Annotated in this window: 99 protein-coding genes, 2 tRNA genes and 3 pseudogenes; 62 read left to right on the forward strand and 42 right to left on the reverse strand. The window is 65.9% G+C overall.

Going from position 1 to position 103,785, the window contains the following annotated elements:
• The first annotated feature begins 148 nt into the window (after nucleotides 1-148).
• Nucleotides 149-1,135 (forward strand): annotated as a pseudogene (locus H5393_RS14955) (IS30 family transposase).
• Between the two features lie 302 nt (nucleotides 1,136-1,437).
• On the opposite strand, the gene H5393_RS13650 reads toward H5393_RS14955, so the two are convergent.
• The 5 genes from H5393_RS13650 to H5393_RS13670 are packed head-to-tail and all read right to left on the reverse strand — an operon-like array spanning nucleotide 1,438 to nucleotide 7,098.
• A complete protein-coding gene (locus tag H5393_RS13650) occupies nucleotides 1,438-2,466 on the reverse strand; it encodes a LacI family DNA-binding transcriptional regulator (RefSeq protein WP_255436542.1) in 1,029 nt (342 codons plus the stop codon).
• Nucleotides 2,467-2,516: 50 nt separating this feature from the next.
• Nucleotides 2,517-3,569: an alcohol dehydrogenase catalytic domain-containing protein gene (locus H5393_RS13655; RefSeq protein ID WP_182767126.1), complete on the reverse strand. Its 1,053-nt coding sequence runs from the start codon at nucleotides 3,567-3,569 to the stop codon at nucleotides 2,517-2,519.
• Nucleotides 3,570-3,598: 29 nt separating this feature from the next.
• Nucleotides 3,599-4,597 carry a sugar ABC transporter substrate-binding protein gene (locus tag H5393_RS13660; protein WP_182767127.1) on the reverse strand — a complete coding sequence of 333 codons (999 nt, stop codon included), beginning with the start codon at nucleotides 4,595-4,597 and terminating at the stop codon, nucleotides 3,599-3,601.
• Between the two features lie 24 nt (nucleotides 4,598-4,621).
• On the reverse strand, nucleotides 4,622-5,605 hold the full coding sequence (locus tag H5393_RS13665) for an ABC transporter permease (RefSeq protein ID WP_182767128.1): 984 nt from the start codon (nucleotides 5,603-5,605) through the stop codon (nucleotides 4,622-4,624).
• Nucleotides 5,605-7,098 carry a sugar ABC transporter ATP-binding protein gene (locus tag H5393_RS13670; RefSeq protein ID WP_182767129.1) on the reverse strand — a complete coding sequence of 498 codons (1,494 nt, stop codon included), beginning with the start codon at nucleotides 7,096-7,098 and terminating at the stop codon, nucleotides 5,605-5,607. Before H5393_RS13670 ends, H5393_RS13665 begins: the two co-directional genes overlap by 1 nt.
• Nucleotides 7,099-7,985: 887 nt before the next feature.
• Here H5393_RS13670 and H5393_RS13675 point away from each other — a divergent pair.
• Nucleotides 7,986-9,251 (forward strand): RES domain-containing protein, encoded by a 1,266-nt coding sequence (locus tag H5393_RS13675; protein ID WP_182767130.1) that lies wholly within the window; start codon nucleotides 7,986-7,988, stop codon nucleotides 9,249-9,251.
• A gap of 328 nt (nucleotides 9,252-9,579) precedes the next feature.
• Nucleotides 9,580-10,497: a restriction endonuclease gene (locus tag H5393_RS13680; RefSeq protein ID WP_182767131.1), complete on the forward strand. Its 918-nt coding sequence runs from the start codon at nucleotides 9,580-9,582 to the stop codon at nucleotides 10,495-10,497.
• Between the two features lie 352 nt (nucleotides 10,498-10,849).
• On the opposite strand, the gene H5393_RS13685 is transcribed toward H5393_RS13680, so the two are convergent.
• On the reverse strand, nucleotides 10,850-11,677 hold the full coding sequence (locus H5393_RS13685; RefSeq protein ID WP_182767132.1) for a hypothetical protein: 828 nt from the start codon (nucleotides 11,675-11,677) through the stop codon (nucleotides 10,850-10,852).
• A 1,328-nt stretch (nucleotides 11,678-13,005) separates the two neighbouring features.
• Nucleotides 13,006-14,199 (reverse strand): hypothetical protein, encoded by a 1,194-nt coding sequence (locus H5393_RS13690; RefSeq protein ID WP_182767133.1) that lies wholly within the window; start codon nucleotides 14,197-14,199, stop codon nucleotides 13,006-13,008.
• Nucleotides 14,200-14,326: 127 nt separating this feature from the next.
• On the opposite strand from H5393_RS13690, the gene H5393_RS13695 reads away from it, so the two are divergent.
• Together H5393_RS13695 and H5393_RS13700 are read left to right on the forward strand one after the other, a co-directional pair.
• Nucleotides 14,327-14,932, forward strand: coding sequence for a hypothetical protein (locus H5393_RS13695; RefSeq protein WP_182767134.1), 606 nt, complete (start codon nucleotides 14,327-14,329; stop codon nucleotides 14,930-14,932).
• A 104-nt stretch (nucleotides 14,933-15,036) separates the two neighbouring features.
• Entirely contained in the window at nucleotides 15,037-15,645 is a 609-nt protein-coding gene (locus tag H5393_RS13700) for a translation initiation factor IF-2 N-terminal domain-containing protein (protein WP_182767135.1), read from the forward strand.
• Between the two features lie 179 nt (nucleotides 15,646-15,824).
• On the opposite strand, the gene istB is transcribed toward H5393_RS13700, so the two are convergent.
• The gene (gene istB, locus H5393_RS13705) at nucleotides 15,825-16,601 is read right to left on the reverse strand and encodes an IS21-like element helper ATPase IstB (protein WP_182767136.1); all 777 of its coding nucleotides are present in this window, start codon (nucleotides 16,599-16,601) and stop codon (nucleotides 15,825-15,827) included.
• Nucleotides 16,601-17,752: an IS21 family transposase gene (gene istA, locus H5393_RS13710; RefSeq protein ID WP_370586001.1), complete on the reverse strand. Its 1,152-nt coding sequence runs from the start codon at nucleotides 17,750-17,752 to the stop codon at nucleotides 16,601-16,603. Before istA ends, istB begins: the two co-directional genes overlap by 1 nt.
• On the opposite strand from istA, the gene H5393_RS14960 reads away from it, so the two are divergent.
• Complete coding sequence (locus tag H5393_RS14960) at nucleotides 17,634-17,891, forward strand: hypothetical protein (RefSeq protein ID WP_370586002.1); 258 nt, start codon at nucleotides 17,634-17,636, stop codon at nucleotides 17,889-17,891. The genes istA and H5393_RS14960 overlap by 119 nt on opposite strands.
• Nucleotides 17,892-17,921: 30 nt before the next feature.
• On the opposite strand, the gene H5393_RS13715 is transcribed toward H5393_RS14960, so the two are convergent.
• The 6 genes and pseudogenes from H5393_RS13715 to H5393_RS13740 form a co-directional block, all read right to left on the reverse strand.
• Nucleotides 17,922-19,106 (reverse strand): Fic family protein, encoded by a 1,185-nt coding sequence (locus H5393_RS13715; protein ID WP_182767138.1) that lies wholly within the window; start codon nucleotides 19,104-19,106, stop codon nucleotides 17,922-17,924.
• A gap of 183 nt (nucleotides 19,107-19,289) precedes the next feature.
• A pseudogene (locus tag H5393_RS13720) lies at nucleotides 19,290-19,415 on the reverse strand (transposase); the annotation flags it as partial.
• A gap of 7 nt (nucleotides 19,416-19,422) precedes the next feature.
• Nucleotides 19,423-19,653, reverse strand: a complete 231-nt coding sequence (locus H5393_RS13725; RefSeq protein ID WP_182767139.1) for a helix-turn-helix domain-containing protein — start codon at nucleotides 19,651-19,653, stop codon at nucleotides 19,423-19,425.
• Between the two features lie 71 nt (nucleotides 19,654-19,724).
• Nucleotides 19,725-20,843 (reverse strand): site-specific integrase, encoded by a 1,119-nt coding sequence (locus H5393_RS14965; RefSeq protein WP_182767140.1) that lies wholly within the window; start codon nucleotides 20,841-20,843, stop codon nucleotides 19,725-19,727.
• Nucleotides 20,844-21,077: 234 nt separating this feature from the next.
• Nucleotides 21,078-21,150 (reverse strand) — tRNA-Ala (locus H5393_RS13735).
• 261 nt (nucleotides 21,151-21,411) lie between these two features.
• A complete protein-coding gene (locus H5393_RS13740) occupies nucleotides 21,412-23,121 on the reverse strand; it encodes a glycerol-3-phosphate dehydrogenase/oxidase (protein ID WP_182767141.1) in 1,710 nt (569 codons plus the stop codon).
• Between the two features lie 141 nt (nucleotides 23,122-23,262).
• Between H5393_RS13740 and H5393_RS13745 the strand changes: the two genes are divergently transcribed.
• Complete coding sequence (locus tag H5393_RS13745) at nucleotides 23,263-24,237, forward strand: sugar-binding transcriptional regulator (protein ID WP_182767142.1); 975 nt, start codon at nucleotides 23,263-23,265, stop codon at nucleotides 24,235-24,237.
• Nucleotides 24,238-24,306: 69 nt separating this feature from the next.
• Complete coding sequence (locus H5393_RS13750) at nucleotides 24,307-25,242, forward strand: enoyl-CoA hydratase/isomerase family protein (protein ID WP_182767143.1); 936 nt, start codon at nucleotides 24,307-24,309, stop codon at nucleotides 25,240-25,242.
• A gap of 57 nt (nucleotides 25,243-25,299) precedes the next feature.
• Here H5393_RS13750 and H5393_RS13755 read toward each other — a convergent pair whose 3' ends face one another.
• Entirely contained in the window at nucleotides 25,300-25,641 is a 342-nt protein-coding gene (locus H5393_RS13755) for a hypothetical protein (protein ID WP_076061672.1), read from the reverse strand.
• A gap of 157 nt (nucleotides 25,642-25,798) precedes the next feature.
• On the opposite strand from H5393_RS13755, the gene trxB reads away from it, so the two are divergent.
• The 6 genes from trxB (at nucleotide 25,799) to H5393_RS13785 (ending at nucleotide 30,666) form a co-directional block, all read left to right on the forward strand.
• On the forward strand, nucleotides 25,799-26,743 hold the full coding sequence (gene trxB, locus H5393_RS13760; protein WP_182763107.1) for a thioredoxin-disulfide reductase: 945 nt from the start codon (nucleotides 25,799-25,801) through the stop codon (nucleotides 26,741-26,743).
• A 90-nt stretch (nucleotides 26,744-26,833) separates the two neighbouring features.
• A complete protein-coding gene (gene trxA / locus H5393_RS13765; protein ID WP_076061668.1) occupies nucleotides 26,834-27,151 on the forward strand; it encodes a thioredoxin in 318 nt (105 codons plus the stop codon).
• A gap of 80 nt (nucleotides 27,152-27,231) precedes the next feature.
• The gene (locus H5393_RS13770) at nucleotides 27,232-27,738 is read left to right on the forward strand and encodes a hypothetical protein (RefSeq protein ID WP_182767144.1); all 507 of its coding nucleotides are present in this window, start codon (nucleotides 27,232-27,234) and stop codon (nucleotides 27,736-27,738) included.
• Nucleotides 27,735-29,039, forward strand: a complete 1,305-nt coding sequence (locus tag H5393_RS13775) for a PLP-dependent aminotransferase family protein (protein ID WP_370585999.1) — start codon at nucleotides 27,735-27,737, stop codon at nucleotides 29,037-29,039. Before H5393_RS13770 ends, H5393_RS13775 begins: the two co-directional genes overlap by 4 nt.
• 14 nt (nucleotides 29,040-29,053) lie before the next feature.
• Entirely contained in the window at nucleotides 29,054-29,986 is a 933-nt protein-coding gene (locus H5393_RS13780; protein ID WP_182767145.1) for a D-alanine--D-alanine ligase, read from the forward strand.
• A complete protein-coding gene (locus H5393_RS13785; RefSeq protein WP_182767146.1) occupies nucleotides 29,983-30,666 on the forward strand; it encodes an SURF1 family protein in 684 nt (227 codons plus the stop codon). The genes H5393_RS13780 and H5393_RS13785 overlap by 4 nt, the downstream gene beginning before the upstream one ends.
• Nucleotides 30,667-30,682: 16 nt before the next feature.
• Here H5393_RS13785 and H5393_RS13790 read toward each other — a convergent pair whose 3' ends face one another.
• From H5393_RS13790 to rpmH, 9 genes and pseudogenes are all read right to left on the reverse strand, one after another.
• Nucleotides 30,683-31,072 carry a DUF3817 domain-containing protein gene (locus H5393_RS13790; protein ID WP_182767147.1) on the reverse strand — a complete coding sequence of 130 codons (390 nt, stop codon included), beginning with the start codon at nucleotides 31,070-31,072 and terminating at the stop codon, nucleotides 30,683-30,685.
• A gap of 54 nt (nucleotides 31,073-31,126) precedes the next feature.
• Entirely contained in the window at nucleotides 31,127-32,014 is an 888-nt protein-coding gene (locus H5393_RS13795; protein ID WP_182767148.1) for a ParB/RepB/Spo0J family partition protein, read from the reverse strand.
• Nucleotides 32,014-32,997, reverse strand: coding sequence for a ParA family protein (locus H5393_RS13800; protein WP_182767149.1), 984 nt, complete (start codon nucleotides 32,995-32,997; stop codon nucleotides 32,014-32,016). The genes H5393_RS13795 and H5393_RS13800 overlap by 1 nt, the downstream gene beginning before the upstream one ends.
• Before the next feature lie 157 nt (nucleotides 32,998-33,154).
• A complete protein-coding gene (rsmG, locus tag H5393_RS13805) occupies nucleotides 33,155-33,799 on the reverse strand; it encodes a 16S rRNA (guanine(527)-N(7))-methyltransferase RsmG (protein WP_182767150.1) in 645 nt (214 codons plus the stop codon).
• A 94-nt stretch (nucleotides 33,800-33,893) separates the two neighbouring features.
• The gene (locus tag H5393_RS13810) at nucleotides 33,894-34,367 is read right to left on the reverse strand and encodes a R3H domain-containing nucleic acid-binding protein (RefSeq protein ID WP_182767151.1); all 474 of its coding nucleotides are present in this window, start codon (nucleotides 34,365-34,367) and stop codon (nucleotides 33,894-33,896) included.
• A 72-nt stretch (nucleotides 34,368-34,439) separates the two neighbouring features.
• Nucleotides 34,440-35,549, reverse strand: a complete 1,110-nt coding sequence (gene yidC, locus H5393_RS13815) for a membrane protein insertase YidC (protein WP_182767152.1) — start codon at nucleotides 35,547-35,549, stop codon at nucleotides 34,440-34,442.
• A gap of 41 nt (nucleotides 35,550-35,590) precedes the next feature.
• Nucleotides 35,591-35,833 (reverse strand): annotated as a pseudogene (gene yidD, locus H5393_RS13820) (membrane protein insertion efficiency factor YidD); the annotation flags it as partial.
• A 5-nt stretch (nucleotides 35,834-35,838) separates the two neighbouring features.
• On the reverse strand, nucleotides 35,839-36,186 hold the full coding sequence (rnpA, locus tag H5393_RS13825; protein WP_182767154.1) for a ribonuclease P protein component: 348 nt from the start codon (nucleotides 36,184-36,186) through the stop codon (nucleotides 35,839-35,841).
• A gap of 4 nt (nucleotides 36,187-36,190) precedes the next feature.
• Nucleotides 36,191-36,328 carry a 50S ribosomal protein L34 gene (gene rpmH / locus H5393_RS13830; RefSeq protein ID WP_076061646.1) on the reverse strand — a complete coding sequence of 46 codons (138 nt, stop codon included), beginning with the start codon at nucleotides 36,326-36,328 and terminating at the stop codon, nucleotides 36,191-36,193.
• A gap of 346 nt (nucleotides 36,329-36,674) precedes the next feature.
• Between rpmH and dnaA the strand changes: the two genes are divergently transcribed.
• Together dnaA and H5393_RS13840 are read left to right on the forward strand one after the other, a co-directional pair.
• Nucleotides 36,675-38,039, forward strand: coding sequence for a chromosomal replication initiator protein DnaA (gene dnaA, locus H5393_RS13835; protein ID WP_182767155.1), 1,365 nt, complete (start codon nucleotides 36,675-36,677; stop codon nucleotides 38,037-38,039).
• A gap of 56 nt (nucleotides 38,040-38,095) precedes the next feature.
• A complete protein-coding gene (locus H5393_RS13840; protein WP_182767156.1) occupies nucleotides 38,096-38,353 on the forward strand; it encodes a metal-sensitive transcriptional regulator in 258 nt (85 codons plus the stop codon).
• A 70-nt stretch (nucleotides 38,354-38,423) separates the two neighbouring features.
• On the opposite strand, the gene H5393_RS14725 is transcribed toward H5393_RS13840, so the two are convergent.
• Complete coding sequence (locus H5393_RS14725) at nucleotides 38,424-38,924, reverse strand: rhodanese-like domain-containing protein (RefSeq protein ID WP_255436543.1); 501 nt, start codon at nucleotides 38,922-38,924, stop codon at nucleotides 38,424-38,426.
• Nucleotides 38,875-39,999, reverse strand: a complete 1,125-nt coding sequence (locus H5393_RS13845) for an FAD/NAD(P)-binding oxidoreductase (protein WP_255436544.1) — start codon at nucleotides 39,997-39,999, stop codon at nucleotides 38,875-38,877. The genes H5393_RS14725 and H5393_RS13845 overlap by 50 nt, the downstream gene beginning before the upstream one ends.
• Nucleotides 40,000-40,150: 151 nt before the next feature.
• Here H5393_RS13845 and H5393_RS13850 point away from each other — a divergent pair, with 151 nt between their 5' ends.
• The 12 genes from H5393_RS13850 (at nucleotide 40,151) to H5393_RS13905 (ending at nucleotide 51,923) form a co-directional block, all read left to right on the forward strand.
• Nucleotides 40,151-40,315 carry a hypothetical protein gene (locus H5393_RS13850; RefSeq protein WP_182767157.1) on the forward strand — a complete coding sequence of 55 codons (165 nt, stop codon included), beginning with the start codon at nucleotides 40,151-40,153 and terminating at the stop codon, nucleotides 40,313-40,315.
• Between the two features lie 329 nt (nucleotides 40,316-40,644).
• Nucleotides 40,645-40,995, forward strand: a complete 351-nt coding sequence (locus tag H5393_RS13855; protein ID WP_182767158.1) for a hypothetical protein — start codon at nucleotides 40,645-40,647, stop codon at nucleotides 40,993-40,995.
• Nucleotides 40,992-42,158 (forward strand): glycosyltransferase family 4 protein, encoded by a 1,167-nt coding sequence (locus H5393_RS13860; RefSeq protein ID WP_182767159.1) that lies wholly within the window; start codon nucleotides 40,992-40,994, stop codon nucleotides 42,156-42,158. Before H5393_RS13855 ends, H5393_RS13860 begins: the two co-directional genes overlap by 4 nt.
• Nucleotides 42,155-43,228, forward strand: coding sequence for a hypothetical protein (locus H5393_RS13865; protein ID WP_182763090.1), 1,074 nt, complete (start codon nucleotides 42,155-42,157; stop codon nucleotides 43,226-43,228). The genes H5393_RS13860 and H5393_RS13865 overlap by 4 nt, the downstream gene beginning before the upstream one ends.
• Nucleotides 43,229-43,234: 6 nt before the next feature.
• Entirely contained in the window at nucleotides 43,235-44,101 is an 867-nt protein-coding gene (locus tag H5393_RS13870; RefSeq protein WP_182767160.1) for an ABC transporter ATP-binding protein, read from the forward strand.
• 3 nt (nucleotides 44,102-44,104) lie between these two features.
• Complete coding sequence (locus H5393_RS13875; RefSeq protein WP_182767161.1) at nucleotides 44,105-46,669, forward strand: ABC transporter permease; 2,565 nt, start codon at nucleotides 44,105-44,107, stop codon at nucleotides 46,667-46,669.
• A 73-nt stretch (nucleotides 46,670-46,742) separates the two neighbouring features.
• Nucleotides 46,743-47,903, forward strand: a complete 1,161-nt coding sequence (gene dnaN, locus H5393_RS13880; RefSeq protein WP_182763087.1) for a DNA polymerase III subunit beta — start codon at nucleotides 46,743-46,745, stop codon at nucleotides 47,901-47,903.
• A gap of 1 nt (nucleotide 47,904) precedes the next feature.
• Nucleotides 47,905-49,098, forward strand: a complete 1,194-nt coding sequence (gene recF / locus H5393_RS13885; protein ID WP_182767162.1) for a DNA replication/repair protein RecF — start codon at nucleotides 47,905-47,907, stop codon at nucleotides 49,096-49,098.
• Between the two features lie 63 nt (nucleotides 49,099-49,161).
• Entirely contained in the window at nucleotides 49,162-49,614 is a 453-nt protein-coding gene (locus tag H5393_RS13890) for a YhcH/YjgK/YiaL family protein (RefSeq protein WP_182767163.1), read from the forward strand.
• Between the two features lie 59 nt (nucleotides 49,615-49,673).
• A complete protein-coding gene (locus H5393_RS13895; RefSeq protein WP_182763084.1) occupies nucleotides 49,674-49,925 on the forward strand; it encodes a hypothetical protein in 252 nt (83 codons plus the stop codon).
• Between the two features lie 31 nt (nucleotides 49,926-49,956).
• Nucleotides 49,957-51,357 carry a serine hydrolase gene (locus H5393_RS13900; RefSeq protein WP_182767164.1) on the forward strand — a complete coding sequence of 467 codons (1,401 nt, stop codon included), beginning with the start codon at nucleotides 49,957-49,959 and terminating at the stop codon, nucleotides 51,355-51,357.
• Nucleotides 51,358-51,398: 41 nt separating this feature from the next.
• Nucleotides 51,399-51,923 (forward strand): DUF721 domain-containing protein, encoded by a 525-nt coding sequence (locus tag H5393_RS13905; protein ID WP_182763082.1) that lies wholly within the window; start codon nucleotides 51,399-51,401, stop codon nucleotides 51,921-51,923.
• Here the strand turns inward: H5393_RS13905 and H5393_RS13910 are convergent.
• Nucleotides 51,914-52,444 carry a metallophosphoesterase gene (locus tag H5393_RS13910; RefSeq protein ID WP_182767165.1) on the reverse strand — a complete coding sequence of 177 codons (531 nt, stop codon included), beginning with the start codon at nucleotides 52,442-52,444 and terminating at the stop codon, nucleotides 51,914-51,916. The genes H5393_RS13905 and H5393_RS13910 overlap by 10 nt on opposite strands.
• Nucleotides 52,445-52,464: 20 nt before the next feature.
• Entirely contained in the window at nucleotides 52,465-53,205 is a 741-nt protein-coding gene (locus H5393_RS13915) for a sulfite exporter TauE/SafE family protein (protein ID WP_182767166.1), read from the reverse strand.
• Between the two features lie 117 nt (nucleotides 53,206-53,322).
• Between H5393_RS13915 and H5393_RS13920 the strand changes: the two genes are divergently transcribed.
• Nucleotides 53,323-54,354, forward strand: a complete 1,032-nt coding sequence (locus H5393_RS13920; protein WP_182767167.1) for a ketopantoate reductase family protein — start codon at nucleotides 53,323-53,325, stop codon at nucleotides 54,352-54,354.
• A gap of 10 nt (nucleotides 54,355-54,364) precedes the next feature.
• Nucleotides 54,365-55,381, forward strand: a complete 1,017-nt coding sequence (locus H5393_RS13925) for a ketopantoate reductase family protein (protein WP_182767168.1) — start codon at nucleotides 54,365-54,367, stop codon at nucleotides 55,379-55,381.
• Nucleotides 55,382-55,391: 10 nt separating this feature from the next.
• Here H5393_RS13925 and H5393_RS13930 read toward each other — a convergent pair whose 3' ends face one another.
• The 4 genes from H5393_RS13930 to H5393_RS13945 all read right to left on the reverse strand — a co-directional run bounded on the left by H5393_RS13930 (nucleotide 55,392) and on the right by H5393_RS13945 (nucleotide 58,393).
• On the reverse strand, nucleotides 55,392-56,108 hold the full coding sequence (locus tag H5393_RS13930; RefSeq protein ID WP_182767169.1) for a helix-turn-helix domain-containing protein: 717 nt from the start codon (nucleotides 56,106-56,108) through the stop codon (nucleotides 55,392-55,394).
• A gap of 61 nt (nucleotides 56,109-56,169) precedes the next feature.
• Nucleotides 56,170-57,207 carry a ketopantoate reductase family protein gene (locus H5393_RS13935; protein ID WP_182767170.1) on the reverse strand — a complete coding sequence of 346 codons (1,038 nt, stop codon included), beginning with the start codon at nucleotides 57,205-57,207 and terminating at the stop codon, nucleotides 56,170-56,172.
• The gene (locus tag H5393_RS13940) at nucleotides 57,207-57,503 is read right to left on the reverse strand and encodes a Dabb family protein (RefSeq protein ID WP_182767171.1); all 297 of its coding nucleotides are present in this window, start codon (nucleotides 57,501-57,503) and stop codon (nucleotides 57,207-57,209) included. Before H5393_RS13940 ends, H5393_RS13935 begins: the two co-directional genes overlap by 1 nt.
• Complete coding sequence (locus tag H5393_RS13945) at nucleotides 57,500-58,393, reverse strand: NAD(P)-dependent oxidoreductase (RefSeq protein ID WP_182767172.1); 894 nt, start codon at nucleotides 58,391-58,393, stop codon at nucleotides 57,500-57,502. Before H5393_RS13945 ends, H5393_RS13940 begins: the two co-directional genes overlap by 4 nt.
• A gap of 116 nt (nucleotides 58,394-58,509) precedes the next feature.
• On the opposite strand from H5393_RS13945, the gene H5393_RS13950 reads away from it, so the two are divergent.
• Nucleotides 58,510-59,907, forward strand: a complete 1,398-nt coding sequence (locus H5393_RS13950) for a Xaa-Pro peptidase family protein (protein WP_182767173.1) — start codon at nucleotides 58,510-58,512, stop codon at nucleotides 59,905-59,907.
• On the forward strand, nucleotides 59,900-60,955 hold the full coding sequence (locus tag H5393_RS13955) for a zinc-binding dehydrogenase (protein WP_220488450.1): 1,056 nt from the start codon (nucleotides 59,900-59,902) through the stop codon (nucleotides 60,953-60,955). The genes H5393_RS13950 and H5393_RS13955 overlap by 8 nt, the downstream gene beginning before the upstream one ends.
• 67 nt (nucleotides 60,956-61,022) lie before the next feature.
• Here H5393_RS13955 and H5393_RS13960 read toward each other — a convergent pair whose 3' ends face one another.
• Nucleotides 61,023-61,478: a VOC family protein gene (locus H5393_RS13960; RefSeq protein ID WP_182767174.1), complete on the reverse strand. Its 456-nt coding sequence runs from the start codon at nucleotides 61,476-61,478 to the stop codon at nucleotides 61,023-61,025.
• A gap of 189 nt (nucleotides 61,479-61,667) precedes the next feature.
• Between H5393_RS13960 and H5393_RS13965 the strand changes: the two genes are divergently transcribed.
• Nucleotides 61,668-62,447 (forward strand): glucose 1-dehydrogenase, encoded by a 780-nt coding sequence (locus H5393_RS13965; RefSeq protein WP_182767175.1) that lies wholly within the window; start codon nucleotides 61,668-61,670, stop codon nucleotides 62,445-62,447.
• A gap of 24 nt (nucleotides 62,448-62,471) precedes the next feature.
• The gene (locus tag H5393_RS13970; RefSeq protein WP_182767176.1) at nucleotides 62,472-63,533 is read left to right on the forward strand and encodes a 2,3-butanediol dehydrogenase; all 1,062 of its coding nucleotides are present in this window, start codon (nucleotides 62,472-62,474) and stop codon (nucleotides 63,531-63,533) included.
• Nucleotides 63,534-63,592: 59 nt separating this feature from the next.
• On the opposite strand, the gene H5393_RS13975 is transcribed toward H5393_RS13970, so the two are convergent.
• Nucleotides 63,593-64,672: an SDR family oxidoreductase gene (locus tag H5393_RS13975; RefSeq protein ID WP_182767177.1), complete on the reverse strand. Its 1,080-nt coding sequence runs from the start codon at nucleotides 64,670-64,672 to the stop codon at nucleotides 63,593-63,595.
• A 280-nt stretch (nucleotides 64,673-64,952) separates the two neighbouring features.
• Between H5393_RS13975 and H5393_RS13980 the strand changes: the two genes are divergently transcribed.
• The 4 genes from H5393_RS13980 to H5393_RS13995 all read left to right on the forward strand — a co-directional run bounded on the left by H5393_RS13980 (nucleotide 64,953) and on the right by H5393_RS13995 (nucleotide 70,883).
• Nucleotides 64,953-65,972: an ABC transporter permease gene (locus tag H5393_RS13980; protein WP_182767178.1), complete on the forward strand. Its 1,020-nt coding sequence runs from the start codon at nucleotides 64,953-64,955 to the stop codon at nucleotides 65,970-65,972.
• Nucleotides 65,973-66,045: 73 nt separating this feature from the next.
• Entirely contained in the window at nucleotides 66,046-67,167 is a 1,122-nt protein-coding gene (locus tag H5393_RS13985; RefSeq protein WP_182767179.1) for a substrate-binding domain-containing protein, read from the forward strand.
• Nucleotides 67,168-67,258: 91 nt separating this feature from the next.
• A complete protein-coding gene (locus tag H5393_RS13990; protein WP_182767180.1) occupies nucleotides 67,259-69,763 on the forward strand; it encodes an ATP-binding cassette domain-containing protein in 2,505 nt (834 codons plus the stop codon).
• A gap of 145 nt (nucleotides 69,764-69,908) precedes the next feature.
• Nucleotides 69,909-70,883, forward strand: a complete 975-nt coding sequence (locus tag H5393_RS13995; protein ID WP_182767181.1) for a zinc-binding dehydrogenase — start codon at nucleotides 69,909-69,911, stop codon at nucleotides 70,881-70,883.
• A 58-nt stretch (nucleotides 70,884-70,941) separates the two neighbouring features.
• Here the strand turns inward: H5393_RS13995 and H5393_RS14000 are convergent, their stop codons facing one another.
• Genes H5393_RS14000 through H5393_RS14010 form a run of 3 tightly spaced genes read right to left on the reverse strand, consistent with a single transcriptional unit; the run spans nucleotide 70,942 to nucleotide 73,558 of the window.
• Nucleotides 70,942-72,318, reverse strand: coding sequence for an aldehyde dehydrogenase family protein (locus H5393_RS14000; RefSeq protein ID WP_182767182.1), 1,377 nt, complete (start codon nucleotides 72,316-72,318; stop codon nucleotides 70,942-70,944).
• Between the two features lie 14 nt (nucleotides 72,319-72,332).
• On the reverse strand, nucleotides 72,333-73,025 hold the full coding sequence (locus tag H5393_RS14005) for a GntR family transcriptional regulator (RefSeq protein ID WP_182767183.1): 693 nt from the start codon (nucleotides 73,023-73,025) through the stop codon (nucleotides 72,333-72,335).
• An 8-nt stretch (nucleotides 73,026-73,033) separates the two neighbouring features.
• Nucleotides 73,034-73,558, reverse strand: a complete 525-nt coding sequence (locus H5393_RS14010) for a VOC family protein (protein ID WP_182767184.1) — start codon at nucleotides 73,556-73,558, stop codon at nucleotides 73,034-73,036.
• A gap of 140 nt (nucleotides 73,559-73,698) precedes the next feature.
• Between H5393_RS14010 and H5393_RS14015 the strand changes: the two genes are divergently transcribed.
• Both H5393_RS14015 and H5393_RS14020 read left to right on the forward strand, forming a co-directional pair.
• On the forward strand, nucleotides 73,699-75,873 hold the full coding sequence (locus tag H5393_RS14015) for a thiamine pyrophosphate-dependent enzyme (protein WP_182767185.1): 2,175 nt from the start codon (nucleotides 73,699-73,701) through the stop codon (nucleotides 75,871-75,873).
• Entirely contained in the window at nucleotides 75,873-77,198 is a 1,326-nt protein-coding gene (locus tag H5393_RS14020; RefSeq protein ID WP_182767186.1) for a dihydrolipoamide acetyltransferase family protein, read from the forward strand. The genes H5393_RS14015 and H5393_RS14020 overlap by 1 nt, the downstream gene beginning before the upstream one ends.
• A 175-nt stretch (nucleotides 77,199-77,373) precedes the next feature.
• Here the strand turns inward: H5393_RS14020 and H5393_RS14025 are convergent, their stop codons facing one another.
• The 3 genes from H5393_RS14025 to H5393_RS14035 are packed head-to-tail and all read right to left on the reverse strand — an operon-like array spanning nucleotide 77,374 to nucleotide 79,594.
• A complete protein-coding gene (locus H5393_RS14025; RefSeq protein ID WP_182767187.1) occupies nucleotides 77,374-77,760 on the reverse strand; it encodes a RidA family protein in 387 nt (128 codons plus the stop codon).
• 24 nt (nucleotides 77,761-77,784) lie between these two features.
• On the reverse strand, nucleotides 77,785-78,351 hold the full coding sequence (locus H5393_RS14030; RefSeq protein ID WP_220488451.1) for a flavin reductase family protein: 567 nt from the start codon (nucleotides 78,349-78,351) through the stop codon (nucleotides 77,785-77,787).
• A gap of 37 nt (nucleotides 78,352-78,388) precedes the next feature.
• On the reverse strand, nucleotides 78,389-79,594 hold the full coding sequence (locus H5393_RS14035) for an acyl-CoA dehydrogenase family protein (RefSeq protein WP_182767189.1): 1,206 nt from the start codon (nucleotides 79,592-79,594) through the stop codon (nucleotides 78,389-78,391).
• A 193-nt stretch (nucleotides 79,595-79,787) separates the two neighbouring features.
• On the opposite strand from H5393_RS14035, the gene H5393_RS14040 reads away from it, so the two are divergent.
• The gene (locus H5393_RS14040) at nucleotides 79,788-80,411 is read left to right on the forward strand and encodes an SIMPL domain-containing protein (protein WP_182767190.1); all 624 of its coding nucleotides are present in this window, start codon (nucleotides 79,788-79,790) and stop codon (nucleotides 80,409-80,411) included.
• A gap of 160 nt (nucleotides 80,412-80,571) precedes the next feature.
• Complete coding sequence (locus H5393_RS14045; protein WP_182767191.1) at nucleotides 80,572-81,918, forward strand: M23 family metallopeptidase; 1,347 nt, start codon at nucleotides 80,572-80,574, stop codon at nucleotides 81,916-81,918.
• A 17-nt stretch (nucleotides 81,919-81,935) separates the two neighbouring features.
• Here the strand turns inward: H5393_RS14045 and H5393_RS14050 are convergent, their stop codons facing one another.
• Nucleotides 81,936-82,553 carry a DUF2461 domain-containing protein gene (locus tag H5393_RS14050; protein WP_182767192.1) on the reverse strand — a complete coding sequence of 206 codons (618 nt, stop codon included), beginning with the start codon at nucleotides 82,551-82,553 and terminating at the stop codon, nucleotides 81,936-81,938.
• Between the two features lie 166 nt (nucleotides 82,554-82,719).
• On the opposite strand from H5393_RS14050, the gene gyrB reads away from it, so the two are divergent.
• From gyrB to H5393_RS14735, 20 genes are all read left to right on the forward strand, one after another.
• Nucleotides 82,720-84,855: a DNA topoisomerase (ATP-hydrolyzing) subunit B gene (gyrB, locus tag H5393_RS14055; RefSeq protein WP_370586000.1), complete on the forward strand. Its 2,136-nt coding sequence runs from the start codon at nucleotides 82,720-82,722 to the stop codon at nucleotides 84,853-84,855.
• A gap of 53 nt (nucleotides 84,856-84,908) precedes the next feature.
• Nucleotides 84,909-87,509 carry a DNA gyrase subunit A gene (gene gyrA / locus H5393_RS14060; protein ID WP_182767193.1) on the forward strand — a complete coding sequence of 867 codons (2,601 nt, stop codon included), beginning with the start codon at nucleotides 84,909-84,911 and terminating at the stop codon, nucleotides 87,507-87,509.
• On the forward strand, nucleotides 87,502-88,380 hold the full coding sequence (locus H5393_RS14765; RefSeq protein WP_182767194.1) for a DUF3566 domain-containing protein: 879 nt from the start codon (nucleotides 87,502-87,504) through the stop codon (nucleotides 88,378-88,380). The genes gyrA and H5393_RS14765 overlap by 8 nt, the downstream gene beginning before the upstream one ends.
• A 176-nt stretch (nucleotides 88,381-88,556) precedes the next feature.
• Nucleotides 88,557-88,633 (forward strand) — tRNA-Ile (locus H5393_RS14070).
• Nucleotides 88,634-89,499: 866 nt separating this feature from the next.
• Entirely contained in the window at nucleotides 89,500-89,790 is a 291-nt protein-coding gene (locus H5393_RS14075) for a hypothetical protein (protein ID WP_182767195.1), read from the forward strand.
• 380 nt (nucleotides 89,791-90,170) lie between these two features.
• Nucleotides 90,171-90,464 carry a hypothetical protein gene (locus H5393_RS14080; protein ID WP_182767196.1) on the forward strand — a complete coding sequence of 98 codons (294 nt, stop codon included), beginning with the start codon at nucleotides 90,171-90,173 and terminating at the stop codon, nucleotides 90,462-90,464.
• Nucleotide 90,465: 1 nt separating this feature from the next.
• Nucleotides 90,466-92,241 carry a sigma-70 family RNA polymerase sigma factor gene (locus H5393_RS14085; RefSeq protein ID WP_182767197.1) on the forward strand — a complete coding sequence of 592 codons (1,776 nt, stop codon included), beginning with the start codon at nucleotides 90,466-90,468 and terminating at the stop codon, nucleotides 92,239-92,241.
• A 129-nt stretch (nucleotides 92,242-92,370) separates the two neighbouring features.
• Nucleotides 92,371-93,072: an SAF domain-containing protein gene (locus tag H5393_RS14090; protein WP_182767198.1), complete on the forward strand. Its 702-nt coding sequence runs from the start codon at nucleotides 92,371-92,373 to the stop codon at nucleotides 93,070-93,072.
• A gap of 8 nt (nucleotides 93,073-93,080) precedes the next feature.
• A complete protein-coding gene (locus tag H5393_RS14095) occupies nucleotides 93,081-93,809 on the forward strand; it encodes a hypothetical protein (RefSeq protein WP_182767199.1) in 729 nt (242 codons plus the stop codon).
• Nucleotides 93,802-95,307, forward strand: a complete 1,506-nt coding sequence (locus H5393_RS14100; protein WP_220488452.1) for a CpaF family protein — start codon at nucleotides 93,802-93,804, stop codon at nucleotides 95,305-95,307. Before H5393_RS14095 ends, H5393_RS14100 begins: the two co-directional genes overlap by 8 nt.
• Nucleotides 95,304-96,152, forward strand: a complete 849-nt coding sequence (locus tag H5393_RS14105; protein WP_182767200.1) for a type II secretion system F family protein — start codon at nucleotides 95,304-95,306, stop codon at nucleotides 96,150-96,152. Before H5393_RS14100 ends, H5393_RS14105 begins: the two co-directional genes overlap by 4 nt.
• Nucleotides 96,149-97,042 (forward strand): type II secretion system F family protein, encoded by an 894-nt coding sequence (locus tag H5393_RS14110; RefSeq protein WP_182767201.1) that lies wholly within the window; start codon nucleotides 96,149-96,151, stop codon nucleotides 97,040-97,042. The genes H5393_RS14105 and H5393_RS14110 overlap by 4 nt, the downstream gene beginning before the upstream one ends.
• A gap of 18 nt (nucleotides 97,043-97,060) precedes the next feature.
• Nucleotides 97,061-97,234 (forward strand): hypothetical protein, encoded by a 174-nt coding sequence (locus tag H5393_RS14115; RefSeq protein ID WP_182767202.1) that lies wholly within the window; start codon nucleotides 97,061-97,063, stop codon nucleotides 97,232-97,234.
• The gene (locus H5393_RS14120; protein ID WP_182767203.1) at nucleotides 97,209-97,598 is read left to right on the forward strand and encodes a TadE/TadG family type IV pilus assembly protein; all 390 of its coding nucleotides are present in this window, start codon (nucleotides 97,209-97,211) and stop codon (nucleotides 97,596-97,598) included. Before H5393_RS14115 ends, H5393_RS14120 begins: the two co-directional genes overlap by 26 nt.
• A gap of 12 nt (nucleotides 97,599-97,610) precedes the next feature.
• Nucleotides 97,611-98,222: a hypothetical protein gene (locus H5393_RS14125; protein ID WP_182767204.1), complete on the forward strand. Its 612-nt coding sequence runs from the start codon at nucleotides 97,611-97,613 to the stop codon at nucleotides 98,220-98,222.
• Nucleotides 98,223-98,530: 308 nt separating this feature from the next.
• On the forward strand, nucleotides 98,531-99,133 hold the full coding sequence (locus tag H5393_RS14130; RefSeq protein WP_182767205.1) for a hypothetical protein: 603 nt from the start codon (nucleotides 98,531-98,533) through the stop codon (nucleotides 99,131-99,133).
• 2 nt (nucleotides 99,134-99,135) lie between these two features.
• Nucleotides 99,136-99,558 carry a TadE/TadG family type IV pilus assembly protein gene (locus tag H5393_RS14135; RefSeq protein WP_182767206.1) on the forward strand — a complete coding sequence of 141 codons (423 nt, stop codon included), beginning with the start codon at nucleotides 99,136-99,138 and terminating at the stop codon, nucleotides 99,556-99,558.
• Nucleotides 99,558-99,992: a pilus assembly protein gene (locus tag H5393_RS14140; RefSeq protein ID WP_182767207.1), complete on the forward strand. Its 435-nt coding sequence runs from the start codon at nucleotides 99,558-99,560 to the stop codon at nucleotides 99,990-99,992. The genes H5393_RS14135 and H5393_RS14140 overlap by 1 nt, the downstream gene beginning before the upstream one ends.
• Nucleotides 99,989-102,859 carry a tetratricopeptide repeat protein gene (locus H5393_RS14145; RefSeq protein WP_182767208.1) on the forward strand — a complete coding sequence of 957 codons (2,871 nt, stop codon included), beginning with the start codon at nucleotides 99,989-99,991 and terminating at the stop codon, nucleotides 102,857-102,859. The genes H5393_RS14140 and H5393_RS14145 overlap by 4 nt, the downstream gene beginning before the upstream one ends.
• Before the next feature lie 504 nt (nucleotides 102,860-103,363).
• On the forward strand, nucleotides 103,364-103,576 hold the full coding sequence (locus H5393_RS14735) for a hypothetical protein (protein WP_255436545.1): 213 nt from the start codon (nucleotides 103,364-103,366) through the stop codon (nucleotides 103,574-103,576).
• Nucleotides 103,577-103,785: the final 209 nt, after the last annotated feature.

The following is a 103,785-nucleotide window of genomic DNA, read 5'->3' on the forward strand; positions in this document are numbered from 1 at the left end:
GGCCTCGACATCCTCGCACGCTGCCGACTGACCACCATCAACAACCCCGAAGAGGAGGTGACCGAACCCCCCGCCCTAACCGCCTAGACGAAGGAACCGCTACACCACTCCGCTGGACTTGACCCTGCGGGTGCCGGACACGTCCTCGGTGCGGCTCAAGGTTGGCACTGTCAAGGTTGTGCCACCTCTTGAACCACTTGCTGTACGGGTGATCTCACCTCGATTCCTGTCCGAGGCCGAGCGAGTCCAGATCGCTGATCGGGCATCCCAAGGGAAGGGGCCTACCGAGATCGCTGGGATGCTCGACAGATCCCCCTCGACGATCAGCCGTGAACTGCGGCGCAACCGTCATTCTTCTGGACAGTACCGACCTCCCACGCTCACGCCCAGGCCGCCACCCGTCGCAAGCGGACTCGGCCACTGAAGCTGGTGGACGACCCTGAGCTGTGTAGCTACGTGACCACCAAGCTGGACCACAGGTGGAGCCCACAGTAGATCTCTCACGCGTCACGCCGCGACTTCCCCGACGAGCCCCACCGCCAGGTGGCCACCGAAACCATCTACCAGGCGATCTACCGGCCAGCCACAGGCATCCTGCGGAAAGCAGCGCCTTCACCGCTGAGGACGGGCCGCGATCATCGGCGAGGACATTCCAGGCAGACCCGCGCCGGGCGACGCTTTGCTCAGCCGATGCTGTCGGTCCGCGGCCGCGGCTACGCCCCGGCCTAACCAACAGCGTAAGGAAGGTGACTTGATCCTTGGGCCCTACAACCGCTCCGCAATCGGCACCTTAGTCGAGCGACAGACCCGCTACGTGAAGCTCATCTACCTGCGGGCCTTCAACTCCATCGAGATGCATGCCGCTTTGGTGCGTGTTTTACGCGAACTGCCCCCTGAACTGAGACGAACCTTGACCTGGGACCAAGGAACCGAGATGGCCAAGCACCTCGATGTCACTCTCGATACCGGTACCCGCGTCTACTTCTGCGACGCGGCCAGTCCCTGGCAGCGAGGCAGCAACGAGAACACCAACGGGCTTCTGCGTCAGTACTTTCCCCAGTCCACAGACTTGTCGATCCACACTCGCGCGGATCTGGAGTTCGTGGAGCAACAGCTCAACCGCCGCCCGCGATGATCCTCGGTGACCGGACTCCCGAGGATCTCTTCAAAGCTCTGCTAGCGTCCTCACAACACCCCTCGTTGCGATGACTACTGGAAACAAGTGCGCCGGAACTGACCAGAATTCGAGCGCCGTCGACATCCCCGTGGGCTAGTTGCGATCTGCGGAAAATTGATGTGCCGGGTCACTACGCCCTGGGGTCCTGGACCAGACTGCAAACGGCTGACCCACAGCTCGACGAGGAGCGGTGTTCTCGTCGTCGGATCGTTCCGTCGTGCCGTACAAAGTGGCGAGTAAAAGAAGCCGCAGTGCGTCCGTTAACCGACAGTGCTGCCTCTGATGATGAGTTCTGGGTAGTACCGAACGGTTTCGTGGGCGTGTTCTCCGGGTTCCGTCATCTCGCTCAGGAGCAGTGCGGCAGCTTGGTCACCGATGCGAGCGGCTGGCTGCCGGATGGTGGTTAGGGGCACGCGGCCAACCTGGGCGAGGTCTGTGTCGTCGTATCCCACAACCGCCACTTGACTCGGCACCTGAATGCCGCGTTGGGCCAAGCTGGTCAGCAGTCCCATGGCATAAACGTCGTTAGCGCAGAACACCGCGTCGGGCATCCTTGCAGCGGGACGGCTGCCCAAGATCGCGCCAGCTTCTAGGCCGCCAGTCACGAAGTAGTCGGAGGTAATCATCTCCTCGAACTCCAGGCCGAGCTCGCTGCACACTCGCCGCGCCTCGGTGAGGCGCAGAAGAATGGAGGGGAGCTCTTCGCGTCCGCGGGCGAAGACCATTCGGCGTCGCCCTAGCGCCTTGAGATGCTCAACCACGAGGCGAGCGCCGACGGTGTGGTCCACAGACACCGAGCAGATGTCATCACGGTGAATGTCGGCATCGATGAACACGACAGGCAATCCGCGCTCCACAAGTTGCAGCAAAGGACCGATCTTGGCGCTGACAGGGTTAACGATCAGGCCTCGTATCCGCTGGGCGGCGAACAGGTGAAGGAGGCGCAGGGTTGATTTCTCGTCCATATAGGAACTTGCGACCAGGCTCGCGAAGTGATTCCGGAGCAGGACTTGGTCAGCGCCGTGGATCACCGCGGTGTAGAAGGGTCCGGTGGTCTCGCTCAAGAGGATGCCGACAGCCCTACTGTCGTGGGTCCTCAAGGCTCTCGCGGCGTCGTTGGGAACGTAGTTGAGTGCGCGTATCGCTGCCGTCACGCGGGCCGCAGTGGCCTCGGAGACCCGCACGGGGTTGTTGATGACGTTGGAGACCGTGCTCTGGCTCACGCCCGCGTGAGCAGCTACGTCACGCAGCGTCGCTGGGCCCCGTGTTTTCACATTAGTCTCCCCCATTAGGTGCCGGGCGGGTGGAGCTTATCAAGGCTCCACCCGCCTGACGGCCACTATGGCGTCAGCAGTACCTTGAGGGCTCCTTCGCCGCGTTCTGCGGTCTCGAAAGCCTTCTGCCAGTTCTCCAGTGTGAAGGAGTGCGTGACCAGTCCTTCGGTTCGGATAGTGCCGTTTGCGATTCCCTTGATCACGGACGGGTAAGCAGTACCGGACAGGTGTGAGCCGAAGATACGAAGCTCCTTCCCATCACCGATGACGTTCCAGTCGGCTGTCACAAGGTCGGGGAAGACTCCCATCTGAACGAACCGGCCGCGGTTGCGGAGGCAGTCCAGTCCTTGGTGGACGCTCTTCTCGCTCCCGGAGGCCTCGAGGTAGACGTCGCAGCCGAGGCCTTCGGTCAGACTCCGGATCTCGCTGGCGAGGTCACACTCGGTGGGGTTGAGCACCACGTCGGCTCCAAAGTCCCGAGCTAGCGCGGTGCGGTCTGGACGGACGTCCACACCGATCACCAGTCGCGGGAGCCGGGCAGCGACGATGCTCAGCATCGCGAGTCCGATACCACCCAGCCCGGCGACCACCACGACATCACTAGAGGTGATTACGGCTTGTTCGATGGCGTGGAAGCCGCAACTGATTGGCTCCACCAGTGCCGCTTGTTCCACGCTCATGCCCTCAGGCACGTGGTGGATGATCGACGTGGGGGGCAGCTTCACGTACTCCGCGAATCCGCCGTTGCAGTGCTGTTTGAAGCCGAAGACCGCGGACTCCGTGCACAGCCAGTGCTGCGAGGCGCGGCAGTAGGCGCAGTGGCCGCAGGGAACGATGTTCTCCGCGATTACCCGGTCCCCGGGCTTGAAGCCGGAGACATTTGCCCCCACCTCAACCACCTCACCGACAAATTCGTGACCACCCGTGACCGGGGCTTCGATATAGCGGTCATGCGGCCCGGTGCCCCAGATCCTGATGCCGCCGTTGAAGGCCTTGGTGTCCCCAGCGCAGATGCCGCAGGCCAGCACGCGGGCCAATACATCGTCGGGTCCCACTGTTGGTTTCTCTATCTCGTCGAGACGGTAGTCTCGCGGTGCGTGAGCACGTAGCGCTCTCATTGAGCTTCCTTCTTTCCGTGGGTGACGGCTCAGCCGCCGTAGACCTCGTCGTAGTACTCCTGTGCGTTGGAGGCATCGATGACGGTGATGGGCATGTACTGGTCCTTTTCGATGTCCTCGCCGTCCAGCAGGCTGCGGGTGATGTCCACCAGCGTGCGGCCGTGGGCCTTGCCGCCTCCCAGGCTGATCGAGGCCTTCTGAGGATCGCCGGCAATGATCGCTTGGATCTCCTGCTCTGTAGCATCGATACCGAAGAGCCCGAACGACTCGAAGTCAGAGATGCCGGAGGACTTGATCCCCGTGTTTCCGCCGGAGGCCCCACCGCCGCCGATAGTGGCGATCATCTTCATGTCGGGGTTGGCTTGGAGGAAGTTCTCCGCGTTGCGCACGCCGTCCTCGGTTGTGAGGGCTGGAGCGGTGGCAACCAGCTTGGCCTGCGGGGCGATTTCGGCGACCGCGTCCTTGATCCCGTTGGCCCTGTCGATGATCTCGGGGAACACCGGCAGGTCCATCAGGCCCCACTCGACCTCTTGGTCGGGGTAGTTCTCATTCAGCCACTGTGCCGCAACCTCGCCATTGGCGTAACCCGTGTCGTAGGCGTTGACAAGGTATTGAGCGTCGTAGTTCTCAAGCACTTGGGTGTACCCCACCACCTTGATGCCTGCATCCTGTGCCTTCTTGGTGACGTCAGTCAGGGAGTTGGACTCAACGGCGGTGATGATGATGGCATCCACACCGCTTTGGATGAAGTTCTCGATCTGCGTGACCTGGGTAGACGCGTCGCCCTGAGCATCCACGGCGGTCAGATCAAGGTTCAGTTCCTGGCCATAGCTCGTGGCCTCACGAACAAGTTCCGCCCACACGGGATTGCCGAGATCCGAGAAGGTCACACCCACGGTCGCCTGTTCATCAGTAGCCTGGGCGGTCGGATCCGCGACTTTGGTGTCGGTCTCGGAGGGGGTCTCGGTGCCACAGGCACTGAGGGCCAACATCGCAGCGATACCGATAACAGCTAGCTTCTTGCGCATTACTCTTCTCCTCTTGTGTGTGAATCAGGCGTTTGCCGGATTGATTGATTGCTTGCGTTTGGCTCTGTCTGTCGAGGCCTTCGACATGGTGTCGTAAATGACTGCGGCGGCGAGGATCAATCCGGTGATGACTAGTTGCACGTAGGCGCTGACGTTGAGAAGCAACAGACCGTTGGAAAGAACCCCCACGATGAGGACTCCGACAAAGGCGCCGAAGAGGTTGCCCTTGCCGCCCATGACGCTGACACCGCCGAGCACACATGCGGTAAGAACACTGAACTCGAATCCGGCCCCGGTGGCTGACTGAGCTGAGTTCAACCGGGAGAGCATGAGTACCGCCCCAACGGAGGTGAACAATCCACACAAGGCATAGACGAGCATCTGGTTGCCCTTGACGTTTACCCCTGAGAGGCGTGCCGCTTCGATGTTGGAACCGATGGCATAGAAATTCCGGCCGAAGTAGGTCTTGTTCAGTACGACCAACCCGACGAGCCAGACGATGACCATCAGGATCAGGGGAAACGGCACACCCAACAGGGTGCCGGTGCTGATAAGCGAGAATTCTGGCGGGAAGCCCAGGATAGGGAGGCCACCTGAGATCAGGTAGCTGACACCATTGAGGACCATCATCATCGATAGCGTGATGATCAGCGGCGCCACCTTCGTGAAGGCGATCACGGCCCCGTTGATCAGGCCGACGATAACGCCGAGACCCATGGTCAACAGGATCGCCAGCACCCACTGGATCTGGAACGTGGACATCAGCGTCCCCAACACCACCACGTACAGGGAGAGCTGATATCCCACGGAAAGGTCGATTCCGGCCGTGATCAGCACGAATGTGAAACCGACGGCGACGATACCCAGGGTGGCGATCTGGCGCGAGATGTTGAACAAATTCGCCACACTAAGAAATTGCGGTGACAGGACGCTAAAAGTCACGATCAGTGCGACCAGCACCAGAAGAATGCCGATCCCCTTGGCGCTGGTGAGAACCTTGTTTGCCATCACTCACCACTCGCCATCGACAGGATTCGTTCCTGGCTATACTCGGCCCGCTCCAAAATTCCCGCGTTTCGGCCCCTGGAGAGGACCACGATTCGGTCGGACATGCCCATCAATTCCTCCATTTCGGATGAGATCATGACGATCGCCTTGCCTCGGGCAGCCAACTCGTTCATGAGTTCGTAAATTTCGTGCTTCGCGCCGACATCGATACCGCGGGTCGGTTCGTCGAAGATCAGGACCGCGGGGTCCATCGCCAACCACTTGGCGAGCACGACTTTCTGCTGGTTGCCGCCCGACAACGTGTTCACCAACTGGTCCGCACCCCGTGCCCTGACGTGCAGCACACCCATGAAGCGTTCAACCAGCGCGGCCTCACGTTTGCGATTTCGGAAAACCAGCGTGCTCAGGCGCCTGATGGAGGGGAGGATCATGTTCTCGCGGATCGGAAGATGCACGAAGGCGCCTTCGCGTTTCCGGTCCTCGGGCACAAGCGCCACGCCTGCCTGAATCGCCTGGCGCACGTTCGTCGGGAGGAACGGGCGGCCTTCAACTTCAATGTCGCCGCCTTCAATAGGCTCAAGTCCGAACAGCAGTTTCGCCACCTCAGTCCTGCCAGCGCCCACGAGACCCCCCAAGCCGATGATCTCCCCGTGGTGCACGGAGAACGAGATGTCTTCGACCCCGTTGCCGGTCAGGCCACGCAGCTCCAATCCCACGTGTCCCCGATGTGCCTCACGCTCGGGATAGGTGGCGGACAAGGACCTGCCCACCATGAGTTGGATGAGCTCGTTGCGGTCGGTCTCGCCTGTGAAAAGGGTCTTGATGATCCGCCCGTCACGAAGCACAGTGACGCGGTCGGTGAGCCTGAAGATCTCTTCAAGTCGGTGAGAGATGTAGATGATCGTGACACCCTCACTCGCCAGAGTCTGAACCACTTGCACCATCGCCTCTACCTCGTGCATGGTCAGCGGGGCGGAGGGCTCATCCATGACCAGCACACGCGCATCCCTGGCGAGAGCCTTGGCGATCTCAACAATTTGCTGGTAGCCGGTGGTGAGTTCACGAACCGGTTTCTGAGGATCAATGGCGACCTTCAGCCGAGACAGAATCTCAACGGTCTTGGTGATCATGTCCTTGCGATCGAGAAGACCTCCGCGCAACGGATACATCCCCAAGAAGATGTTCTCTGCCACCGTCAGCTCGGAAACGAGAGTGAACTCCTGATAGATCACGGCGATGCCGCGCTCGATGGCTGACCGCGGAGTGAGGTGGTCGAGGCGCTCTCCGTCGATGATGATGTCTCCTGACGTGGGGCGGATGGCGCCGGCCAAGGTCTTGATCAACGTGGACTTGCCAGCTCCGTTCTCTCCCACGAGTCCGTGCACCTCGCCGCGGCGCACCGACCAACTGGCCCCCGCCAGCGCCGGGACGCCTGCGTAGTCCTTGCTGACATTGTCAAACGTGAGGAATTTCTCAAGGTCATGCTCGGCCATCACGCCCCCTGGAAGGGTGGCTCGACCTCTTGCGTCATAGTGGACTCCCTTAGTCCTTGCTGTTCAACGTTGAACCTTGCACTCGACTGTATCGTTGCAACGTAAGGAACACAAGAGCGTATCGAAACGGACGTGGGACACCCCGTACACCCTTGCGGTCGGGCGGCGACCGGCGATGCGAGGCTCATGTGCAGCCTTCGATCGTTGCAATCTGCGGCGCGCAATGGAGCCGTTGAAACCCAGACCGGGCGGAATGCTCCTTCCCAGGCGTGACGTCCGGCGAGACCGACCATCGCTGCAGTCGGAAACGAGTTGACTGCCGTGGCCGCGCAACTCGGGGCTGCCGAGGACCCCCGCGAAGACAGCACACGCAACCCCACGCGCGACCCATCTCCCGTAGCCTTGACGCCGCTCGATCAGTCGATCCGATCCAACCCGCTGCACCGCACCGGAAACACGCACCGGAAACACGCACTTGCACCAGTTCCCGCGCCGGCCGGATTCGGCCGCGAAGTGGCCACGCGCCCAACCAAGGCGATCTCCGCGGCTACTAGTTTCATTGACTCTAGATCGGGCGTTGCGCACGTCGACACCATCTGAGGCCGGAGTCACGGCAGCCATCGCCCTGATCAAGACTGCCTGCCCGCGGTGCTCGAGGACCCGTATCCTGCGTTGGATTGGCCGGACCCGGTGGCGCCTGGACCAAGAAGTCGGGCATGTTGTATGCCTCGGATCGCCAGGCTGGTGGCGATGGCGTTCCTGCACGCCGCGGTCCCTGTTGCGGGCTGGGGCCGCTGCCAGGTGTCGCAGATCCTGCCCACCTATTCGCCGCGAGGGGCACCAATTCATCTCCGGTGGCGTGTGCCGGAGTTCAGTAGCCTTTCGGTATGGGTATTGAGCCGTCGGACTTGTATGGCATTGACGGGATGAGCGAGACCGTCTGTCTCGACCACATCACTGATGCCGTGCTCCGTGGGCGCCTGGAACCTTTAGCTTCCGAACTCGAATGCAGCTTCTGCGGTCGGCAGGGTGAGGAGGATGAGCCTCACTTCGCGGTGGCGATGGACGATTTGGGCGCTGCAGTGTGGGAGGCAGCCAACTTCCTCTACACCTTGGCGACGGATGTCCAGTACTTCGACGGGGAACCGTGGTCAGAGGAGTCACTCTACGAAACAAGCGACGTCATATACGACACGGTCGGAGACTCTATCGACGATCAGCATTCTGAGCCGATCGTGAACAGTCTGGTCAAAGGGGCTTCGGGTCCCGATCATTGGGTGGGGGGCTCGCTGAATGCGTTGGCACTCGACTGGGCCTCCTTCTCGAGGACGGTGCGCCATGAGTCCAGGTTCGTCCTTTCTGCATCACCAGACCGCCCAGGCGTTGACGATGAGCCTCCTGCTCGCATCGCAAGATTCCTCGAAGCCTTGGTCACCTACGTCGAGTCCGATCTCCTCGTCGAGCTTCCCGTTGGTTCAATGCTCTACCGCGGTCGCATGGCTGAGAGTGCGAGCGCTCTCCACGAGAAGGTGGAGGATGAGCCGAGTGGCGAGCTAGGTCCCGCTCCCGCATATCTCTCCGAAGCTGGCCGCCTCGCTCCCGCAGGCATCAGTCTGTTCTACGCGGCCGATAGCCTCGACACAGCCGTCGCGGAAATCGCGCTGCACTCGAGTTATAGCGAAGCAGTTGTCGGCGGATTCAGGACGAAGCGCGTGATGCAAGTCCTCGATTTTTCGCGTGAGCTGACCACCAAGTTGCCCAGCGTTTTTGCGGAGGATCGAGAAAGCAGGCGCCGGTGGACATTCGCCCGCTTCAAGGACCAGTTCACAGACATGATCTCGGCGCCAGTGTTGCTGGATGGTCGGCAGCTCGTCGACTACGCGCCGACCCAAGTCGTGGCAGAGTGGCTACGGTTTGCTCCGAGCACGCGCATTGACGGAATTGCCTGGCCATCCCGCGTTGCATCGGGCACCGGACGAAACGTCATGCTGTTCCTTGGTCCCGGTCCCGATTTTCAGACCGAGCCGGCTACAGCTTCAGAGCTGGAGCGACGCGGCGGATCGAGACCCCCTGCATTAACGCTCTCGCGCAGCGACATCAGCCATTACAGTGTGGAACGAGCCGTCACCCCATCGAGACTCAGCATTTGGTGACGCTAGCTCGGTGTTTCAGCGCTTCGGTTGAATAGGGGACCCCGTGATCGAGGTCGCTGACTTAACCTCTCAGACACATCGCGGCAGATGCGGATATTCGGGCTTCGGATCTACAAGGACGCCCAGGGAACGCTGGGGTAAGTCGGGGGTGGGACCGCAGGCCCCGTAGGTCACGACGTCAACGCGCTTCTCTTCGACGAGGAGTTTCTCGCGCTCGGCGCCTTCTAGCGACGACGACGGGGTTGTCAGCTAGTTGCCGCGCAGGACCGCCTCATAGACCAGTATCGTGAAGCGGGAGCCAGGTCCAGGAGTTCAGAAAGAGGCCGGAATGAGCCGGATGCCAACGTGGGAGGGGTTCCTCCGATTCTGTCTGATTGCGCTTCAGGATGGACAGGTCCGCGGGCGGCAGGAGTTGAACGCCCTAGCTGCCGCAGAAGCAAAGCTGGGGCCGGACCAGATCGCGGAGATGCTCTCGAGCGGCCAACCCATGTACGCGAACCGGATCGGTTGGGCGCTGTCCTTCCTTGCAAACGTCGGAGCCCTCAACCGGCCGAAGCGGGGGCACTATGTGATCACCGATGCTGGCCGTCGAGTTCTGGTCCAGACTTCCGGGCCACTCAGCGAACGGGACTTCAGGGCCTTCGCGGACGACCACGAGTCGGGGATTCGGCCCTACACGGCTTCCGTACGCTCAGGACCCGCGACACAGGCCGTGGCAGATGAACCCGGCGGACTCGACCCAATCGAGCAGATCGAGCAGGGAATCAGACGGGTAGAGAACGCAGTTTCGGCCGACCTCTTGGACCGGCTCCGCGAGGGTGCCCCAGAGTTCTTCGAGCGGGCGGTGGTGAGACTCTTGGTAGCGATGGGATACGGCGGAGCTGAGGGTCGCGCGCAGGTGACCCGAACATCCGGTGACGAAGGGATCGACGGGATCATTGACTCCGACGCGCTCGGAATCAACCGCGTCTACGTCCAAGCCAAGCGGTATGCCGCCGACAGCTCCATCGGCCGACCCGCACTTCAGGGGTTCGTGGGTGCCCTCAGCGGAAAGGGCGACGCTGGCGTCTTCATCACTACGTCCCGATTCACGCGGGAGGCAATCGACTACGCCGACCGAACTCCGATGCGCCTCATCCTTATCGATGGGGACAGACTCGCTTCGCTGATGATCCGCTACGAGGTGGGTGTCCAAGTCACAAACACCTACCACTCAGTGGAACTAGACGAAGACTTCTTCGAGTAGATGGACGCTGAGCGCTCGCTCCGGCCCGCATGCGGCCACCCCGACCAGCGGCAGATGAGTGTGTCAAGTCGGTGCCCATGCCGAAGCGAGTGGTGCATCAGACCCCTAGATAAGTGGGCCAACCCGCGGGGTGGACATGCCTAGAACTGCAGGGGACTGCCACTGGACACCAGCCTCGCGGCTGGGCGCGTCAGCCACCGGCTGTTCAGGACGCCGTCGATGGCCACCTTCCAAAGGATGGCCCTGGCGAGCTCTTGTCCATCCGTTAGCTCAATCGGCGTAGTCGGGTGGCGTTCTCCATGCCGACTCGTGCTAACCAACGCCAACCCGGATGGTCGGCAGCACCGTCGCACTAGCCCGTCCCGAACTGAGGCTCAACTTCGAAGCTGAGATATCCGGAATTGTCGTACCCTGAGGGTATTGCCCCCATAAGCTCGACCACTCCGAGCTTCGTTCCCAAAGCGGTGAATAACTCAGTATTTCCGGGTACGTGAAATCCTCCTTCAGGCGACTGGTTGGTTTCATAGACGGCCGAATCCGGGACATAGGCCAAGCTAAATTCCTCGTGCGACCAGAATGTAGCGCCATCATAAACCTCCCTGGGGAACGTGTTGCTCGATGATATGAATCCAGCCACTCCAATCTGTCTGCCCGTGCAAGCGGGCAGGTTGAACTTGGCGGTGACTTCTTTAGCCACCTGTTCGGAAGGTCCATCGACGTTCACGGCCATCCTGACTCGGTAGCTGTTTCCCTCGACCACCTCGATTCGATCGAGCCATTCCTCTCGGTCGCCCACGACTCTGATGCCGACGAAATTGCGCTCGTCACCTATCGGACCATCGGGCGTCGAATTGACAGTCAGGAAACCGGCCCGCTGGATCACCGGGAAGAGCGGGCGGTCAGGGCCCCACCCGACAGGTACGAACTCCTCCGTGCTTTGTGTGCAGAGGGCGTCAGCTCGGACGTGGCTCCCAGGTACCGGTGGAGATTCCAGCACCTCTTCGCCGCTGGGCCAGACGGCATAAACGGCGACGACGCTGCTGAGAACGGCGGCCAACGCGCTCACCGCGGTCCAGTTGATACCTCCGCGGCGTTGGTCGATTGGCCTCTTGTCAGCCGTTGCAACTCCGTCTGAGTCGCTCACTTCGCGTGATTCATCGGAATTGGAGTCGTGCGCCATGGTCTTCCTTGATCCCGATGACTCTTGATATACCCGGGGCCTCGGCGTCGCTAGACCCAGCATGTGTCGAGGCTGCGGTCGAAGACGCTTGGGGCTGCGCTTGGTCACTCGGACGCCTTGACTTCACGATCGCATGATAGGTCAGCAACCCGTCTGAATGGCAGAAATCGCAGCAGGATCGGGCTCGGATCTCGACAATCACAGCGTCCATCTCCGACATTGCGCGTGTGCTGACGCCGCGAACGTTCTTTCTCCATATCGCAACTGCCTTCAGCTACGCGATCCCACTCACCGGGCAGACTGCGGGTAGCTCCGGTTCGCAGTCCGAAGCACACGTCTTGGCATCCACCACCTCCGAGCTATCTGTGCCTGTCGGATCAGGACAAATCTAAACTAGGGGGCTCGCAGTAGTGACCTCGCCGGCCGTCGCGCGGACCCAGCGCCGCCCACCCAGAGCGTCCCTGTCATCGGCGGTCTCGGTCGCGCGCTCGCGCGATTGAGGGCGGTCAAGCTCGGAACAACGACGCCGGAGGCTACCCGCCTTCGTGGCAAATCCGTGCGTCGTGCGCGCTGCCGATCTGACTGCATTGAGAATGGCGGAAGGGACAAGCACGAGGCGCGACGCATCCTGGACCGACGAATCACGGAACTTCGCAATGAACCGAACGAGCGTCTGAAGAGCCGCTGGCGGCACCAGCCCGACTGCGAACTGGTCACCGCGGACAGTGGTGCCGAGTATCAGGTGGCGATCGAAGCATTTGGGACGATGAATCCGCTGGGCGCCTCCGCCTGGTCGCATTCATCGACGACGGCGGGTGGCGCGGACTGGTGCCAATTTCCGAGGCCTTCATCGTCGCCCGCAGTGGCTCCTTCATCGGTGAGTAGGCGTTCAGAACGTGCGCTCCCGGCGGCATGTCAGTATGTTGAAACCCGGTCCTCTGCGCGAGATTCTGGGGTCTCGCCGTTGGCGACCTCGTCGATCCAGTCGTTCGCCTCGTCAGACAGGTATAGCCCGGCTGGACCACTCTGGCCGACCCACCATGCATCGGTGCTGAATGACGCCGCCTGCCCGGGTGATTTCATCGACCAGGGCGGCCGGGACCTGGTCACCGTTGTTTTCCATCAAATAGTCACGGGACTGCTGCCGAAGATTCGGCCACCACGCTTCGATACCCGTGCCCGACATCATCCATCACTGCGATGTGAGGCGCCAGACGCGGCAGAGGAGGCGTTGCTGACGAGGCAATGGCCCATGGCGCTGGTGAGTCCGTTGCGACTGAGCGGACGGGTCAATCAACCTTTCGGGCCGTTGATCATTCACGCACAGGCTAGTCGTCGGGCCATGCCTCGCCGGGTGGCCAGGGGTCTGGAAGACCGAGGAATTGGTCCGCTCTCATTGGGGCCGGGATTTCAACCAGTGTGCTGTTGGCGAGGTTTATCGTGTCGCACGGTATCTCAATCGCGTCGGGAAGCTCGTGGACCGGATTGGGGTGCCGCCATAGCGTTGCTTCCGCTTGCTGCACGAAGTACGGCATGAGCTGGTTGATGACGAGAACGCCAGAGACGTTGCGGTTGGCCCATTCCGGAGGCGCGCCGAAGTAGCCATCCGGCTGTCGTGTTTGGCGCGCGGCAATCGAGCCGTCCGGCATCTCGCTCATCTGCCATGAGATATGCCCGTACATGGCGTTGCTGCTGTGCCATCGGTCCCTGTCTTGGATATATGTGCCCACCGCGATGATGAAGGGCGCCCCGAGGTCCCCGTACTCGTGGTGTTTCGTCGCTAGGGCCTTCTTTATCGGTGGTGCATCATCGATGAATTCAACTTGCGCGTTTCCGTAGACAGCAATCGTCCGGTCATTCGGTTTGGTGCCTCTGGCCTTTCGCTTCTTCGGGAGCGCTCTGAATGTGGCCGTCCAACCGCCGTGCTCCCATCGACGGATTGGGGCTGCATCCGGTGCCCACGGGGCATCGGGGTCGAGGTTTCCAAGCCAGCGCTGGAGGTCGTGGCGAAGTCGGGCTGAGGAGGGTGGCGAGGTGCCGTCCTTGAGCTCGTCCAATATCAACATGAAGTTGGGGTCACCCAATCGGTTCACTGTGTCGAGCAATACGGATCGCCGCTTCGCCGCCGCCTTTGAGGCAGGATTCGAGCCGGGCGCGATCGCCTCGATGAAGAATCGGAGGTCGTCGCGCTGGGCGAGGAAGTCCGGTCGGCGGCTGGTGCTCTGGACATCGGGATGGATTGTGACAGCGTAACCAGCCCTGAGCAGGCTCTCGTGCAGATAGAGCTCAAGGAATGCGCTGCGGAACTGTTCGTCGTCGCGGGAACGGAACCGCTGGCGCAGATCGTTGTATTCCTCTTCGCTCGGCACGTGGCTGAGCCACTCCTCCATGAGTGCACGAGGGTGCTCCCAGTAGTCACCCGCGATGCGGTTCATGAACTCGAAGGTCGACTCGCCGTGCGTTGAAGGCCTGCTGTTGGTTCGCTCGAAGTCATCGAACAATGGCCGGCGTTGGTTCCCCATGCGGACAGCCTGCCAGCACCCGCCGACCAAGACGAGGCCTATCAGCGTCATCACCGAGGGCCTCGAGACTCCTGGCGCCCACGTTGGTCACCACGCTGGAGAGCTCCAGAAATGAGTCGCAGCGGGCGTGGGGACGCAGCCGACATCCCTCTACCAGCGACGGCTCACCGGCAAGATTTACCGCGAGGTGCGGCATGAGTATGCGGCAGAGTCGCTGGCCAAGGCCACGCCACGAGCGGAGACCCACCGCATCGACGGTATCGGGTTCAATGGAGCTGTGATCCGCCCTCCCTTTCCAGAGCCCACTTCAGACTCGACCGAACCGGCTGCTTCCCCGCCTGCGCCCCTCGAAATCTTGCGGCGGTGGCCCACCGCGTGCAAACCCGAAGAAGCGTGTGAGATCTCCGGAACGGTGTATCCAGCAGCAGATGATCTGGATCCCGAGGACCTGCTCTGGTGGATCGACTTCACGCAAGTGCGGATCGGCGCGGCTCGCAGTCTGGTGAACAACGTGATGGCTGCCGCAGTGGGGACTGTCTTTGCCGCTTCAGCCGGCCTGGTGACCTTCTGGGTGACAGACACTCCTTGGATCGCGGTCATTGCAGCACTTGCCGCGTTCGTGCTCATCATCGGTTTGAGTTGGCTTCTCCTCCACGACGCACAGCACCACGCGCTCGAGCAACGTTGGATGCTCTACCGGCGTCGAGCTAGGCAATTAGGGTTGTCGCTCTGATCAAGCCTTCTCAGCGGCAATTGAGGGCGGTCGTGCTCGTGCGCTACGCCTAGGGCGCTACGCTCATTGCGAGGCTGACCCGGTGTCGAGTGAAGGGGCCCGACGTGCTAAAGATCCGAGTCCACGAGCTGGCCAAAGAACTGGGCACCACCAACAAGGAACTGTTGGCCAAGGTGCGCGCAACCGGCGAGACGGTGCGAGGACCAAGCACAGTGTTGAAGCATGACGCGGTGGAGAGGATTCGTCACCTCTACAAGAAGGGCGGGACCCCCTCCACCACACCTGCACCCGACATCGACCCGCGTGACGCGGACCGGCTCAAGGTCGCACGCGCGAAGGTGGAACTCGGCATCGCTAACGACTATGACCTCCACGTCCTTCGCTTGGCCGAGCAGCCCATACAGCTGTTGAGTATGCCCACGCACAAACCCGGACCCCCCAACGACACCAACTCCCCCCGCCCTCGGCGGAAGCGGGGAATCACGAAGGCAAAGCGCCAGCGGCAGCTTAACAAGGCGAAGAAGCTCGCAAGCGAGCCTCGAGCCGAAGCACAAGCGAGGGCTGCCCAGCGGAGGACCGAGCGAGACCGCCAACGGATGTTCAGGGAGGTGGCCATGCAGTCAGCAGGCGGCCAGTCGCCGCGCCGCCCCGACTGGCGCGTCGGATCCATTGTTCTAGGAGGTCTACCCAGCCTAGGCAAACGCAGCGGATGAAACTTCCTCGGATCGTGAGATCAGAAGCACGGCGGCGTCCGTCTGCTGGCAGGATCCCTAGCGGTGCCACCTCCCGGTATCGCACCAATACGGGAAGCCGGCCAGGGTTAGGGTCGCTCGTGTCGACGGCGCTTGAATTCTGGTCAGTTCCGGCGGTCGAAGAGTGGACAGTTTCGAGTCTAGTTCTGTTGTTCGGCTTTGATGCTGGGGAGGGTGTCGATTCCTCGGTCTCGGAGTCGGTAGGAGGCTCCCTTGAGAGCGATGACGTCGGCGTGGTGGACGATGCGGTCGATCATCGCGGCGACGACTTGGTCTCCGAACACGCCGGCCCAGGAGCTGAAGGGCAGGTTGCTGGTCAGGATCAGGGAGGCGTGTTCGTATCGGCTGGAGACGAGTTGGAAGAACAGGTTCGCGGCGTCTTGTTCGAAGGGCAGGTATCCGACTTCGTCGACGATGATCAGCTCGTAGCGACGTAGCCGGGCCAGTTCTGTGGCGAGTCGGCCCCGGTTGTGGGCTTCGGTGAGGCGGCTGATCCAGTCGGTGGCGGTGGCGAAGAGGATCCGGTGGCCCTGGTGGGCGGCGGCGACGCCGAGAGCGGTAGCGAGGTGGGTTTTCCCGGTTCCTGGCGGCCCCAGCAGCACGATGTTGCGGTGCTCGGCCAGCCAGGCGCCGGTGGCCAGCTGGTGGATCGGTGCTCGTGCGCTGGGTTGTTGGTCGAAGTCGAAGTCATCGACGGTCTTGACTGCGGGAAGTCCGGCGGCGCGGATCCGGAGTTGGGCGCCGGAGGCGTTGCGGGCTGCGACTTCTCGTTCGAGGACGGCGGCGAGGTAGTCCTCGTGGCTCCAGCCGGCGTCACGGGCGTGGTCTGCCAGCCGGGCCGCGGTTTCGGTGATCCTGGGCGCTTTCAGCGCCTGGGCCAGGTAGGTGATCTGCTTCAGCGTGTCAGTGGGCTTCATCACAGTCCCTCCAAGCCGAACGCGCGGTCGTAGTCGGCCAGGTCCCGAACCAGATCTGGTTCCGGGGCGACGGGCCGGGGTTGTTGGAACGCTCGCCGCAGCGCTGCGGCGCTCTGGACGTGGGCAGGGTCGGTGATCGTCACCGACCGGCCCCAGCAGCGGCGGTGTTCGGCCACCAGCCTGCCCGCGCAGCGGACCCTCACGGTGTCGAGATCGGCGGTCACGTCGACCCGGGCGCCGATCACCGACGGGTCAACGGAGTAGTCACAGCTGTCGAGGCGGACGTAGTAGTCGCGGCCCAGCCTGACCTGGTTGCGCCAACCCAGGTGCAGCACCGACGGCGGCAATACTCTCATCTTCGCCAGATCCACTGGAAGGAGGTCGACTGGGCTGGTCTTCAACGTCCGAACGGTGCGGGCGTTGGCCACGGTGAGCCAGTCACGCAACTGGGCGTTGAAATCGGCCGGGGAGTCGAAGTGACGCCCGGGCATGAACGAGGTCTCAAAGAACCCGTTGCGGCGCTCGACGATGCCCTTCGACTCCGGATCACGCGGCTTCAAAAGCACGATCCTGGTTCCCAAGGTACCGGCGAACACCGCAGCCGGCTGCGTCAACCGGCCCCTGCCGATGCCTGCCTCATTGTCCCAGATCAACCGACGTGGAACCCGGCCGATCTCTCCCAGGAGAGCCCACATCCCCAGCAACAGATCAGCAGTGGTCCGGGTCGGGATCATCCGGGCCAGCATGAACCTCGAGTGCGCCAACGTCATCACCAACACCGGCAACAGCTTCCGGCTCCCATCCTCCAGCAACAACTTCCGCGGCGGGAACCACAGGTCACACTGCGCCGCATCACCTGCGGCCCACACCAACCGGTCAGCCGGATCCACCACCCGGTGCTCGCTGCGGAGCCGGTTCACGTTGTCCCTGAACCAGCGGATCGAACCAGTCCAGCCGACCCGCTCGGCCACCACCGTCGCCGGCATCTCCGGGGTCTCGGCCAGCAGACCCCGAACCCGAGCCTCGAACGGCGTGAACGAGGTCACCTCCGCCGGTCTGCGTTCATACCTGGGAGGCGCATCCGAGGCGATGGCCCTCAACACCGTCGTCCTCGACACCCCCAACCTCTTCGCGATCCTCGCCTTCGGCACACCCTCGGCCGCCAGCCTGCGGATCAACGCCCAATCCTCCATAGTGATCACTCCTCAATCGTTGATGAGTGTCCACTTTTCGAGCGCCGAAACTGTCTACTTTTCGAGCGCCGTCGACACCATCTGGAGGGCTGCTTAGAGGTCTGCGTTTCCGGCAGGGCCGCGCAGGTCAGCCACTGCTGAACGTTCGTCGTCCTGCCCGTTCGGCGAAACGATCAAGTGCCGAGAGCAGGTCTGGGACGGTCCAGACCCTGACGCCACCGATCGGCTTCTCGACACGTATCACCCCGTTCTCGGCCAGACGCTCAAGGATCCGGTAAACGCTGGGCACCGATACTCCGAGGTCGGCCACCATCTCGGCGGTGAGCGCCGGCTCGGCCGAACACAGATCCGCAACCTTCATCAGGTTCGCAGTACGCCGGTCAGCCGTAGCCAGAATGCGGCCGCGAAGATCGTTGATGTCAGACCGCAGGATGTTCGCATTCTCGATGGCCCGACGACTGGCCTCGACGAAGGCCTCGACGATCGGCGCAACGTCTCCGCCCCGGTACGCGGTCAGCGCCGCGAAGTACTCCTCCGTGTCCGCCAGGAGACCCGACGAGATCGGCACCGTCATCCGAGGAGACACCCCACGATGCCGAAGAATCGACGACACGAGAGCCCGGCCGGTTCGCCCGTTGCCATCTGTGAACGGATGAATGGTCTCGAACTGGGCGTGCGCGACCGCGGCCTGCACCATGGGCTGCAGATCGGTACGGCGCGCGAACCAACACAGGTCGTCGATCGCCGGCTCCACCTGGCCGTGCGGGGGTGCCACGAATGTGGCGGTCACTGGAGACCGGCCGCCGACCCACACGGTCTCGTCGCGGAACCTGCCGGCATTGGCTGGATCGTCCCCGCCGTTGAGTCGCTCATGCATGGCCCGAATCGTGTTCGGGCTGATCCTGTCGGCCAGCTCGACGGCTGCCCGCATCGCGTCGGTGTTGGCGGCAATCATCACGGCGTTGGCTCCGGTCCTGCCACCCAGGGACGCCAGGGCGATCGCCCGCGCTCCGGCGGTCAGGTTCTCGATCTGCGAACTCGAGGCGGACTCGGTGCGCAGCAGGACCGACGCGAACGGGACGCCCCAGGACGCCGATTCGGCGTCGAACGCCCGGATGTCTGCACAGACCTGGTCCGCATCGCCCGCCAGCGCGGGATCCACCCGCGGCTCCAGGTCGCCAATGACCGCGGGAACCGCAAACCGGAAGGTGCCCCGGTTCAAGGCACGCTGGCGCCTGCTGGCAGCCGGATCATCGGCATGCCACGACCCCTCGATGTATCCAACGCCCGGCCAGGCGTCCCCGTTCTCCATGTGCTCCGCGTCCTCCTAATGAGAGAATCGTAGCTCGTGACTCTCATTAGTGACCCTGATGAGAAAAAATGCAAGGCTCACTCTCACTAGCCCCTCGGGGCATGCACTTGGTCGACCGGCGAACTGTCAGTCGAGGTGAGCGGTCGAGCTCCTTCACGCGGACCCTAGTCAGTCGCGGGATACACCGGTAAATCCGTCCATCGCGACCACTTCGATCCCGTCGCGCCAGGCTTGGGGGCGGGCGGCGAGCCAGGTCTTGAACACCTGTTTCGAGCGACCCTCGACCATGTCCAGCAGCCGCCCCCACCCGATTCGCTCAACCAGCCAAGGTCTTGAGGCCGCCGGCGCTAGCAAGCACGAGCTCGTCCAGCTCATCCAGGTCCACCATCACCCGACGTCCCACCCGGTACCGAATCAAGGAACCGTCGCTGAAGCGTCGGGTCAAGGTCTTGGGATGGACTCTGATGTACTCAGCCGCCTCCTGGAGGGAGGCCCAACGCCGGGCCCCGGCCTTCGACGTGCGGGCAGAGCTGTTACGGGTGCTCATCTACGGATCCTCTCGCTCATACCCCTATGAACCCCAGCCGGGCGCGCCCACCGCGAGGATTCGGCCCCATCTCATGCCACGACCACGGTGAGGCCCTTGAGGGCTTCGTCCTGCTTGGGGCCAACGCTCTCGACTCGGCGTGGAAAGACGCGGCTGTAGACCTCGAGCGCCATGCGGGAATCGCTCCACCCCAGCAGGAGCATGACTTCGGCGATCGTGTACCCCTCGCTGAAGAGCCACGCGGCGTACGAAGCACGAAGGTCGTGCAGCGTGATGTGGTCCTCCTTCGGCACCGGAAGACCCTTCCGCCACAACCGGCGCCGCTCCGCCTCCGGGGTCCGCAGCCCCATATTGGCCAGTGCCCTGTTATGACGCCGGTCGGCCTCGGCAGGCCCCATCGGCTTGCCATTTCCGACGGTGAACACGAGCTGCTCAGGCGACCGTGGGTGCAACGCCAGGTGATCCTGCAGGATCGTCACCAAGGTGGTCGACATGGGCAGCGAGCGGATGCCAGCCGACGTCTTGGGAACCTTCACACCCACGCGGTAAGCATCGCCGTCCTTGCCGTACTCGACGGCTTGGCGAATGAAGATGCGCTGCCCCTCCAGATCGAGATCCATTCGACGCAGACCTCGGACCTCGCCCGATCTCAACCCGCCTAACGCCACCGTCGCCAGCATCGCCACGTGCTGAGGCTCGGCGGCCTGGAGATAGCGACGCACATCGTCCAAGTCGAACACGTGACGCTGCTCCATCGCCTTCGTCTGGCGCGGGATACCCACCCCCGCGGCGGGGTTCTTGTCGATCCATCCCCAGTGGGTGGCCTTCGTCAACAACTCATTGAACAAGGCCAGGGTGGACCGGTCACGGCGCCGTTCAGCGCCCAGCGGACCCTGACGCCACTGCCACACGTCATCGTGGGTGATGCTCTTCACGTCACGTTCGGTCCCCCAGTGGGGCACGATCCGCAGCCGCCAGTCCTGTTCGTAGGCCGTCGCCGTGGAGAGGGCCAGCGGCCGGGGCCGCTGGGCCAGGAAGCGTTCATAGGTCTCCTGAAGAGTGTGTGACTCCGGCCTCTGGGCCGCCTCCTCTTCAGGAGAGAGCCACTCGCCTCGTTCGATCGCCCTCTGCTGGAGTCGCAGCCAGTGCTCGGCGTCGCTCTTGTGCGTGAAGGTCACAGGTGCCTTCACCCGCTCGCGCCCTACCAGGTCAGGATGCTCGAAGCTCGCTTGGTACCGCTTGCTGGGTAACCGTCGGATCAATCCAAAACGTCTCATGACTGTAAGAACCCCTCGCATCCGGGGCTGAGGCGTGCAACGAACGTGCAACGAGAAAGCTCTCTGGTGTCCCTCTGAGGGCACTTGGGTCCAAGGTGAAACAAGTAAACTCCCTAGTCAAAGGCGTTTGACTAGGGAGTTCTGCTGTGGAGCATAGGGGACTCGAACCCCTAACTTCCACCTTGCAAAGGTGGCACTCTACCAATTGAGTTAATGCCCCGAAGTGCGCGTGGCAAGTATAGGGGCACTTCCGGCCGACAACCAAAGCTGCGACGGGCGGGGCCACCGGCTGGTGGAGAGGCCACCCATCCCGGCCACGCCGAATCTGGATCTGAGGTGGTGGACCGCCCCAGATCCAGATTTGGGGCCACCCAGCGTCGGGAGCCTCGCCCTCCGGATCCAGATCTGAGGTGGCGGACGGCCCCAAATCTAGATTTGGGGCCACCCCGGCCTCAGGAGCCAGGACCCAGGGGCAGAAGCGTCAGACGATGTCCTCGGCCTTCACCCGCTCCGCGGATGCCGCCTCGTCGGTGCTCTGCTCTTCCGCAGCGAGCTCCGCCGCGATCCGCGCCCGGTAGTTGGCCTTCTCCTCCTCAGTCTTCCCAGCGTCCCAACCCAGAGCGGCAGCCGCGACCTCGGCGACCTCGTCGACGGCGGCGCCACCGCGGTCACGCGCCTCGGAGTTGAGGCGCACCCGGGCAATGAAGATGTCCTCCAGGTGCAGGGCGCCCTCGACGGTGCAGGCGCGGTGCACCTCTGCCTTGAGGAACTGCGGGGCGGCCGCGAGGGGCTCACCCAGGGTCGGGTCCTCGTCGATGGTGGCCAGGAGCTCCGGCAGCTCGGATCCGTAGCGCGACAAGAGGTGCTGCATCCGGTCCGCGTCGAACCCGTACTTGGCGCCCAGGCGACCCGCCTGGTTGCGCACGGCGTCGAGACCGTCGGCACCCAGCAGCGGGAGGTCGAACGTCACCGACCGACGGGTCTTGGCGTCGGACTCCCCCAAGGCAAAGTCCACGGCGTCCTCAGCCATCACGCGGTAAGTGGTCAACTTGCCGCCGGCGATGGCGACCATGCCCGGGATGACCTCCGTGACGGTGTGTTCGCGGGAGACCTTCGTCGACTTCGACTCGTCCAGAACCTTCGGCTGCAGCAACGGCCGGAGGCCGGCGTAGGTGCCGATGATGTCGTCGCGGGTCAGCGGTCGGGCCAACACCTCGTTGGCGTGGGCCAGCACGTAGTCGATGTCGGCCGAGGTCGGCACGGGGTGCTTCAACTGCTCGTGCCAGGCGGTGTCGGTGGTGCCGATCACCCAGTAGTGCTGCCACGGGATGATGAACAGCACAGACTTCTCGGTGCGCAGGAACATGCCGGCCTTCGCCTTGATCCGCTCGCGCGGGATCACGATGTGGATGCCCTTGGACGCCAGCACCTTCAGGCCGCCGGTGCCGCCGGCCATGTCCTGGGTCTCTTCGGTCCACACGCCGGTGGCGTTGATGATGCGCTTGGCCTTGATGGTCAGCTCGTCGCCGTTCTCCAGGTCCACCGCCTTCACACCGCTGGCGTGGCCGCGGTCATCCTTGAGGATGTCGGTGACCCGGACGCGGCTTGCAGCCTCGGCGCCGAACTTGGCGGCGGTGCGGATCAGCGTGATGACCAGGCGCGCGTCGTCGACCCGTGCGTCATAGAACTCGATGGCGCCGGTCAGCGCCGACGGCTTGATGTCGGGGAAGTGGCGCATGGCGCCCTTCTTGGACAGGTGCTTCTGCAGCGGCACGGTCTTCTTGAAGCCGGCACCGATGACGGCGAGCGCGTCATACATCCCCACGCCGACGGCGGAGTAGGCCCGCTCGATCACCGGCGTCTTCAGCGGCCACAGGAACGGCTGGGCCTCGACGAGGTGCGGAGCGATCACCGTCAGTAGTCGGCCGCGCTCCTTCAGCGCCTCCGCCACCAGCTTGAAGTCCAGGTTGTACAGGTAGCGCAGGCCGCCGTGCACCAACCGCGAGGACCGCGAGGACGTACCCGAGGCCCAGTCCTGTCCCTCGATGACGGCGGTGCGCAGGCCTCGCGCGGCTGCGTCCAGCGCGATACCTGCACCCGTCACACCGCCGCCGATCACAAGGACGTCGAAGGTTTCTGACGACATGGCCGACAACGAGGCGGCACGCTGTTGGGGGGTCAAGACGGTCATGAGGGCTCCTTTGCTCCTGCCCAGCTTCACCCCGCTGCACGATGTTTGCAACAGCGGTGCACGTTTGTGCACGCGGCGCTCTAGGATGAGGGAGGGGTTGCACCACTGACGTAGGCAAACCCCGCTGAGAAGGGGGAACGCATGGCGGAGGCGACAACCGAAACATTGCTCAAGGTGGCGCAGATGTACTACGTCCAATCAGAGACGATGGACGCCATCGCGCATCTGATGGGCGTGTCACGCTCCACCGTCTCACGACTCCTGAAGGAGGCCCGCGACCGTGGCCTGGTGCGCATCTCCATCACGGATCCAAACCGCCCACTGAGCCGGATCGCAGACCTGTTCCGCAAGCACTTCAACGTGGACGCCCACCTGGTGCAGGTCCGTCCCGGCGCGAGCAACATCTTCCGCCTCGACCAGGTCGCCCGTCTGGCCGCCAGCGTCGTCAGCGACGCGGTGACCAACGGCGACATCGTCGGCGTGGCCTGGGGCACCACCACCTCGGCGATCGCGGCCCACCTGAAACCCCGCGAAGTGAGCGGCGTCACCGTGATCGGACTCAACGGCGGCGCCAACTCCCAGACCACCGGGCTGCCCTACGTCGGCAACATCCTCCACCGCTTCGCCAACGCGTTCCGTGGACAGGAGCAACTGATGGCACTCCCGGCATTCTTCGACGACCCGCGCACCCGCGAGGCGATGTGGCGGGAGCGCTCCACCCGCCACATCCTCGCCGTCCGCGCCGAGTGCAGCGTCGCGCTCTTCGGCGTCGGCGGCCTCGACGCCGAACTGCAGAGCCACGTCTACGCCTCCAACTACCTCAGCCGGGAGGACCTCGACTCCCTGGTGCGCGACGGGGTGGTCGGCGACATCTGCACCGTCATGCTGCGCGAGGACGGGTCCTACCGTGACCTGGAGATCAACCGTCGGGCCACCGGCATGACCCCGGTCGAACTGCAGCGCATTCCCCGTCGGATCTGTGTCGTCAGTGGCCTGGCGAAGGCGGCCCCCGTGCTGGGAGCCTTGCGCGCGGGCGTGGCCACCGACCTGGTCATCGACGAGGACACGGCCCGGGCCGTACTGCACAGGATGAACCCCTCGCTCAGGCTGACATGAACATGACATGAGCGGTTTGAAACCCTCCGCTTTTCTTCTGCATGCCGCGACGGCGTTAACCTGTGCAGCATGTCCGATTTCATCCTCACCGAGGTGACCGATGGCATCGCCCGCATCACCCTGAACCGTCCGAAGGCGATCAACGCCCTGACGGCCGACATGATGACGGCGATGTACGAGGCGCTCACGCAGTGGCACCACGACGACGACGTGACCGCCGTCGAGATCGCCGGGGCCGGCGACCGCGGCTTCTGCGCCGGCGCTGACGTCCGCGCACTGTCCGCCGTCGTGGCACAGGGCGGGGCCTTCCTGACCTTCCTTGAAACCGAGTACGCCCTCGATATGCTCATCGCCAACTACCCCAAGCCGGTGACCAGCTTCATGCGCGGCATCACCATGGGTGGCGGGCTCGGCCTCGGAGGTCACGCGGACCGTCGCATCGTCTACGCGGACACGGTCATGGCCATGCCGGAAACCAAGATCGGCTTCTTCCCTGACGTCGGCATGATGCTGCACCTGGCGCGCGCACGGGCGGTGGGTCGCCACGTCGCTCTCACGGCCGCCACGTTCACCGGTGGCGACGCGCTGCTGTTGAACCTGGCCGACGAATCGGCCGACGGCCCCCTGCCCGCTCCGCTGTTCGAGGCCGCCTGGATCCAGGAGTGCTACGAATCCGACGATCCGGTGGAGATCGCTCGCATGCTGGAATCACATCCCGACGAGGCCGCCCGGCAGGCCGCACGCGAACTGCGCGCCCGCTCCCCCTTCGCCGTCCACGTGGCCATGCGGGCGCTGCTCCGCGCCGAGCGGCTGGGGCTGAGCGAGGTCCTCGACCAGGATCTCCGTCTGGCCGAGTCGGTGCTCACCGTTGACTTCGTCGAGGGTGTCCGCGCGCTGCTGATCGACAAGGACAACAACCCGCAGTGGCGCTGGAAGACTCTCGAAGAGGTTCCGCAAGAGGCGGTCGACGCCGTCTTCGCGTACCGCTCCAGCTGGAACTACTGACCCCCTGACAGAGAGACGGCCCGTCGCATGACGGGCCGTCTCTCTCGCTTCTTTCGGTCAGGGGCGCGGCCTGCGGAGGGCCATGGCGACATTGACGAGCACGATGCCCGTCCACACGAGCAGCATGCCCAGGAAGCCCGACATGGATCCTGAGATTGCAGTCAGCGGAATGGCCATGACCAGGGACACGATGCCCACGGCGATCCGTCCGCTCTGACCTGCCCTGGCTGCTTCGGCCTCCTGCCGGCTGGCCACCATCTCCGCCTGGAAGCGCCGCTCCACCGTCGCCTCGATCTTGCGGGCCAGCGAGTCCACGAGAGCCGGCTCGATGTCGGCCCCCATCTCCTTGCGGACCCCGAGCGCGGCGTGCAGATCTTCGCGAGACAGTTCTTCAGACATGCTCCGACCCTAGTCCTGCGGCGACCGGCTGGGTATAGGGCGCAACCCTTACCGCGCCCTTATCCCCGGGGGTATCGCAACGCCTCCTGAACGGAAGCGGCGATCTTGGCGGCAGCGCCTAGGATGGGGCCAATCCCTCCACCTCCAGGAAGTGTGCATGTCCGAGATCCACGACGTCATCATCATCGGTTCCGGCCCCGCTGGCTACACCGCCGCCATCTACGCGGCGCGCGCCAACCTGAAGCCGGTCATCTTCGAGGGCGCGCTGGATTCCGGCGGCGCACTGATGAACACCACCGAGGTGGAGAACTACCCGGGCTTCGCGGAGGGAATCGACGGCCCGGACCTGATGATCGAGATGCGGAAGCAGGCCGAGCGCTTCGGTGCCCAGCTGATCACCGACGACGTGACCGCCGTCGACCTGACCGGTGAGGTCAAGATCGTCAAGGACTCCGACGACACCGAGTACCGGGCGAAGACCGTCATCCTGGCCATGGGGTCGGGCTACCGTCGTCTCGGGCTCCCGGACGAGGACCGCCTCTCCGGCCGGGGCGTGTCCTGGTGCGCCACCTGCGACGGCGCCTTCTTCCGCGACAAGCCCATCGCCGTCATCGGCGGCGGCGACTCCGCCATGGAGGAGGCCACCTTCCTGTCGCGCTTCGGCTCCAGCGTTGTCGTCGTCCACCGCCGCGACGAGCTGCGCGCCTCGAAGATCATGGCCGAACGCGCCATGCGCGACCCGAAGATCTCCTTCGCGTGGAACAGCCACATCAAGTCCATCAACGGCGACACCTCCGTGCAGTCGATCACCCTCACGGACAAGAACACCGGTGTGGACCGCGACCTCCAGGTCAACGGCGTCTTCATCGCCATCGGCCACGACCCGCGCTCCCAGCTGGTCAACGGCCAGGTGCACCTCGACGCCGAGGGCTACGTCCTCGTCGAGGGTCGCGGCACGGCCACCAACCTGCCTGGCGTCTTCGCGTGCGGAGATCTGGTGGACCACACGTACCGTCAGGCGATCACCGCCGCCGGCTCAGGATGCGCCGCCGCCCTCGACGCGGAGCGCTACCTCCAGGAACTCGCAGACGCTCAGGCGTAAGCTGCACTGCAGCCTGCTCTGTAGAATGACGGGGTTTTCGACTCCGCCGGCAGAGCAGGCGGCGCTCAACCAACGTGCAAGGAGAATTCCGTGGCAGTGACCGACGTGACGGAGAATACGTTCGCCGACGAGGTGCTGATGGCTGACAGCCTGGTGATCGTCGACTACTGGGCAGACTGGTGTGCGCCCTGCAAGCAGATGTCGCCCATCCTCGATGAACTGGCCGCCCAGTACACCGACGTGAAGTTCGTGAAGGTCGACACCAACACGAACCCCAACCTCGCCGCGCAGCAGGGCGTGCTGTCCCTGCCCACGCTGCAGTTCTTCCAGAAGGGCCGCGTCGTCAACTCGCTCTCGGGCGCCAAGACGAAGAAGGCACTCACGAAGGCCATCGACGAGCTGCTCTGATGAGCCCCGGCGGTCACCCTGGACCCACCGAAAGCTGGACGGCAGTTTCGCCTGAGCCTCCGGTGGATTCGAGGCCGCCCATGCCCCCCTGGGTCAAGCCCGCGCTCGCCGGTGGGGTGGGTGTGCTCCTGCTCGCCGGTGGGCTGATCGGCGGCAGCCTCGCGGAGCGCCCGGAGCAGACACCTTCCCCGTCAGCGAGCCCCTCGCCGGCCTTCCCCCTGGACACCCCACTGGTGGTGGACGATCTGGTGCGCGGCGAATCGAGCGAAAGCACCGGCCCCGGCCCAGCCAACCAGCGCATCGTGCAGGCAGACTACACCGACGGCGAGAACACCGTCGTGTTCATCCTGTCGTGGCCTGAGCCGGATGTCGCGGAGTTCGTGGCCAACGCGGGCATCGAGATCGATGCCCAGACCCCATCCCCCACCGGAGGCTCTAGATACTGTGGGGTCTCCGAGGACACCGGCGAATCGGCGTGCGGTGAGGTGATCGACGAAGTGGGCGTGCTGCTCGTGTCAGTCACCGAACAGAGCGAAACCGCGGTCGCCGAAACCCTGGACCGCTTCAAGGAGGCGATCGGCCAGTGACCGACAACACCCGTCACGACACCCGGCTCGACCGGTTCGTCGACAACTACGCAGAGCGAACCAACGGCATGCGCGTCTCAGCCGTGCGCGCGCTGTTCGCCGTTGCCAACCGGCCGGAGATCGTCTCGCTCGCCGGTGGCATGCCCAACATCGCCGACCTTCCGCTGCTGGACATCGCGGATTCGATGGCGGAGATGGTGCGCACCCGCGGTATGCAGATCATGCAATACGGCTCCGGCCAAGGCGAGCCGGAGTTCCGCGAGCAGATCCTCGACGTCATGGCCCTCGAGGGCATCACTGCCCATCCCGACGACATCGCGATCACCGCAGGTTCGCAGCAGGGCCTCGACCTGGTCACGCGCATCTTCTGCAACCCCGGCGACGTCGTGCTGGCGGAGTCGCCGTCGTACGTGGGCGCGCTGGGCACCTTTCTCAGCTACCAGGCCGAGGTGGTGCACGTCCCGTGTGACGACGAAGGGCTCAACCCAGCGGCGCTCAGGGAGACCATCGCGCGGCTCACCGCCGAGGGCAGGCGCATCAAGTTCCTCTACACCATTCCCAACTTCAACAACCCCTCCGGCGTGACGCAGCCCCTGGCACGCCGTCGCGAGATCCTCGAGGTCTGCCGCTCAGGCGGGGTGCTGGTGGTGGAGGACAACCCCTATGGGCTGCTCTCGCTGGACGCCGATCCCACGCCGGCCATGCGCTCCATCGACGAGGACGTCATCTATCTGGGCTCCTTCTCCAAGACCTTCGCCCCCGGCTTCCGGGTGGGGTGGGTGCTGGCCCCGCACGCGGTGCGCGAGAAGTTGGTGCTGGCCCAGGAATCGGCGACGCTGTGCCCGCCCGTGTTCAGCCAGTTCGCCATCGGCAACTACCTGAAGAACCACGACTGGAAACGCCAGGTGGTGGTATTCCGGGACATGTACCGCGACCGTCGCGACGCCATGCTCAGCACGCTCCACGAGACGATGCCCACCGGCACCTCCTGGACCCAGCCCGCCGGGGGCTTCTTCGTGTGGGTCACCCTGCCCGAGGGCCTCGACTCGCAGGCCATGCTGCCCCGCGGGGTGAACGCCCGGGTGGCGTTCGTCCCCGGGTCCGCCTTCTACGCCGACGGTCAGGGCGCGCGCAATGCTCGCCTCTCCTTCTGCTTCCCCCCGGCTGAGCGCATCCAGCTGGGCGTCAAGCGTTTCGCCGACGTGGTGCGGCGCGAACTTGAGGTGATGGCAACGTTCGGCGTGCACACCTCTCCCGTCGACCGACGCATGCCCGCCGGGCCGGCGCCAGACCTGAGCTGACAAGGAGTGATGTTGTGACCGTCATCGTGATTGCAGGTGGCCTCAGCCATGAGCGGGACGTGTCGCTGCGGTCCGGCCGCCGTGTGGCGCAGGCTTTGCGCGACGCCGGCAGGGTCGTCGTGGAGACCGATGTCAACGCGGATCTGGTGGAACTCATGCGCCGCAGCGAGGACGCCGTCGTGGTGCCCATGCTGCACGGCGGCCTGGGCGAGGACGGTGCGCTGCGTGAGGTGCTGGAGGTGCTGGGCGTACCCTTCGTCGGCCCCACTGGCGCCGCTTCCCGGCTGACCTTCGACAAGTCCGTGGCCACCTCTGTGGTGAGGGCGGCCGGGCTCGCTGCCCCGCGCCAGATCGCGTTGCCCCACGACATCTTCCGCGAACTCGGCGCACCGGTCCTCATGGCGGCCATCGGGCAGCAGCTCGGCTACCCGCTCATGGTGAAGCCCGCGCGGTCCGGCTCTGCGCTGGGCGTCACGAAGGTCGACGACGCGGCCGCGTTGCCGTCTGCGCTGGTGGCGGCCTACGCCTACGGTGCGGTGGCTGTGATCGAGCAGTACCTCAGCGGCACCGAGGTCGCCGTGACGGTGCTCGACGAGGGCGACGGCCCCGTCGCCCTCCCCCCGGTGGAGATCCGACCGGAGTCCGGCGTCTATGACTACGAGTCCCGCTACACGGCGGGCGCCACCCGCTTCGTGACACCCGCCCAGCTAGACGACGACGTGCTCACCGCCGCGCAGGAGCTGGCCGTCGCTGTCCACCGGGCACTCGGGCTGCGTCACCTGTCGCGCGTCGACATGATGGTCACCGGGGAGGGGCCTGTGTTCTTCGAGGGCAACGTGGCGCCGGGGATGACCGAAACCTCGCTGGCGCCGTTGGCGTTCGAGGCGGCAGGCCGTGAACTGGGAGAAGTCTTCGCCTCGCTGGTGGACCAGGCGACCCTGCGGTGAGCATCCGCCTGAAGCAGACCCTCGCCATCGTGGCGGGCGTTGTCGTGGCGCTTGTCATGATGTGGCTGGGGGTCTGGCAGATGGCGTCCTACCAGGAATCCACCCGCGACGTCTCCGCTGAGCGCGCCGCAGAGGCCCCCACCCCGCTGTCTGAGGCGGTTGCCTCCGACGGTGTGGTGCAGGACATCTACGGCAAGCGGGTCACGTTCACGGGGGTCTACCTGCCCGAGTACGAGGTGACCGTCGGCTCCGGGTCGCCCTGGCGGGTCCTCACGCTCATGGAGACGGCCGACAGCAGGTACATCGCCGTCGTTCGGGGCTCCGTGGACGCCACCGACGCCAGCGAGGGTATCCCCGCCCCGCCGCAGGGCACGCACAGCGTTGAGGGCATCTTCCTCGCCCCGGATCTACCCGAGGCCAGCGGCAGGGCGCAGGCGGACTACCCTTCTGTCCGCATCCAGGAGCTCGCGCAGGAGTGGCCCTCCCCGTTGATCGCCGGCTACGTCACCCTGCCGGGGGCCGAGTCCGAGGCCCAGGGCCTTGAGGTGGCACGCTTGGTGCTCCCCACGGCCGACGGCTCCCCCACCCACCGCGGCTACGCTTTGCAGTGGTGGGTGTTCGCCGCCGGGGCCATCGTCTTCGGGCTCTACTCGGCCCGTCAGCTCGGCAAGACCGCCTGACGCCGGGCCTTCCGGATCAGGGCCTCTCGGCTGCCCGCAGGGTGGCCCGCACGTTCTTCGTGGCGAAGTGCTCGGCCACGAAGCTCAGGAAGGGCACGGTGCCCGCCGCCATGATGGCGAGGAACCACTTGATCGACCACTTCACCCTGCGCCCCAGGTCGTAGGCGGTGATGAGGAGCACCGCGTACAGCCAGCCGTGCGGAATACCCGTCCAACGCACCACCCGGTCGTCGTCCCAGATGTACTTGAGCGGCATCCCCACGCACACGAGGACGACGAGCAGGATGCCTACAACCCAGGCCATGATCCGGTAGCGGGTCAGCGCGCTCCTCACTCCCTGCACGTCTTCGGTGTCGAGAACCAACTCCTGGGAGTTGTCGACCGGGGTTCCCTCATTGACCGTCATACGGTTTTCCATCCTTATGGTTTTGTCGATATAGCGGTATGTCGTTTTATTTCTTTAGATCTTCCGACCGTCCATGATGGCCATGATTCGGTCCAGATCCTCCCCCGACGCGAACTCAATGGTGATGCGGCCCTTGTTCCGCCCGATGTTGACCTTCACCCGCGTGTCGAAGTGGTCGCTGAGGTGCCCTGAGATCTCCCTCTCGCGTTCGCTGGGCAGTTGCGGCCCGCGCGGGGTCGACTGCCGCCGAGTGGCGCTGTTACGACCGAGGGCCACGATCTCCTCGGTGGACCGTACTGACAGTCCCTCAGCGATGATCCGGTCTGCGAGACGCTCCTGCGCGTCGGGGTCAGCCAGGCCCAGCAGTGCACGCGCGTGGCCTGCGGAGATGGTTCCCGCAGCAACCTTCAACTGCACACGTTCCGGCAGACCGAGCAGGCGAAGCGTGTTGGAGATCTGCGGCCGGCTGCGGTGGATGCGCTGCGAGAGCTCCTCCTGGGTGCAGTCGAAGTCGTCGAGGAGCTGTCCGTAGGCGCGGGCCTCCTCGATCGGGTTGAGATTTGCCCGGTGCAGGTTCTCGAGCAGCGCGTCACGTAGGAGCGCTTGGTCGTCAGTGCCACGGATGATGGCGGGGATGGTCTTGCGCTTGGCCAGCTTGCTCGCGCGTAGACGCCGCTCTCCCATGATGAGCTCGAAGGCGTCACCCACGCGTCGCACCACCACGGGCTGCAGCACGCCGAACGCGCGGATGGATTCAGCGAGTTCCGCCAGGTCGTCCTCGTCGAAGACCGTGCGGGGCTGCTGTGGGTTCGGCCCGATCTTCTGGAGAGGGATCTCCTCGTAAATGGAGCCGTCCTTGAGTTGTTCCGGTGCGGATTCGCCGTCAGTGCGGGCGAACAGGTCCCCAAGACCCCTGCCCAGCCCCGTGTTCTTAACTGCCATCAGGCGTCAGCCCTTTCTGCGCGGTTGGCGATCTCTTCGGCCGCTTCCTGGTACGCGAGGGCGCCCACGTTCTTCGGCTGGTATGTCAGGACTGTCTGACCGAAGCTCGGTGCCTCCGCGATCTTCACCGAGCGGGGAATCTCCACCTCGAGCGTCTCGCTCGGGAAGTGACGTCGCACCTCCTCCGCGACGTCACGCGAGAGGTTGGTGCGGGGGTCGTACATGGTAAGCAGGATCGTGCTGAGCTGCAGGTCGTCGTTGAGGTTGCCCTTGACACGGTTGATGGTGTGCATCAGATGCGAGACGCCCTCGAGCGCGTAATACTCCGTCTGGATGGGCACGAGAATCTCCGTTGCGGCCACCAGCGCGTTCAACGTGAGGAGACCCAGCGACGGGGGACAGTCAAAGAAGATGTAGTCGACCCCGGATTCGTCGATGTAGGTGCGGATCGCGTCACGCATCCGCATCTCGCGGCCACGCTCATTCACGAGCTCCAGTTCGGCCATCGCCAGATCGATGGCTGCCGGCAGGACATGCAGGTTGGGGGAGTGGGGGGATGGCTGGGCATGCTCGATGATGCCGATCTGCTCGGTCAACACCTCGTAGGTGCCCTTCGTGCCCGACGTGTGCTCGATGCCCAGCGCGGTTGACGCGTTCCCCTGGGGGTCGATGTCGACGACGAGGACGTTGAGGCCACCGAGGGCGAGTGCCATGGCGACGTTGACCGTCGTGGTCGTCTTGCCCACTCCGCCCTTCTGGTTCGCCACGACGAAGACGCGGGGCTCCGCGGGGCGGGGGAGTGTGGGCGTCGGCGCCGCATACTCGACCATCTCATCCCCGTACTCCTCCTCGAGGGTGGCCGTCGCGGCGTTGCTCAGCGCTCGGCGTGGTTGTTGGGGTGTTTCACGTGAAACATTGCTGTGGTCCTTCCACAACTCGCTCTCGTCCGTCACCTGCTTGCGCTTACGGAAGAACAAAGCCATTGAGAGGCCTCCTTGGGGATTCGTGAGAACTCTACCCAAGCGGCACGACGAACACGATTCGGCGAGCCGGTTTCACGTGAAACATCCCGTTCCGATGTCATCATCGCTCCTCGGCGGAACATTCCGGGGCCGGGGGCCGGCGAGGAGAGCCTAGGCGTCAGGCGCCCGCGCGCGTCACCCGGATGGCGCGTGTCCCCTCCACGCCGGGAGCCGCCTGCAGCTCCAGAACGTCGGCCCTCAACCGGGTGTTCTTCAGCAGGTTCGCGGCGTTGCGGATCTCGTCTTCGGCCGACGCGCCCTTGAGCGCCAGCAACATTCCGTCAGGGGAGAACAGGGGAGTGGTCCAGCGAAGGAGCTTGTCCAAGGGAGCGACGGCTCGACAGGTGACCACGTCGAAGCGCTCCTTGACCTCCTCAGCCCGAACGCGACGCACCTCCACGCGATCACCGAGCCCCAACTCTTCAACCGCGAGCTCAAGGAACTCACACCGGCGCTGGAGCGACTCGATCAGGGTGATGCGGAGGTCCGGGCGCACGATGGACAGCGGAATCCCCGGCAGCCCCGCTCCGCTGCCGATATCGGCGACATCCAGCCCATGCGGAATGGCATCCACAATCGCGAGCGAGTTGGCGACGTGCCGCTGCCACAGCCTGTCGCCCTCACGGGGCCCCATGAGTCCCCACTCAATGCCTCGCGACGCTAGTGTATCGACATATCGTCTTAACTCTTTCTCACTTTGCGGGTATACCTCGAAAAGGCGTGACGAGACCGTCTGCTCGAGTTCAGACAGGTCGTATTCCATGGGCTCCATAATTCCTCACAATGCCAATGACGAATCGACGGCGGACCCGGCACTCAGCCGAGCCCGCCGTCGAACCAGGACGGGGAGGGCCTGGTCAGGCCTTCTGGACGACAACTCGTCGGTTGGGGGCTTCGCCCTCAGACTCGCTCACGAGGCCGGCAGCTGCCACCTCGTCGTGCACGATCTTGCGCTCGTACGCGTTCATGGGCGCGAGGCGCGCAGGCTCACCGGTCTCCTGCACCGCGGCGATCGCGTCCTTGGCCAGCACGATGAGTTCGGCGCGGCGACGGGCGCGGAACCCGGCCACATCGACCATCAGGCGCGACCGGTTGCCGGTTTCGGTCATGACAACCAGGCGCGCCAACTCCTGGAGGGCTTCGAGGACCTCGCCGTCCTTGCCCACGAGCTGCTCGGAATCGGTGTCGATGGCCACGTAGGCGCGGCCCTCCTGCACCGAGTTCTCGATGTCGCCGTCCAGGTCTGCGATGTCGAGGAGCTCTTCAAGGTAGTCGGCGACCAGGTCGCCCTCGGCCATCAGATCGGTGTCTTTGTCGGACATTGCGTCCATCCTTATCTCTCAGGTCGGAGGCCCGCGTCGGCCGTGGCGTACACAGCCGCGTCCGACGGGGGTCCGGAGGGTCTACTTCTTTTTGCGGTTGGAGCGAGCCTGCTGCCGCGGCTGCTGCCGCTGCACGACTCGGCGTCCGTCTTCGGAGGTGCGCACCGTCTGACGCGTGACCTGCTGGCGCGACACCTTCGGCGCGTCCTCGGCCACCTGGTCGTCCGTCGCGGCGTCAACGGTCGCCCTGCCGACCACACGCGACGTGGCGACGGGCTTGGTCTTGCGGCGCTTGTCCGCACGCTGGCGCACAACCTCGTCCGGATCCAGGCCCTTGGCCTTCATGCGGTCTTCCCAGTCGATGTACGCCGGGGTGTTGGGCGCGGGGTTGTTGTGGATGAGGATGGCCTGCTGCACCATCGTCCAGAGGTTGGACGTCAGCCAGTAGACCAGCACGCCGATGGGGATGAACGTGGCCGACATGGCGTACACGACGGGGAAGAAGTACAGCATCATCTTCTGCATCTGCGCGGCCTGGCCGGTCTGCGACTCCGGCGGCATGTTCTTGCGCATCAACTGGAGCTGCGTGACGAAGAAGACCGCCACCATGGCGACAACGAGGAAGATGCCGATGACCTGCGTGGCGCCGAAGCTCTCGATGGGGAAGATGCGCTCGGCCAGACCGGCGCCCCAGATGTTCGACTGCTGCAGCGAATCCACCAGATCCGGCCGGCTGGTGAACCAGTAGCCACGCGGAGTGTCGTCTGCCACGCCCTGCAGCACACGGAACAGCGCCAAGAAGATCGGCATCTGCAGCAGGAGCGGGAGGCAGGACGCCATGGGATTGACGCCTTCCTCCTTGTAGAGCTTCATCGTCTCCTGGCCGAGCCGCTCGCGATCGTGCCCGTACTTCTTCTGCAGTTCGGCGACCTTGGGCTGCATGAGCTGCATGTTGCGGGCAGAGTTGATCTGCTTGACGAACAGCGGGATGAGAAGCGTGCGGATCAGCACGGTGAGCATCACGATGGCCAGGGTCCACGTGACGCCGGAGTTGGCACCGAACACGGGGCTCAGCACCTGGTGGAAGAACACCACGATGCCGGACACGGCCCAGTACAGGGGCTGCATCATTGCCGAGAGCAGGCCGTAGAAACTGTCCCAGATGTTCAGCGAGACGAACAGATCGAGCATTAAGCCACCTCAGCTATATGTGACGCCTGATCAGGCGTCGTGCTACGCGAATTCTCTTGTTCCCAGGCGGCAGCCTGCGGCGTGCCGGGAACGTAGTCGACCCCGCCCTGCGACCATGGGTGGCAGCGGGCGATCCGACCGATGGTCAGCACGGAGCCCTTGAGGGCCCCGTGGGTCTCCAACGCGGTCAGCCCGTAGGCCGAACACGTGGGATGGAACTTGCAGACATCTCCGTACATGGGGGAGATGAACCGGCGCCAGCCCTTGACGAACCAGATGAGCGGGTACTTCAGCATGTACCGGCCTTCCGGAACGCGCGGCGCCAGGCGTCGGCGAAATCAGACCCGAGCCGTGCCTCGTCGACGGCTGCGCCAGGCAGCGCCCGAACCACGACGTCGGTGGGGAACGGGCTTGTCAGCGCCGAGGCCAAGTGACGGAGGCGACGCTTGACGCGGTTACGCGTCACGGCGTTGCCCACCTTTTTGGAGACAACAAAACCCACCCGGGTGCATTCGGGTGGATTCTGCTGCGGGTGCCTCACGTGCACCACTACTGTCGGCGTTGCCGCTCTCGAACCGTGCCTGACGGTGATGCCAAAGTCGCTGGGCCTCTTCAGGCGCTGCGATTTCGGCAGCACAGAGTCAGGCCGACAGCTCGATGCGACCCTTGCGACGACGGGCGCTCAGGATGGCGCGGCCGGCGCGGGTACGCATGCGGGCGCGGAAACCGTGGTTGCGGCTCCGACGACGGTTGCTCGGCTGGAACGTGCGCTTAGTCATGGGATTACTCCCTCAAGATCGAAGGTTGAACGCTGCCCGTGGCCCGGGCAGGGGGAAGTGGCCGCCGAGATGGCGACTGGTCAACGATACGTGGATAACCCCTCGTTAGCCAAACCGGCGCAGTGCAGCCAGTCAACTAAGCAAACTACATCATTGTAGTCCAGGCGACACTCCGGCAACACGCCGATTCTCCTTGCAGGATCGTTCCACGGGGACTAGTTTCGTATGGTCTGTCTCCGGTTATCCACAGGTGAGGCAGCATTGGGCTTAGCTCGGGATCAGTTATACCCTCTTGTGGACAACTCTGTGGACGAGTGCGATGTGAGGCGGAAGAACCGCCCGGGAAGTGGGTGAGGTGACTCAATCACCGACGCCAGACCTGGCGGTGCTGTGGGAGGACGTGATCACGTCCGCGGATTTCCCTACTCGCGCCTGGCTACGCCGAACCCGGCCGGTGGACATGCACGGCTCGACGCTGATGCTCGCCGTCGGTGATGAACCCACCCGCGAACGCCTGGAGACGAAACTCCGCCCACAGATCGAGGACCGGCTCAGCGAGCTGTTCGGCCAGCCCACCCACCTCGCGGTGATGATCAGCCCCGAACTGGTGCCCGACGAGCCGGCTCCGGCCGCGCAGATGCCGGAGGAACTACCGCCGCAGCCCATGCTCCCGCGTTCGAAGCCCCAGGAGGTGCGGCTGAATCCCCGCTACACCTTCGAGTCCTTCGTCGCCGGCTCGTCTAACCGCTTCGCGCACGCCGCAGCCGCCGCCGTCGCGGAGACCCCCGGTAAGTCGTACAACCCGCTGATGATCTACGGCCCCTCGGGCCTGGGCAAGACGCACCTGTTGCACGCCATCGGCCACTACGTCACCAGCTACTACGAGAACCTCCGCGTGAAGTACGTCTCCACGGAGGAGCTCACCAACGACTTCATCAACGCCATCTCCAACAACCGCACCGCCGAGTTCCGCTCGTCGTACCGCGACGTGGACGTGCTGCTCGTCGACGACATCCAGTTCCTGGAGTCCAAGATCCAGACGCAGGAGGAGTTCTTCCACACGTTCAACACCCTGCACAACGCCCAGAAGCAGATCGTGATGACCTCGGACCGGCCGCCGAAGCTGCTGGAGGCGCTCGAACCCCGGCTCCGCTCGCGCTTCGAATGGGGTCTGATGACCGACATCCAGCCCCCAGACCTCGAGACCCGCATCGCCATCCTCCGCAAGAAGGTCGCCCAACAGCGGCTGACCGCGGGCACGCAGGTGCTGGAACTCATCGCCTCGCGCATCCCCACCAACATCCGCGAGCTCGAAGGAGCCCTCACCCGCGTCGCCGCCCTGGCCAGCCTCAACGCGCAGGAGATCACCGAGGACCTCACGCAGCAGGTACTCAACGACCTCATGCCCGAGGACGCGGCCCCTGTGGACGCGCAGACGATCATGGCGGCCACGGCGGGCTACTACGGCATCAGCCACGACGACCTGACAGGCGCCAGCCGCGTGGCCACCATCGCGTCGGCCCGCCAAGTGGCGATGTACCTCTGCCGGGAGATGACCGAGTTGTCGCTGCCGAAGATCGGCTCGAAGTTCGGTGGCCGGGACCACTCCACGGTGCTGCATGCCGTGCGGAAGATCACGGAGAAGATCGGCGTGGACAGGGACCTCTACAATCAGGTCACCGAACTCACGAACCAGATCAAGCAGGCGTGATGGCCGGTTCCTCATACCTCTAGGGGTATAGTGGCCGTGTGAACCAGGAGGCCCCTATGCAGTTGAACCCCGGAGAGATGGAATCCGTCGTCCGCCGACTCAAGCGCGCCCAGGGCCAGCTGGGCGGCATCATCAAGATGATCGAGGACGGTCGCGACTGTGACGACATCGTCACGCAACTGGCCGCCGTGTCCAAGGCCATCGACCGGGCCGGCTTCTCGACGATCGCCGTCGGCCTGAAGCAGTGCCTCGAGCACCCCGATGAGGGGATGGACCAGGCGAAGATGGAGAAGCTCTTCCTTTCGTTGGCCTGACGACCCAGTTGGCTGCCTGAGCCGGCCGCCCCGCCCAAGGGGGTGGCCGGCTCAGCAACCGCTGTGCACCTCAGCCCCCGGTACCGGCCTTCCACGTCGTGTACCCGCCGTCGAGGTTCAGCACCCGCCGGTCCCCGAGGATGAAGACCGCGGCATGGCTGCGGATACCCACCCCGCAGTGCACGATGAGGTCACCGTCGGGGATCTCATCCATCCGGTCACGCAGCTCGTCCAGGGGCAGATTCACCGCGCCGGTGATGGCGCCACGCTCGAATTCGCCCGGTGTCCGCACGTCGACGACGGTGGCGCCGGCCTCCTGCGCAGCCCCCACCTCGTGCCACTGGATCGAGTTCTCCAGGCCGCTGAGGCGGTTCTCCGCCACGTACCCCAACATGTTGACAGCATCCTTGGCTGAACCGAACTGCGGCGCATAGGCCAGCTCCAACTCCGCCAGTTCCGGGGCCTTGAGACCGCCGGCCATCGCCGTCGCGATCACGTCGATGCGCTTGTCGACGCCGGACTCACCCACGCCCTGGGCGCCCAGGATCCGGCCGTCGGCGGGATCGACCAACAGCTTGAGCCATGGTCGCTGCGCCGGGGTAGTAGGTGGCGTGCGAGGCGGGGTGCGTATGGATGACGAGGTGTTCCTTGCCCACGGCCCGGAGCCGCTTCTCGCTCCAACCGACGGAGGCGACCTGCAGGCCGAGCAGCCCCACGATCGCCGTGCCCATGACGGGCCGGGCGGGAACGCCACGGCCCGCGATGTCGTCGGCTACGCGCCTGCCCTGAAGGTTGGCTGTGTTCGCCAGCGGCACCAGAACCGCGTCGTCGTTCAGGGCGTCGTCCTTCTGGACGGCGTCACCGACGGCGTAGATCGAGGAATCCGAGGTCAGGTTGCGGGAGTCGACGACGATGCCGCCGAGCGAACCGATGTGCAGCCCGGCGGCCCGGGCCAATTCGACATCGGGGCGCACTCCGATGGCGGCCACCACGATGTCGGCCGGCAGGTTCGAGCCGTCGGCCAACGTGACGTCGGACTCGCCGATCGCGGTGACCGCGGAGCCGAGCCGCAGGTCCACACCGTGTGCGCGCAACCGGTCGTGCACAGGGGCCACCATCTCCGGGTCGAGCGGGGCCATCACTTGGTCGAGCGCCTCCACCAGCGCAACCTTCATGCCGCGGTGCAACAGGTTCTCCGTGACCTCCAGGCCGATGAAGCCGCCACCGATGACGACGGCGGTCCCGGCACCCTGCACCGCGGCCACCATGGCGTCGGTGTCCTCGACGTTGCGCAGGGTCAGCGCGCGACCGATGCCAGGGATGGGCGGCTGCACGGGGCGGGCGCCAGGGGAGAGCACGAGCTTGTCATAGCCGAGTTCGGACTCTTCTCCGGTGGCCAGGTCGCGCACGACGACCACCTTGCGCGCCCGATCGATCTGCACGGCCTCCGTGCCCACACGCACGTCGATCCGGAACCGGTCCCACAGCGATTCCGGCGTCTGCAACTGCAGGGCCGAGCGCTCCTCGATGATGCCGCTCACGTGGTACGGCAGCCCGCAATTCGCAAAAGACACATAACCACTCCGCTCAAGGACCACGATCTCCATGTCCTCGTCGAGTCGTCGCAACCTCGTCGCCGCGCTCATTCCGCCGGCGACTCCTCCAACCATCACTGTTCTCACAGGGGAACACTATACCCCCCGGGGTAGATACCCCCAGGGGTATCATGCTATCGTTCAGGTGTAGTGATCGTCTGCACCTGGCAGGCGCTCAGATTTCGTCGAAAGGACCTCATCCATGTGCCGACCTGTCAACTGCAAAGTCTGCGGCAAGACCACCTGGGCCGGCTGCGGCCAGCACATCTCCGACGTCAAGCGCGGGGTGCCCACTACCCAGTGGTGCGACGGGCAGCATCCCGGTGAACAGAAGGTCAGCCTCCTGGGCCGTTTCCTCGGCCGCTGATCTGCCATGTTCCCGGGTCGGTGCGACCTGGGGACAACATGTTGACGGCACGCTGTCCCGAGCTGTGGATGGGGGTGTGGATAACTCCACACCCCCATTTTCATCCCCAAATACTCCACGTGTAGTTTCGATCTGCCCACACACCGTCCACAAGCTCAGAACCAGTGGGACAAGCCACGATGTGGGTTATCCCCAGACTCCACAGGCGCTATGAGTACATCTGGAATGTAACTACAGAAAGATCATCAAAGCACCGGGTGTGGACAGACGCTCAGGCGAGTACGCAGAACGCCACAAACGAACAGGCACCCGCAGTTACACTCACCTGCGTGACCGACGACGACCGTAGCCGCATTGACGACCACCTCCACCGGGGCATGGAGGCCGAACTGGCCAGCACCCGCGAAGAGCTGACGAAGGCTGCCGCGCACGCTGCCCGCATGGAGGGCGAACTCTTCGCCGTCGCCCAGCGCCTCACGGCCAAGGAGGCCGAACACGAGGCGGCCCTCAAGGCCCTGGCCAAGATGCGCGACGAACTGTTCGAGGCCCGCTCCAAGGTGGAGGAGGCCGAAGGGGAGATCGTCGAACTGAAGAACCGACTCGCCGCACCCCCTGCGTCGCCGAAGCCGAATCTCGCCGAGCGCGCCGTCCGCAAGGTCGTGCGCACGGTGAAGCGATGACCGAGTTCGAGGCCCAGCTCGCCTCGGCCGACTACGTGCTGCTCACACCGTCGTACCCCAGGCCGTGGCGCAGTGGCCGCGAATTCGTCCGGACGCGGGCCAAGGCCTACCAGGCGGCCGGGCTCAGCGGTGTCGTCGTGGATTCATCGCTGCGGGCGGGCAGCACCCCCGAGGCCGGCACGGACGGCGAACTGCCGGTGTGGTCGGTCCCCCCGGAGGAACTCGCACGCGTCCTCGACGCCGCTGCGGAGGCCGAGCGGCCGGTGCTCGCGCACTCCCCTGAGCCGAGCACCATCCACGCGCTGCTCGACCGGGTTCCCGCGCAACGCCTGGCCGTCTGGTTCCACGGCTACGAGGTGCGCGACTACCGACGGCTGGCCGGGAACCACGACAGCCGGGAACTCGCATCCATCCGCACCGCAAGGGATGAGTTGAACCGCGCCCGGTTCGAGGCGGCCGCCAGGCTCTTCACCGACCCTGCGGCCACCGTGGTGTTCGTCTCGGATTTCCAGCGCCAACTGGCCGCCCAGGACGTCGGCGTCGCGGCCGGCAACGCCCAGGTGATCCCCAACCACATCGACGGCGACACCTTCGTGGCCCGGGTGCGGCAGCCCGAAGAGGCGACCCAGCTGCTGCTGCTGCGCAGCTTCGCGGAGCGCAACTACGGCAACGACATCGCACTGCGTGCCCTCGAGGTGCTGGCGGAGGAACCAGGTTTTGCGGAGCTCACCGTCACGGTGCGCGGCTTCGGCCGCCGCTTCCGGGACGAGACGGCCGGCCTGCGTCGTCACCGCAACGTGACAGTGGAGGAGCGCTACTCCTCGCCCATCGAGATGGCCGCCGCGCATCAACGGCACGGGGTGTTCCTCTGCCCGACACGCTTCGACACCCAGGGCGTGATGCTCGGCGAGGCGATGGCCAGCGGCATGGTCACCATCACCAACCCGGTGGCCGCCATCCCCGAATTCACCGACGACGCCTCGAGCCTGCTGCCCCGCGCTGAGGACCCGTGGGCCTTCGCCGAGGCGATCCGCCACCTGCTGGTCAATCGCCACCGGATGCCCGAACTGTCCGTGGCCGCCGCCGAACGGGTGCGCGCCCAGTGCGGGCGCGCCGCCACCATTGACCGCGAAATCGACCTCATCGGAGGCCTGTCCGCATGACGCACCGCACCCCGGTCCTGATCTCCGACGACCCGATCGCCGCCCACATCGCCGGCGCCCGTGGCTGGAAGGTGCTGAAGCGCGACGGCCAACTCCTGCGCTTCGCCGGGCTGGACCCGGCCCAGACGCTGGCCCTGCCGCCGCTGCCGTTCAGCGTCCACGACGGATCCCTCGACGCCGCCACCGTCGGTGGGTGGGACAACGTGCTCAACTGGCTCCAGAAGCACATTCACGAGCCGATGCCCGTCGTCGCGCCGGACGAATGGGCGGCGGAGCTGGCCCTGTGGGCAGCAGCCTCCCGCGGTTGGCCGTTCGGCGTCTGGATCGACGGGGCACCGCCGCTGCACACGCCCGCGGCCGCGGCCTGCATGTTGGCCAACGAGGGCCTGTTCGCGCCCAAACCGGAGGCGCTCACGGACCTGGCGAAGAGGTGGAAGGAACCGTTCACGGAACTGCCCGCCACGCCGCTCATCGACGTGGACCCGAGGCCCGCCCCGCGCGAGGAGCCCCGCGATCCCGGGGTCACCCGCGTGCTGGTCGTCAGCCACCACGACGAACCAGCGCTCACGACAAACCCCGGCCTCGCCGTCGACCTCGTCACCGCGGTGCGTCGGCCGGGGGCCGGTGAACGCACCCACTACGTGCCGGACCTCGGCGCCCCCGGCCTGACGAACTCGCCCGGCGCGCTGCCGGCGTGGGCGGCCATCGCGTTGGCCGGCGACCGCGAGCGGCCCGTGGCCGCCTCGGACCACATCGGTGGCTACTGGCGCTGGCAGTTGGAGAAGTACTTCGAGGCCAGGGCGGACCACTACGACGTGGTCTACCTCACCGGCGAGCAGTACGTGGCGGCGGATTTCGCGGTGTACGCCAAGCGGCGCTGGTACGCCCGGATCATCGACGGCACCACCGCCACCCAGCGGTACTCGTCGGAGGCCGAGCAGGAGCAGGTCGCCTACGACTCCGCCGGCTGGGCGATGCAGGTCGACGCGGTGCTGGGCGGGGAGGAGTCGCCCCAGGAGATCGCCGCCCTGGCCCTCAGCCTCGGTGAGCACGCTTTCCCGACAAGCTAGTCTCGAATGGTGAGCATCGCAGCGCGGGCCGAGGGCCTCACCAAGATCTACGGGACCGGCTCTGCCGTCGTGACGGCACTGTCCTCCGTGGATTTCGAGATCCGCGCGGGCGAATTCACCGCCATCATGGGCCCGTCGGGATCCGGCAAGTCCACCCTGATGCACCTGATGGCCGCCCTTGACACACCGACGGCGGGCGAGGTCTGGATCGGCGACACCGCCGTCGGCCCGCTCGGCGACACCCCGCTGACGGAGCTGCGCCGCGACCGCATCGGCTTCATCTTCCAGGCGTTCAACCTGGTGCCCACGTTGACGGCCCGCGAGAACATCACGCTGCCGCTGGCGATCGCCGGCAAGAAGGTCGACGCGGAGTGGTTCGACCGCATCGTCGACGTGCTGGGCCTGGCGGACCGGCTCACCCACAAGCCGTCGGAGCTCTCCGGCGGCCAGCAACAGCGGGTGGCGTGCGCCCGGGCCCTCATGAACCGCCCGGACATCGTGTTCGGCGATGAGCCCACCGGCAACCTGGACTCCACGTCGGCCGCGGAGGTGCTGGGCTTCCTCCGGCGCTCCGTGGACGAGTTCGGCCAGACGGTGGTCATGGTCACCCATGACGCCCACGCCGCCAGCTACGCGGACCGCACCGTGTTCCTCTCCGACGGCCGCATCGTCCACGAGATGCGCGGCGCCACGCAGGATCAGCTGCTCAGCGCGATGGCCACGCTCTACCCCCGCCACGACCAGCCCGCCGCGGCTGGCCCGGTGGTGTACCGGGACGGGACCGCCGCCTCAATGAAGGCTCCGGTCGGTGACGAGGTCGAGGAAGAATCCACCGTCGAACGCTCCATCGCCCGCCGCGCCCTGCTGGACTGACCCATGCTGCGGGCCACCCTGAAATCCGTCTGGGCGCGCAAGGTGCGCCTCATCATGAGCGCCCTGTCGATCGTGCTCGGAGTGGCGTTCGTCGCGGGATCGCTCATGTTCACCAACATGCTGTCATCCAGCTTCGACTCCCTGGTCAAAGGGTCGCTGGCAGATGTCAACGTCTCGTTCGAGGCCACCGGCATCTCGGGGTTCGAGAACAACCCCGGCGTCCCGCCCGCGTTGTTGACGGAGGAGGATGTCGCCGCCGTCGAGGCGATCGACGGGGTGGTGCGCGTCGAGCCCATGGTGTCGAACACGCAGGTGTACCCCCTCGACGAAGACGGCCGCGTGCTGGCCTTCTCGGGGGCTCCGGGCTTGGGCATGAACTGGCAGGACGCCACGTCCTCCGACGGTGTGGCCGGCGCCCGGATCATCGATGGCCGTGCCCCCACCGCCGGCGACGAGGTGGTCCTCGACCCCGCCACCGCGGCACGCGGGGGGTACGTGATCGGCGAGACGCTCGATGTCGCCACCCCGCGCACCGGCATCCGCTCCTACACGCTGGTCGGCACCGGCACGTACGGCGCGGGCAGCACCGTCGGCGCGAGCTACCTGTTCTTCACCCTCCCCGAGATCCAGGAGATCGCACAGGAGGGGCGGCCCGGTTCGTACGCCATGTGGGTCCAGACCACCCCGGAGGCGGACGCCGACGCCGTGGCAGACGCAGTCCAGGAGGTGCTCCCCGACGGATTCGTCGCCGAGACGGGGGATGAGCTGGCCGAGGGCATCGAGGAGCAACTCAACGTCGGGCTGGGCTTCGTCAACATCTTCCTGCTGGTCTTCGCGGGGATCGCCCTGCTCGTGGCGGCGCTGCTGATCCTCAACACGTTCTCGATCCTGGTGGCGCAGCGGGCGCGCGAGCTGGCCCTGTACCGCGCCATCGGCGCCACCCGCCGCCAGGTGAGCGGGACGGTGCTGATCGAGGCGCTGTTCATCGGCTTGATCGGCGCCACCCTGGGCCTGGCCGTCGGCTACGGCCTCGCCTGGGGCATCCTCGGACTGATGCGCGCCTTCGGCATCGACCCCGGAGACATCACGCCGACGGTCACCTCCTCGGCCGTCATCGCGTCCTACGCCATCGGCGTCGTCATCACGCTCATCGCCGCCTACCTACCCGCCCGCCGCGCGTCGCAGACCCGCCCAGTGGAAGCCATGACCAGCGCCGCCCAGTCCGGGCCCGAGCGCCTCGGCGGTCTCCCACTGCTCGGGGTGGCGCTGATCGAGTTGGGCGTGGCCGCCATGGTGATCGCGCTGTGGCTCGACGTGCCGCAGCCGCTCATCTGGTTCGGCGCCGGGGCCGCCGCGCTGCTGATCGGCATGGTGATCGCCGCGGCCGTCATCGGGGCGCCGCTGATCTGGCTCTTCGGCAGGGGCTTCCGCCTGCTGTTCGGGGAGGTGGGCAAGCTGGCGCAGCTGAACTCCGTGCGCCAGCCCCGCCGCACCGCGGCCACCGCCGCGACCCTGATGATCGGCCTTGCGCTGGTGTCCACCGTCGCCATCCTGGCCGCGAGCACCACCACGTCGCTGCGCAACCAGCTCACCGAGGACCAGCGCGGCGACTTCGTCATCGCTCCGCTCGCCTACCAGCCCTTCGACGCAAAGCTCTTCGAGGCCGCCAGGGAGGTCGACGGCGTGTCCGAGGTGTACGCCGGGTACCGCGGTGCGGCGCAGGTCGCGGGGATCGACGAGCCCACTAGCCTGTTCGGCCTGACACCTGAGGGCCTGGAGCGGGGCACCAGCCTGGACGTGACCGTCGGGTCGCTGAGCGAGCAGGGCGGCGAGCCGCCCGTCGTGCTGTCGGCGGACTACGCCAATGAACACGGCTTCACGCTCGGCGAGGTCATCGACCTGGTCGGCCCCACGGGCACTGCCGCCGTGCTGGTCACCGGCCTGCACGAGGAGGGCGCGGCGCTCCCCATCGGCGACATCGTGGTGACCCCGGACACGTTCGCGGAGGTCGCCGATGCGTCGATGGTCCAGCAACTGGTGGTCTTCATCGACGACGACGCGGACCCGGCCGCGGTCAGGGCCGGGCTCGAGGAGGTCACCGAGGAGGTGCCCACCGTCGTGGTGTCGGACGTACAGGAGTTCGTGGAGAGCCGCGTGGCGCAGTTCGACCAGATCTTCGCCACCCTGTACGCGCTGCTCGCGCTCGCCGTGGTGATCTCGGTGCTGGGGATCGTCAACACCCTCGGCCTGTCCGTCATGGAACGGGTGCGCGAGGTGGGGCTCCTCAGGGCCGTCGGCATGACCAGGCCCCAGGTGCGGCGGATGGTCACGCTCGAGGCCGTGCTCGTCGCAACGCTGGGCGCCGTCCTGGGTGTCGTGCTGGGGGTGGCGTTCGGCGCGGCGCTCGTGACGCTCCTGCGCGACCAGGGCATCGGCACGCTGGTCATCCCCTGGGTCCAGTTGCTGGTCTTCGTGGTGGTCGCCGCCGCCGTGGGTGTCCTGGCCGCGATCGCCCCCGCCCGCCGGGCCAGCAGGCTGGCGATCCTCGACTCCATCGCCGTCGACTGACGACGCGTTCAACCAACGTCTGGGTATGATGCTGGCGACGAGCTTTTTGGGTAGAACGACAAAGGTGTGACACGTGAAGATTCGAGTTGAACGCGAGGCGCTAGCCGACGCCGTGGCATGGGTGGCGCGCAGCCTCCCCAACCGCCCCACCGCTCCCATCCTGGCAGGCATGCTGCTGGAGGCGGACGGCGACGGCCTGACGCTGAGCAGTTTTGACTCCACCACGTCGGCCAAGGTCACGCTCCCGGCCCAGGTGAGCGACGAGGGCCAGGTGCTGGTCTCCGGCCGCCTGCTCTCCGACATCGCGCGTTCGTTGCCGAACAAGCCGGTGGACCTCAATGCAGACCACACCAAGGTGGAGCTGACCTGCGGTTCCGCCCGGTTCACGCTGCAGACGCTGCCCGTCGACGAGTACCCCACCCTGCCGGACATGCCCACGCAGACCGGCACCGTGGACGCGGCCGTCTTCGAGAAGGCCGTCGGCCAGGTGTTCGTGGCCGCGGGCCGCGACGAGCTCCTCAACGTGTTCACCGGCGTGAAGATGGAGATCGACGGAGAGAACCTCTCGCTGCTCGCCACAGACCGCTACCGAATGGCGCTGAAGGAACTCACCTGGAACCCCACCAGCCCGGGCCTCGAGGGCAACGTGCTGGTGCCGGGCAAGGTGCTGGCTGACACCGCCAAGTCCATGACCTCCGGCGACACCGTCACCATCTCGCTGTCCACCACGGAGGCCGAGGGCGAAGGCCTCGCCGGCTTCGTCGGTGAGGGTTCGAAGGGTTCGCGCCAGGCCACCACGCGCCTGCTCAGCCAGGCGTTCCCCAAGGTGCGCCACCTCATGGACGTCTCCGCCACGGTCAGCGTCCGCATCGACACCGCAGACCTGCTGGCCGCGGTCAAGCGCGTCGCCCTCGTCGCGGAACGCAACACGCCGCTGCGCATGCGCATCAACGAAGATCACATCACGCTCGAGGCCGCCACGGGGGACCAGGCGCAGGCCGTGGAGGCCATCGACGCGCAGATCGAGGTCGTCGGCGACGAGCAGTCCATCACGGATGCGGGATTCAACCCGCACTACCTGCTGGATGCGCTCACCGCGCTCGACGCACCGTTCGCGCACTTCTCGTTCACGCTGCCCGGCAAGCCTTGCCTGATCATGGGCCTGCCCAGCATCGATGCGGACCCGTTGGGCGATTACCGCCACGTCATCATGCTGATGCGCCTGCCCAGCTGACGTGTTCGTCACTGAGCTCGCGCTTGCTGATTTCCGGAACTACCACGAGGCCCACCTCGAGCTGACCTCCGGCGTCACGGTCTTCGTCGGCGCCAACGGCCAGGGCAAGACCAACCTGGTCGAGGCCATCGAGTACCTGTCAACCATGTCGTCGCACCGCGTGTCGACGACGGCGCCGCTGATCCGCGCCGGTGCGGCGTCGGCGATCATCAGGGCCAGGGTGCAGGCCGCCCGCGACGACGACCGGTTGATCTGGCTCGAGCTCGAAGTGGTGCCCGGTAAGTCGAACGTGGCCCGGCTCAACCGGGCGCCGCTGCAGCGCCCGCGTGAGTTGGTGGGGGCGCTTCGCACCGTCGTGTTCTCCCCCATGGACATCGCCATCGTCCGGGGAGACCCGTCGGACCGTCGCGGATGGCTCGACTCGCTCGTCGTGACCCGGTGGCCGCGCATGGCCGGGGTGAAGCAGGATTTCGACAGGGTGCTGCGGCAACGCAACGCGCTGCTGAAGTCGATGTCCGGTCGCTCCCAGGTGTCGCAGGGCGGGGACGAGGACGTCACGCTCGCCGTGTGGAACGAGCAGCTCGCGGCGCTGGGCGCCGAGCTCCTGCACGCCCGGCTCGACACGCTGGCCGACGTGCTGCCCTACGCCCAGCGTGCGTACGAGACCATCGCGCCGAAGAACAACCAGATCGACGCGGTCTACAAGAGCGGTCTCGACCTGGCCGATGTGGCGGGGTCCGAGGACGTGCGGGCGGAGCTGCAGCGCAGGCTGCTCGAGGCGATGGACCGGCTTCGCGGAGATGAACTGCACCGCGGGATGACGCTGGTGGGGCCGCAGCGCGACGACGTGGAGTTGTCCATCGGGGACCTTCCGGCGAAGGGGTACGCGTCGCACGGGGAGTCCTGGTCGCTGGCCCTGTCACTGCGGTTGGGTGGCTTCTCCCTGGTGCGTGACGACGGCACGGAGCCGGTGCTGGTGCTGGACGACGTGTTCGCCGAACTCGACGTGACCCGACGCGAGCGGCTGGGCGCCGCCATCGCCGACGCCGAGCAGGTGCTGATCACGGCCGCCGTGGGCGCCGACGTGCCGGACTTCCCGGCCGAGCGCCGGTTCACGGTGAGCGCCGGCACCGTGGCCCCCGCCCAGGATGCGCAGTCCGGATTGTCCGATCAACCCGAGGAATCGCGGGGCTGAAAGGGCCGGGGGTACCGTGATCTGGTTGACGCCGGGCAGGGGCCCGGCGGGAAGGTACCCCACATGATCATCGACACCCTCGACCACAGGTCGCGCTACGCGGACATTCCCGGATTGGCGCAGATCCTCGACACCATCATGGGCCTCGGCACCGATGTCGAGCCCGGCACCATAGAGCTCGCGGAGGAGATCGGCGCGGTCAACATCTTCTCGTACGACGCTGCCGACCCGGAGGTGAAGACCCAGTTCGAGGCGCACCGTCGCTTCGCCGACGTGCACGTGGTCCTCGAGGGCGAGGAGACCGTCAAGCTCGCGGCGCTCGACGCGCTGACCCCGGCGACCGAGTTCGACGAGGAGACCGATTTCGGACTCCACGAGGGCCCGACGACCGTCACCGTCAACCTGCAGCCGGGCTGGTTCGTCGTCGCGTTCCCCAACGACGCGCACCTCCCCGGTGTCTGGACCGACGGTCCCAGCCGCGTGCTGAAGGCCGTGGGCAAACTCCGCGTCGCCTGACCCCCAAAGCGTCACCCTCCGTCCTGCCGGGGGCTAACCTGGCAGGTAGGAGGCGTGACATGGCGAAGAAGCGTGACATGGCGAAGAAGAAGTTCGAGGAGCTCCCTGGTTGGGCGCGGGTCCTGATGGGGCTCGGCGGAACCGCCGACGTGGTGCTGCGCATCGCGGCCATGATCGATGTCGCCAGGCGCGACAAGGACGAGGTCAACGGCCCCAAGGCCGTCTGGCTGCCCGCGCTGGGCGCGGTCAGTTCGATGGGCCTGCTGCCGCTGGCGTACTTCCGCTGGGGTCGCCGGGGGCCTGCTAAGTAGCAGGGCGGAGGGGCATGGTATTCATGTCCCTATGCGTCACTCCCGCCTCGCCCTCGCCGCCGTCGTCGCGCTTGCCCTGAGCGCCTGTTCCGGCGCGACGGCGCCTCCAGCGCCGGAGCCCACCACCGTCTCCGCAGAGGCTTCGACCGATGCGTCGCCCTCCCAGGAGGCCGTGCCGGTCGAGTTGCCCGACACCCCCGTCGGCGAAGCGGCACAGTGGGTGCTGGACCTGCTTGCGGCCGACGCCGGGCCCACCGCCGAGGAGGCGGAGGAGCGGCTGGGCGACGAGTTCCTCGGCCAGGTGCCCGCGGACCAGGTCGGGCAGGTGTTCGCGCAGCTCCGCGAGGAGGGCCCCTTCACGCTGGTCAGCTGGGACGGCACCGACACCCAGGGCACGGCGGAACTCGATTCGCCGGCCACGCCCGTGTTGATGATGATCGCGCTCAAGGACGGCAAGATCGACGGCCTCATGTTCGTGCCCAACGAGAAGGCGCCGGAGATCCAGACCCCTGCGGAGGCGTCCCAGCTCCTGCTCGACAAGGCTCCCACCTCGTCGTTCCTGCTCGCGGAGGTGACCCGCACGGGCGATACCCCCGAGTGCACGCCCATCGAACAGCGCGACGCCGACACGGTGTTGCCGATCGCCTCGATGTTCAAGCTCTACGTGCTGGGCGCGGTCGCCACGGCCGTCGAGAACGGCACGTTGACGTGGGAGCAGGAGTTGACGCTCACCGAAAGTGTCAAGTCGCTGCCCACCGGCAGCCTGCGCAACGAACCGGCCGGCACGAAGGTCACCGTCGAGAAGGCAGCGCTGGAGATGATCTCCAACAGCGACAACACCGCCGCGGACCTCCTCATCGACGCCGTGGGGCGCGAGGCCGTGGAGGCCGAGCTGGAGACGATGGGGCACCACGCCCCGGAGCTCAACCGGCCGTTCCTCACCACCCGCGAGGCCTTCCAGATGGGTGGCGACCAGGGCATCCGCGCCAAGTGGGCGGCCGCCTCCAACGGCTACGACGACGCCACCGAGGCGGTCTCCGAGGCCCAACGCGCTGTCCTCTCCGGCCTGCCTGAGTGGGACCTGACCTACGACGAGACCACCATGGGCAGCCCGTTCTGGGACGAGGGGATCGACTGGTACGCCACCGCCGCGGACCTCTGCGCGGCCCACGTCAACCTCCAGCAGCGCGCTGCCACGGAGCCGGGCAAGCCCGTGCGCGGCATCCTGGCCGCCTACCCGGGCATAGAGGTGCCCGGCGCGGTGTACATCGGCTTCAAGGGGGGCTCGGTGCCCGGTGCGCTCGGCCTGTCGTTCTACGTGGAGGGGCCGGAGAAGATCCGGGTCCTGGTGCTACAGAGCGCCGGCGACAGCCCGGAATCGGTGCCGCAGCCCAGCTGGATGGCCAGCCTCGCCGAGAACACCCTGGGGTAGGTCCCGCTCGGGAACGTCGCTGCGGAGACTAGGCTGGCCCTATGTCCGAGCCGCATGATCCCACGGGGCTCGAGTTGGCGTCGGAAATCGCCCGCGCCACCGTCGAGGCCTCTGAATACGGCGTCGTGCTGCCCGAACCCGCCGCGCCGCGCACCCCGCGGCGCACGAGGCGGGTGTTCGAGCAGGAGCGCAGCGGCGCGCACCCGGACGACCGCGACCCCAAGCTCGTCGGCGATGTGCTGAACGAGGTGGTGCGCAAGCGGGGATGGAAGCCGCGGATCAACCTGTCGACCGTGTTGCGTCGCTGGCCCGAGCTGGTGGGCGAGTCGAACGCCGCGCACTCCAAACCGGTGAACTATGACGCGGGGGTGCTGATCGTCGACTGCGACTCGACGGCGTGGGCCACCGCCATGCGGTACGCCGCGTCCCAGTTGGTGGCCAAACTCAACGCGGCGCTGGGCGAGCAGACCGTCCTGCGCGTCGAGTTCCGCGGCCCGAAGGCCCCCAGCTGGAAGAAGGGGCTGCGGTCCGTCCAAGGCCGGGGACCCCGCGACACCTACGGCTGAGCCGCCGTCCGCCAGGCCGGGTCGACGGGGACCAGGGTCACGTCGGAGAGCCTCCCCGCATCGACGGTGGCGGTCATGAAGGTGCCCACCGGCTGTCTGCGACGGTCGGTGGGGGAGCCGGGGTTCAGCAGCCGCATCCCCGCCGGTGTGACGGTGTCCCAGGGGATGTGGGAGTGGCCGAAGACCAGGACGTCGGTGTCCGGGAAGGCGGTGTCCATCCGTTTCTCGCGCCCAACCGCCGGCCCCGTCTCATGGACGACGGCGAAGCGGACGCCCTCGATGACCGTCCGGGCGACTTCGGGGAGTCGCTGACGCAGGACCGCGTCGTCGTTGTTGCCGTGCACGCCGACGTGACGCCCGCCGGCCCGGCGCTCCACCTCGTCGAGGAGCGCCGGCTCGACCCAGTCGCCTGCGTGGAGGACGACGTCGGCGGTCTCGATGGCTGCCCAGACTTCCGGCGGAAGGTCGCGGGCACGCTTCGGCAGGTGTGTGTCGGCAAGGATCACCAGCGAGCTTGGCATGGCTGCCATCGTAGGCGCGCTCAGATCACGAGGAGTGCGGCAGCGGCGACCAGAGAGGTGACGATCGTGACGGCGTCGAAGACCCGCTGCGACACGTGCCTGATCACCAGGATCCCCAGCGCCGTGCCGACCAGGACCACGGGCGTGCCGATCGCCACGCCACGCAGGACCTCCGGAGTGAACAGCCCCAGGGCGGCAGTGAAGGGGGTCTTGGCGACGTTGACAATGAAGAAGAACCAGCTGAACGTGCCGAGGAACGCGAGCTTGTCGACTCGGGCAAGCTGAAGGTACAGCGCCATCACCGGGCCGGCGGCGTTGGCCGTCATCGTGGTGAAACCGGCGCCGATGCCCGCGCCCCACGTGAGGGCCGTCGACGGTCGCCCGGGGCCGACTCCCGCGACCCTGCGGCGACGACCCGTCAAGACGATGTGGATCAGGACTGAAATCATCAGCAGCGCTCCGATCGAGCGCTTGAGGATGAGGTCGTCTACGAGGTAGATGAAAACTGAGCCGAGCAGGAGTCCAGGGACGACGGCGGGGAGCAGCCGCTTCAGCATCCCCCAGTTTGCCGACCTGCGGTACCGCGCCACGGCGACAAGGTCGCCGACGATGAGGAGCAGCAGGGCGGCGGCCGTGGATTCCTTGGTGGGCATGCTGACGGCCAGCAGGGCCACCGCGATGGCGCCAAGCCCGCCGAAACTCGTCTTCGAAATGCCGGCAATCAACGCTGCCAAGAGCAGCAGGGCCAGTGCCCCGGTCATCCTGGACCCCTTCCGGCGACGATCTCTGTATCCTATAGGCACCGGTCGGCACGTGAGGATAGGCTGTCATGTAGGCCGCAGGGAACTTCCCGTTCCTATTGGACACAATGGAGTGATATGACCAAGCCACGCATCGCCGTCGTCGGCACTGGCGCCAACGGGGCCGCCCTTAGCGCCGACATGATCCGCGCCGGGCATGATGTCACACTGATCGAACAATGGCCTGAGCACGTCGAAGCCATGCGACGCGACGGCATCATCGTCGAATTTCCCGACGAGACCGAAGTGACCCCGGCCGAAGTGCTGCACCTGTGCCAGGTAGCCGAGCTGCGCACGAAGTTCGACATCGTCTTCACCTCGGTCAAGAGCTACGACACGCGGTGGGTGGCCGAGCTGGCCAAGCCCGTCATGCGGGAGGATTCAATCTTCGTCGGCCTGCAGAACGGCATGACCATCGACGCAGTCGGCGAGATCCTGGGTGCTGACCGCAACGTCGGGGCGGTCCTGGGCATCGCGGCCAACATGTACGAACCGGGAAGGATCGTGCGGCAGATCAGCCGTGAGGTGACGTGGTTCACCCTGGGGCTGGCCGACGGCGGGGTCGACGACCGCGTCACCGCCGCCGCCGACGCCCTTCGAGCCGCGGGCCGCTGCGAGACCAGCGACGACATCCGCGCCTCCAAGTGGATGAAGCTCATCGCCAACATCCCCGAAATGCTGCCATCGGCGATCCTCGGCCTCCCGCTGCTCGGCGCCGTCGGGGTGGAGGGCATCCGTCCGGTGATGGACGAGGCCGCTCGCGAGGCCTACCGGTTGGCGCGGCAGCTCGGCATCACGATGCTGCCGATCTTCGGTAAGACCGCCGCGGACGTGCCGGACTCCGATGACTACGCCAGCGACCTGCTCCAAGCGGTGCTCGACCACTACTCCCTGCCCGACACCCGGGTCGCTGTCCTGCAGGACTGGGACAAGGGACGACGGGCCGAACTCGACGCCTTCTGTGGCTACATCGTGACCAAGCAGGCGGAGGTCGGGGGTGAGGCGCCGGTCAACCAGGCGATCCTGCGGATCGCCGAACGCATCGAGACGGGGGAGCTGACGCCCGGACCCCACAACGCCGACCTGATTCGCTCCATCCCCGTCGCCTGAGGAGCCCGACATGACATCTCCCCGCATCGCCGTCCTGGGGTGTGGCGCCAACGGCGCCTCCATCGCTGCCGACCTTGTCCGCGCCGGACACGACGTGACCCTCATAGAGCAGTGGCCCGAGCATGTCGAGGCCATGCGCCGCGACGGCATCACCGTGCGGATGCCTCAGGAGACCCAGGTCACCGGTGTCGCGGTCCTGAACATCTGCGAGGTGGCCACGCTCCGGCACCCCTTCGACATCGTGTTCCTGCTCATGAAGGCCTACGACACGCGCTGGGCGGCCGAACTCATCAAGCCGTACCTGGCCGAAGACGGCCTGCTCCTCGGCGTCCAGAACGGGATGAGTCTGGCCGACATCCAGGACATCGTCGGTGAGCGGCGGACGATGGGTTGCGTCATTGAGATCACCTCCGCCATGTTCGAGCCCGGAATCGTGGAGCGTCACTCACCCTGGGACCGCTCGTGGTTCGCCATCGGTAGCACCTCTGACGAGACGCGGCATCGGGAGGAGGAGGTCGCGGGCCTCCTGCGCGCGGCCGGCACCGTCGAGGTCGTCGACGACATTGTGGCCACCAAGTGGATGAAGATTGTCAGCAACGCCACGACCCTGGTCACCACGGCCATCCTCGGGCTGCCTATGATCGAAGCTGACGCCATCCCTGAGATGCGCGAGTTCATGCTCGGCTCCGGCCGCGAAGCCCTTGCCGCCGGACAGGCCGAGGGGTACGCCACCCTCCCGATCTTCGGACTCAAGCCCGCAGACCTGGACGGCGACGTCGTCGAGACGCTGCTCACGACGCTCCTGGGTGGGTTCGTGCTGCCCACTTCCACGACGACGATTCTGCAGGACTGGGGCAAGGGTCGTCGCAGCGAGGTCGGGGACATCAACGGCAACGTGCTGCGCCTGTCACGTGAGCATGGACTGGCGGCACCGCACAACGAGCGGGTCTGCGAGCTGGCACGCCGAATCGAGCTGGGCGAACTGCGTCCTGACCCAACCAACCTCGAGCTTCTGCTGCAGACGTGACTGTCGACCGTCAGGGCTGGCGGAAGTTGTGCAGCACGTCGACGGCGTTGACGACCTGTCCTTCGCTCGAGGTGGCGGGAGGGGCCAGGTGGTGGGTGCCGAGGGCCGCTTGCGCGGCGGCGTCACGCCCGAAGATGTACCACACGCCGACGGCCGGCTCATTGCTGGCGTTGACGAAGAGGTGTGGGCGTTCGGCGTTGAAGACCGCGGATTCGCCGCCCTTGATGACATGGGCATCGAGGTCGAGGTGCAGGGTCAATTCCCCGCTGATCATGTACACGTGCTCCAGACCGAAGTGGTACATGAAGCGGCCCTCCGTCGAGCTGGAGGCGCCGGGCTGGTAGGTGGCGCGCAATGCCTCCACATCAGTTTCAGGAAAGTACGACAGCCTTTCCCACTTGACTCCGTTGTCCATCTCGAGCGTGGGATTGTCCCTCTCCGGCTGGTGCTTGAAGTCCATGGGCAGCCTCTTTGCGGGAGGTGTGATGGAAGCATGCGGGTCGGTGAAGGCTTCCACGGGCACCTCCTCGCGTCCCAGGAGCAGGTCGGTGGAGATGCCGAGTTGCGAGACCAGGGCGTAGAGCGTGCTGACCGACGGCTTGGTGCGGCCGGTCTCCACCTGCGACAGCAGGCTGGGAGAGACCCCGATGGCGCCCGCGAGCGCGCGAAGGCTCATGCCCCGGGCTTCACGTGCTGCGCGCAGCCGCACGCCCAATTCATCCGACATCAAGACCTCTCCGAAACCACGTCCTCGTTTGGACCCTGGGGCGGGTTTGCCCCGGTGACCGTCACCCAGCATATTGAACATCCCTCTCATGTCCGGCCAGCGCCGCCATGTTCGCCACGCCCGATTGCGCAACGCCTGCCTCGATGTTCAGTGCCAGCCGGAGGATGCGCTCGTTGGCGGGGGTGGCGACCAGTCCTTCGGCTGCGGAGACGACGAGTCCGTTGAGGTCCTCGATCTCGGCCCGCCGTCCCTTGCGCCAGTCCTGCAGGACCGTGGTGAGCGTCGTCGGGGATGTGTAGCCGTCGAGCACGGCATCGAGCAGGTGACGGACATAGCGGTCCCGGGTGAGGACGGCCGGGTCAACGTCGAGCCCGAAGATCGGGACGATCTGCTGTCCCCGGGCCAGCGCCGTGTCGAGCGCTTCCTGCCCCGCTTCGAGCATGAAGTCGTACATGCCAGGCTGGCGGATGGCATCGGCCAGCGGCAGATCCAGGATCGCGGAGGGCACCAGTTCGCAGGCGTTGGCGACGAGTTTCATCCATTTCGCGGAGCGGATGTCGTCGACCACTTCGACTGTTGCGCCCGTCCTCAACACCGGGGCGACCGCCTCGGCGCGGCGCTGCGAAGCTGGCGTCTCGCCGCCCACGGCGAGCCAAATGGGTGCCTCCTGCACGATGTGCCCGGGCACCATCAGGTTGGCTGCCACCTCGATCACTGCGCCCACGCTGCGGTCGTCGCCGAAGACATCGGCGACGGTCTCCAGGGTGATGCCGTTCTGGATGGCGACGACCGTCCCGTCGTCGGCGAGATGCAGGCGCATGAGTTCGCAGACCCAGCGCGTGTCGTATGCCTTGACGCCGATGATCAGCAGATCGAAGAGGGGATGAGGTTCGGCCACCTGGCAGACGTGGCGGATGTCGAGCGGGGTCACGGTACGCCCCTCGGTCGACTCGACCCTCAGGCCGTTGTGGCGCACGTAGGCGACGTGGTCGACCCAGGGGTCGAAGCAGATGACGTCCTCTCCTGCAGCGGTGAGAGATGCCGCGAGCGCTCCACCGTTGGCCCCGGCGCCGACGACCGCGATCTTCAGCCGGGCCATCAGCGCACCTCGTAATCGACGACGGACTTTGCCTCGACCAGCTCAGCGACGACGGCGAGCGCCTTCCGATGATCGGGGTGCCCCTGGTACTCGGCCAGCGCCTCACTGGAGTCGTGCACGGAGATGAGCACCGCGTCCCAGTGGCCGGACACGCTCTGGTCGTCGATGCCCACTTCGAGGGACTGGACCCCGGGGATGAGGTCCCGGAGCGGGACAAGCGCCTCTCTCAGCCGGGTTGCCGCGGCCCCGCGGTCCTGGCCCGTCTTGAACTTGAATGTCACCACGTGTCGGATCATTGCGTCGTCTCCTTCGTCGCCGGGGTGCGGCGGATCACTTCGGCGATGATGGACCAGTCGCCGTCCTTCAGTTCGGGATCCGCAGCCGCCTCTTCGAACATGGCGCGCATCACCGGGGCTGTGGGCAGCGCGGCGCCCACCTCGTGGGCGGCCGCTTCCGCGAGTCCGAGGTCCTTGAGACCCAGGTCGACACTGAAGGCGGCGGGCACGTACTTCTTCTGTGCAATGAGGGCGCCGTAGCCCACGTAGGCCGACCCCGTAAACGCGACGTCGGTGAGGATGTCGACGAACGTCTGCCCGTCGATGCCCCCGCGCTCCATGAGCGAGACGGACTCGCCCAGAGCCTGAAGCGCGTGGATGAGGTTGTAGTTGACGCCGATCTTGACCAGCGACGCCTGCTCAGGCTGATCGCCCACCCGCCATGTCCGCTTGCCGAGGTGCTCCAGCACGCCGGCCACGGCGGTGATGTCGTCGTCTGCCCCAGCGGCGACGATGTTGAGCTTGCCCGCCGCTGCGACCTCCGGCCTGCCCAGAACAGGGGCAGCGATGTAGCGCACGCCATGTTCAGCGTGTCTCTTCACCAATGCACGCGACGCCTCGAGACTAACGGTGGCCATGTTGACGTGGATCTTGCCCGCCGCGCCGCTCAACTCTTCGTCCGAGAAGGCTGCCAGGCACGCGGCGTCGTTGGACAGCATGGACAGGAGGACCTCCGAGGCGGCGAAGACGTCGGCGACGCTGCGTTCCTCGAGCGCGCCGGCTTGGACAAGAGCGTCAGCCTTGCCTGGCGAACGGTTCCAAACGTGCGTCTCGATCCCCGCGTCGACGAGGCGCTGGGCCATGGCACTACCCATGGTCCCGAGGCCCACGAATCCTACGCTCTGCGGCATGAGGCCACCTACCAATCGGTTGACTTAGGGTGAACTGTAGTTTAGTGTACCTTAACAGTAACGCAGCGTCGCGTTGCGGACCTGAACACTTGAAGCTAGAGAGCGGAGTGCCGGAGATGCCGATCCCAACCTTTGGAACCAACAATGTCGACTGGGAAGAGCGGATCGACAACGCATCGCTGAGAGAGGGACGCGTCAAGCGCCTGCGGGAGCACCTGGAGCAGTCCGACCTGGGTGCGCTCCTCGCCTTCGATTTCTCGAACATCCGCTACATGTCGGCCACGCACATCGGCACCTGGGCGATGGACAAGGCCATCCGGTTCTCGCTGATCACCCGTAACAGCGACCCCATCGTCTGGGATTTCGGTTCGGCCGCCAAGCACCATGACCTGTTCAATCCCTGGCTGCACACCACCACCACCGAGATGGACGCCGACCCGCACGCTCCGCATCACGGCGCCGTTCGGCCTCGTGCCGAGTCCGGGGCCCGCGCGGGTATCTCGACGCTCCGCGGCGCTTTCCATCCGGACGCCGGGATCGCTGAGGAAGTGGCGCGCAAGGTCAAGCGCGAGCTGGAGAAGTTCGGCCTGGCCAACGAGCCGGTCGGCGTCGACATCATCGAACTGCCGATCCTCTTCGCCATGCAGAAGGCCGGCATCGACGTCGTCGACGGCCAGCAGGTCTTCCTCGAGGCGCGGTCCGTGAAGCTGCCGGAGGAGATCCTCCTGCTGACGCAGGCCTGCTCGATGGTGGACGCCGCCTACGACGAGCTCTACGAGTTCCTCCGCCCAGGCGTTCGTGAGAACGAGACCGTCGGGCTCGTGGCGAAGAAGCTCTACGACCTCGGCTCTGAATACGTCGAGGGCGTCAACGCCATCTCGGGCAACCGGTGCGCTCCGCACCCGCACGTGTTCTCAGACCGTCTGATCCGCCCGGGCGACCCTGCATTCTTCGACATCCTGCACTCGCACCAGGGCTACCGCACCTGCTACTACCGCACGTTCGCCGTCGGTTCGGCCAGCCGCGCGCAGGTCGACGCGTACAAGATCGCCCGCGAGTACATGGACCAGGCGATCGCGCTGGTGCGCCCGGGTGCCACCACCGCCGACATCGCCAGAGTGTGGCCCAAGGCTCAGGAGTTCGGCTTCCCGAACGAGGAGGCCGCGTTCGCGCTGCAGTACGGCCACGGTGTGGGCCTGTCGATCTGGGAGAAGCCGATCTTCTCGCGCCTCGTCTCGCTCGACCACCCCGAGGAGATCAAGGAAGGCATGTGCTTCGCGCTCGAGACGTACTGGCCCTCCGCCGACGGCATCGGAGCCGCGCGCATCGAGGAGATGGTCGTCGTCACCAAGGACGGCGCCGAGTGCATCACGAAGTTCCCGGCCGAAGAGCTGCTGGTCGCCGGTCCGAAGTACCACGCCGTCGGGTTCGACCTGTCGACGCTGCGCGACTCGCAGTCGCATCTCAACACGGCGGCCGGCCGCGGCGAGCTGGTGAGCACCCGAGATGAGTAAGCAGATGAAAGTCGCCGTCTATCACGGCGCCGGAGACGTGCGGGTCGAACACCGAGACCGCCCAACCCCGCAGGAAGGCGAGGTGCTGTTGCGGGTCACGCGCAGTGGCGTGTGCGGCACGGACGCCTCCGAGTGGAAGGCGCCGAAGATCTTCCCGGTGAACTTCACCCACCCACACAGCGGCCACCACGGCCCGTTGGTCCTGGGCCACGAGTTCGTCGGCGTGGTCGAGGGTGGCGCCACCGATGAGTTCCCTGTCGGTACCCGCGTCGCCTCCGGGGCAGGAGTGTCGTGTGGCGAATGCCCGCGCTGCCTCGAGGGCAGCACCAACCTGTGCACCACCTACAAGACCCACGGTCTCAACGTCGACGGCGGCATGGCGCAGTACGTCGCCGTCGCGGCATCCACGCTGGTGCCCATCCCTAACGGCCTTTCCGACGACGCGGCCGGGCTCGCCCAGCCACTCGCCGTCGGTCTTCACGCGGCCCGCCGCAGCGGCGCGAAGGCGGGCGACAAAGTGTTGCTCGTCGGCGCCGGCGCCATTGGGACCTTCGTCCTCGCTGGGCTCAAGCACCTCGCGGAAGACGTCGATGTCACCGTGGTCGATTTCTCCGGCCCGAGGCTGGAACGTGCTCTTCGCCTCGGGGCGACAAGCGTGATCGCGGTTGACAGCGACGACTACGAGGCCCGTCTGGACGCACTGAGCGGTCAGTGCGATGTCACGATCGAGGCCAGCGGCGCGCCTGGGCAGCTCAATCGGTTGATCTACCTGACTCGCGACGGCGGCACCCTCCTGCAGGTGGGGTTGCCGACGACGATGCCTGAGGTGGACATCCACCGTCTGGTCTTCCGCGAGATCACCATCCGCACCACGTTGGCCCACGTGTGTCGCGACGACATGCCGGCATCGCTGGAGATCCTCGCGTCGACGAATCTGGCTGAAGAGCTGCTCGATTCGGTGCGCGCGCTCGAGGAACTTCCTGAGCAGTTGGACAAGTTGTCCAGGGGCCAGATCGAGGGCAAGGTTCTCTTCGACCCGGCGATGTGAGAAGTTGCTCGTCGTTCGGGTGACGACATAAAGGGGGCGGGCAATCAGCCCGCCCCCTTTCGTTATTTCAGCGGTTCTTCGGGTACTGCCACAACTCGAGCTGGATGCCGTCGGGGTCGCGCAGATAGGCCCATTGGGACCCAGCGAGGCTTCCCTCCGTCAGGGCGAACGGCGGAGCATTGAAGACGGCTCCCTTCTCGGTGAGCGACGCGTATGCCGCGTCCATGTCGTCCACCTGGAGGCAGACATGCATGGCACCCACATCGCAATTGCGCAGCGCGAAGTCCTTGCCGTCGGTGGGCTCCTGGTACTCAAGGAACTCGATCAGGACATTGCCCACTTCAAGCATCGAGTAATCGAGTTTCGCGCCGGGGACTTGGACCCCAACCTCGAGATCAGGGCCCTCGTTGTGGTTGACCGGCCCCGGTTCGAGGCCGAACATGCTCGAGTACCACTCGAAGGACCTTTTCATGTCTCGCACCGGGATGCCGACATGGTGCACCCCTTCTACTTTGAATCCCATGGTGACGCTCCCTTGCGTGCCGTTCGATGTGACTGCATGCTAACACCGGGCCACGTTCAACACCACCACACGAAGAGCGTTGACTGGGGCGAAAAATGCCGAAATTGCCCCGTGACAGTGATCAACCGTTCAGCTATAGTTAACGCAACCGACGAGCGACGAGGCTCGAGTACGCGAGGGAGCAACGCAATGACTGCAAGGTTGACGGGTAAGACAATCATCGTCACCGGGGGCGGTTCGGGAATCGGGGCCGGGATCAGCGCGGCGATGGCGGCTGAAGGGGCCAACGTGGTCATCGCCGACCTTAACGCGGAGGCGGCCGAACGGGTCGCGGCCCAGATCACCAACGACGGAGGCTCAGCCCTGGGCGTCCGATGTGACGTGACGGACAGGGCCGAGGTCAGGGCGGCCATCGACGCGGCGGTGGAGAAGTTCGGCCAGCTTGATGTGTTCTTCAACAACGCTGGCATGAACGCCCCGCTGAAGTTCCTCGACATCACTGAGGAGAACTTCATCCTGCTGACGAAGGTCAATGTACTAGGCGTGCTCATCGGCACCCAGGAGGCGGCGAAGCAGTACATCGCCCAGGGGACGCCGGGCAAGGTGGTCAACACGGCATCCATCGCGGGTCGACAGGGTTTCGCCAGCTTCGCGCCCTACAGCGCGACGAAGGCCGCGGTCATCTCGCTGACCCAGGCCGCCGCCCGAGCGCTGGCCGAGCACCAGATCACGGTCAACGGCTTCGCCCCTGGCGTCGTGGAAACCCCTCTCTGGGACAAGCTGGACGCCGACCTCGAAGCGATCGGCGAGGGCGACTCGAACTTCGCCTCGATGTCGAAGGACATCATCCTGGGACGGCCGGCGCAGCCGAGCGACATCGCTCCCACCGCCATCTTCCTGGCGGCGGCTGACTCTGACTACATCACCGGCCAGATCATCCCGATCGAAGGCGGCATGATCCTCGTCTGAGGGTCACGCAGATAAGGAGCGAGCATGAGAGCAGCAGTTTTCCACGGTGCCAAGGACGTGCGCGTCGAGGACGTCAAGGCCCCGGCGCGGATCGGGGAATACGACGTCCGGTTGCGCCCACTGTGGTGTGGCATCTGCGGCACGGATCTACACGAATATGCGGTAGGCCCCATCGTCATCCCCAGCCACTCACATCCCCTCACCGGGGCGGCCGCTCCGCAAATCCTGGGCCATGAGTTCTCAGGTGAGGTGCTCGAGGTCGGATCCGGGGTACAGGGTGTCTCCGTGGGACAGCGGGTTTCAGTCATGCCGTTGCTGTTCTGTGGGCAGTGCTACCAGTGCCGACGTGGACGCGGCCACCTCTGCAGCCGGATGGCGTGCATCGGCCTCAGCTTCCAGTGGGGCGGTCTCGCCGAGGAGTGCGTGGTGCCGGCAACCCATGTCACCGTGATGCCGGAGTGGATGTCCGACATCCAGGGCGCACTGGTCGAGCCGACAGCGGTGGCCGCGTACGGCGTCGACCGGGCCGGCGTCGGTCCCGGCGATTCGGTTCTGATCACGGGCGCAGGGCCCATCGGAGTCCTTGCGTCGCTGTACGCCTCGGCGCTGGGCGCCAACGTCTACATCTCGGAGGTGAACCCGAAGCGCCTCCAGCTCGCGCGCAGCCTCGACGTGGGCGAGGTGTTCAACCCGCAGGAGGCCGACGTCGAGCAGGAACTCCGCGACCGCACGGAGGGGGTTGGGGTTGACGCCGTCATCGAATGCTCGGGCAACGAGCGTGCACTTCAGCTCGCACTGCAGACGGTTCGCGCTGCGGGGCACGTGTCGCAAACGGGCCTCCACACGAAGCCGGCCGCCATCGATCCCATGGTCCTCGCCGAGCGCGACATCACACTGGGCGGCACCTGGTGCTATCCCGTCACGGACTGGCCTCGGATCATCGATCTCATCGCGCGCGGACGTCTCGATGTGGAGAAGGCGGTCAGCGACCAGATCAGCATCGACGACATCGTCGCGTCCGGATTCGAGAAGCTCCTGGATCCCACGGGCGACCAGGTGAAGGTGCTCGTCCAGGCGACTCGCTGAGCGCACAACAAACAGCTGGGGTTGGAGCAGATGCTCCAACCCCAGCTGCTTGGTTCACGTCACGAAGTGGGCAGGATGCGTGCGGCCCGGTACTGCTCGATGGCCGACGTGAAGCTCCGTTCGGCGGTCTTGTAACCGTGGAATCCATGCAGGCGGCTCTTCGACATGTCGGTGAAGCACTCGAGAGGGCGCCCGAGGTCGCTATCCGAATGCCACCAGGACGCCAGGCGGTTGACGTCAGGCTCCACGAGGCCTTCCCGTTCTGCGATTCGGCGCCACACTTCCGGGGAATCGTCCATGCGCCCGACCAGGGGACGTGGAGCGTCGACGAATCCTTCCCAGGGCAGCTTGAAGAACTCTGCCAACCTCGGCCACAGCCAGCGCCAGCGGAAGACCTCGCCGTTGGCGACGTTGAAGGCTTCGTTGCTGCCCTCGGGGGAGGTGGACGCCCAGATGAGGTGATCGGCCAGCAGATCTGCGTCCGTCGCGTCCGTGACGCCGTTCCACTGCGTTTCGGAGCCGGGGAAGACAAAGGGCTGTCCGGTCTCCCGGCAGATTTCTGCGTAGGTGCCGAGCGTGAGCACCATGTTCATCGCGTTGCCGACGGCGAAGCCGAACACGGTGTGAGCTCGGTGGACGCTCCAGGTGAAGCCCTGCGTTTCGGCAGCCTCGAAGAGCACGTCCTCCTGGGCGTAATAGAAGTTGGGCACATCAAGGCGGCCGGATTCCTCCCGGAACGGAGTGTCGGCGGACACGGCACGCGCATAGTCATCGAACGGCCCCAGGTAATGCTTGAGCCCGGTCATCAGTGCCACATGCCGTCTGCCCGCGGGCCGGGGTAGCGCGTCGAGGAAGTTGCGCAGGATCGCTGAGTTGACCTCGATATTTTCCGCTTCCGAATCCTTGCGGATCCAGGCGGTGAAGATCACGACCTCTGGGTCAAGGCCCTCGAGCTGGGCGCGCAGCGTGGCCGGTTCCAGCAGGTCGGCGTGGATGGCCTTCGCGCCTTCGACGACCGACTGCGAGCGGGTCAGGCCGACGACGTGCCAGCCCTCCTCAAGCAACCGGCGTGAAACTGCTTGACCAGCGATACCGCTGGCGCCGACAACGAGCGCCAGCCGCTTCTGAGCATCGTCCATCTTCGTCCTCCTATGAGCGAGCAGCGGAGCCTCGTTGTTCCGCCGCAACGATCTAACGCGACCACTGTAGCGTGCCGGTGAACACCCACCGAGAACGCGGAGGAAAGTCGACCGAATGGATGCATTCTGGCCTGTCGGTTGGCCGGTTCGAGCGCGAAACCGTTGCCAAAAAGAGACGTTTGAATCCAATCAGACCCTTGTGCCCGCGCGTGTACAGCCGTATAGTGTGGTTTAACGGCCTGCCGGTCGAGTCGACCGGCTGACTTTCAAGGGAGAAAGTATGACGGAACAACCGCAGAAGAGGGTGCTCACCAGCGCACGCTTCCGCGTGTCGCAGGGACTCGCCACCATGGTCATCGCTGTGATCATTCTTTTCCTGGTGTCCGCTTTCCTCGCTCCCTCCAGCGTCACTCAGGGAACACTCCTGGCGATGTTCCCCTTCGCAGTGGTTCTGGCGATCGCCGGTCTGGGCCAGATGTTGGTCGTCCAACAAGCTGGGTTCGACCTTTCGATCCCTGGGGCGATGGGGCTGACCCTCATGCTGGTGACACATCTCCCCAGCGGGGATGACTCCAAGGTGCTAGGTGCCGTTGTGGTGGCGTATGCCGCGGCTCTGGCTGCGGGCCTGCTCAATGGGCTCCTGGTCGGGCGATTCGGTCTCAATGCCATTATCGCCACGCTCGGCACCAATGCCGTCCTCTTCGGAGTTGTCATCGCCGTCTCAGGCGGCACTCCGCGCGTCACGGCCCGGGCATTGGGTGAGTTGGTGGGAGGACGGACTCTGGGAGTGCCCAACTCTGTCATCTTCCTCATCGTGTTGCTCGTCTTCGTGGGCCTTCTGTTGAAGAAGACCGTCGCTGGACGACGTTTCGAAGCAGTGGGCGGGGGCGCTCCAGTTGCTGCCGCGCTCGGTCTGCGTGTGCGGACACACAAGGCATCCGCCTATGTATGGGCACAGGTGCTCTACACGACGGCCGCCATCATCCTTGCTGGCCTTACCGCACAGCCGACAGCCTATCTGGGTAACAACTACCTGTTGCCTTCCGTGGCGGTTGTGGTGCTGGCGGGCGTATCGCTACGAGGCGGCAAGGGTTTCCCGGTGGCGGCGGCACTCTCCGCGCTGTTCCTCACCCAACTGGACCAGCTGACGCTGTCGTTTGGGATGCCGTATGCAGCCCGATCCCTCATCCAAGCCATTGCCCTTGCGCTCGGCGTGGCTCTTTACACGGTGGACTGGGGTGCAGTGCGCCGCAGGCTCGAGTCCCGCCGTGACCGTTCCGCGGTGCCGGCCACCGTCTAGTTCCCTCAACCCGTCCAACGCAGCATGTACCTCCCGCCCACTGGGTGCACGGAGTAATCGAAAGGATAATCCGATGACTTCAACTAGAAAGATGAAGCTCGCAGCGCTCCTCACAGCCAGCGTCCTCGGCCTCGCGGCTTGCGGCAACGGTGACGCTGACACCGCCAACCCCGGAACCGATCCAAGCAACGGGGAACAGACGGCCGCCCAGTCCGGTGATCGACCCGAATGGTGTGGCGACGAGGAGATCTCACTCGCGCTTCTCGACGGTTTCGGCGGCAACGGCTGGCGCGCGATCGCAGCCGCATCAGGCCGCGCCGAGGCCGAGAAGTGCCCCAGCGTCACGTCGTTCGAGTACGTCGACGGACAGGGTGACACCCAGAAGTCCATCTCGGACATCCAGGCAATGGCCGCCACCGGCATCGACGCCATGGTGGTCTTCCCCGACGCCGGCGAGGCAGTCCTTCCGGCCATCCGGAGCGCCTATGAAGCCGGCGTCACGACGGTTCCGTACCGTGCAGACCCCGGTGGCACCCCCGGCGAGGACTACGACGTGTGGGTGGGCACGGACTTCTACCAGGACGGCGTCGACTGGGGCAACTGGATCGCGAATGAGTTCCCCGATGGCGCCAACATCATCTTCCTCGGTGGCCCTGCCGGCTCCAGCCAGGGCATCAGCGAGCGAGAGGGCCTGGAGTCGGTGCTCAGCGATGCGAAGTACAAGATGATCGGTGAACAGCCCTTCGAGGTGACCAACTGGGATCCTTCCGTCATGCAGCAGGTGCTCACGGCGGCGATCGCCAAACACGACCAGATCGACGTCATCGTCACCGACTACGGCCCGGGTCTGGTCGGCGCGTTGCCGCAGTTCGCCAACCAGGGCAAGACCATCCCCGCTCTGGCGGGTTCGGATGCCAACGTCTTGGGTTGCTTCTGGGAAGACAACAAGGATGAGCACCCGACCTTCAAGATGGCCAATGTCAACACCGGTATCGACAACGTTCGCCTCGCGATCCAGCACGCCGTGGCCATCGCCAGCGGCGGAACGCAGCCGGACATCACGGACTGGACCGGGGGCATCTTCGAAGACTCGGAAGATCCCTCCAAGCCGATCCAGTGCGACCGGAACCTGCCCGACGACGTCTACCTGTCCGCAGAGATGAGCGGCGAGGATCAGGCAGAGGTCATCGGCTGACCACCCGTTGGGCCGCCCGGACACGGGCGGCCCAACACCCCCCTACGAACGAACGACTAGAACGGACGCAGACGTGGCAGTGGACGTGGCGATGAACGAAACCAGAGTGGGCCAGGCCGTCCTCGAGATGCGTGACATCACCAAGCGCTTCGGCGGCGTGGCGGCACTGACCAATGTGTCCTTCACCGTCCAGCCAGGCGAAGTGCACGCACTCCTGGGTGAGAACGGCGCGGGCAAGTCCACGTTGATGAACATCGCGACGGGTTCACTCCACGCGGATGAGGGCGCCATCATCATCGACGGTGAGGCAATCGAACACCTCACGCCGATCACGGCGACGAAGCAGGGCATCGCCATCGTCCACCAGCACCCCGCGGTGCTGGAGGACCTCAGCGTCCTCGAGAACCTGCTGGTGGCACTGCCGAACTCCTTCTTCAAGGGTGGCAACGTCCGGGCGAAGGCGCGCGAACTCCTCGATCGGGTCAACCTCACGATCCACCTCGATGAGCGCGTGGAGACCATGACGGTCGCCCAGAAGCACCTCCTCGAGATCGCCAAGGCGCTGGCCGTGGATCCACGCGTGGTCGTGCTCGACGAGCCCACCGCACCCCTCGGGAGTGACTCGGTCGACATGCTTTTCGAACTGGTGCGGGACTCCGTCTCACGCGGTACGGCCGTGATCTACATCACGCACCGCATGGCGGAGGTGCGCCAGTTGGCCGATCGGGTCACGGTCCTGCGCGACGGCAAGGTCGCCGGCGCGGATCTCCCGGTGGGCGACGTGACTGATGCCGAACTCCTCGCGCTGATCGTGGGACGCAAGCTGGAGTCGACCTTCCCGGAGAAGTACCACGCCCCCGCCGACTCACCCGCGAATCTCGTCGTTCAGGGCCTCTCGGGCCCCGGCTTCAAGGACATCTCGTTCCAGGCGAAGCGGGGACAGATCATCGGCATCTCGGGCGTCGTCGGCAACGGTCAGCCCGAGTTGCTGAGATCACTCGCGGGCCTGGCGCCACACTCTGGCACGGTCGAGATCGATGGTCAGCGACTTCGCCAAAACGATCTCCTGTCCCGATCCGGGTACATGCCAGCAGATCGTCACCGCGAAGGCCTGATCATGGACTTCACCGTTGGTGACAACGCCGCCATCGCCGCGCTCAAGAAGTTCACCTCAGGGCCCCTGCTGAGCAGGAAGAAGGAGGTCGACGCGACTTCGGAAGCGCTGAATTCCCTCTCGGTCAAGGCCAGATCGCTCGATGCGCCCGCGTCGTCGCTATCTGGTGGCAATCAGCAGAAGATCGTGATGGCGCGCACGATGCTGAGTGAGCCGCAGTTGGTGCTGGCCGACGAGCCCACGCAGGGCGTCGACGTCGGGGCCCGCGCGGAGCTGTACGGGATCCTGCGCGAGATATCCAGCAACGGCACACCGGTCATCGTCAACTCATCCGACGCAATGGAGCTCGAGGGTCTGTGCGATGTCGTCCTGGTGATGTCGCGCGGTCAGATCGTCGAGGTTCTCTCCGGGGACGACATCAGCGAAGAGCGCATGGTGCACGCCGCGGTCAGCGCACAGACCCACTCGATCGAGGTGCCGCGCAAGCGCGAGGCCGCCGACAGCGGCCGCCTTCGCCGTTTCCTGCGGGGCGATTACGCGCCGCCGGCCATGTTGGTCCTCGTCATCATCGCGCTGGCGGCCTATATCTTCACAGTGAACGAGCGCTACCTCAATGACTTCAACATCAATTCGGTGCTCATGCTCACCACAGCCCTGGGTTTCATCGCGTTGGGGCAAACGGTGGCGCTACTCATCGGAGGCATTGATTTGTCAGTCGGACCCTTGGCCGGCCTCTTGGTGGTGGTCGGCTCGTTCTTCATCAACGACGGGTCCGCTGTCGGGTCCATCATCCTGGGATTTGCCGCTATGATCCTCGTTTCTCTCGTGGTGGGTCACCTCAATGGTGTCCTCATCAGATTCGGCCGGTTCACGGCGGTGGCTGCCACACTAACGCTCTACATTGCCCTCCAGGGTCTGAGTTTCATTCTGCGTCCGACCCCTGGCGGGTCCATCAACCGCGACATCATCGCAGTGTTGCAGCTGAAGCTCGGGCCCATCCCGTTGGTCTTTCTCGCGATGATCGTGGCAGTGGCCATCCTGGAGTACTACCTCCGCCGCACCCGCTGGGGCTGGAACATCCGGGCCACTGGTTCCGATCAGGCCAATGCGCGACGGGTCGGGGTGAAGCTGAACCGCGAGGTCGTCGGCGCGTTCGTCCTGACCTCTTTCATGACCTTCTTCGGTGCTGTGATTCTGATGGCGCAGATTGGACTCGGTGACCCCGCGCAGGGGGTGAACTACACCCTCTCCAGCATCACGGCAGTCGTGCTCGGCGGTACCAGCCTTCTGGGCGGACGGGGCAGCTTCATCGGCAGTGCACTCGGGGCGCTGCTCCTTACCCAGGTGCTCAACGCGACCGTGTTCCTGAGGCTGGATCAGTCGTGGCAGTACTGGCTCCAAGGCGGGATGATCCTCATCGCCGCCGTCCTGTACACGCTCGCTCGCCACCGCAGGCGGGCCCGCGAAGGTGTTGCCGCCTAATCGTCAGCCCCCGAGAGTTCAGAGCCCGGTCGCGCGTTAGCGTGACCGGCTGAACTGCAGTCTCCTGACCTGATCATCGCCCCCGTCACTGGCGGCGAAGTCCTTTACTGAAAACACTGCCAAGCTAGTAGACAAGGAAGTACCCATGAAGGCACTGCAATTCCTGGACAAGGACAAGCCCGAGGTCTCGGACATCGACGTCCCGCAGATTGCGGCCGACGAGGTCCTCATCGCCGCCCGGTCCGTGGGCATCTGCCACTCGGACATCGAGCTTCTGGAAGGGCGCTACATCATCCCATTCGAGTACCCGATCATCCCGGGCCACGAGTGGGCCGGTGAGGTCGTCGCGGTAGGCGACGACGTCACCGATCTGAAGCCGGGCGACCGCGTCGTCGGCGAATGCGTCATCGGTGAGGACCACTTCGGGTTCTCGATCAGCGGCGCGATCGCTGAGTTCTTCGTTGCACGTCCCGAGTGGCTGCACAAGATCCCGGAAAGCATCGACTACGCAAGCGCCGCCCTCATCGAGACCTTCACGGTGGGCTACTACGCGCTCCTCGAGGTGGGCAACGTCAACGCAGCCGACACCGTCGCGGTGCTCGGCGCCGGCCCAGTCGGCTTGGTGTCGACGGCGGCTGCCGCTGCCATGGGCGCCACCGTCGTCACGATCGAACCCTCGGAGAAGCGCCGGGAGGCGGCCATCAAGCTCGGCGCCACGCACGCCGTCGCCCCTGACGAGGCGGAGGCGTTGCTGAGCCAGCTTACCGACGGCGCGGGGCCCAGCGTGGTCGTGGAGGCCAGCGGCAACCCGAAGGTCATGGCCGAAGCCATCCGCATCGCCGGTCACGGCGCGCGCCTGGCGTTCATCGGTATCAACGTCGGCGACGAGGCCTCGGCGCCGCTCGGCCTGATCCAGTCCAAGGCCCTGAAGATCGTCGGCACCATCGGTTCGGTGGGCGTATGGCCGGACGCGATCCGTTTCCTCGAGCGCACGGGCATCGACCTGTCCCCGCTGGTGACGGAGGAATTCGACCTGGAGCAGGCCGTCGAGGCGCTCTCGTCGTCGCGCGACTCGTCGCGCAACCTCAAGGTGCAGGTGCGCTCCACCAGCACTCTCTGACCGTCAACAGGAAGGCCCGTCCGCGAGATCGCGGACGGGCCTTCCCGTTGGGCCAGGTTCAGCCGACCCAGACCGACTTCAGGTTGCAGAACTCCCGGATCCCCTCGGCGGAGAGTTCGCGCCCGATGCCCGAATCCTTCGTACCGCCGAACGGCAGCTCAGGGTAGGACACCGACATGCCGTTGACGAACACCGCGCCGACGACGAGGTTCCTGACGAAGAAGTCCACATCGTCGTCATCGGCGGTCCACACCGCGGAGCTCAGGCCGAACGTCGTCGCGTTGGCGATCTCCAGAGCCTCGTCGCGGTCGGCTGCCCGGTAGACGGCGGCAGCCGGGCCGAAGGCCTCCTCCTTGTACAGCCGCATCTCGGGCGTGACGCCCGCGAGCACCGTCGGGGGATAGAAGTAGCCACCGCCCTCCTGAGGAGAGCCGCCGGTGAGGATCTGCGCGCCCTTCTGAGCGGCGTCAGTGACCAGCTCGTGTAGATCCTCGACCCCGGAGCGAGTGGCGAGCGGCCCGATGACGGTGTCCTCCTCCATCGGATCGCCCACCTTGGCGCCGGCCATCAGGTCTGTGAAACGCTCGACGAACTGGTCGTAGATGTCTTGGTGGACGATGAAGCGCTTGGCATTGATGCAGGCCTGGCCATTGTTGGTGAGTCGCGCAGTTACCGCCGTCTGGGCCGCCTTCTCGATGTCTGCCGACGGCATCACGATGAAGGGATCGGACCCGCCCAGTTCCAGGACGGCGTGCTTCACCTCGGAACCCGCGATCGAGGCCACCGAGCGGCCGGCCGGCTCGGAGCCCGTGAGCGTGACAGCTACCACCCGCGGGTCGCGGATGATGGCTTCGACGGACCGGGCTGGGACCAGCAGTGAGCGGAAGGAACCAGTAGGGAAACCGGTGCGCTCGAAGAGTGATTCCATGTACAGCGCCGACTGCGGCACGTTGGACGCGTGCTTCAGTAGCACGGTGTTGCCTGCCATCAGCGCCGGGGCCGCGAAGCGCATCACCTGCCAGATGGGGTAGTTCCAGGGCATCACGGCCAGCACGACGCCCATGGCCTCGTACCGGGTGTAGGCGCCGGAGGCACCCATGGTCTCCGGGTTGTCGATCTCACGCCCGGTGAGGAATTTCTCAGCGTTGTCAGCGTAGAACCGCATGCTGACGGCCGATTTCTTCGCCTCTGCGCGCGCCTGCGCGATCGGCTTGCCCATCTCGGCCACGATCATCCGGGCGACCTGTTCGTTCTCTTCGTCCAGCAGATCCGCCGCGTCGTGCATCCAGCGGGCGCGCTCGGCGAAGGTCGTGGTGGTGAGGCTGCGGTAGGCCGCGTGCGCCGCCGCGATCCGCTCCTCTACCTGGTCTTCTGTGTGCTGGTCGAACTCGCGTTCGAGTTCGCCGGTGGTGGGATTGATGCTGGCGATGGCCATGGTCGTCTCCTGAATCAGGTGGTGTGGTCGAACAGTTCCGGGTGCTTCGCAAGTTGACGCCGCGTGCGACGGATGTGCCCCGCGAGGACGCGCTCCGCGTCTTCGACGTCGTGGTCGCGCAGGGCCGCGACGATCAGGTGGTGCTCGTCGTTGGCGATCCGACGGTTCGCAGGATCCCACGTCGCGACGTACGCACGGCGGTAGGGTGCGGTGGTGTTCCACAGCTTCTCGGTGAGGTCCATCAGCTGGGTGGTCGTGGCGCCGGCGTAGGTGGCGAGGTGGAACTGACGATCGAGCAGGAGGAACGCCTCGGCGTCGACCTCGGGCTCGCTGATGCGGGCGGCCAGCTCTGCGAGGTTGTCGACGTCAGCAGCGGACAACCCGGGCGCGCTCATCCGCAACAGAAGCGGCTCCAGACGCTCACGCATCTGGTAGATCTCCTCGCACTCGGCGAGGGTGAGCCTGGCCACCCAGGCGCCGGTGTTGGCCACGACGGTGACGAGCCCCTCGTTCTCGAGCAGCCGCAGCGCCTCGCGCACCGGAATGCGGCTGGCGCCGAAGCGGGCGGCCACGTCCTCCTGCCGGATCCTTGTGCCTGGCGCGAACTCCCCGGCGAGGATCCCGGCGCGGATCTGCTCGGCGATCTTCGCGCCGGCATCACCGCCCCTGGTGCGCGGGGCGTCGTGCTGAACCAATGTTTCTTCCATGTCCATCCTCACTCAGCGGGGCTGGCTGGGTGCCAGAGGAGCACGTCGGCGTCCTTCTCGTAAGCCTTTCCCTGAGGGAAGGATACGAGTTCGAACTGCATGCCCCACGGCGACAGGAAGTAGACCCATCGTTGACCCTCGCTGGCGTTGCGGCTCACCGTCGGCTCACCCAGTACGCGGATGTCTTCGCCCCGGAGGTACTCGACAGCGGCGTCCAGGTCGTCGACGTAGAAGGCGAGGTGATGACCGCCGATGTCGCTGTTGCGCGGCTGTGGCGCCTGTCCATCGGCGGCGGCGTACTCGAAGACCTCGAAGTTGGTGCCGAAGCCGCAACGGTAGAAGCGCAGGCGGTTCACGACGGTGCGGGGATGCACGTTCAGGTGCTCTGCCATCCATTCGCCCTCGCCCTGCATCGGTCCGAGGTCGTAGATGGGTCGGCAGCCCAGCACTCGTATGAAGAAGTCGTCGGCCTCATCGAGATCCGGCACGGTGAAGCCGATGTGATCGGTGCCCCTCAGCCCAGGCAGTCCCATAGTCGCTCCCTTGCGTGTTCTCTGCCTGATTGTATCCATAGACCGGTCGAGACGGCCAGCTTTTGCCCCAATATGGTTGCTATTGGATTCAATGCGGCGTAAAGTTCCACTAAACACTGCAGGTCGTCAACGGAGAAGCCATGCCAAAGAGAACTGAGCTGTCCACGGGTGTGCCGTGGGTCCAGCTGGAGACCACGCCGGAGGACTGGAAGACCGCGCCACCGGAACTGCTTGGCACGATGCTCGCCCAGCTACACCTCATCCGTGCGTTCGAGGAGACGGTGCTGGACCTCGCGGCCGAGGGTCTCGTCCACGGTCCGGCCCACTCCAGCATCGGACAGGAGGGTGGCGCGGTCGGGTCCATCGTGTCGCTGCGATCCAGCGATGCCGTCAACGGTTCGCACCGCGGGCACCACCAGTTCCTCGCCAAGGCGCTGACGCACGTCAGCCCCACCCTGGACCCCAGCGAGCCAATCAAGGACACCATCCGCGAGGTACTGCACCGGACCCTTTCCGAGATCCTGGGTCTGGCCGAGGGATACTGCCGTGGCCGCGGCGGATCCATGCACCTCCAGTGGTTCGAGGCCGGCGCGCTGGGCACCAACGCCATCGTGGGTGGCGGTGCGCCCATGGCCACGGGCAACGCGTGGGCACAGAAGCACTCCGGCACCACCGACCTCACCATCAACTACTTCGGCGACGGCGCGGCACAGATCGGTTCCATTCTTGAGGCGATGAACCTCGCCGCAGTGTGGAAGCTGCCCACCTGCTTCTTCGTCGAGAACAACCGTTATGCCGTGGCCACCGGGGTCGACGAGATCTCCGCCGACACGCGCCTCTCGGTCCGCGGACAGGGTTTCAGCATTCCCTCCTGGAAGGTTGACGGCATGGATCCGCTTGCCGTCCACCTGGCAATGGAGGAAGCGGCGTCGATCATGCGCTCCGGCGGCGGCCCCACCGTCATCGAGGCCGATGTCTACCGGTTCTTCCACCAGAACGGTCCCTACCCGGGCAGCGCATTCGGCTACCGCACCAAGGCCGAAGAGGCCGAATGGCGCCAGCGCGACCCGCTCGTGCGCGTGGCCAGCGAGATGCAGGCGCTCGACCTCATCACGCAGGAGGAGGTCGACCAGCTCCGAATGAGCGTCAAGGCCGTCATGAAGGAGATCGCCGACGCTCTGCTGGAGCCTGACCCGGACAAGGAGGGCAACCGCCGCATCCGGCCCGGCCTCTGGCCCGACGTGAGTTTCGTAGACGTAGGCGTGCGCGGCGATGCGAGCGAGTTGGACGGCCTGCCACTCCAGCAGCCTGGCCGCGCCGACCGTGACGCCAAGTTCGTCGACACCGTGGCGGCCGTCATGCAGAGGCGTATGGAGCAGGATGAGCGCATCGTCGTCATGGGCGAGGACGTCCACCGCCTCGGCGGCGGAACCAACGGCGCCACCAAGAACCTGGCGAAGCAGTTCCCGGACCGGACGCTGGGCACGCCCATCAGCGAGAACGCCTTCATGGGCCTGGCTGGCGGCCTGGCCCTCGACGGGCGCTACCGCCCCGTCGTGGAGTTCATGTACCCGGACTTCATGTGGGTCGCCGCCGACCAGGTGTTCAACCAGGTCGGCAAGGCACGCCACATGTTCGGCGGTGACAACCCCGTCCCGCTCGTGCTGCGCACCAAGGTAGCGATGGGCTCCGGCTACGGTTCGCAACACCTCATGGACCCGGCCGGCATCTTCGCGACGGCGCCCGGTTGGCGCATCGTGGCACCCTCCACCGCGGAGGACTATGTCGGCCTCATGAACGCGGCGCTGGCGCTGCAGGACCCGGTGCTGGTCATCGAGCACGTCGATCTCTACCCGCAGGTCCTCCCCGCGCCGACCGATCTGGACGGCATCCTGCCGCCCGGTCAGGCCGCGGTCCGACGCGCAGGTTCGGGCGTGACCGTCATCAGCTACCTGTCGATGGTGGCGACGGCGCTTGAGGCCGCTGAGATCACCGGAGTCGACGCTGAGGTGATCGACCTGCGCTGGCTGGACCGTGCCTCGATCGACTGGGAGACCATCGAAGCATCGGTCAAGAAGACCAACGCCGTGATGATCGTGGAGCAGGGCGCGCGGGGAACCTCGTACGGTGCCTGGTTGGCCGATGAGATCCACCGCCGCTACTTCGACTGGCTCGACCACCCCGTCCAGCGGGTCACCGGCAGCGAGGCGAGCCCCAGCATCTCGAAGGTGCTGGAACGTGCCGCCATCGCCGGGGTGGAAGAAGTCGTCACCGCTTATGAACAACTCCGCGCCGACGCGGGAGGGCAGCTCTGATGGCAACCATCCTGCGCATGCCGGAGATCGCTGCCGGCACAGAATCAGCCGGCATCCAGACCTGGCTCGTCAAGCGCGGCGATGAAGTCGCCGTGGGGCAGGCGCTGGTGGAGATCGAGACGGACAAGGCCATCATTGACATGGAGGCCGAGCAGGCCGGCGTGTTCGCCGGGGCGCTCGTCGCTGAGGGCGACATGGTCACGGTCGGCAGCCCCATCGGCGTGCTCGCCGCACCCGGTGAGGATCTCGACGCCGCCATGGCCGAGGCCGGTGCCGAGGAGGATTCCTCCGCGGGAGCAGCGCCGACGGAGACCGCACCCTCGGCCAACGAGAGCGATCGTGACGCGGTCGACGGTGATGTGGAGCAGGTCGCACCCGTTGCGCCGGAGAAGCGCGGTGCTGACACCCCAACGCCCGCAACGCCTGAGCCCCAGAAGCGCGACGACGGCCGCCCCCTCAGGCTGTTAACGAGCCCATTGGTCCGGCGCCTGGCCAAGGAGCACGACCTCGATCTCACCCGGACGAAGGGCAGCGGCCCGAACGGTCGCATCCTCAAGAAGGACGTGCAGGGACTCGTCGCTGCGAAGTCGCGCCCGGTTGAGGTCAGGGCCGCGTCCTCGCCTTCGTCGCGCACTGTGGACGAGGATCGGTGGGAGCTCGTGCCCCACACGGGCATGCGCCGCGCCGTGGCCCGGCGGCTCACCGAGAGCAAGTCGTCGGTGCCCCACTTCTATGTGGTGGCCGACTGTCGAATGGACGAATTGCTCTCGTTACGCGCGAAGGTCAACGAACAGTCCACTGTCAGGATCTCGGTCAACGACTTCATCCTCAAGGCGGTGGCCGCCGCCATGAGCGACGTCCCGGCCATGAACGCGGTCTGGTCCGACGATGGCACGCTCAAGGCGCGCCACGTTGACGTCGCGGTCGCCGTCGCGGTGGAGGGCGGGTTGCTCACGCCCGTCGTGCGGGACGTGGATGTCCTGCCGCTCAGCAAGCTCGCGACAACTGTGCGCGACTACGCGGAGCGTGCCCGCGCAGGTGGTTTGAAGCAGCGTGAACTGGAGGGCGGCACCTTCACCGTGTCCAATCTCGGGATGTTCGGCACGAAGGAGTTCAGCGCCATCCTCAATCCACCGCACTCAGGGATCCTTGCGGTCGGCGCAGCATCGCAGCGGGCGGTCGTGGTCGATGGGCAGGTCCAAGTGGCCAACGTGATGACGGTGACGCTGTCGGCGGATCACCGCGTCGTCGACGGGGCTGTGGCCGCCGAATGGCTCGCAGCGTTCCAGCGGCGGATCGAGAACCCCCTGGGCCTACTGGTCTGAGGGAGCGGCCAGCACGGTCCGCAGTGCACGCAGCCGGCGTCGGCGGAGGGGAGCCTCTGCCACGCCGGCTGTTGCTCTGAGATCGGGCGGGCTGTCCGGCTCCATCGGGGCAGTGCCCCTGGACATGTAGGAGCCCGGTCAGCTGTCAGCTGACCGGGCCCTTGGGAAACGAGGATCAGACCGCTGCGATGGCGTCGATCTCGATGGTGGCGCCGTTGTAGAGCGAGTACACGCCGATGACGGTGCTGGCCGACGGCGCGGGCGCGTCGACGATCCGGTCGCGGGTCTCGCGCCAGATCTTGAGCTTCTCCTGGTCCAGGTGGGTGATGTACACGTTGACGCGCACCAGGTCCGCGTACGTGGCCCCGGCCTCGGTGAGGGCACGCTTGAGTTCGCCATAGGTCAACTCGATGGCGCGGGCGAAGTCCTCGGGGACCGACCCGTCCTCCTCGAAGCCGACCTGGCCCGAAATGAAGAGCAGGTCACCCGCGGTGACGCGGGTGCTGTCCGAGATACCCGGCACCACGGGGGGCGCGATCCGGCTGATACGTTCGTTGGTCATAGGGGTATTCCTTCGTGATCGGTGTCAGTCGTCTCGTCCGTAGACGATGCAGAACGGGGGCATCGGTTCCGGCATGGCGGACCTGCCGTTGAGGATGTGCCAGCTGCGGTTGTGGTAGACGAGCGGCGTCGGCTCTGGAGCCGTATCGTCCTCGAGTTGGGGCTTGGCCTCGATCGCCTCGACGATGATGATCGTGGACCCAGCCACGTCGACGGACTCCACGATGCGCCCCCGCAACCAGGTGGTGTCCGGGTAGTACGGCTCTCCGGTCGGCAGCCGGCCCCAGCGAACGCTGTCGCCGAACCGTTGGGAACCCTTCTGGGCGCACAACTTGGCCAGGTCCACATCGTCTGCGGAAAGCAGGTGGACCACGACGGTGTCGGCCTTGCGGATCGTCGGGGTGCTCGAGGAGATGCCCGAGGCGGAGAACATGAGCGTCGGCGGGTCTATCGCGACAGAGGCGACGGAACTCACCGTCATGGCGACGGGGCCGTCTCCCGCGTCAGCCGTCACGATCGCGACGCCGGCGGGATGAGCCCGGAAGGCGTGCCTGAAGTCGTGTGCCGTCACTGTCGGGTGTGAGAGTGTCATGACCATATCCTTGCCTTTCTCTGGGGGACGGGTGCGATCACACGATCGGCAGAACGAAGCGCGCTTCGTCCTCGCGCCCGAAGATCGCCTTTCCGTAGGCCTCGAAGCCACTGGCTCCCAGCGTGTGCCCGTGTCGGGCAGCGGTGGCCTGGTCGCGCCAGATGCGCTGAATCGCACTCGACTCGGCGAAACCGGCCGAGCCGTGGGCCGTGATGAGGTCGTCGATCACCTTGGTGATGGTCGAAACCACCCAGCCGGCCTTCGCGCGCATCTCGAGGCGCTCCGGGTAGGAGTAGTAGTTGTCGTCCTCGACGCCCTGGTAGATCTGGTCCGCGACGGCGGCGGCCACCAGTTCGGCGGCCTGCAGTTCGACGGAGGCCTTGGCGACGGCCGTCTGGAACAGCGCGGAATCCGCCTGCTTGGCGTAGCCGGTGTACGCGATCGCCTTGCTCTCGGCCTTCTCGATGACGAAATCAAGCGCGGCCCGGCCCATGCCGAGATGGGGGCCGATGAGCTTCATGAACAGCGACGGCACGAACACCGTCTTGTAGGCCGCATCATCGTTGCTTCCGAGGTATCCGCCCTCGACCGCGGCGGTCAACGGGAACACGCGGTGCTGGGGCACGAAGACATCCTCGGCGACCTGCATGACGGAGGCCGTCGAGCGCATGCCGGCCACGTACCAGTTGTCGACGTAGGACAGCTCGGAGGTCGGGATGAGCGCCAGCCCGGCGTCGACCACTTCGCCCTTGTCGTTCTTGAGCGGCACGCCGAGCAGCGACCACGTGGCGTGGAGGCTGCCGGTGCCGTAGCCCCACTTGCCGGTGACCCTGTAGCCGCCGTCGACCGGTTCGGCCTCCGAAGTGGTGGCGAGGACGATGGACACGAACTCCTTGTCGATCGCGCCGTCCTCGCCCCACACGTCCTGCTGGGCCTGATCGTCCATGAGGCTCACGACCCACGCGCCCGAATCCAGGATGCCGTCCACCCAGGCGAGGCTCCCGTCGGCACGCCCCATGGCTCGCGCGACGGCATGTGCCTCACGCGTGTTGGCCGCGAGGCCGCCGAACTTCGGCGGGGCCGAGATGTTGAACGCGCCCGTGGCGGCAACCGCATCGAACACCTCCTGGTTGATGCGACGGTTCTGATCGCTCTCCCGGGCAGATTCAATGATCATCGGGCGAAGTGCGTCGATCTTGTCGACAATGGTCTGGATCTCGGGGCGAATGCCGTTCGACGCCATGTGGATGCTCCTCAATTTCACCTTTGAAGTACGGAGATTCTGGTGTTCACCAGCGTATAGCGACTGTATCCAATGTCAAGGAAGATTGAACACTGTCCGGATTGTGGGCGGTGCCTTCACGCTCGGCGCTGCCAGGCTTCACCAAGAGCCCGGCAAGCACACGGGGGCCGACGACCGGTGGTGTACTGGTCAGATGAAGATCACGGTCACCGGAAGCAGCCGGATCAAGGTGCGCGCCGAGTGCGCACGGGTGTCCTTCTCCGTCGCTCGACGGGGCGCGGATCACGACGTCGTGATCGGCGAGGTCTCGGCCGTCGCCAGGCACGTCCGCTCGCTCCTCGACGAACTGACTCCTGAGGACGACGGCGATCAGGCCCACCTGTCGGGCCTCCGTACGTGGACCGACTTCTCGGGCGCGGGCGAGCCGCAGCATGTCGCCCAGCTGGACGGTTCCGTGATCGTGTGGGAGCTCGATGACCTCGGCGACTTCCTCGGCCGCTTCGCCGCGGTCGACGGCGTCACCGTCGACAACGTCGAGTGGAGACTCACCCAGGACACCCGAGACGCCATCGAGCCCGAGGCCATCCGCGACGCCTTCCAGGATGCGCGGCAGCGGGCCAGGTGGATCGCCGAGGCGGCCGGACGGCGGGCGCCGGAGCCGGTTGCCATCACCGACGGCGGCGCCCCGCCGTCGCTGCACTACAAGCAGGCGCTCCTGCGGGCCGACGGCACCGCCGCCCTCGACCTGGATCTCGACCCCCTCGACGTGGAGATCAGCGTCGCGCTCACCGTCGAGTTCGAGGCCGTCGAGGGCTGATTCCCGTGATCGGCGGGCATTATCGCCACCTTTCCCCTCCTGGCGCTGTGGTTGAGCTGAATTACACGCCTTGGATTCTCAGTTGCCCTTCCAATTGGTCCCCGAAGGTGATTCGATGGTTTGAGTAGTCATTGACGACGGCTTGGGGGCTGGGAGCAAGATGAAACTGCGAGGCACCACCTCAGTGTTGGCCGCCGCTGTTGCAGTGGGTCTGGTTGCGCTGGTCGGTGCGAACAGCGACGAGCAGGTCATCGAAGCAGTGCCCGCCCCCGCCGCGATCATCCAGAGCCCACCGGCACCCGCTCCGGGCATCGGCCACGCGCGCGCCAGCGTCCAGGAAGTGTTCGGCGAAGAATTCACGGATCCGCTGGGCGTCTACGCCGTCGAGGGCGGCTATGAGACCTGGCGGATGCCAGATGGTGAAGGCCTCGGCTTCGATCCGCACAACGCACCCACGCCTGAGGTCATTCAGCCAGACGGGGTCGAGGACCTTGAGCCGGTCGTCGTGCCCCTGCCCGTTGCCCCGGCCACCATCCCCGTCACGACGGTGGAGTCCGTCGGCACCCAGAAGGCGGGCGCGCTCCTCTCGCCACCGGTGCGCGGGCGCTCGTCGTCGAAGTTCGGTATGCGGTTCCACCCCGTGCTACGCGTGTACAAGCTGCACACCGGCCACGACTGGGCGGCCCCCTGTGGCACCCCGGTGGGTGCCGCCGCTGCCGGCACCGTGGTCGGCACCGGTTGGGCCGGCGGCAACGGCGTGCAGGTCAAGATCGACCACGGCAGGCTGGGCGGCTACCGCGTCGTGACCACCTACAACCACCTGTCGTCCATCGGCGTGAAGGTGGGGCAGAAGGTCTCCGCCCTGCAGGGCGTGGGCCGCGTCGGCAGCACCGGGTACTCCACGGGTTGTCACCTGCACTTCGAGGTGATCGTGAACGGGCAGTTCACAGATCCCATCCCGTGGCTCAACGGCAAGCCCGGCGTCGTCGACCTCTCGGTCATGATGGCGCTGGCCCCCGGAACGCCCTCGTCGAGCGCGTCGCCGTCACCTTCACCGTCGCCTTCCCCCTCGCCGAGCCCTTCCCAGTCGCCGTCGGTCCCCGGCCGGCCCTCGGTGAGTCCTACCTCGGAGCCGCCGCCCGCGCCCGAGCCCGGCGACACGTCGGCCGCCGGACCGAAGCCCTCCACCCCGGCACCGGGTAACACGTCGAACCCGCCCAGCACCTCTGCTCCCGGGACGACACCGGCACCCACGCCCACCACGACGTCTGCGGCACCGAAGCCCAGCCCCTCGGCCAGTGCGACGACGAAGTCGCCTGAGCCGAGCCCCGTCACCTCGTCGCCACCACCACCGACACCCCCTCCTCCGTCGTCAACGCCGCCGGCACCTTCGCCCGAGCCCTCCCCGACGCCGGTGCCGAGCCAGACGGTGACGGAGTCGCTGAGTGAAGTTCCCTCGACGCCCCCCGCTTCCTCCCCGACCGTGTCTGAGAGTGTGACGGCGTAGCCGGGACGGTTCCGGGCTCAGTCGTTCAGCCGGGCTGCCATCCAGTCCACGAGCGGGGCGGACCCTCGCCAGATCTCACGGACCTCCTCGGCGAACGCCTCCACCCCGGTGGCCGTGACCTCGCGCATCGCGCTCAGCGACCGGTGCCGCAGCAGCCTGATCCGGGGATGCGCCTTCGTGAAGCCCCGCGGCGCAGTGGCGAGGGTCTGGCCCGTGATCAGCCACCCGTCGCGCTCGAGACCCTCGACCATCGCCTCGAGTTGGCCGCCCGAGCGCTCGTCGTCGATCGCAGAGCGGAAGCGGGCCAGCGCCTCCGCCTCCGCGCGGTAGAAGCCGCCCCCGGCGAAGGCCTCCTCGGCGTTGACCTCCACGTAGAAGCCGCAGGCGGGCGCCATCGCCACGTACGCGCCCTGGTGGGTCTTGTAGGGCGACTTGTCCTTGGCGAACCGCACGTCCTTGTAGGGGCGGTACACCTTGGCCTCCCCGAACTCTTCGGCCAACGCGGCCACCACCCGGGTCAGCGGGCCGCGCACGTCGTTGTCGTAGCGCGCCTTGTTGGTGAGCCAGAAGTCGCGGCTGTTGTCGAACTGGAGTTCGCGGTAGAACTCGGCGGCAGGGAGGGGAAACTCGTCCATGTCCCAGATTCTGCCCCCTGGCCGGCCGACGGTGCCCTCCGGCGGTTCGATCACGCGTCGATCTGCGGCCCTACGGCCCCCTGAGGGATAGGGGACCACGTCTCAGCCCCCGTTGGAACGCCCAAACGCGCAAGAAATGCGAATGAACGCCCATCCTGCGTCCTGAATGCGTCGATTTGCGCGCTCTCACGGTAGTATTGGCACGTTCAACGGCGCTGGGGCAATCCCGGCGCCACTTTGTGTGGACAGGAGCAATGTGTCGGACGACGTGACCATGGATGAGGACCTCACCCCCGAAGCGCGGATGGAGGGACTCCAAGATTCAGCGGACATCACCGTCTCCGGATCCTACGACGCCGACCAGATCTCCGTCCTCGAAGGCCTTGAGGCGGTGCGCAAGCGCCCCGGCATGTACATCGGTTCCACCGGTGAACGCGGCCTGCACCACCTCGTCTACGAGATCGTCGACAACTCCGTCGACGAGGCCCTCGCCGGGTACTGCGACTCCATCGAGGTTGAACTCCTCGACGGCGGCGGCGTCCGCGTCAAGGACAACGGCCGCGGCATCCCGGTCAAGGAGCACCCCGTCGAGAAGATCCCCACGGTCACGCTCGTGCTGACCGTCCTGCACGCCGGCGGCAAGTTCGGCGACGGGGGCTACAAGGTCTCCGGCGGCCTCCACGGCGTGGGGTCCTCCGTCGTGAACGCGCTGTCGGAGCGCATGATCGTCGACGTGCGTCGCGACGGGTACCGCTGGCACCAGGAGTTCGAGTACGGCACGCCCGTCACGGAGTTGGAGCGGATGGAGGCCACGGACGAGACCGGCACCACCATCGCGTTCTACCCCGGCCACGACATCTTCGAGACCACGTCCTACAACTATGAGACGTTGTCCACCCGTTTCCGCGAGATGGCTTTCCTGACGAAGGGGCTGCGCCTCTCCCTGCTGGACCTGCGCGCCGAGCGCCAGGTAGCCACGGGGGATGACGGCGAAGTCGACACCCCCTACGACGAGTTCCTCTACAACGACGGCCTCATCGACTACGTGAAGTACCTCTCCGGCAGCAAAGAGGCCATCCACCCCACCGTCATCGACGTCGAGGCCCACGCCCCCGAGGCGGGCATGGGCGTCGAGATCGCGATGCAGTGGAACACTTCCTACGCGAGCAGCGTCTACACCTTCGCCAACACGATCAACACGCATGAGGGCGGTACCCACGAAGAGGGCTTCCGCGCCGCGCTGACCGGCACGGTGAACCGCTGGGGTGAGACCTGGGGCCTCATCAAGAAGCGCGAGGACCGCGTCTCCGGCGACGACATCCGCGAAGGCCTCACCGCCATCCTGTCGATCAAGGTCTCGGAGCCGCAGTTCGAGGGCCAGACCAAGACCAAGTTGGGCAACACCGAGGCCCGCACCTTCGTGCAGCGTGTCCTCAACGACCGCTTGGGCGACTGGTTCGAGCGCAACCCCGCCGAAGGCAAGGACATCGTCCGCAAGTCGCAGGCTGCGGCGGCGGCCCGTATCGCCGCCCGCAAGGCCCGCGACATGGCCCGCTCCCGCAAGGGCCTGCTGGGTGGCTCCGGCCTGCCCGGCAAGCTGGTGGACTGCCAGTCGACGGACCCCTCCGAGTGCGAACTGTTCATCGTGGAGGGCGACTCCGCAGGCGGTTCCGCCCGCGGTGGCCGTGACCCCCGCACGCAGGCGATCCTTCCCATCCGAGGCAAGATCCTCAACGTGGAGAAGGCCCGCATCGACCGCATCCTTGCCAACAAGGAGGTCGAGGCCATCATCAACGCACTCGGCGCGGGCATGCAGGAGGATTTCGACCTCAACAAGCTGCGCTACCACAAGCTGATCCTGATGGCTGATGCCGACGTCGACGGCGCCCACATCCGCACGCTGCTGCTGACGCTGTTGTTCCGCTTCCTGCGTCCCATGATCGAGGCCGGGCACGTCTTCCTCGCGCAGCCGCCGCTGTTCCGCATCCGGTGGTCGAACTCGGCGCACGAACTGGCCTACAACGACACCGAGCGCGATGCGCTGCGCGACGCCGGGCTCGCCGAAGGCAAGAAGCTGCCGCAGGTCAACCCCATCCAGCGCTACAAGGGCCTGGGCGAGATGAACGCAGATGATCTGTGGGACACCACGATGGACCCGGAGAACCGGATCCTGCTGCAGGTCACGCTCGACGACGCCGCCATGGCGGATCAGATGTTCTCGATCCTCATGGGAGAAGACGTCGAACAGCGCCGCACGTTCATCCAGCGCAACGCCAAGGACGTCCGCTTCCTCGACATCTGATCGAGGCCCACTCTTCACCCCTCATTCCGAACTCCCGAAAGGTTCACTGACGCATGGCTGACGACGTCGACAAGGACGAACTCAAGGCACCCGCGCTGGGCCGCATCGATCCCATCGACCTGCAGGTCGAGATCCAGAACTCCTACCTCGACTACGCGATGAGCGTCATCGTCGGGCGTGCGCTGCCCGACGTGCGCGACGGGCTGAAGCCCGTCCACCGCCGCGTGCTCTACGCCATGTGGGACGGCGGCTACCGCCCTGACCGCGGGTGGAACAAGTGCTCCCGTGTCGTCGGTGAGGTGATGGGTCTGTACCACCCCCACGGTGACTCCGCGATCTACGACGCCCTCGTGCGTCTCGCGCAGCCGTGGGCCATGCGCCTGCCGCTCGTGGCGGGTCAGGGCAACTTCGGCAGCCAGGGCAACGACAAGGCCGCAGCCATGCGGTACACCGAGACCAAGATGGCCAACCCCGCCGTCGAGATGGTGCGCGAGATCGAGCAGAACACCGTCGATTTCCGTCCGAACTACGACAACCGCGAGCTGGAGCCGACGGTGTTGCCCGCCCGGTTCCCGAACCTGCTGGTCAACGGCTCCACGGGTATCGCGGTGGGCATGGCCACCAACATCCCCAGCCACAACCTGCGTGAGGTCAACGACGCGGTGCAGTGGGCGCTGGCCAACCCCGACGCGTCGCGCGAGGAACTGCTCGAAGCCGCCATCCAGCGCATCCAAGGGCCAGACTTCCCCGGCGGCGCACTGATCGTCGGGCGTTCGGGCATCGAAGAGGCATACCGCACCGGGCGCGGCTCGGTGACGATGCGCGCGGTCATAGGCATGGAGGAGGACCGCAACGGTCGCCAACTCCTCGTCATCACGGAGCTGCCCTACATGGCCAACCCCGACACGCTGGCGCTGCGCATCGCAGACCTCGTCAACTCGGGCCGCCTGACGGGCATCGCCGACATCCGCGACGACACGTCGGCGCGCACCGGCCAGCGTCTGGTGATCGTGCTCAAGCGCGACGCCCAGCCGCGTGTCGTGATGAACAACCTGTACAAGCACACGTCGCTGCAGGACACGTTCGGCTGCAACATGCTGGCCATCGTCGAGGAGGTGCCCCGCACCCTTCGCCTCGACCAGTTCATCTCGCTGTGGATCAAGCACCAGCTCGAGGTCATCCGGCGCCGCACGCAGTGGCAGTTGGATGAGGCCGAGCGCGCCGCCCACCTCGACCGCGGCCTGGTCAAGGCACTCAACATGCTCGACGAGGTCATCGCCCTCATCCGCGCCAGCGCCACCGCTGATGCGGCCAACCAGGGCCTGCAGGAGCTGCTCGACATCGACGAAGTGCAGGCGCGCTTCATCCTGGACACCCAGCTGCGCCGCCTGGCGTCGATGGAAATCCAGAAGATCGTCGACCGCTTGGCCGAGCTGGAGCGTCGGATTGCCGACCTGAAGGACATCCTTGGCGACGAGGCCCGGCAGCGTCGGATCATCGCAAGCGAGTTGCAGGAGATCGTCGACAAGTACGGCGACGAGCGCCGCACCCGGATCGTCGCGGCTGATGGGGATTTTTCCGATGAGGATTTCATCCCCAACGACGACGTCGTGGTCACCATCACGCACGGCGGTTACGCCAAGCGCACCCGCGCGGATCTGTACCGCGTGCAGAAGCGCGGCGGCAGGGGCGTGCGCGGTGCGTCGCTGCGTGCCGACGACGAGGTGGCGCATCTCTTCACCACCACCAACCATCAGTGGATCCTGTTCTTCACCAACTTCGGCCGCGTATATCGCAGCAAGGTGTGGCAGTTGCCGGAGGCTGGTCGCGACGCCAAGGGCGGCCATGTCGCCGGGTTGATGAGCTTCCTGCCCGACGAGCGGATCGCCCAGGTGTTGACCATCGACTCCTACGAGGATGCGCCGTACCTGCTGCTGGCCACGAAGAACGGCCTGGTCAAGAAGACGGACCTGAAGGCCTACGACTCGCCGCGCCAGGCCGGCGTCATCGCGATCAACTTCCGCGAGCAGGGCGACGAGTTGATCGGCGCGTCGCTGGTTTCCGAGTACGACGACGTCCTGCTGATCTCGCGCAAGGGCCAGGCCATCCGCTTCCGGGCAGACGACGAGCAGTTGCGTCCGATGGGTCGCGCCACGTCCGGTGTGACGGGCATGAAGTTCCGCTCGGGCGACGAGTTGCTGTCGATGGCTGTGCTCCGCGCCGATGAGGATCAGTCTGAACAGTACGTGTTCACGGTCACCGACGGTGGCTACGGCAAGCGCACCTCTGTCAGCGAGTACCGCGTGCAGGGTCGCGGCGGCCTGGGCATCAAGGCCATGAAGCTGAACGAGGACCGCGGCAAGCTCGTCGGTGGCCTGATCGTCGGTGAGCATGACGAGGTCATCGCGATCAAGGTCTCGGGTCAGGTCACCCGCTCCGCGGTCTCGGACGTGCCTGCGAAGGGCCGCGACACCATGGGCGTGAAGTTCGTCGGTGTCCGCGGTGAGGACGAGGTCAGTGTGATCGCGCTGTACCCCGAAACTGAGGTCACCGAAGAAGAGGTGGCTACCGAGGAGCCGGCAGACGGTACCGTAGGGGAAACCGTGGTCGAGGAGGCTACGGAAGTGAGCCCTGAGGAGACCGTCGATGAGTGATGCGCCGCGCTGGCCCGGGGCCGACGGACGCCCCGGTCTTGACTTCTCGCCCTACCGGTCGGACAAGCCGGCTGAGCCGGCGAAGTCGTCGCAGTCGGCTCCTGAGCCGGACACCCGCGCACAGCGCCCCGTGGGGGCGCCGTCGGAGCAGGGCAAGCCCGCCGACGACGGGAAGTCCTCGTCGGTGGCGCCCCGGGTCGCCGAACGCGCGGCCCGTGCCGCCCAGGAGTGGGCGTCGATGCCGGTGGCGCCCGCGTTCGGTTCCGCGCCTACGGCCCGCACCGCACCGGTGCCACCTCCCGGCGCCAAGCAGCCCCCAGTGCAGGGTCGCCCGGGCGGCCCCGCACCCCTCGGTGCCCCGACGCGGGGTGGCGCCAGCGCCGTGCCTCCGGGCCGCCGTAGCGCGAGTGAGGCCGAGGACGCGGATCCGCTGCCGCTGGCTGAGGTCGCCGAGCCGAAGGTTGAGAAGGGTGCAGCGCCTGTGCGCACCACGCGCCGCCCGCGCCGCACCCGCAAGGCTCGCCTGCGTCTGGCACGGATCGACCCGTGGTCCGTCATGAAGACGACGTTCCTCTTCGCGATCGCCTTCGGCATCATGCTCGTGGTGGCCACGTTCGTAATCTGGTCCGTGTTGGCAGGGGCGGGCACGCTGGAGTACGTCAACACGCTGCTCAACCAGCTCCTGGGGGACCAGGACACCGAGTTCGACGTGACCCAGATCCTGAGCGTGAACCGCATCCTCGGGTTCTCCTCGATCGTCGCGGCCATCAACGTGGTCATCATCACGGCGTTGGCCACTTTGTTCGCCTTCCTGTACAACTTGGCGGCCACGGTGATGGGCGGCCTCGAGGTCACCCTCGCCGAAGACTGATCCCTGGTCCGTCAGGACCTCCCAGCCGCTACCCGGCCGTGAGCAATTGGATGGGCTCACGGCCGGTTTTGCGTCGTTTTCTTGGCGTGTCGCGCCGTGACCCCATCCAATTGCTCACCGCAGGCCTGAGTTTGCAGGGAGCGGAAGTCATCCGCTACAGTTGGTCGTCGGTAAGCGGGCCTATAGCTCAGGCGGTTAGAGCGCATCCCTGATAAGGATGAGGTCGCTGGTTCAAGTCCAGCTAGGCCCACCAATGAACCCCTAGGTGACTAGGGGTTTTACTATTGCTGGCGAAAACGGTGACAAATTGGTGACAAATCGCGTCGAGTGCTGACGAGGGTTCTCGGCATTGCCGCGCCGGATGATGAGCGCAACACCCCCGGTCGCCAGAGCAGAGACCTTCCGTCTGAGGGGGTCGCGGGGACGCTCCCAAGGCTTCATCGCTGAGGTGCTCCTGCCCACCGGGAACGCGCTGACGCCATGCGAACTGTGGGTGGCGCACCGCACCTCCAAGATGATTTTGGCCAATGCCGATGCGAGGGCCCCGCGTATTGCCCGATCGACTCAAAGATCGCTCCAGAGACGTTGCCAACCCTGGCCGGGTCGACGTGCCACCAAGAGGACGGGACGACGTTGCCCGCCCGCATTGTCCTCCTGAACGGCAGATTCGCAACCGCTCGATAACGCTAAGGAATCGCCTCGCGCTGGGCGTGCCTCGATGGGGTTCTTAGAGGTATGAGCCACACCCGGACAGCGCCATGCACGGATGCCCAATCGCGGACAAATGAGGATCTCGCCGACGGGGGCCACTCTGGGCGGCGTTCCGACTTCGACCTTCTCTACTGGGTGCGAGTGGAGTGTCCTCTGTGCGGCGGGGCCCACGGGCTACCGCTGTACAGGGACGACCTCGAGAGGCTCGCAAATGCGGCGGGCGACGAGGCGCTCGACAGACGACTGAGGCTGCTGTCGTTCGATAGGCCCCTTGTGCGTTGCCCGGCGTGCGTCGTGCGCTGGGGAGGAGAGGCTCCTTGTGCATGAACGAGCCCTGGCGGGATCTTCACGTCGAGCGGCGTATCCCGACCGGCACTCATCCGACGTGATTTCTCGTAGGAGGCACTGATGTCCCAAAGCTTGAAGCAGACAGCGAGACGACGAGCGGCCCAGCAGTTCCAGAAGCGGCGGGCAGAGCACTTGGCACGCGAAGCCAGGATCCGGGATCTGGTCGTGGAGGCCACAACGGCGATCCTGGAACGCGAACGAGTCGCCAAGCTGGCCGAACAACGCATGTCGGCTGCGTTGTGCGAGCTTGAGGGCTTGGCCGTGTCCACGGCGGAGGCCGCAGCGCTGTGCGGCCTCGAGCCGCGTGAAGTCACGAAGCTGAAGAAGAACCATCGAGAGTATTCACCGTGAGGGCCCCACACTTTGCGGGCTTGAGGTCTACGAGCATCTCGGCCTCGATAACACAGCCGTGAGGAGAATGTTGATGCCCGGCTGACGCCCCCTGAAGAACGCGACGCTGGCGTCGGAGTCCGGCGTCATCGCCATGGGCCCGGCCATTCAGAGCCTCGTCGCGGAGAGGGAATCCGAGTTACTGAAAGCTCACCCGCCGCCACGGGATCGACTGCGACACCTCCGGGCGGAACTCCCTTGGCCTGTCGCTGAGCACCGTCCCCGCCGGGGTTCCTAAGAACGATGGGTCGTGTGCCTCCTGTGGATAACCGTGGATCGGGAGACGACGCCGCCATCACATAACCGAGGAGAACGCTCCTCGTCTGAAGGAAAGAGGACTCATGTCGATGCCCAGAGATTACGAAGTGTTCGTCCTCCTGGATCACGCGAACGAACTGGCTGTTCACGACGTATGCGCCGATCGGTGGCTGCTGGATGTGACGGCTGGGATGTACCTCGCGTCGGATGTCGCGTGCGGGGAGCCGGAGGTTGCGCCGGAGTTGCCGACCACGGTGCGCGAGTGCGTAGCGCGCGCCGCACAGTTGACTGCGCAGTGGGATTCGGCGGAGTTGACCCCGTCTGGCCGCATGTTGGTGGCGTTGTTGGCGACTCTGGCGGCCGAGATGGGCTGCTGAGATGGTCGGGCTACAGGAGGCGGCCGTCCGCGCTGCCGGGCTGGTCCACGATGGAATTCTGCCCGGTGCCTGGGTCGAGTTGATGGCCCAGTTTAACGACTTGTTGGATGGCCGGGATCCGGCCATCCGCCGCGCTGCGGCTCTTGCCCCGTTGTTTGGTGACAGCTCAGGAGAGGCCGAGTCTCCGTTCGAAGTCGAGCGCGCAGGAGCTCGCGACGAGGTCACACCGGGTGAGTATCGCCTTGTGCGGTTGGCTACGTTGCAGGCCACACGGGCCGCGACCCGGTCGGCCAGTCCCACGGAACGATTTCTACTGTCGGGGGTCGAACGCGAACTGCTCGAAGGACACCCGCGGCGTGGCCCGGTGGGGTCCGCGTTACGCGGTTGGGGGTTGGCGGTCAGCGCTGAGGCTGGGCACATGTCGCCGGAGACGGCGTTGACGGTGGCCTGGACCCAGCGGGCGCTGCTGCGGCAGGGCGTTTTCCTTCTTGAACGGCATGAACTCGTTGATGGGGTGGGGCAAGGGCGGCTGCTGGATGCTGTCGAGGCAAGTAGCGCCGGGTGGGATCGTGCCCACGTCGTGTGGCGTGAGATGGTGCCGCGCCGGCCGGTGCCGATGGACGGTCTGCGTCGGGCGACTGTTGCGCTGCAGCTGGCGGTCCGCGACTCCACGGAACTCGAGGTGCTGGAGCAGCTGGTGCGTACTGGTTTCGGCGGCAACCTGGTCGCCGCGTTGGCGGTGACTCCTCCCGAGTTTCGGGAGACCGCGGAGCTGGTCACTGCTGCCCTTGAGCTTGAGCCGAAGTCGGATGTGACCACGTCCTTCCGACCGCTGGTGACCTCACGATCGGTGGAGCCAACGATCACGGCTACGGCTCGACCGGCTCTGCCGGTCGCGTCCAGCACCGGACCGGTCGTGCCGCAACTTGAACCGCAACCGGGATCGTCCCGAGTGGTTGATGTGGAGCAGGTGGTGTTGTCGGACCGGGCCGGGCTGGAGGAGTTGGCCCGCTTGCGGGACGCCGGGGTGCTGGCGGGTGCGGCGCGGGCGGGGGTGTCGGAGGCTCGCCGTGCTGTGGGGGATGCCTCTGATGCTGAGCTGGGGTGCCTCGTGGAGCTGGGGGATCGCGCCAGGACGGCGATCGCCGAGGCGGGTCTGCCGATGGTGCGGCACTGGGCGAAGAAGGTCTTTGAGCCCCGCCGAGAGGAGTTCATCCAGAGTGCTGTGGTGCCGCTGATGGAGGCAGCCGGCCGGTGGGATCCTCAGAAGGCTTCATGGACGACCTACTCGTATGCGACGGCTCGGTTCGAGTTCTTGCACGAGTTGGCCCGCCCGGCCTCACGTTTGGAGTTCGCGAGCGAGACGCTGGGTGAGCAGAAGCTGCGAGACAGCCAGTCGGAGCAGGTTTTCGGAAGCGTGGCTGCCTCGCCGGAGGACCTTGTGGTGGCGGCTACCGAGCGGGAGCGCGCGCAGCAACTCCTTGCGTTGGTCCCGCCACGGCTGCGCGACGCGGTGGCTGCCCGGATGGGTCGCTTGGGCGAGAGCGCGCCGACGATGGTCGAGGTCGCTGACAGGTTGGGGCTGACTGCTTCGACCGCGGGGAGGCGTGTCTGGGAGGGGATCGATCATTTGAGGCATCTGGCGGCCGATGAGGCCACGGAATCAGGGAGTTTGCGGCATCTGGCGATGGCCCTGCGCGCTGGATCGGTGCCCGCAGCCGACCCGCGTCGGGAGGGCCGCAGGCCTCCGGGTGGGGGCCCGGCGGTGACCCCTTGATGTGTTTGACTCCTGACAACTCCTCGACGTCGTGACTCGTGGCGATGCGGCCGAGGTCACGCCAGGGGACGGGCGGCAGATTGGTTGCCGCTGTAGGTGTCGCGAGTTGGGGTTGATAGGGGTGTGACGATGCATCAGGTTTCCTCCGTTGACGGCACGACCCAGCAGCGGGCCGAGCCGGCTGCCAGTGTGCGAACGCGGCGGCGACCGGCGCTGGCCGTGGGGGCGGTGCTCCTGATCCTGCTGGGTGCCGCCGGCGGGGCTTGGATCTATCTGACGGGACGCGACAACGTTGAAGTGGTCGTGGCCCGGGTGGCGATCGCCCGTGGCGAGGTGATGGTTGCCGACCAGCTCACCACCGTGCACATGCCCCCCAACGAGCAGCTGCGCTACATTCCGGCCACAGAGCTGCCGGACCTGGTGGGGCAGCGCGCCGCCCATGATGTCGCCGCCGGGTCCCTGATCGGACCTGACGCTGCGACCCCGGCGATGGTGCCCGGGACGGGACGCACGGTCGTGGGGTTGTCGCTGCCACCGGGCGCCGAGCCGGCGATCCCGCTGCAGGTCGGTGACCGGGTCCGGGTGGTCTTGACCGAACCCGCCTACGCCTGCGCCGCCGGCACCGCAGCTTCCCCGGTCGACGCGGAGGGGCCGGCGCCGCAGTGTTCGGTGGATGTCATCATCCCCGGCACCGTGGTGGCCACCGCCCGCGATGAGGCCTCTGGCCAGGTCGGCGTCTCGGTCGAGGTCGGCCAGGACGACGCGCCCAAGGCTGCGGCGGGGGCGGCGCTGGGACGGGTGGCTCTGGTCCTGGATAGTCGGGACAACTAGGCATGGCCGTGTTCGCGTTCACTTCGGCCGCCGGGTCACCGGGTGTGACCACGACGGCGTTGGGGTTGGCGTTGGAGTGGCCGGGCGAGGTGCTCCTGGTCGATGCCGACCCGGTGGGGGGCTCCCCCGTTCTGGCTGGCTTCTACGGCGGCACGGTGCAGCACCCGGGAACCCTGGTGGAGTTGTGGGCAGCGCATCGGCAGGGCCGCCTTGATGACGCGCTGCGGGAGATGCCGCTGCGGATCGCCGATCATGCCTCGTTCGTGTCGGGCCCGGCGGGTGCGGCGCAGGCCGGCAGCCTGACCGAGTTGTGGCAGGCTCTGGCCCTACGCCTGCGGTCCCTCTCGGGCATGGACGTCGATGTCCTGCTGGATCTGGGCCGCCTGGGTCATCAGCATTTCCCGATGGCGTTGGCCCGCGCTGCGGACGAGCTGCTGCTGGTGCTGCGCAGCGACCTGGTGGCAGTGGCGGCTGCCGCAGCCTGCGAGATCCCCACCGACGCGCCCACCCACGTCGCGCTGATCGGCGCGAAGCGTCCCTACACCGCGCGCGAGGTGTCATCCGTGGTCAAACGCGACGTGACCGTCTCATTGCCTTGGGCCCCCACCGAGGCCGCGGTGTTCAGCCATGGCATCAAGGAAACTAAGAAGTCCTCGGAACTGCGCAGGGCTCTGCGGCAGACCGCGGAGAGCCTGCGGTGGCGCGCTGATCGGCGTGAGGAGGTCGGCTATGAGTGATCTCACCCCCGCAGCCTCGGTTGCGCCGGCCACGCTGGCGCTGTTCACCCAACCCCTGCCGCCGCCTGGCCGCACCCGGGGGACCTTCCGTATCAACGGCGAGGGACCCCAGCATCAGGCGACCCCACCGCGGATGTCTCCTGCGGCGGGGCCGGCGCCGCGGGTGCTGCGGGTATTTGCGGGCGAGGTGGACTGGGATCTGGTGGCGTCGCTGCGTGAACGGGTCTCTGCGGAACTGTCCGAACGTGATCCCGAGCCCGGTGTGCGGGAAGAGGTGGGCCGCGAGATCATCTGGCAGGTACTGGAGGAGGAGTCCCGCACCGCGACCGTGCGGGGCGAGGCCACCTGGACGCTGCTGCATCAAGACGAGTTGGCCCAGGCCCTGTTCGACGCGGTGTTCCGGCTGGGCCGGCTCCAGCCCTATCTGGATGACGACTCGATCGAGAACGTGATCATCTCCGGCCACGACAACGTGCTGGTCGAAAACAGCAACGGGGAGTTGGTGCAGGCCCCGCCGGTGGCCTCCAGCGACGAACAGCTCATCGAATACCTCACCTTCATGGCCGCCCACCAACCCAAACCGCGCGAGTTCAGCGAGGCCGCCACCAAACTGCACCTGTCCCTGCCGAACCGGGCCCGCCTGTTCGCCTCCGCCTGGGTGACCTCCAAACCCACCGTGATCATCCGCCGCAACCGCCTCGTCGACGCCGGCCTCCAGGAGCTGGTGCGGCTGGGATCGTTGACACCGCTGGCGGCATCGTTCCTCTCGGCAGCGGTGCAGGCACGCTTGTCCTTGGTGGTGTCGGGGGATCAGGGCACCGGGAAGACGACGATGCTGCGCGCCCTCGCACACGAGCTGCCGCCGCATGTCCAGATCGGCACGATTGAAACCGAGTACGAGCTGTACCTCAAGGACACCGGCAACCATCAGGTGGTCCATGAGTGGCAGGCCAACCCGGGCTCCGGGGAGATCGGCCTCAACGGCCGGCGCGCCGGGGAGTACACGGTGCGGGAAGCCCTGGAGGACTCATTGCGAGCCAACCTGTCCTACACCATCGTCGGTGAGGTCCGCGGATCCGAGATCGTGACCATGTTCAAATGCATGCAATCGGGCTCCGGGTCCATGTCCACCACGCATGCCCGCTCCGGCGAAGGAGCGATCCGCAAACTTGTCACCTGTGCCACGCAAGAGGGCGCCAACATCACCCGCGAATACGCCCTCAACGTCATCGCCGAAGACATCGACCTGATCGTTCAACTGCAGGTCGAATCCGTGCCCCTGCCCGGCGGCGGGTGGCAGAAACGGCGCTGGGTCAGCGAGATCATCGCGGTGGAACCCGGCGAAGACGCCAAGGGCTACGCCACCACCACCATCTTCGCCACCACCCCCGGCTCCTATCAGGCCGCCCCGGTCCTGCTACCGGACCGGTTCCGGGACCTGGAACGCTTCGGTTTCGACTACGCCAGCTTCCACGCACAACGGGGGCTGAACCCATGATGCTGATCGCCTCCCTGTCCGGCACGCTGCTTGTCGCCGGCATCCTCGCCTTGATCTACGCGCTGATTCCGCAACCAGTCCGCCCGGCCCGCCCGAAGTCCCGCAAACCCAAACTGCGCACCACCGAGAAGACCTTGGCGTTGGCGGGGGTGGCCGGCGGCGCCGTGCTGACACTGTTGACCGGGTGGCTCGTGGCGCTGATCCTGGTCCCAGCGGTCACGGTGATGGGATATCGCAGCTGGTCGGGGCGCCGCGAAAACAGGGTTAAGCGGCTCGGTGCCCTGGCCGATTTCGCGCGCGGCCTCAGCGGGGTCTTGACCGCAGGTAGGGGCTTGGAGCAGGCGATCTTGCATGCCGCGCGCTCCGTCCCCGCTGCGCTGGCCCCTGAGGTCGGGCGGCTGGCCGCCAGGGTCAGGGCAAACTGGCCCACAGGAAAAGCGCTGCGGCGTTTCGCCGACGAACTCGACGACGCCACCGGCGACCTGTTCGTCGCCACCTTGATCCTGGCCGCCGAGCGACGGGGACCGGGCGTGGCCTCCGCCATGCAAGGTTTGGCCGAATCGATCGACGCCGACGTGCGGGCCCGCCGCCAGGTCGAAACCGAACAACAAAAAGCCAAGACCGCCGCCCGCATCATCACCATCATCTCCGCGCTGCTCCTGCTCGGCCTGTTCACCGCCGGCAGCTACGTCGACCCCTACCGCACCCCGATCGGACAACTGCTGCTGCTGGGATTCATGTCGATGTTCCTGCTGGTCCTGGCGTGGATGGGCCGCATCGCCCGTGCCCAACCCCTACCGCGGTTCATGGGCCACGACCTCCCCAGCAAGGCGGTGACACGATGACAGGCCTGCAACTGGCCATGCTGTCCGGGGCCCTGATCCTCGGTGGCGTCGCCTGCCTGACCGCCTGGGCACTGCCCGCCACCGTTCACCTCAAAGATGCCATCGCCCGGCTCCAGCCCGCCACCCACATCCCCGACCCCGTCACGACCAGGGATCGCCGCGACACCGAAACCACCATTGGACAGTGGGCGCAGCGTCACCTTCCCGCGCTGCTGTGGGGAGCCGCCCCTGAGAAGGATTTGGCGCTGCTGGGCCGCACCACAGCGTCCCTGTACGGCTCCAAGGTCATCAGTGCAGCAATCGGCCTGCTCCTGATCCCGGTCATCAGCCTTATTCTGGCGATGCTGGGTTGGTCCATGCCGCTCGGTATTCCGGCGATCGGCTCTGTGGCGCTTGCGGTGATGATGTGGTTGCTCCCCAGCAACGAGCTGCGCGATAAGGCACGCAAAGCACGCGAAGAGTTCAGCTACGCCCTGGGCGCCTTCGTCGAAATGGTCGCCCTGGAACGCCTCTCCGGCGCCACCGTCCCCCAGGCACTCATCCACGCCGCCGACACCGGAGACTCCTGGGTCTTCGACCGGATCGCCGCCGTGCTGCGCCGCACCCACTACACCGGCCAGTCCCCCTGGGACGCGCTGGCAGACATGGGCCAAGCCCTCGACCTTCCCGACCTGGTCGACCTGGCCGACATCATGCGACTAGGCGGCTCCGACGGCACCCGCGTCTACGACTCCCTACGCGCCCGCGCCGCCACCATGCGCAACGCCACCCTCAACACCCAGATCAGCCGAGCCAACCAGGCCTCCGAACGCATCGCCGTGCCCGTCGCACTGCTCGTCTTCGTCCTGGCCCTGACCCTCATCTCCCCAGCCCTCCTGCGAATGCTCTAGACCGAAAGGACACTCACCATGCTCTACCTCTACAGCCACCTCATCGCCTCGCTCACCGCCCCCGCCAGACGCGACGAACGCGGACTGTCCCAGTCCACGGAAAACGCGATCCTCCTCGCCGGCGCCGTTGCCGTGGCAGTCATCATCATCACCGTGATCACCAACTATGTGCAGGGCAACCTCCCCGGCTAGACGCGACGAACGCGGACTCAGCTCCAGCGTCCTCGCGTCCATCCTCTTCCCCCTGGTGCTGTCGGTCCTGTGGCTGGCAATGCAGTGGGCCATGTTGAGCTGGGCCCATGCCACCGCCCAGGCCGCCGCCCAAGACGCAGCCCGCGCCGCCGCAGCCCTCGACGCCACCGACGCCCACGGACACGCCGCAGCGGAAGCCGCCGCCGACAACGGCTCACTCGAGACACACGCAGTCTCTGTCCAGCGAGGGGCGATCACCACCACGGCGACCGTCACCGGCACCGCACACCGGCTGATCCCCGGCTTCCCCGTGGCCGTCGAGGTTACCGCTACCGCACCCACCCAACGACTCACCTCATCCTGACAAGGACCGACGATGTACCACCGACTCGCCCCCGCCGCGCTCCTCGCCCTCGCCGCCATGGCCGCGTGCACCCCAACTTCGGAAGTCACCCCCACACCGGAGCCGACACCAGCGGCCAGCACCACAACCTCGGCGCAGCCGACACCCACCCCGTCGGCCAGCACCGAGGCACCCAGCCCGTCGCCCAGCCCCACCCCGACGAGCACCTTGTCACCCGAACAGGAAGCCGCCCAAGCAGCCGCGGAGGAGTACTTCCGTGCCTTGAATGCGGTTCGTAGCGACCCCAACGCTGACTTCCAGCAGGTCGCTGACATCACCACTGGGGAACACACTGCAGCCGAGGCCAATGTGCTCAACGACTTCCGTAGCAAGGGCGTCGTCCAAGTCGGTAAGCGAACGTACACCTACAAGGGCGTAGGCCCGGTGGTGGAAGTCGAGGGCATAAAGTCCGTCGAGGTGCGCGTCTGCAGCGACTCCACCAACAGCGACATGGTCGACGAAGCCGGCAATTCGGTGCTGGACCCGCAACGTAGTCGGTTCGTTGACTTTCAACTCGACATTGTCCTCGTGGGTGATCGATGGAAGGTCAACGGCGGCCAGAGCGAGCCGGTGGAGTCATGCTAACCCGTTGCTTGACGCTGGGCCTGGGCTTCGCTCTAGGAGCCTTGGCTGGACCTCTTCCTGCTCTAGCCGAGGCGGGTGGGGGAGCCTTCGTCAATGAGGACTCTGTGGTTGTGCGCGTCGAAACACCCGGTTCACAGGGCAGCTCCGCTATGCCTGCGCGTCGTGAGCGGGGAGAATCAGGCGCTGCTGCATCGGTGTGCCACTCCTCGGGTGGGGCGCAGATCCCGTGTTATCAGTTCGGCGTTCCGTGGCGGCCCGATCTGCAGTGTTACGCGCGTGTCAAGCCGACCCAGCCTCCCATCACGGACGTGATCTGGGAGGGCAACACGACCGGGTTGATCGTGGAATGCCGCATCGGTACCGAGGGCGGCTGGAACACCGGATGGGACCGATGGGTGGGCACAGCGGAGTTGTCTGCACCTCCGGACCCGGAAGAGTTGGCGCGTCGCGCTGTGGCAAGGATGCAGCTCCAGCCGATCCAGATGGGCACCTTCCCGCCATTGGAGCAGCGCTCGCCCGCGGCGTTGGGTTATGTCGGATGGAACGTGTGGATGTGGGTCGACGGTGCCACTGCCTCGAACTGGGGCCCGATCACCCGGTCCGTGTCAGAGCGGGGCTTCAGTGTCTCGGCCACCGCCCGCGTGGACAAGGTCGAGTGGGACATGGGTGACGGCACGATCATCGAGTGCCAAATCGGTACTCCGTGGCAGAGCATCTGGACCCACAACGAGGCCTCCCCGGATTGCGGCCACCTCTACGCCAAAGACGGTGAGTACTCCGTCACCGCCACCTCCCACTGGGTCATCGACTGGGCTGGCATCGGAGAGAGCGGCATCCTTACCATGGACCTGGACAGCACAGGAACGATGAGGATCGCTGAAGTGCAGGTCGTCAACGTCAACGAACCATGACCATGAAGCATCGAGACCAGCGCGGAATGATGGTCGCGGTTGAAACCGCGATCATCCTTCCCGCGCTCCTGCTCATCGTCGGACTCCTAGTCGTGCTGGCGAGCCAGGCCCTCACGGGCATGGCCGTCTCCTCCGCCGCGGCCCAGGCCGCCCGCGCGGCCTCGATCGAACGCGAACCCGCCTCAGCGGCGTCGGCAGCACAGTCAGTCGCGGGGGCATCTCTCGCCGAATCTGGCATCGCCTGTCTCGCCACGAGCGTGGACGTGGACGCGGGAGGGCTGCGCGCCGCGCTCGGCAGCTCAACGCATGTTTCTGTCACGGTGTCCTGTGAGGTCGACTTCGGAGTCGGCCTCCCTGGCATGCCGCTGTCGAAAGTGGTTACCGCCACGAAAACGTCGCCCGTGGACACGTATCGGAGCCGTTGATGAACAACACCGAAATCTCTACCTTCAGCTCTGCTCCCGACGAGCGGGGGATGGTGTCGGTGTGGGTGGCTGTCGCCCTGGTCGCGTTCATAGTGATCGTCGGGATCGGGGTCGACTTCGCCGGGCACACCGCAGCATCGCAGGACGCCAGGGCAATTGCCGCCGAAGCGGCGCGGGCCGGAGGACAACATCTGACCCTCGACTCCGGCAGGGCCCGTCCAGACGTTCACGGCGCCATCCGCGCCGCGAGCGCCTACGTTGCGGGATCGCCCTATCGCGGCAGCACAAGCGTTCGGGGTGGGGACACGGTGACAGTGGTCGTGACCGGCCGCTACGAGACGCAGTTCCTCTCGATCATCGGGATCTCGGGCCTCCCCGTAAACGAGGCGGGCTCAGCCACCGTGAAGTCGGTCATGGGAAGTAGCGAACAATGAGACTTGTCCGAGGACTCGCAGCGACCATCGTCATCGCAGCAGCCGTGTTCGCCGCGCCGTGGCTGCTGCTGCAACTGGGTCAGCTGCCGGGCTTCCTCCCGTCATGGAGTGCGCTGTCCACCTTGCTGCTGACTCCCGACAACGGCCGGTTCCTCCTGGTCCTGGTGTGGGCGGCCGCATGGGTGTTGTGGCTATGGACCACCGCGATAATCCTCACCGAAACCGTGGGCGCACTTCGAGGCATCAAACCCCCATCGTTGCCCGGCGGATCATTTGCTCAACCGGCCATCCGTATCCTGGTGATGGCAGCCATCGGCACCCTCGCCGCGACCGCTGCCCCAACACCATCGGTGGCCGCACCTCCCATCCCGGTCGCCAACCCGGCAGCACCAATAGCCGCCCAGCTGGCCAGGCCGCAAGACGCGAAGCCAGCACCGGAAGCGGCGACAGTGACTGTCGAGCGTGGCGACAGTCTCTGGTCACTGTCCGAGGAACATCTGGAGGACCCGCAGCGCTGGCCGGAACTCTACGAACTCAACCGGGGCATCGAACAACACACGGGCTACGCGCTCGAGGACCCAGACTTCATCGACGTGGGCTGGATACTGAAACTGCCAACCCGACAGGTCGAAGGCCCCCCTGAGCCTCTCCCCGTGCCCACCGAACCTGTACCGACCCCGAACAGGACCGGGGACAACATCCCGTCCTGCCGGCAGGACCCCAAGACGCCCCCTGCTCCACCTCCCCGCGTCATCAGCACTCCGGAGGCCGCTAGTCCCTCTGCGGAGGCGTCACCCACAGCCTCACCGGCTCTCTCGAGGTCTGCGGCTCAGCTTTCCGACTCCCTCGCCTCATCCTCCGATGATTCAGACACGGACGCGGCCTTCGACTGGCAAGTGGCAGGACTAATCGGCGCCGGCTCCTTCCTCGGCGCAGGACTTGCCTCGCTCCTGGCCCGTCGGCGGCGAGAGCAGTTCCGCACCCGCCGACCCGGCAGGACCATCGCCGTCGCCGAACCCCATATTGCACCGATCGAGATGACCGCCCACATCGCCGCAGGTCTATCCGCCCGGCTGGTGAACCGACTCGACGCCGTCCTCCGCCGCCTCCACGGCACCCTAGAGATCAAGGCTGCCGTTGTGTCACGCGAAGGCACCATCCACCTGATCACTGACAACATGCTGCAGGCACCCTGGGTCCGTGAGCCCGACGGATGGTCACTGCCCAACTCGGTCCCAGCCGACCATGTCGGACCGGAGATTCGCGACAGCCCGTGCGCCTACCCGCTCCTGGTGACCATCGGCGCCGACAGCGCAGACAGGGTCGTGCTGATCAACCTCGAAACACTGGGACACGTGACCCTCACCGGTGACGAGGTGATGCGCGCCGACTTCACGCGGTACCTCGCAGCCGAACTGGCCGTCAACCCATGGTCCGCAGGAGTGCGGGTCTCTTGTCACGGACCGGCCGCCGACGCCGTCCCCATGGCCCCAGAAAGACTCGACGCCGACGACGCCGAACTCCTCACCCTCGCACAGCGCAATCAGCTCCGTGCGACCAGAAGCGGCCACACCACGCGGCAGGGTCGAGCAACCCAGGCCGAGGACGAAATGTGGGGAGCAGGTGCCATCCTCACCCCGCGAGAGCATCACTCCGAGACAACCGACTTCGTCGCGGCACACCCCGGAAGCACCGGCGTAGCGCTGGTGACGGGAAGCCGCGATCACGGCACGCTGAACTTGACCGGCTCGGGCCGAGTCACCGGCCTGGGGATGGAGTTGACCGCCGTCGGGCTCACCGAAGATGAGGCCGCCGGCTGCGCAGTCCTCCTCAACACCACAACGCAAGACGACCTTCCCCCGCAGCCTGCCGACGACCTGACAGACATCACCGGGAACCTCCTCGCCGAACATCGAGCAGTGCGAACCGACGACATCGCCATCGCCACTCTCCTGCCAGAACCCGACGAGGCATACCTCGCTGCGACGGCAACCACTCACGATGACCTGGCCGTCCTGGCGCCGTGCGTGAACGCCGGCGCTGTCGAGCAGCTCGAGAGCCGGGATCCCACGCTCGACGACGACGCGCGGGCATGGTTCTCCGACAGGTGCCCCTATCCCCGCCTGTCGCTCCTGGGGCCCGTCAAGGCCCGCTGCTACGGCAAGCCCATGGCCAAACAGAAGGCTTACTACACCGAAGCGCTGTCATACCTCGCACTCCACCCACACGGAGTAACCGGCGAGCAGATCGCCAACGCCTTCGGACTCTCCGTACCAAGGGCCCGCACCGTGCTCTCCAACCTGCGGCAATGGGTAGGCACCAACCCCCGCACCCGCGAGCCACACATCCCCGATGCGAAATCCTCCCCCGAAGCAAAGAACAGGGGAGTGGGGCTCTACCTGGTCCAGGACCTCCTTGTCGATGTCGACCTGTTCCGACGTCTGCGTGCGCGAGCTTTATCCGCTGGGCCTGACGGCATCGGCGACCTGGAGATGGCATTGACACTCGTCGACGGTCGTCCATTCGACCAGCTGCGCCCCGCCGGCTGGACCTGGCTCCTCGAAGGTGACCGCATCGACCACCACATGGTCTGCGCCATCGGCGACGTCGCCCATATTCTCGTCACCCACCACCTCCACGCCGGCCGCTTCGAAGCAGCCCGCCAAGCAGCCAACATCGCCCTCCAAGCAGACCCGGACTCCGAAACCGCAAGACTCGACCTCGCCGTCATCATGGTCGAAACCGGACACTCCGAAATGGCCCGGCAGACAGTAGCTGACGCACTCGGAGAAGACGCTGACCTGGACCTCACCCCACGAGGACTGGAAGTCTCACGCCGACGCCAATGGCTCAGCAGCAGCAGCTAGAGCTTGTGACCCGGCATGGCACCCTTCCTCTTGCACCCGCCGGACACCTGCCGCCCTGAACCCTCCTGCAGTTAGCCTCGCTCTATGGCTCCACGCTGCGCCGCACACCGCTGCCCTGAGCAGCCCGGTGACTCGGGTCTCTGCGCGCGCCATGAGAAGCGCCTCCGAGTCACCGGCACATTGCCCACCTATCTCGAGCCGGTCACAGGGGATCAGAGTGGGCGAGGGCAGTACGGAATCCTGGACGTAGACGAGTTTGGCGTGCTCTGCCATGAATGCGGTGATCGCTTCGCCGCTCTCGGACAACACGTGAGCCGTGCGCACGGCATCAAAGCTGACTCCTACCGAGAACGTCACGGTCTCGAAGGCTCACTTCGGATTCGAAGCGCCACAGCGCGTCGCCGGCCTCACCTTTGTTCCAGTTGCGACACCATTCTCATCACAGCCGCAAAGCTCTGCGACGCCTGCAAAGCCCATCGCCAAGAAACGGTCGACCAACAACGGATGCGACGCCCCCGCTGGCGGCAGCTCAGCGTGCACGAGGAGGCCAGACTGGTCAACGTCCATGCTGAGGAACTGGCGCAACTCGTCCGCCAACTGCAGCGGGAACGAGTTCCATCCAACGTCATCGGCAGCGTGCTGGGTATCTCACCCGCCCAGATGTCGCAACGATTTCCTCGTCGTGAGTACCGCCGAAGCCAATCTGACCAGCGCTAGGTGGCTCTGCCTTGGGCTGCGTAGCTCCAACAAGGCATGAACGTCGCCAGCCCGCTGCTCGGGACTGCTGAATGTTTAGGTGTGAATCGCACTGAGTTTGTTGGAGACTCCTGGTCTTGGAAACGAGGATGGAGTCATGCCGAAGGAACAGGTGCCGGGGAAGCCGACGACGCGTCGGTACTCGGAGGAGGAGAAGGCCGCCGCGGTGC

Origin of the sequence: Tessaracoccus sp. MC1756, from assembly GCF_014164735.1 — a bacterium.
Lineage (GTDB): Bacteria > Actinomycetota > Actinomycetes > Propionibacteriales > Propionibacteriaceae > Arachnia.

Bases quoted from the DNA above. Each gene is read 5' to 3' on its own strand.
- H5393_RS13650 (WP_255436542.1), bottom strand. From the start codon at position 2,466: ATGGGGGAGACTAATGTGAAAACACGGGGCCCAGCGACGCTGCGTGAC.
- H5393_RS13655 (WP_182767126.1), bottom strand. From the start codon at position 3,569: ATGAGAGCGCTACGTGCTCACGCACCGCGAGACTACCGTCTCGACGAG.
- H5393_RS13660 (WP_182767127.1), bottom strand. From the start codon at position 4,597: ATGCGCAAGAAGCTAGCTGTTATCGGTATCGCTGCGATGTTGGCCCTC.
- H5393_RS13665 (WP_182767128.1), bottom strand. From the start codon at position 5,605: ATGGCAAACAAGGTTCTCACCAGCGCCAAGGGGATCGGCATTCTTCTG.
- H5393_RS13670 (WP_182767129.1), bottom strand. From the start codon at position 7,098: ATGGCCGAGCATGACCTTGAGAAATTCCTCACGTTTGACAATGTCAGC.
- H5393_RS13675 (WP_182767130.1), top strand. From the start codon at position 7,986: ATGGGTATTGAGCCGTCGGACTTGTATGGCATTGACGGGATGAGCGAG.
- H5393_RS13680 (WP_182767131.1), top strand. From the start codon at position 9,580: ATGAGCCGGATGCCAACGTGGGAGGGGTTCCTCCGATTCTGTCTGATT.
- H5393_RS13685 (WP_182767132.1), bottom strand. From the start codon at position 11,677: ATGGCGCACGACTCCAATTCCGATGAATCACGCGAAGTGAGCGACTCA.
- H5393_RS13690 (WP_182767133.1), bottom strand. From the start codon at position 14,199: ATGGGGAACCAACGCCGGCCATTGTTCGATGACTTCGAGCGAACCAAC.
- istB (WP_182767136.1), bottom strand. From the start codon at position 16,601: ATGAAGCCCACTGACACGCTGAAGCAGATCACCTACCTGGCCCAGGCG.
- H5393_RS13715 (WP_182767138.1), bottom strand. From the start codon at position 19,106: ATGGAGAACGGGGACGCCTGGCCGGGCGTTGGATACATCGAGGGGTCG.
- H5393_RS13725 (WP_182767139.1), bottom strand. From the start codon at position 19,653: ATGAGCACCCGTAACAGCTCTGCCCGCACGTCGAAGGCCGGGGCCCGG.
- H5393_RS13740 (WP_182767141.1), bottom strand. From the start codon at position 23,121: ATGACCGTCTTGACCCCCCAACAGCGTGCCGCCTCGTTGTCGGCCATG.
- H5393_RS13745 (WP_182767142.1), top strand. From the start codon at position 23,263: ATGGCGGAGGCGACAACCGAAACATTGCTCAAGGTGGCGCAGATGTAC.
- H5393_RS13750 (WP_182767143.1), top strand. From the start codon at position 24,307: ATGTCCGATTTCATCCTCACCGAGGTGACCGATGGCATCGCCCGCATC.
- H5393_RS13755 (WP_076061672.1), bottom strand. From the start codon at position 25,641: ATGTCTGAAGAACTGTCTCGCGAAGATCTGCACGCCGCGCTCGGGGTC.
- trxB (WP_182763107.1), top strand. From the start codon at position 25,799: ATGTCCGAGATCCACGACGTCATCATCATCGGTTCCGGCCCCGCTGGC.
- H5393_RS13770 (WP_182767144.1), top strand. From the start codon at position 27,232: ATGCCCCCCTGGGTCAAGCCCGCGCTCGCCGGTGGGGTGGGTGTGCTC.
- H5393_RS13790 (WP_182767147.1), bottom strand. From the start codon at position 31,072: ATGACGGTCAATGAGGGAACCCCGGTCGACAACTCCCAGGAGTTGGTT.
- H5393_RS13795 (WP_182767148.1), bottom strand. From the start codon at position 32,014: ATGGCAGTTAAGAACACGGGGCTGGGCAGGGGTCTTGGGGACCTGTTC.
- H5393_RS13800 (WP_182767149.1), bottom strand. From the start codon at position 32,997: ATGGCTTTGTTCTTCCGTAAGCGCAAGCAGGTGACGGACGAGAGCGAG.
- rsmG (WP_182767150.1), bottom strand. From the start codon at position 33,799: ATGGAATACGACCTGTCTGAACTCGAGCAGACGGTCTCGTCACGCCTT.
- H5393_RS13810 (WP_182767151.1), bottom strand. From the start codon at position 34,367: ATGGACGCAATGTCCGACAAAGACACCGATCTGATGGCCGAGGGCGAC.
- yidC (WP_182767152.1), bottom strand. From the start codon at position 35,549: ATGCTCGATCTGTTCGTCTCGCTGAACATCTGGGACAGTTTCTACGGC.
- rpmH (WP_076061646.1), bottom strand. From the start codon at position 36,328: ATGACTAAGCGCACGTTCCAGCCGAGCAACCGTCGTCGGAGCCGCAAC.
- H5393_RS13840 (WP_182767156.1), top strand. From the start codon at position 38,096: ATGCAGTTGAACCCCGGAGAGATGGAATCCGTCGTCCGCCGACTCAAG.
- H5393_RS13845 (WP_255436544.1), bottom strand. From the start codon at position 39,999: ATGAGCGCGGCGACGAGGTTGCGACGACTCGACGAGGACATGGAGATC.
- H5393_RS13850 (WP_182767157.1), top strand. From the start codon at position 40,151: ATGTGCCGACCTGTCAACTGCAAAGTCTGCGGCAAGACCACCTGGGCC.
- H5393_RS13860 (WP_182767159.1), top strand. From the start codon at position 40,992: ATGACCGAGTTCGAGGCCCAGCTCGCCTCGGCCGACTACGTGCTGCTC.
- H5393_RS13865 (WP_182763090.1), top strand. From the start codon at position 42,155: ATGACGCACCGCACCCCGGTCCTGATCTCCGACGACCCGATCGCCGCC.
- H5393_RS13870 (WP_182767160.1), top strand. From the start codon at position 43,235: ATGGTGAGCATCGCAGCGCGGGCCGAGGGCCTCACCAAGATCTACGGG.
- H5393_RS13875 (WP_182767161.1), top strand. From the start codon at position 44,105: ATGCTGCGGGCCACCCTGAAATCCGTCTGGGCGCGCAAGGTGCGCCTC.
- H5393_RS13890 (WP_182767163.1), top strand. From the start codon at position 49,162: ATGATCATCGACACCCTCGACCACAGGTCGCGCTACGCGGACATTCCC.
- H5393_RS13895 (WP_182763084.1), top strand. From the start codon at position 49,674: ATGGCGAAGAAGCGTGACATGGCGAAGAAGAAGTTCGAGGAGCTCCCT.
- H5393_RS13900 (WP_182767164.1), top strand. From the start codon at position 49,957: ATGCGTCACTCCCGCCTCGCCCTCGCCGCCGTCGTCGCGCTTGCCCTG.
- H5393_RS13905 (WP_182763082.1), top strand. From the start codon at position 51,399: ATGTCCGAGCCGCATGATCCCACGGGGCTCGAGTTGGCGTCGGAAATC.
- H5393_RS13910 (WP_182767165.1), bottom strand. From the start codon at position 52,444: ATGCCAAGCTCGCTGGTGATCCTTGCCGACACACACCTGCCGAAGCGT.
- H5393_RS13915 (WP_182767166.1), bottom strand. From the start codon at position 53,205: ATGACCGGGGCACTGGCCCTGCTGCTCTTGGCAGCGTTGATTGCCGGC.
- H5393_RS13920 (WP_182767167.1), top strand. From the start codon at position 53,323: ATGACCAAGCCACGCATCGCCGTCGTCGGCACTGGCGCCAACGGGGCC.
- H5393_RS13925 (WP_182767168.1), top strand. From the start codon at position 54,365: ATGACATCTCCCCGCATCGCCGTCCTGGGGTGTGGCGCCAACGGCGCC.
- H5393_RS13930 (WP_182767169.1), bottom strand. From the start codon at position 56,108: ATGTCGGATGAATTGGGCGTGCGGCTGCGCGCAGCACGTGAAGCCCGG.
- H5393_RS13935 (WP_182767170.1), bottom strand. From the start codon at position 57,207: ATGGCCCGGCTGAAGATCGCGGTCGTCGGCGCCGGGGCCAACGGTGGA.
- H5393_RS13940 (WP_182767171.1), bottom strand. From the start codon at position 57,503: ATGATCCGACACGTGGTGACATTCAAGTTCAAGACGGGCCAGGACCGC.
- H5393_RS13945 (WP_182767172.1), bottom strand. From the start codon at position 58,393: ATGCCGCAGAGCGTAGGATTCGTGGGCCTCGGGACCATGGGTAGTGCC.
- H5393_RS13950 (WP_182767173.1), top strand. From the start codon at position 58,510: ATGCCGATCCCAACCTTTGGAACCAACAATGTCGACTGGGAAGAGCGG.
- H5393_RS13955 (WP_220488450.1), top strand. From the start codon at position 59,900: ATGAGTAAGCAGATGAAAGTCGCCGTCTATCACGGCGCCGGAGACGTG.
- H5393_RS13960 (WP_182767174.1), bottom strand. From the start codon at position 61,478: ATGGGATTCAAAGTAGAAGGGGTGCACCATGTCGGCATCCCGGTGCGA.
- H5393_RS13965 (WP_182767175.1), top strand. From the start codon at position 61,668: ATGACTGCAAGGTTGACGGGTAAGACAATCATCGTCACCGGGGGCGGT.
- H5393_RS13970 (WP_182767176.1), top strand. From the start codon at position 62,472: ATGAGAGCAGCAGTTTTCCACGGTGCCAAGGACGTGCGCGTCGAGGAC.
- H5393_RS13975 (WP_182767177.1), bottom strand. From the start codon at position 64,672: ATGGACGATGCTCAGAAGCGGCTGGCGCTCGTTGTCGGCGCCAGCGGT.
- H5393_RS13980 (WP_182767178.1), top strand. From the start codon at position 64,953: ATGACGGAACAACCGCAGAAGAGGGTGCTCACCAGCGCACGCTTCCGC.
- H5393_RS13985 (WP_182767179.1), top strand. From the start codon at position 66,046: ATGACTTCAACTAGAAAGATGAAGCTCGCAGCGCTCCTCACAGCCAGC.
- H5393_RS13990 (WP_182767180.1), top strand. From the start codon at position 67,259: ATGAACGAAACCAGAGTGGGCCAGGCCGTCCTCGAGATGCGTGACATC.
- H5393_RS13995 (WP_182767181.1), top strand. From the start codon at position 69,909: ATGAAGGCACTGCAATTCCTGGACAAGGACAAGCCCGAGGTCTCGGAC.
- H5393_RS14000 (WP_182767182.1), bottom strand. From the start codon at position 72,318: ATGGCCATCGCCAGCATCAATCCCACCACCGGCGAACTCGAACGCGAG.
- H5393_RS14005 (WP_182767183.1), bottom strand. From the start codon at position 73,025: ATGGAAGAAACATTGGTTCAGCACGACGCCCCGCGCACCAGGGGCGGT.
- H5393_RS14010 (WP_182767184.1), bottom strand. From the start codon at position 73,558: ATGGGACTGCCTGGGCTGAGGGGCACCGATCACATCGGCTTCACCGTG.
- H5393_RS14015 (WP_182767185.1), top strand. From the start codon at position 73,699: ATGCCAAAGAGAACTGAGCTGTCCACGGGTGTGCCGTGGGTCCAGCTG.
- H5393_RS14020 (WP_182767186.1), top strand. From the start codon at position 75,873: ATGGCAACCATCCTGCGCATGCCGGAGATCGCTGCCGGCACAGAATCA.
- H5393_RS14025 (WP_182767187.1), bottom strand. From the start codon at position 77,760: ATGACCAACGAACGTATCAGCCGGATCGCGCCCCCCGTGGTGCCGGGT.
- H5393_RS14030 (WP_220488451.1), bottom strand. From the start codon at position 78,351: ATGACACTCTCACACCCGACAGTGACGGCACACGACTTCAGGCACGCC.
- H5393_RS14035 (WP_182767189.1), bottom strand. From the start codon at position 79,594: ATGGCGTCGAACGGCATTCGCCCCGAGATCCAGACCATTGTCGACAAG.
- H5393_RS14040 (WP_182767190.1), top strand. From the start codon at position 79,788: ATGAAGATCACGGTCACCGGAAGCAGCCGGATCAAGGTGCGCGCCGAG.
- H5393_RS14045 (WP_182767191.1), top strand. From the start codon at position 80,572: ATGAAACTGCGAGGCACCACCTCAGTGTTGGCCGCCGCTGTTGCAGTG.
- H5393_RS14050 (WP_182767192.1), bottom strand. From the start codon at position 82,553: ATGGACGAGTTTCCCCTCCCTGCCGCCGAGTTCTACCGCGAACTCCAG.
- gyrB (WP_370586000.1), top strand. From the start codon at position 82,720: ATGCGTCGATTTGCGCGCTCTCACGGTAGTATTGGCACGTTCAACGGC.
- gyrA (WP_182767193.1), top strand. From the start codon at position 84,909: ATGGCTGACGACGTCGACAAGGACGAACTCAAGGCACCCGCGCTGGGC.
- H5393_RS14765 (WP_182767194.1), top strand. From the start codon at position 87,502: ATGAGTGATGCGCCGCGCTGGCCCGGGGCCGACGGACGCCCCGGTCTT.
- H5393_RS14075 (WP_182767195.1), top strand. From the start codon at position 89,500: ATGTCCCAAAGCTTGAAGCAGACAGCGAGACGACGAGCGGCCCAGCAG.
- H5393_RS14080 (WP_182767196.1), top strand. From the start codon at position 90,171: ATGTCGATGCCCAGAGATTACGAAGTGTTCGTCCTCCTGGATCACGCG.
- H5393_RS14085 (WP_182767197.1), top strand. From the start codon at position 90,466: ATGGTCGGGCTACAGGAGGCGGCCGTCCGCGCTGCCGGGCTGGTCCAC.
- H5393_RS14090 (WP_182767198.1), top strand. From the start codon at position 92,371: ATGCATCAGGTTTCCTCCGTTGACGGCACGACCCAGCAGCGGGCCGAG.
- H5393_RS14100 (WP_220488452.1), top strand. From the start codon at position 93,802: ATGAGTGATCTCACCCCCGCAGCCTCGGTTGCGCCGGCCACGCTGGCG.
- H5393_RS14105 (WP_182767200.1), top strand. From the start codon at position 95,304: ATGATGCTGATCGCCTCCCTGTCCGGCACGCTGCTTGTCGCCGGCATC.
- H5393_RS14110 (WP_182767201.1), top strand. From the start codon at position 96,149: ATGACAGGCCTGCAACTGGCCATGCTGTCCGGGGCCCTGATCCTCGGT.
- H5393_RS14115 (WP_182767202.1), top strand. From the start codon at position 97,061: ATGCTCTACCTCTACAGCCACCTCATCGCCTCGCTCACCGCCCCCGCC.
- H5393_RS14120 (WP_182767203.1), top strand. From the start codon at position 97,209: ATGTGCAGGGCAACCTCCCCGGCTAGACGCGACGAACGCGGACTCAGC.
- H5393_RS14125 (WP_182767204.1), top strand. From the start codon at position 97,611: ATGTACCACCGACTCGCCCCCGCCGCGCTCCTCGCCCTCGCCGCCATG.
- H5393_RS14135 (WP_182767206.1), top strand. From the start codon at position 99,136: ATGAAGCATCGAGACCAGCGCGGAATGATGGTCGCGGTTGAAACCGCG.
- H5393_RS14140 (WP_182767207.1), top strand. From the start codon at position 99,558: ATGAACAACACCGAAATCTCTACCTTCAGCTCTGCTCCCGACGAGCGG.
- H5393_RS14145 (WP_182767208.1), top strand. From the start codon at position 99,989: ATGAGACTTGTCCGAGGACTCGCAGCGACCATCGTCATCGCAGCAGCC.
- H5393_RS14735 (WP_255436545.1), top strand. From the start codon at position 103,364: ATGCGACGCCCCCGCTGGCGGCAGCTCAGCGTGCACGAGGAGGCCAGA.